The sequence below is a fragment of the Marinobacter sp. C7 genome, assembly GCF_022343555.1.
Taxonomy (GTDB): Bacteria; Pseudomonadota; Gammaproteobacteria; order Pseudomonadales; family Oleiphilaceae; genus Marinobacter.
In genome coordinates this window covers 460,104-574,680 of the sequence record NZ_JAKQZH010000001.1, presented here as the reverse complement: position 1 = coordinate 574,680, position 114,577 = coordinate 460,104, and the positions used below count along the sequence as shown (strand labels likewise).

The following is a 114,577-nucleotide window of genomic DNA, read 5'->3' as shown; positions in this document are numbered from 1 at the left end:
CCGGCGCCTTCGTGATGATGGCCCTGACCGGACTGTCCCTGAACATGATCACCCTGGTGGCCCTGCTCATGGCCATCGGAATTGTGATGGATGACTCGGTGGTGATCACCGAGAACATTGCCCGCCACGCCACTGAAGGTGCTGGGCCTCTGCAGGCCGCGACCCGGGGAACCGTGGAAATCCTGCCGGGCGTGCTGTCCTCGTTTCTGACCACCGTCTCGGTGTTTTTACCCCTGGCGTTTCTGGCCGGCGAACTGGGCTCGGTACTGGAAGTCTTGCCGGTAGTGCTCATTGCCGCCCTGGCCGCCTCGTTGATCGAAGCGTTCTGGATTCTGCCCCACCACCTGAAAAGTGGCTTGGGCAAGGGCCAGAACAAACCCGCTTCCCGGTTTCGCGCGCGGTTTGATCGGGGCTTTGAAGCCACCCGGGAAAAGGTGGGTCAACTGGCTGATACCGCCATCCGCTTTCGCTACGGAGTGCTGGCCGGCATGCTGGTTGTTCTGCTCGGCTCGGTCGGACTGATGGCGGGCGGCCATGTGCGCATGGAGGCCATGCCGGAAATCGACGGTGACGTCCTGGAAGCCCGGGTACTGATGCCCCAGGGCACCCCTCTGCACCAGACCCGGCAAATCACCAACCGCATTACCGAAGCCATGCTCCGGCTGAACGAGGAATACAGATCCGGACAACCGGATGGCCAGGCTCTGGTGCGCAATGTCCAGACCCGCTTCAACCAGCACGCCGGTGCCGGCGAGAAAGGCGCCCATGTGGCTACCGTGATGGCCGACCTGCTCACCGCGGAAAACCGCACCGTTGATCTGGCCACCCTGACCGACCGTTGGTACCGGGAAATCGGTGACATCCCCGGCCTGATCTCGTTGAACATACAGGAGCCGGGTTTCGGCCCGGCAGGCATTCCGATCGAGATCCGGTTGCAGGGCAGCGACCTCGACCAGCTCAAGGAAGCGGCCCGCTACCTGGGCAACGAAGTAGCCGACTACACCGGCACCTTCAACGTGCTGGACGACCTGCGCCCCGGCAAACCCCAGCGCACCCTCACACTCAGAGACAGTGCCCTTTCTCTGGGCCTGAACGCCAGTGATGTCGCCGGCCAGATCCGCACCGGGTTGCTGGGCGATATTGTCGACACCGTGCAGATCGGCGACCAGCACATCGAGATCCTGGTGCGCCAGAGCAGCGCCGAGCGTACCACCCGGGCGTTTCTGGAAGACACGGTCATCACCGGCAAGAACGGCCAGATGATTCCATTGCGGGAGGTGGCCGAGATCACCGACGAGCGCCAGTGGGCCCAGGTTACCCGCATTGACGGGCTGCGCACTGTCACGGTGTCGGCCGATGTCAACGGCCGGAAGACCAACGCCGATGCCATCGTTACCGACCTTCAGAATCGTGTGTTTCCGGAGCTTCGCGAACGATGGCCGGACATCACATTACAGGTGGAGGGCCAGACCGCCCGTTCCCGGGAAACCGGCCAGTCGATCGCCCGGGGCCTGCTGATCGGCCTGCTGGGCATCTTCCTGATCCTGTCGTTCCAGTTCCGAAGCTATCTGGAACCGATGATCGTGATGCTGTCTATTCCGGTGGCATTCATGGGGGCGGTCTGGGGCCACCTGCTCATGGGCTATAACCTGTCCATGCCCTCGCTGATCGGCGCCGCGTCCCTGGCCGGTATTGTGGTCAACAACGCCATCCTGCTGGTGCAGTTCATCAAAAGCTATCGGGAACAGGGCATGAGCACTGCCGACGCGGCCGGTGCCGCCAGCCGGAACCGGTTCCGGGCCATTTTGATCACCACCAGCACCACCGTTGCCGGCCTGCTGCCCTTGCTGGCCGAAACCAGTACCCAAGCCATGGCGGTGATTCCGCTGGTGATTTCCGTGGTCTTTGGCCTGCTGGTGTCCACCGTTCTGGTGCTGTTGGGGTTGCCGGCGCTTTACGTCATCCTGGAAGATCTGGGCTGGGCGCAAAAGGTAGACACCTGAAAAAGAGCAGCCGGGCCCGCTACCCGGCTGATGATGTTGCTCAGGAGACCACCAGGTCCATCCCCGGCCTGCCATACCAGTATCCGTTGCAGGGCGGTGCCTCCACCAGCTGCAGCGGGTCGGTGGCAGGCACTCCACCCCGCCGTACCTGATCAAAGCGTTTGACCACTTCCTCCATGCCCTGATGTTCCGGGCTGAGGCGCACCGTGTTCACGCCCAGGCGGTCCATTTTCGGCAGCTCCCGCATGAGGTCGTAGCGGGAACCCGAAAGGGTGGAAATGCCGTTCAGGCGGAACAGCTCCTGGGATTCCCGGGAACGTAACTCCATGCCGTCGGGATGCTGCAGACAGCGGAACTCACAGTTGTCCTTGGGCAGGTTGTAGTGGCGGGCGGTGAAACAGCGGGAGGACCAGGCCAGAGGCAGGAAGCCCCAGGCGAATACTTCGGCCGGCAGATCCAGACCTTCCTGCTTCAGGCCGGTGATCAGCTGTTCCAGAGTTTCCCGGCCCAGCTCCACCGGCAGGTTCCAGCCTTTCAGGCCCTGCTTTGCCAACACTTTGAGGGTGGCGACGTTGTAGATGTTCATGGAGGGGCCGGTGATAAACGGAATGTGGTGACGGCTGGCGACCTGCACCGCGCTCTGGTCGTTAGCCTCCACCAGGAACTCGTTCTGATCGCAGATCCGGCGCAGGCGGCGCAGGTCGGCTTCCGACTCGATCAGGGTCTGGGTGGAGATCACCACCTCCTTGCCACAGGCTTTCAGGTCCCGGGCCAGATCAAACCAGTCGTCCGGCTTCAGCTCGCGCCGCCGGGAGCAGACCGCCTCACCCAGGTAGATGGTGTCGACCGGCCATTCGGCGGCTTTGGCGTAAAAATCGAACACGGTCTGCTTGGACCAGAACCACAGGATGGGTCCGAGAGAAAGTTTCATCATGATTGGCAGAACCTTATTTCCACTTGCGGTGATAGGCGCCCAGGGTGGTCAGGCCGCCTTCGGAAAGCCCGGACAGGGTGTTGCGCCAGTCATTCTCCACGGTGAACATGCCCGGCGTCCTTTTCAGGTTGTCCAGGGCCTGGCGCCAGGTGCGGGCCACGTCGGCAATGTAGGCCGGGCTGCGCTGGCGGCCCTCGATTTTGACGGCGCTGATGCCCAGCTCCTGAAGCTCAGGCAGCAGGTCCAGCGTGTTCAGGCTGACCGGTTCCTCGATGGCATGATAAACGCTGCCTTCCACCTCGAACCGGCCCTTGCACAGGGTCGGGTAACCGGCCGATTCGCCCTGGCCATAACGGTCAATCAGCACATCATTGAGACGGGATTCCAGCCCCTGCGGCGTCTCTTGCCAGCGCACGGCCTTCGCCGGAGAGCAGGCGCCGCGGGTGTTGGGCGATTCGTCCGTGAGGTACGAGGACAGATAACAACGCCCCTCGGCCATGATGCACAGGCTTCCGAAGGCGAACACCTCCAGCTCCACCGGACTGTGTTTGGCCACACCCCGGACCTGATCGAGAGACAGGACCCGGGGCAGCACCGCCCGGCGGATATCGAAGTTGTCCTTGTAGAACGAAAGCGCCTCGTAGCTGGTGGCGGAGCCCTGTACCGACAGGTGGCGCGGGATATCCGGGTAGCGGCTGGCGGCGTAATCGAGCAGGCCCATGTCAGCGAGGATGATGGCATCCACACCCAGGCCCGCAGCGCGGTCAACAGCCGTTTTCCACTGCTCCCAGCCATCCGGCTGCGGGTAGGTATTGATGGCACAGAAGACCCGGCTGCCTTTGGAATGGGCGTAGTCAATGCCCTCGGCGGCGCGCTTGTCATTGAAATTCAGGCCCGCGAACTGGCGGGCGTTGGTGCTGTCGCGGAAGCCGAAGTAGACCGCATCGGCACCATTATCCACGGCGGTTTTCAAGGCCGGCAGACTGCCGGCCGGGCACACGAGTTCCATGGGTTTCTCCGCTGGAATTGGGTGCTTAGAGGGTAGCGGGTGGCGTGGCCGGGTGCCTTGACCTTTGTCAGCGGGGTGAAGTTGGGGTCAGATGAAGGCGTTCATCTGACCCCGTCCTGGAATCTGGCTCGGAGTCTGGCGCTAACTCGGGGTCAGAAGAAAGCTTTCTTCAGACCCCTGGGGCGGGGATTTGGCGCTAACTTGGGGTCAGAAGAAAGTTTTCTTCAGACCCCTGGGGGAGTTGGGGTTTGGGGCTGACTTGGGGTCAGAAGAAGGTTTTCTTCAGACCCCTGGGATGGGGATTTGGCGAGGGGGCCGGTGCCGGCACAGGGGTCTGATGAACACGTTCATCTGACCCCAACTTTGGCCCTGCCCCCCGCTCAGATAATCCGCGAAAACCGCTGGCTCGCCCCTTCCTTCCGGTACAGGTCAAAGATCTGGCAGATCGCCCGGATCAGCAGCCGACCCGCAGGCTGGACCTGCAGCACACGGCCTTCGTCGGCCACCAGTTCGTCCTTGATCATCGGGCGCAGGCGGTTGAGTTCATCAGCGAAATAACGGTCGAAATCCTCGCCCCAGGCGTCGGCAAACTGCTGGCGATCCAGGCGGAACTGGCAGATCAGCTGACCAATCACCCAGCGGCGGATGCGGTCATCCCGGCTCAGGCTCACACCCCGAACCGTGGCCAGCTGGCCGGCGTCGATGGCCGCTTCCCACGCCGGCAGGTCATGATTGTTCTGGAAATAGGCATCGTCGGTCTGGCCGATGGCAGATACACCCAGAGACACCAGGTCACAGTCCGAGTGGGTGGTGTACCCCTGGAAATTACGGTGCAGGCGCCCTTCCCGCTGGGCCACCGCGAGGCTGTCGTCCGGCTTGGCGAAATGATCCATGCCGATATACTCGTACCCCGCCTCCAGCAGCCGGTTGATGGTGTTGTGCAGGATGGTGAGCTTCTGCTGAGGACTGGGCAGGGTCTCGGCCTGGATGCGGGTCTGGGGATAGAACCGGTCCGGCAGGTGCGCATAACTGAACACCGAGAGGCGGTCCGGAGACATCTCGATGACCGCTTCCAGGGTCTCGGCGAAGCTTTCCGGAGTCTGGTAAGGTAGGCCGTAGATCAGATCCAGGTTGATGGACCGGAAACCAATCTTCCGCGCCTCGTTCAGCACCGCCTCGGTCATGTCCCGCGGCTGGATCCGGTTCACCGCCTTCTGAACCTCGGGGTTCACGTCCTGAACGCCCAGGCTGATGCGGTTGAAGCCCAGATCCCAAAGGGTCGGCAGGGTGTCCTGATCCACTTCCCTCGGATCAATTTCCACACTGTAGTCCCGGTCGTCACCGGTCTGCAGGTTGAACAGTTCTCCGTATCCCTCCATCAGGTGCTGCATCACATCCTTGGGCAGGAAGGTGGGCGTGCCACCGCCCCAGTGCAGCTGCTGCACCGGACGGTCGGCGCCGAACAATTTTGACTGGATGGCCGCTTCCTTGAGCACCCGCTCCACATAAGGCATGGCCTTGTCACGCTTCTTGGTGATCACCTTGTTGCACGCGCAGTAGTAGCAAAGGTGCGCACAGAACGGCAGGTGGGTATAGAGCGAGATCGGACCACCCGCGGCCTTGCTGCGACCGGCCGCCTTGACCATATCCTCGACCCGGTAGTTCGGGGTGAATTCCACCGCCGTCGGATAGGACGTGTAGCGGGGGCCGCTAAGGTCATAACGCCGGATCAGGGCGTCGTCCCAGATGAAGGCGGGGAGGTCGTTGTTGGTTGCGGTGGCGGTGTTGGGGGCCATAGGTCACTCGGGTTGGTCGGTGAAAACGGGAGTTGAAGTCCAAATTGGGGGTCAGATGAAGGTTTTCATCAGACCCCAGGTGCATGTCAGAGTTCGGGGGACTGCTCCGGGGTCAGAAGAAAGCCTTCTTCTGACCCCCTCTTTACGAACATTATCGCTGACTCCGGCCCGGCAGGGCTTGATGCGTGTCAGCTGATCATGAGTTTCAGTCTAGCATCCCCCGCACTGAACCACCCTTGCGCCCTTGGCGTATTCTGCCTACCTCTTTGGTGTAACCCGTAACCGACGGAGTTTGTTCTCATGGCCAACCTTATCCTCATTCTGGGCGATCAGCTCTCCCCCAACCTGAGCGCCCTGGATGGGGCCGATCGTAACGAGGATCTCATCGTCATGGCGGAAGTCCACGACGAGGCCAGTTACACCAACCACCACAAGAAAAAGCTGGTGCTGCTGTTCAGCGCCATGCGCCACTTCGCCGACCGCCTGAGGGACGACGGCTGGCAGGTGCACTACCAGCGCTATCACCCGGACAATTCACACCAGAGCCTGGAGGCGGTGGTGGCCGATCAGGTGCAACGAACAAGGGCAGAAAGGATCATCACCACCGAGTGCGGCGAGTGGCGGCTGCATGAACAGATCAGCCAGTGGCACGAGCGGCTCGGCGTGCCGGTGGAAATCCGCCCGGACACACGGTTTATTGCCAGTAAGGATGAGTTTACCGATTGGGCAAAAGACCGGAAACAGCTGCGAATGGAATTCTTCTACCGGGAGATGCGGCGCAAAACCGGCTTGCTGATGACACCCGAAGGAGAGCCTGAAGGCGGCCAGTGGAACTTTGATGCCGACAATCGCAAGAAGTGGACCGGCAAGCCGCCAGCGCCCGCGCCCTTCCGGGTAGAACCCGACGAAATCACCTCGGAGGTCATCAACCTGGTGAATGAACACTTCGCCGGGCATTTCGGCACAACCGACGACTTCCACTTCGCCGTTACTCCAGAGGATGCGGAGGCGGCCCTGGAGCATTTCATCGACTTCGCCCTGCCCTGTTTCGGAGACTACCAGGACGCCATCTCCGATACCGAGGACTGGCTGTTCCATTCCATCCTGTCGCCCTACCTCAACTGCGGCCTGCTGGATCCAATGGCAGTTTGTGAGGCGGCAGCACAGGCCTGGTACGCCGGGCGGGCACCGATCAATGCAGTGGAAGGCTTCATCCGGCAGATCCTTGGTTGGCGCGAATTTGTCCGGGGCATCTACTGGCTGAACATGCCGGGCTATGCGCAGGAAAACCGCCTGGGCAACAGCCGCGCCCTGCCCTGGTTCTACTGGACCGGCGAAACGAAAATGCGCTGCATGCACAAGGCCATCGATGCCACCCGTCGGAATGCCTACGCCCACCACATCCAGCGCCTGATGGTGACCGGCAATTTCGCCCTGCTGGCGGGCATCAGACCGGAGGAGATCTGTGACTGGTACCTGGCGGTCTACGCCGACGCCTATGACTGGGTGGAACTGCCCAATGTGCTGGGCATGGTGATGCACGCCGACGGTGGCTACCTGGGATCCAAACCCTACGCGGCCAGCGGCAAGTACATCCAGCGCATGTCCGACCACTGCAGCAACTGCCATTACAGGGTGAACAAAGCCACCGAAACCGATGCCTGCCCGTTCAACGCCCTGTACTGGCATTTCATCGACCGGCACCGGGAGGATTTCGCCAACAACCCGCGCATGGGCATGATGTACCGGAACTGGGACAAGCAGAACCCGGAAAAACGGCAGGCGCTGCTCCGGCGCGCCGAGCATGTGCTGGCGAACCTGGAGCAACTGTAGCCATCAGTGTGGCGCAATCCGCTTTTCGGTTTCAGGGTCGAAGAACACCACCTTCTTCATGTCGAACATCAGCTCGGCGATCTCGCCCCACTCCACCGGGTGCTCCGGATCTATCCGGCAATGCACATTGGTGTCGTTGAGCTGGATCAGCGCAATCACATCCGGGCCGGTGGGTTCCGTCACCTCGATGGTGAACTCGCCCTTGGCCACCAGGGTCTGGTCGTTCTTCTGATCCTGGGGCTGGGTAATGTGCTCCGGGCGGATCCCCAGGATGACCTCCCGGCCCACGCGGTCCGCCAGGAATTCCGGCACCGGCAGCTTGATGGCACGGCCATCGTTGCCCCGCACTTCCGCTTGCAGGCCGTTGTCACCCTGCTCGACCGTCACCGGCACAAAGCTCATGGCCGGTGATCCCATGAATCCGGCCACAAACAGGTTTTCCGGTCGGTCGTAGACCTCTTTCGGCGTGCCCAGTTGTTGCAGCTCGCCGTCCTTGAGCACGGCAATCCGGTCGGCCAGGGTCATGGCCTCGATCTGGTCGTGGGTCACGTACACGATGGTGGTCTTCAGCCGCTGGTGCAGCTTCTTGATCTCGGTCCGCATCTCTACCCGTAGCTTGGCGTCCAGATTGGAGAGCGGCTCGTCAAACAGATAGATGCGCGGCCGTCGGGCCAGGGCCCGCCCCATGGCCACCCGCTGCTGCTGACCGCCGGACAGGTTCGCCGGCTTCTTGTTCAGCAGCTGGGAGATCTGCAGCAGATCGGCCACCCGTTCCACTTCCTGGTCAATCTCGTGTTTCGGAAGACCACGGATTTTGAGGCCGAAGGCAATGTTCTCCCGCACCGACATGGTCGGATACAGCGCGTAGGACTGGAACACCATGGCGATGTCCCGGTCCTTCGGTTCCATTCCGGAGATGTCCTCGCCGTTGAGTACGATGGCCCCGTCGGTGATCGATTCCAGGCCCGCAATGGTATTCATCAGGGTGGACTTGCCGCACCCGGATGGGCCCACCAGGATCAGGAATTCACCGGACGCGATGTCGATGTCGATCCCCTTGAGGGTCTCCTCGGCAACCCCCGGATAGGTTTTACGGATGCTCCGCAGTTCCAGTTGAGACATTGTTGTTATCCTCTCAGGTCAACCTTTGACAGATCCGGCGGTCAGCCCCCGGATGAAGTATTTGCCAGCCACGATATAGACCACCAGCGTGGGCAGCGCGGCGATCATGGCCGCAGCCATATCCACGTTGTATTCCTTCACGCCGGTGCTGGTGTTCACCAGGTTGTTCAGCGCCACCGTGATGGGCTGGCTGTCACCACTGGCGAATACCACACCGAACAGGAAGTCGTTCCAGATCTGGGTGAACTGCCAGATCAGGGACACCATGAAGATGGGCGTGGACATGGGCAGCAGGATCCGGAAGAAAATGGTGAAGAAGCCGGCACCGTCCAGTCGGGCTGCCTTGATCAGGGCGTCCGGAATGGCCACGTAATAGTTCCGGAAGAACAGCGTGGTGAAGGCCACACCATAGATCACATGCACCAGTACCAGGCCGGTGGTGGTGTTGGCCAGGCCCAACTGGCCCAGGGTCGCCGCCATGGGCAGCAACACGACCTGGAAGGGTACAAAGCAGCCGAACAGCAGCATGCCGAAGAACAGGTCCGAGCCTCGGAATTTCCACTTGGACAGCACATAGCCGTTGAAGGCACCCAGCAGGGTCGAGATCAGCACGGCCGGCACGGTCATCTTGAATGAGTTCCAGAAATACCCGCTGATGCCATTGCACTCGACACCGGTACAGGCCTCGGACCAGGCCTTGGTCCAGCCGATGGTGGTCCAGTCCGTGGGCAGGGCCATCAGGTTGCCGGTGCGGATGTCCATGGGCGTCTTGAAGCTGGTCACCAGCATGATGAACAGCGGGATCAGGTAGACCAGCGCGGCCAGGAGCAAAACCCCATAGATGGCCACGCGGCTGGGGCGAAAGCCGGTACGAACCACATCAGTCATGGCGTTTCTCCCTCAGTTCCGAGTAAAGGTAGGGCACGATCAGGGCCAGGATGGCGCCCAGCATCAACATGGCGCTGGCCGAACCCAGTCCCATCTGACCGCGGGTGAAGGTATGGGCGTACATGAACACGGCGGGCAGATCGGTGGAGTAACCGGGGCCGCCGGCGGTCATCGCCATGACCAGGTCAAAGCTCTTGATGGCAATGTGGGCAAGCACCATCACGGCACTGAAGAACACCGGCCTCAGGGAGGGCAGGATGATCTTCCAGTAGATCAGCGGCAGGCTGGCGCCATCGACCCGGGCGGCACGGATGATCGAGGAATCCACACCGCGCAGGCCGGCCAGGAACAGGGCCATGACGAACCCGGAGGCCTGCCAGACTGCTGCCATCACGATGGTGTAGATGGCCATATCGGAACTGACCAGCCAGTCGAAACTGAACGTGGTCCAGCCCCAGTCGTGCATCAGCTTCTCCAGGCCCAGGCTGGGATTGAGGATCCACTTCCACACGGTACCGGTGACGATCATGGACAGCGCCATGGGATACAGGTAGATGGTACGGATGGCACCTTCCTGGCGAATCTTCTGGTCCAGGAAAATGGCCAGCACCACACCGATCAGCAGGCAGCTGAGGATGAACAGGCCGCCAAAGATGCCCAGGTTGACCGAGGCTGTCAGCCAGCGGTCATTGCTCATCAGCTTCGCGTATTGGTCGAACCCGACGAAGTCATAGACCGGCAGGAAGCTGGAACTGGTAAAGGACAGCACACCGGTCCAGAGCATGTAGCCGTAGATACCAATGCCGACCAGGACAAAGGTGGGAGCCACGACCAGCTTCGGTAACCAGCGCTGCAACCCGTCCAGCAGGCGCGAGGGCGCTCTGGCCACCCGGGCGGGGTGACGTTGAATGTGTTCCATGAGAGTTCTCCCGAGAGGATCGGGGGCCATCCGGCGGGATGGCCCCTACCGGATCAGAGTGCCGCCTGGATAGCAGCCGCCAGCTGGTCGGTGGCCCGGACCGGATCCTTGTCGTCGGAATTCACGAAATTGGTGACAACATCAAAGATCTGGCCCTGGACATAGCTGGTGGTGGCCAGTCCGTGGGCAAAGCTGGGTACCAGGCCGCCGTCATCGGCACTGCTCTTGAAGGTGTCCATGGAAGCCTGGGCACAGGCATCGAAGCCGCCCATATCCATGTCCGTGCGCACGGGAATAGAGCCTTTCGCCTTGTTGAACACGGTCTGGAACTCCGGCTCCATGATCGTCCGCGCCAGGTCCCTCTGTGCTTCCGAGTTCTCCTCATCACTCAGGCTGAACATGGCAAAGGAGTCCACGTTGAAGGTGAACTCGCCGGTGGTACCCGGTGCCGGCGCGCAGACGTAGTCCTCACCCGGTGTCAGGCCGGCGGCGGTGAATTCGCCCTTGGCCCAGTCCCCCATGATCTGCATGGCGGCTTCCCCCCGGATCACCATACCGGTGGCGGTGTTCCAGTCACGACCAGCCGCGTTGTCGTCCACGTAGCTCATCACCTTGGCGAACTCGGTGAACACTTCCTCCATCAGGGCACTGTTGATCACCTCCATATCGTGCTCGACGAAGGCTTTGGCGTAGTCCTCCGGTCCCATGACCGCAAGGGCCACGGCCTCGAATACAGTGGCGTCCTGCCAGGGCTGCCCACCATGGGCCAGAGGAATCACACCGGCTGCCTCCAGCTTTTCGGCGGCCCGGTAGAACTCGTCCAGACTCGTGGGAACCGACACGCCGGCGTCTTCCAGCACGTCCGGGTTGGCCCAGAGCCAGTTGACCCGGTGTACATTCACCGGCACGGCCACGTACTCGCCCTCATACTTCATAACATCGGCGATCACCGGCGGAATCAGCTGGTGCCAGTTGTTGGCCTCGGCCACATCGTCCAGGCTGGTCAGGAAACCCAGCTTGGCCCATTCGCGGATATCCAGACCCTTGATCTGGGCCGCCGCCGGCGGGTTGCCGGACACCGCCCGGGTCTTGAGCACAGTCATGGCCGCTTCACCGCCACCACCGGCCACGGCAAAGTCTTTCCAGCTGTGGCCCTGTTCTTCCATCATTTCCTTGAGGGCAGCCGCGGCCCGCGCTTCGCCGCCAGCGGTCCACCAGTGCAGCACTTCCACTTCACCGGCCTGAAGGGCCTGGGCCGGCAGCAAGGCTGCGGCCACGGTCGCAGCGGTAAGGGTTTTCTTGAACATGTTCATGGTCACTCCTTCTTGTTGTTCCGGTCAGGTTCAGAACCAGATTTCCATCTGGGTGCCGAAGGTCCACTGTCCGCTTTCGAAATCGCTATCGGTGCCGAGGGCATCGCCCGTCGAGTAGCCATCCAGTTCGTCATCCCAGGTGGAATAGCTGGCGAACAGGCGGATTTCCGGACGGTTCCAGAAGCCCCCTACCTGAGGTTTGAAGGTGGGGGCCACGGTGAAGCGACTGTAGTCGCCATCCACGGCACTGCGCCCCTCGTAGCCCAGTGTGGTCAGATCCATGGTTTGCCAGGACGCCTCGTACTGCATCTCGAAATTGGCGTTGAACTCCTGGGCCAGGCGGGCATTGAAGGTCAGCCACTGGTATTCGTCGCCCTTGATGTAACGGTCCTCGCTGGTTTCCGCCAGGATGGCCGGAGCGAAACGCCAATTCTCACTCAGGTAGGTGGTGCCATAGACGGCGACGCGGGTACTGACAGCGTCCTCGTGCAGGTTGCCATCGGCGCCGATGTTCTTGGTCTCGGCACCCAGGCCACTGCCATAGATCACCGCGGCCTTGAAGGTACCATCGGACAGACCGAAGAAACTGTCACCGTGGTAGGCCAGCATGGTATGCACCCCGGTCTCGGCGGCCTCGGTCATTCCAGCAACGACCCGACGATCATTGTCCTGGGCCTTCATGCCGTTGATCAGCCACTCGACGTTACCGAAGTAGTTGTTGGCGGTGAGGATCAGGTTATCGGTGCTGGAGGTCTCCTCAGCCACCTGGGGATCCGAGGGGAAGTCCAGGAAACTGCGCCCGTAGAGGGAAAAGTTGGATTTCACGTTGTCGCTGAACCGGACGTCGTAGATCCCGGCACCGAGGCCCCCGAGGAAAACGATATCGCTGTCGAGCCAGTGGATGTCGAAGTCCAGGTCCCGGTCAAAGCGTTTTCCTGCCCAGATTGAGGCGCCCTCGAAAATCCCGCTGAAACTGGCCAGATTGCTGAACTCGACGTAGGCCTGGCGAACGTTGAGCGCACCGTCATCGGCGGTCCAGTCGTTTGACGAAGTGGTGGAATCGGCAATCATCAGCCGGTAATGGGATCGGGTACCGTTCTCGGCCACCTGCTTGTAGTTCAGGATCGCTTCCAGGTAGGTGTCCGGCTCGTTGCCCAGGCGCCCGACAGCACCGCCCACAGACCCGGCCGGGGTCAGGTAGGGGCCACCGGGTGCGCTTTGCAGGTCGCCATTAAGCAGCAGGCCGGAACGGGCATAGGTATTGAACGAAAAGCCCTCGTCTCCGGTAGCCTGCGGTTCGACCTCCGCCAGTTTTTCTTCCAGGGCAGCCAGTCGCTCCTCCACACTTTGCTGCTGGGCCAGTGCCGACCCTGATGCCAGTGTCAAAGAGAGGATCCCGACTGCAACGGAAAGCGAGGGACCGGTGAACCGCCCTTTCGCAGGGACATTCATAGCGTGAAACATGTTGACTCCTTGTTTTTGTTGTATTCACAACTCCGGAGTCTATGGCAGGAAACCGAGACGATGAGTATCAAACTGAAAGACCGATGTAACACCTTTGTTACATTGGCCGCTCAGTGCCGGGGCAACGTAAGTACGACGTGGAGCCCACCCTCCGACCGGTTGGTGATGGCAAGTTCTCCACCATGATTCTGGGCAATATTGCGGGCAATGCCCAGGCCGAGCCCATGCCCCTGGCGTTGGCTCGTCTGCAGGCGGTAATAGGGTTCGAAAATGCGTGACAACTCCTCCTCCGGCACCCCGGGCCCCTCGTCTTCCACGTGGACCACCAGCCGGCCCGATTCGTCCTCGATACGGACCCGGGCAACCTGACCGTACTTGACCGCGTTATCCACCAGATTGCCCAGGCATCGCTTCAGCGCCAGTGGTTTGCCACGATAGCGCCGGCAGTGTCCCTGTACGGTGACACGGCACGACTCTCCCGACTGATAAGCCTCGGCCATACCGCGCAACATGCGCTCCACGTCCACCGGTTCGGCGTTCTCGTGGATATCCGTGTCTTTCATGGACTGAAGCGCATTCTTGACGAGCAACTCCAGTTCCTGCAGATCCGCCTCCAACCGCTGTCGCATGGGCTCGTCCTCAACGAGGTCGACCCGCAGCCGCAGTCGGGTAATTGGGGTTTTCAGATCATGGGAAATGGCGCGAAACAACTGTTCCCGGTCACTGATGTAGCTCTGCAGCCGTCGACGCATGGTATTGAAGCTGCGGGTGACGGCGACAATCTCGGCACTGCCCTGCTCCTTCAGTGGCGGTGTAGCGTCATCCAGCGGCAGATCTCTGGCTGCCCTCGCCAGTTTGCGAAGGGGGCGCGTCTGTTGCCGGATCAGCCACGCCAGCACGGGGAACAGAATGCCGATCATGACTACCACGAACAGGATCTGCTGGCCGGGTATTCCCTCCTCTTCCAGGGAGACAAACGGTGCCGGCAGGGCGGCGGCGAGGTACAGCCACTCATCCTGATCCACCTCGATCTGGGTCACCATCACCGGCGGATTGAGCGGTTCCAGAGTCAAGGCGTAATGGGCCCAGGAGCGCGGCAAGGCGTCGAGGGGCAGTTCAGTATTCAGGATCCGCAGATTGTCGGGATGCACGAAGTCCACATGCAGGTTGATGCGGTTACCCAGGCGCTGGCGCAGAACCGAACGCACTTCCTCCATGACCAGCTGCTTGCGGGCGGTGTCGGGCAACGGAGTCATGTCGATGCGCTTGCTGTTCAGGGAGACAAAAAATCGGGTTCCCCCCATGTCCCGCAACTGGTCCAGCACGATGTGACGGTATTCCTGAGGCAGCGAGTTGAAAAACTGCACGGTGGCCGACGCGGACTGGGCCAGGTTGCGCGTGGTGGCGACCAGGCCTTCCTCCTGTTGGGCCCGATAGGTGGCAACCCAGGCCGCGCTGGAAATGACCTGGGCACCGGCCATGGCCAGCAGCGTCAGCAGCAACACCCGTCCAAGCAGGGATGAGGGCACCCAGCGCCAGAGCAGTGAGCTCTCTTTGGCGGAACTATTCAGGGCCATGACTTACCGTGGCAGCGAGCAGGTATCCCGCTCCCCGTACTGTCTTGATCAGTCTGGGGTTACGCCCCTGATCCCCGAGCCGTTGCCGGAGCCGGCTGACCGCGACATCCACCACCCGGTCCAGAGGCATGGACTCTCGCCCACGCGTGACATCGGAAATAGTATCCCGGTCCAGGACCTGATTGGGATGGTTCAGGAACAGCTGCAGCAGCGCGAAATCGGCACCGGACAACGCCGTCGACTGACCGCTCTCGTCGATCAGCTCATGGGCCAGGGTATCCAGGCGCCAACGGTCAAACAGGATGAAACGAGGATTCTCGGCCCTGGCAAACCGCGCCCGCCGCAGCAGCGCCTTGACCCGGGCCTGCAGTTCCCGGGCACTGAATGGTTTTGCCAGGTAGTCATCGGCGCCGATCTCCAGGCCCACCACACGGTCGGTCTCGTCGGAACTGGCTGTCAGCATGATGATCGGCACCTGGGAATGCTCCCGGATCTGCCGGCACAGGGTGAAGCCGTCATCCCCCGGGAGCATGACGTCCAGAACGATAAGGTCGGCGGGTCGCTCCCCCAGTAGTTCTCGCATTTCGTCGCCATCGCCGGCCGTCCTTATCTCATAGCCGACCCGCGACAGATGTTCCTGCAGTAACTCCCGGATGGCAGCATCGTCATCGACGACCAGGATAGACGCTTTGGTGTCTGTCATGACCTCGGATCTTGTTGTTTTTCATGGTTACAAGGATATGCCCAAACGTTGTTCGGCAAAAGCCCGCTGCGCCTGCTAGTCTGAGGGCACGATAGTCAACAGGGACGAGACGACCATCATGATTGCCAGGCAGTTGCTGTGGCTCATGCCGATCTTGGCATCTTCCGTGACTGTGGCAGACCCACGGACCCTCGAACTCTATACCTACGAAGCTCCCCCTTACCAGTCCCGGATCCAGCTGCTGGATCAAAAGGTCTCTGTGGCTGGTGAGACTGTGGAAACCGTCACCTGTGCTGCCCGGGAGGCCGGATGGTCGCCGCAGATCCGCCTGGCGCCGCAGAACAGGGCCCTGTATGAGCTACGCCGGGACATGATCGACGGCTACTTCGCCCTTGATGCCTCCACCGAACTGGATAGCGCCGGTATGCGAAGCGATCCGGTGGCACTGGAAGAATGGTACTTTTTCAGCACCGAGGCGCAAACGGAGCCCTCGAAGGCCCGCATTGGCGTGGTCAATGGCAGCAACGAGCTGGCCTGGATGGAAGCCAGCGGCTATGCAGATTTCCTCACCGTTGCCACGCCCGAACAGCTGCTCGCGCTGTTGCAGCGAAACCGGATCGACGCCGCGTTGATGGATCGGCGCCTGATGTCGGAGCTGGCGGGGCCAATGGGCGAAAACCTCGAAACCATGCACATGCAGTTCGTACGCTATGCGCCGCTCTATCTGTACCTGAACCGCCAGTTTGACAGCCGCCACCCGGAGTTCATGGCGGCTTTCAATCGGGCCCTCTCCGGCTGCATGGAAGATCACATCACACTGTCCTCGACCGAACGCCGTCAGGCCGAACACCTGGCAACGCCGCTGTTGCAGGAACTGGCGCAGCAGGTCGATCTCCGCCAGGCCCTGGCCGACGGTCCGTCCATCGAGGGCACCGAAGACATCCGGAACATCGATCGGAACTGGCAGGCGCAGGCCCCCGAACGAGCCATCCCCCTGGCCCAACGGATACTTGAACTGCCAGCCTCACAGGCACTCCGGGAATGGAAGTCGGTACACCCGGGCCTGGTAACCGAAATTCTCGTGATCAACCGTTCCGGTACCATCGCTGCCATGAGCCGCCTCTCATCGGATTTCTGGCAGGGGGACGAAGCCAAGTTCAACCGGGCGATGTCGGGTCCCGAATCGGTCCGCGAGCTTTACGTCTCACCGATTCGCTTTGATGCATCCACCTCCCGGTTCCAGATCATGGTGAGTTCCGCAATCATTCCGGCCGGAGGCGGCGAGCCCCTCGGTGTCGTGGTGCTCGGACTGGATGTGGAAAAAGCGCTCAAGGCCCACCCGCTGACCTCGGCCCCTACGGCGGCCCCACCTCGCAAGCCAGGACCAGCGCCCAGAATTCAGAAAAATCATTGACCACAACATCCGGTTTGTCCGGGTGTTTGTGGGTACCCGGGAAGATCTTGTTCAGCCACGGCTGGTCCCACTGGGCGCCGTTGAAAAACACCGAAGTCATGCCCGCGCGCTTGGCGGCGATGACATCGGTGGTGCTGTCACCAACGTACCAGACACTCGGATCCGGCGGGTAATCGAGCTTCTGTACCGCCAGCAGCAACTGGTCCGGGTGAGGTTTGCGCAACGGCGTATCGTCCCCACACACATCCACATCGAACAGATGGGACCATCCGGTGCCCTCCACTGCATCCAGCTCATGCTCGAAAAACTCCCGGTCCCGGTTGGTAATCACCCCTACCTGGATGTTCATTTTTCTCAACCCCTCAAGGACATCACGTACCCGGGGCTCGAACGCTTTCACGGTGCCGTAATGGTTGCGATAGTGATGATTGAAGGCCTTGTGGGCAACCTGTTTGGCTTCCTGGTCCTCACCGAACAGCACCTCGAAGATATCCGTCCGCGAGATCTTCCGGTCTGCCTTCACCTTGGGGTGCAACCTGGCAAACTCCCGCACGTAGGACACCAGCCGGGCATCCTCGAGGGTTTTGCTGTCCTCCGGCGCCACCATCCGGTCCATGAGTTCAAGCTTGTGGAAATCCGGCAGCATGTCGTCCACCGCGTGGTACATGGCGTCGAGGGTATCCACCAGGGTGGCGTGCCAGTCGAACAGGATCACCGCCGGCCGAATCAGCCGGACCACGGCCGGATGCCAGTCCGGCTCGATGCGCGGCTCCGGACGCTCGGGGGGCGGGAACGGTCTTGGCCGGACCTCGGCCGGCGCCTGGGCGAACGCGTCGGGCTCCTGGCGCTCCAGCAACGCCAGCAGGTTAAGCAGATCCTCGAAGCTATCCAGAATGGCCGCCGGGGCATCCCGTTTGGTGAACCAACTGTCAATCCGGCTCTGCTCCCAGCAGGCTCCGTTGTAAAACACGCCGGACACTCCGGCATTGTGGGCGGTCAGCATGTCCACATAGCTGTCTCCCACGTACCAGGCCCGGTCATCCGCCGGCAGGTCCAGCTTTTCCAGTGCCTTGAGGATTACCTGGGGATCCGGCTTGTACTCGGTGACATCGTCCGCGCACACCGTGGCATCGAACAGGTGTTGCCAGCGTCCCTCGTCCACCGTCTTCAGCTCCTTGTCCAGAAACTCCCGGTTGCGGTTGGTGGACACCGCCAGGCGAATGCCCATGGCTTTCAGGGCCGAGAGATATTCGTAGGCGCCGGGCTGGAACGGCCTGACCTGACCGAAGTACTTCCGATAGGCGGCATTGTAGGCCTTGTGGGCAATCAGCTTGGCTTCTTTATCGTCGCCGAAGATGGCGTTGAAGATGTCGGTTCTCGAGACCCGCCGCTCGGCCAGGATCCGTGGATGCAGCCGCCGGAAGATCCGGATGTAGCGCACCAGCCGGGCGTCGTCCGCCGTCCGGCACTGGTCCTCCGGCAACAGTCGCTCCACCAGCTCCAGTTCCTCCAGCTGCGGCAACATCTCCTCCATGGCGCTGAACATGGCATCGTGGGTGTCCACGAGGGTGCCATGCCAATCGAAAATCAGCACCGAAGGAGCCGGTATCGCCTCATTGAATCTCGCCATCTCGGGTCTCCGCTCAGGCAATATTTTTCCCCTTGCAATCCGAACGTCAGGGGTTAAAACTCATTGTTGTATAACAAAAAAGATAAACCCGGTTGGCTGCGATTGCACACAGAGTGGTTTCCATGCCCGATATTGGCTTCCTGGCCCCCTATGATTTTTCACCCCTGACCATACTCAGTTTCGCGCTGGTATTGGCGGGGTATGGCTATGCTTTGTTGCACATGGCACCCGAACAGCGTCCCGGCTCCGTGCGCATCGTTACTTTCGTGCTTGGGGTATTGCTGTGTTACGGCGTCATGCAGACCCGCTTTGATTACTACTCCCAGTACATGTTCTTCGTGCATCGCGGACAGCACCTGATCCTGCACCACCTGGGGCCGTTCCTGATTGCGTTGTCGAATCCGCTACCGGTGTTCCGGTTCTGGCACGAACGGATGGGGCCCTCACTGCGCGCCGGACTACGCCCCCTGGTCCGGGTATACCGGATCCTGCAGCAGCCGGTCATTGCTGCCGTCCTGTTTGTCGGCCTGATCTATTTCTGGCTGTGGCCACCCATCCATTTCGACGCCATGCTCTCGCGGCAGCTGTACTGGACCATGAACTGGAGCATGCTGCTGGATGGCCTGTTGTTCTGGTGGCTGATGTTCGACCCGCGCTCACCGGTCCTCACCAGTGCCCTGGGCTACGGCAAGCGCATCCTTATCCTCGCCGCGGTGGCCATTCCCCAGATGGTCCTGGGTGCCTGGATCGTGTTTTCCCGGGGCATGGTCTATGACGTTTACGAAGTGTGTGGCCGCGCCTGGCCCATGGCGCCGGAGACCGACCAGCTGCTCGGAGGCCTGCTGACCTGGATTCCCCCGGCGATGATGAGCATCCTGGGTATCCTGATCATCCTGCGAAGGGCCATGCGCGAGGACGGCAGGGTAGTGAAACCGTCCCAACTGGCTGGAGAGAATCCATGACAAAACGACTGCTGCCCCTGATTCTCACGGTTTCGGTGCTGGCCTTGACCGGTTGCTTCGGAGACGACGGGCGCTGGCACGGCAAGGACATCTCCGGCCTGATGCCGGAACTCGATTTCGAACTGATGGGCAGCCGCGGCGAAACGGTTACGCCGCAGGATTCGGCGGGCACCATCCGCCTGCTGTATTTCGGTTTCACCTCCTGCCCTGACGTCTGTCCCACCACCCTCACCGATCTGCGCAAGGCGGTGAACCAGTTGCCCCGTGACTACCGCGACGACGTCACCACGCTGTTCGTCAGTGTCGATCCCGAACGGGACACGCCAGAGCGGCTGGCCAGTTACGCCAGTTTCTTCGGCGATCAGGTGGTGGGCCTGACCGCGGCCGAACCCGAGCTACGTGAACTCTCCAAACGCTATCGCACGACCTTCGGCTATGACGAGCCGGATGCCGATGGCAACTACAACGTTTCCCACAGCAGCGCCGTCTACGTCTTCGACCGCACCGGCAAAGCCCGACTGCTGCTCCGCCCCGGCCTGACGACACAACAGGTCAGCGAGGATCTGGCCCAACTGGCCAAAGAGTCCCGCGGCTGAGGCTTGACCCTGTAGTAGCTACAGACTTTTAACTCCCTCCCAGACCTACAGACCGAGAGAGCAAGGCATGCACAGCCACCATGACCACGGGCACAGCCACGCGAGTCATTTCGATACCCACAGCCGATCATTCGCGCTGGCCATCGGGCTCAATATCACCTTCGTTGCCATCGAGGCCATCTATGGCCTGCTGTCCGGCTCCCTGGCACTGCTCGCCGACGCCGGCCATAACCTGAGTGACGTTCTGGGCCTGATCATGGCCTGGGTCGCGAGCTGGCTGGCCACCCGAAAAGCCACCGACCGCAACACCTACGGCCTGAAGAAATCCACCATCCTTGCCGCCCTGTTCAACGCCCTGTTTCTGATCGCGGCAGTCGGAGGCATTGCCTGGGAAGCCATCCGACGCTTCAGCGAACCGACCGAGGTGGCCGGTATGACCGTCATCGTCGTGGCGGGCATTGGTGTGCTGATTAACGGCCTGACCATGATGCTGTTCATGAAAGGCCAGGAGGGCGATCTCAACATCCGGGGCGCCTTCCTGCACATGGCTGCGGACACCGCCGTTTCCGTCGGGGTCGTCATCGCGGGCCTGGTCATCATGTATACCGGGGAGAACTGGATTGATCCGGTGGTCAGCCTCGTGATCGCCGCCGTCATCTTCATCGGGACCTGGCAGTTGCTCAAGGATTCCCTGAATCTGGCGGTGGATGCGGTACCCAGGAACATCAACCCCGAGGACGTTTTCGCCCGTCTCCATCAGCTCCCGGGCATCGAATCGGTACATCATCTTCACATCTGGGGCCTGAGTACCACGGAGAATGCGCTTACGGTGCATCTCGTCAAACCGGATCCACGGGATGACGACAAGGTACTCCAGCAGGCCTCCGACATGCTGGCCCACGACTTCAACATCCAGCATGTCACCATCCAGTGGGAGCGGGTCGCCAGCAAGTGTCCGAACATGGCCTATTGCTGAAGACAGGCTGATCCCCATTCGCTGCGGGGGCGTAGAAAAGACCGAACATCAAACCGGAAACCGCTGGTGAGCCACAACAAGCCCAACCTGCCAACCAAGACCTGTCCTGTCTGCCAGCGCCCGTTCACCTGGCGTCGGAAATGGGCACGGGACTGGGAAAACGTGCGCTATTGCAGCGAGCGTTGCCGCCGCACCGGGAGACAAAGGGCATGACCACGGTGGTCTGGTTCAAACGTGACCTGCGTACCCGGGATCACGGCCCGCTGGTGGCCGCGGCAGCGCTGGGCGAGCCCGTGTTGCCACTGTTCGTTGTCGAACCGGATTACTGGCAACTGCCGGATACCTCGCGACGACACTGGGCCTTTATCGACGATTCCCTGCATGACCTGAAGCGCCAGCTTCGCAAGCTGGGCTCGGATCTGATCGTACGTGACGGTTCAGTGACGGAGATACTGGCACAACTGCACAACAGCGTTGGCGTGAAGCGAGTCTTCTGTCACCAGGAGACCGGGGGCCAGTGGACGTTTGAGCGGGACCGGTCCGTCATCGCCTGGTGTGACAGTCATGACATCGAGTTCCGGGAGTGGCAGCAGTTCGGGGTGGTGCGGCGACTGCAGGATCGGGACCGGTGGGATGACGCGTGGTCCCGCGTGATGAAAGCCGGCATCCATGACCCGCCGGCGCAGCTGCCGCCACTTCCGGCGGGCATGCCCCCACCCGGTACCTGGCGCGCCCCGCAAGCGGCCTGTACCGAGGCCTGTCCGGATCGACAGGCCGGCGGCAGCGCGCTCGGAGAAAAACTGCTCACGTCCTTCCTTGAACGGCGCTGTGTCGGCTACCAGTACAACATTTCCAGCCCGGTGACCGCTGTCCGAGCCTGCTCACGCCTGAGCCCGCATATAGCCTACGGTACCGTCAGCCTGAGACAGATCTACCAGGCAGCCAAGGCGGTGGGGCACCACCGCAACACCCTGCCCCGTAAAAAACGCAGCCTGACCAGTTTCCGGTCCCGCCTGCACTGGCACTGCCATTTCATCCAGAAGCTCGAGGATGAGCCGGAACTGGAGTTCCGGGCCATGCACCGGGACCTGGAAAACCTGAAAAACGGCCCCGACAACACCGAGCGGTTGCAGCGCTGGCAGGAAGGGCAGACCGGCTGGCCGCTGGTGGATGCCTGCATGCGAGCCCTGCACCATACCGGCTGGATCAACTTCCGGATGCGGGCCATGCTGATGGCGATCGCCAGTTACCAGCTTTGGCTGCACTGGCGGGAGCCGGCCCTGCATCTGGCCCGGAACTTCACGGATTTCGAGCCCGGGATCCATTACCCCCAGGCGCAGATGCAGTCGGGCCTGACCGGCATCAACGCCCTTCGCATCTACAACCCGGTTCTCCAGAGCCGGAAGCTGGACCCGGATGGCACATTCATTCGTCGCTGGCTGCCGGAGCTTGACGGCGTGCCGGCGGAGCTGATCCACACACCCTGGCTGATGACCCCGACACAGAAACAGCGGTATGGCGGCAACACCTACATCAGCCCCCTCTGCGACCACGAACAGGCGGCCCGGGCGGCACGCAAGGCCATAGGCGAGTTCCGGAAACGGCATGTAAGCCAGACGGAAACCGAGCGGGTACTGACTCGCCACGGCAGTCGTAAAGGGCCGGTCCAGAAACGGCCGAAGCCGACCGGCGACCATTCCTCGTCGGACCAGTTGTCACTGTTCGACTGATCAGCTGGCCTGCTCTTCCCTGTTCTGCGGCTCAACCTTTTCCAACGCGGGCAACACCAGCACCGGACACGGCGCATTGACCGAGACATATTCCACGGTAGCCCGGCGCAGGGGCCAGTGACCGCTGCTTCCGCGGGACACCAGGATCATGAGATCCGAGCACAACTGACCGGCCAGCCCCACCAGCTTGTCCCCGGCAGTGCCCGCAATAACATGAAACGTGGCATTGCGATTCAGGGGCAGGTACTTGCGGGCAAGCAGATCCAGCATCTCGCGAACCTCCGCTTCCTTCTGCTCCGGCGCTTCTTCCGTCACGTGGGGAAAGAAACCGCCACCGCCGGGGCTATAGACACTGGCAAGGTGCAGCTCCCCGTCCTCGGCCAGCAGATCCACGGCGGCCTCCAGGGCACGCTTGCCCTCGCCATCATCTTCCGGATCAATGGCGATCAACAGCTTCCGATACATACTCGTTCTCCTGTTTGGTTTCGGCAGCAGCCTCCACTTCCGGGAAGGCTCTTCCCCTGACCAGGGCCTCCACGCTGTAGCCACGGTAATCTGCTTTCAGAGCCCGGAACAGTGACACAGCCATGAAGATCAGCAAGATGCAGAAAGGGAGACCCAGCGAGGTAATGACGTTCTGCAGGGCATCCAGCCCGCCGGCGAGCAACAGTGTCGCGGCAATCACACCTTGCGCCGCTGCCCAGAAGATCCGCTGGCGCACCAGTGACGGCTGATCGTCCCGGCGAGTCAGCAGGTCTATCACCAGTGACGCGGAATCCGAGGAGGTGGTAAAGAAGATCACAATGATCACCACACTCAACGCCGACGCGGCCTCCGCCAGCGGGAAGGCTTCCAGGAAAGCGAAAATGGCTACGGAGGGGTCCTGTTGCACCTGCTCCGCCAGCGCCACCGCGCCGTTCATTTCGACCTGGATGGCAGACAGGCCAAAGATCCCGAACCACACCAGGGTGAAGGCAGTGGGGGCAAACAGCACACCGGCGACGAATTCACGAATGGTCCGGCCCCGGGAAATCCGGGCAATGAAAATCCCGACATAGGGTGCCCAGGAAATTGTCCACGCCCAGTAGAACAGGGTCCACTGCCGTTGCCAGTCGGTTTCCTTGAAGGTCTCTGTCCAGAAGGCCAGCCAGGGCAAGGCATCGAGGTAGTCCCCGACGCTCTGGACCATGCCCTCGGCAATGAACACCGTTGGCCCGACAGCGAGCACGAACGCGAGCAAGACCATGGCCAGCAGAATATTCAGCTGGGACAACCGGCGCACACCCTTGTCGAGCCCGAGGGCAACCGACGTGGCGGCAATGCTGGCAATGACGGCAATCAGGATGACCTGCACCAGACCGGTGGATGGTACGCCGAACAGGTAGTTCAGGCCGCTGTTGAGCTGGAGCGTCCCGAGCCCCAGGGAGGTCGCCACGCCAAACAGGGTACCGAGCACGGCGATCACATCCACCGCCCAGCCCCAGGGGCCGAAGGCCCGTTCACCGAGAATCGGGTAGAACAGACTGCTGATGCGCATGGGCAGGTTGTGGCGGTAGGCAAAGTACCCGATCGCGAGGCCCGGCATAGCAAAAATGGTCCAGGTATGGAGCCCGAAGTGGTAAAGCGCCACAGTCATGGCATCGCTGGCTGCCCGCTCGCTACCCGGCTGCACACCTTCGAACGGCGGCTCGGCAAAATGGGACACCGGCTCCGCCACACCCCAGAACATCAGGATGGTGCCGATACCGGCAGCGAACAGCATGGTGAACCAGGTCAGGTTGGAGTAATCCGGCCGGCTGTCATCACCACCCAGGCGAATCGTGCCGTAACGGCTCACCGCCAGGCCCAGCAGGAAAACCAGCAGGGAGGTAACGGCGAGAATGTAGAACCAGCCGAGATTGCGCGCTACCCAGCCGGTGAGCAGGCCGAAGCTCTCGGCGACGGCCTGGTCGAACGGAACCGCCAGGGCAACAAACAGTGTAGCCACTCCCGCAGACGTAAAGAACACCCCGGGAATGGTCTGCAGCCCCAACCGGCGTTGCAGCCGTTCCAGCACAAGAGCCTCCGTTTCTTTCCGCAAAGATACAAGATAGCGCCTACGCTAGCACATGCGTCAACCAGTCGGGGTATCCAGATCAATTTTGACCAGTGACGATCACTTCCGGTTGAGCTGCCTCTGGTGCTGAAGCATCTGCTCCATCATCAACTGCATCTGGTCCATGCGATTCTCCATGAACTGCAACCGCTGTTCGGTCGACATGCCGGCCGCGTTGCCCTGGCGATTACCCTAGCCTTGCTGGTTGTTCATCATGCCCTGGCCCTGGTTACCGCCCATCATGGATCCGGCCCCCCCCATCATGCCGGGGCCCATCATGCCACGGTGCATCAACTCCATCTGCTCTTCCATGGCCTCCCAGTGGTCTTCGAGGAAGCGCTGACGTTCTTCCGGTGAACCGGCCCTGGGCATCTGCTGCATGAACTGGTTCATGCGCGACCAGTTCTGCTGCATTTGTTCCATCTGCTCCTCATCCATCATCATTCCGGGACCGTGCCCCTGCCAGTTTCCCTGCTCACCATGGGCAAATGCCCAGACAGGAGCGGCCGCCAGAATGGTGCATGCTGCAAGCTTTCTGATTGAAATCATCATCATTCTCCATCGCGTGGGTCAGAACGTTCATTCCCATTTAGCGCTCAAGAGCTGAATTCAAACTGAATTTTCTGGCCGATCCGGCGACGAATTGATCTCGCTCAAAAGATTCATATTCAGAAAAACCACTGCAGCTCCATCAGTCCTAAAGGCTCAAACGCTCCATATTCACTGTCGTCGTCGCCACCAAACCACTGGGCTCCGGCTGTCAGATAAATTTCCGGCTCAATTGGAAGCGTCCAGGTTGAACGGGGGTAAAACACCCAGCTCGCATCATCGGCATTACGGATCGCAACCACCCGGTACTGCCAGAACGCACTGATGTCCTGCCATGCCAACAGCCCGGCGTAATGACGACCTGAATATACCGGCTGGGTCGAAAGCAATCTGGCGAGATCCCCACCCGCCTGGGGTTCAGGCTGACCGTTGTAGAAATACTCTACTGCCAGGTTGAATCCGCCGGGAAATGCCCAGTTAAGATCCGCCACACCCTGCCAGTAATGGTTGCCTGCACCCGGATCGCTCCAGACGATTTCCGTACGCCAGCCCGTGCCGGCCACAGAACCACTGCCACTGAGTCCAGCCCTGGTTACTTCGGCAAATTCTCCCACCATGACGCCGGTATCGATACCCATGAGATAGCGCTTTATTCGCACCGCCGTGCTGCTGTCAGCGTCGCGGTGTTGCGGTGCATAAACCGCGCTGATTCGGCCCAGCGCTCCCCAGGACCGGTCCCAGAGCAGTGCATCGACACCAATCCGTTCGTCGGGTTCGAGGCTGGTAGGTGTGACCGGATTGAGGATGTCTGTAGGGTTCCAGATCAGGGCCGTGGACCAATTCACCTGCTGGCGTCCCAGGCGCAGATCGCCCACCGGTGAGCGCCACTGCACGGTAACCCGATAGAGCTGATGGCGCGCCACGAGGTCCCGGGAATCATATACGCTGCCCTGCAGATCCCAGTAACGTGGATCTGCAGCATTCCTGAGCAGGGCGTATTCCGGACTGTCGAGAAAACTCCCCGTGACCAATTCAAGGTCATAAGCTGCGTCCAGCCGCCAGTCCCGGTATCGATAGCGGGGTTCCAGCCGAAGCCGGCTGAGGTTTGAAAAATAGTAATTCTCGTCGATCGGAGAGCGCGAACCGACGCTCAGGTTCTTGAGCGACCCGGAATGACTGAAGTCTGCCCAGGCATCGGCGACCAACATGATCCCGGCCACCGCGGAGATAAACAGGCAAGCTTTCCTAACCACGATGAATAGCCTCGACCGGGTCGAGTCTGGATGCACGTCGCGCGGGATACAGCGCCACCAGCACCGAACATGCGAAAAGCAGCAGACAGGGCAGCCAGATATGGTCGAGAATCAGCACCGGATAGATCCGGTCGGTAATGCCCGGAATGGTCTCCATGGAGCGCCCAATGGCGGACAGATCAATGCCGCTCCTATTGGACCAGTAGACGATCAGACCGCCCACGATGGCTCCAGCGCCCATTCCAAGCAGCGCAAGGAAGAAGGCCTCAAACAGAATGGTCAGTAGCAGCTGACTGCCCCGTGTCCCCAATGCCAGCATGACACCCAGCTCCCGGGTGCGTTCCATCACCGACATCACCATGGTATTCATGACGCCAATGGCAACGACAACAAACACCACCGAAAGGATGAGATAGAAATCGACCTGGGTCATTTCCACCATCTGAACCACCACGGGGAGCAGGGTTTCCCAGTCCTGGGCCACCAGGTCGCCCTCGGTCAGCGATTGGTTCAATGACTGCGCCAGTGCAGAACTCGCTGAACGGTCGGACAGCCGTAACGCAATCCGCGAGGCCTGGTCCTCGTCCAGACCTCCGAGGTTTCGGGCATCGCCGATATCTACAAATGCATATTCGCTGTCAAACAGGTCGCTGCCGGTGTTGTAGATACCCCGAACGGTTTCTGCGGCTGACGCAAGATCACCGTTCGCCTGTTGTGCCGTAATGACCAGTTTGTCGCCCACCCGGGCATCCAGCTCCTCGGCCAGTTTCCGCCCGATGACCATGCCTTTCGCGCCCGGCTTAACGTATTCGCCTTGTGCCATATAACCGGCAAGCCTGGTGACCGCCCTCTCCTGCTCGGGCTCAATCCCCACCAGTTCCACCGGCAGGCTTTTACCCGGGCTCGCCACCATGGCGCGCAGCACCACCCGCTGCGCGGCGGCCTCAACGTCAGGCCTTGCCTGCAATCGCTGCACCAGTTCGGAACTCCGGGAAATACGTAACGCCGGCGACAGGTCGACAGCATGCCCGGCCTCCATAACCTGCACGTGCCCGCTGAGTTGCTGCGTTGAATTCTGGATCATCTGCTCGAAAAAACCGTCGGCAAAGGCATACAGGAACAGATAGGCCGCCAGCCCGAATGCCGTTGCTGATGCCGTGATGACGGATCGTCGCGGATTCCGGAATACCGAGCGCAGAGCCATCTGGGCAAAGATGAGAAGGCGATGATCGGAGGTCACCTGCCAGTGAATTCGACGGATGCGATTGGTCAGAGTCCGATGCGCCCCCATCGCTTCCAGCGGACTGTTGCGACTCGCCGCCCAGGCCGGTAGAGCCGCCGCCAGCAGGGCGACGGACACCACGGTGACGCCGATAACCGCCAGGCGCTCGGGTATGATGGTGGGATACACGATGCCGCTGAGCCCCGGCATGGTATCCATAGCCTTGATATAGGCGGTGAAGTCCAACCCGTGGGTACCGAAATAGCCGGTCAGTGATAAGCCCAGAACCAGCCCCACCAGGTATCCGAGACAGGCCAGGATGATGGTTTCGAGCAGTACCAGCCCGATGATGTGACTGCCGGGCGTCCCCAGCGCCATCATGACCCCAAACTCCCGGCCACGCTCCAGTACCGACATCAGGATGGTGTTAACGATGCCGGCAGCCACCACCACGAACACCACAAACACCACGATCCAGGTGACGGCATCGTGGAACGCGACCATCTGCACCAGCGATGGCATCAACTGCGGCCAGCCGAGAACCTCCACTTCCCGCCCCCGGAGTTCATCCTGCACAGCGCCAACCACCTGTTCGAGCTGCCCGGCATCCCCCACCCGTGCCGCAATCTCGGTAATTCGGCCCTCAAAGGCATACAGCTCCTGGGCCGAGGCCAATGGCATCTGCGCCACAAAACCGTCAATCCGTTTGATGCCGGTTTCGAACGTCCCCACCACTTCAAACCGGTCTGCACCGATCGAACCATCCGCGGCCTGGACCACCAGAACCAGCTCGTCGCCCGGCGCCGCCCCCAAGGCAGCGGCGGCGTCCACGCCAACGAGGATCTCATTGCCGCCCTCCAGGTAACGTCCTCGGACAATCGACTGATCCAGGCGCGTGACCTCAGGTTCCTGCGCGGGATCAACCCCCATAACCTGCATTGTTCGCGACTGGTCGTCGCGACTGGCCAGGGCGTGCCCGGTGACCCGAGGACTTGTGGCCGCCACTCCGGCTACCGCTGACACTTCTGGCGTCAGGTTCCAGCGCTCGACAAGGGCAATATTCATCTCCCGGTCGTCGTGAAAGCCCCGCTGATGGACTTTCAGGTCCCCCGTGACGTAACCGGTCATGTTGTTGATCATCTGGGTATTGATGCCGTCAATGAATGCCCAGAGGAAAACCAGCCCCCCCACTCCAACCGCTACGGAGAGCAGCGTGATGACCGTTCGTCGACGATTCGCCCGGAGGTTGCCGAGAGCCAATCGTAGCCACGCATTCACGGTCGCCGCTCCTCACGCTCGATACGACCATCCTTGAGATGAATCACCCTCCGGGCCCGCTCCATCACCATCGGGTCGTGCGTGGAGAACACAAAGGTAATGCCGTGCTCCGCATTGAGTTTGCGCATCAGGTCCAGCAGGGCCGCGCCGGTCGTCGAGTCGAGGTTGGCGGTGGGTTCATCGGCCAGAACAATCGCGGGCTTGCTGACAATTGCCCGTGCCACGGCAACACGCTGTTGCTGGCCACCCGAGAGCTCGTGGGGCAAGCGCTGCTCCATTCCCTGCAGGCCGACCTCCGCGAGAATACGCCGGGCCTCGGCACGTCGGTCCCGAAACGGCACACCGCGAAGCATCAACACATACTCAACGTTCTCCTGGGCCGACAGCACACCAATGAGGTTGTACTCCTGGAACACAAATCCGATTTTCCACAACCGCAAGGTGGTTCGTTTCTTTCGGCTCAGCCCGGTGATCTCCTCACCCGCGACCTGAATACGCCCGGCATCCGGCTCGTCCAGTGCTCCTATCTGATTCAACAAGGTTGTCTTGCCGGAGCCCGAGGGACCTACGAGGGTTGTGAATTCCCCCGCCTCAATAGAAACCGAAACGTTATCCAGTGCCTTGACGGCAATGGCATCCTGGCGATAGATACGGGAGGCATTCTCCACATTCACAATGCTCATTCCGGAGCCTCACTGTGGGTTTCGCAGGCGACGCAGTGAAAAGATCTCGTCGTCCAGGGGCAGGTCGTATTCGATGGATTGGACCGTGATGACCGTTCGGGATTCCGGATTGTCCGCGTCCACCATCGTCCACCGCGTTGGAATCCGGCGCCCTCCCAGGGACTGAATCTGGTCATAGGTCATGCGCTTGACCACCTGTTCCCGCGCCCCGTAATAGGCAACCGATACCGGGATGGCATCTGCGCGGACCCGGAATTCCAGGCGGCTCCAGACCACCGCCGCATCGGGCCGCGGTGTTGAAACAATCCGATACACAGGCACCTCGCCGGTTTCCTCAGTCTCTACCAGTTCGTGGGTGTAGTCATCGACGAAGGAGCTTTCCTTGACCAGATCGTCGTTGCTGAAATTCGAGCCCATCCAGGGCTGCAGCATCATCGACGGCGGGATCTTGATGGTGCGATCGACCTTGGGTAGGTAATTCCACATGGCATCGCCGATTCGAAGCGACCCGATGCCGGCCTCTTTTTTGGGCGCATGGATTCGAACCAGGGTATGTTCCGGCCGGTCCATCCAGGCTTCGAGCTCCAGTGTGCGGATCCAGTACTCCGATTCGACACGCATGGTGAAGCGACCGTGGTTGCTCTCCGACCACAGGGTGTCTTCCATTCCCGCCACCAGCTGTTCGGCAGTGGGGGGTTGGGCCAGCACCGGTAACGGCAGCATTACCAGCATTGCGAGAGCTGCGGGAATGGAAAGCGTTTCTGTCTTCATACGCGCCCCCAGGTCGTCCATACCTTATTTGTAGCAGCTATCAGCTACTCCAAGGTCAAGAACTTATTGCGCTTCAATCGAGATCTGATGACCTATCCCCTTCAGCGACACCTCATCAACGATGGCCAGACTGATGGCATGCCGTCACGGCACCGACGGGAAGACGGACTTCAAGAGCCTCACCGGAGGCGGAATGAAAGAAATGCATCAGTCTGAGTTCAGCATGCCAAGCTGAAACGGAACTGAAAGACCCACCGCAAAAATATATCCGTTTGACCTCAATCAAATCCTTGCGCATCGGTCGAAAACAACAATTCGACCGCTTGACCTATGACCAACTCAAAGGTTTTAAGATGTTCGCAATTAGCGAGGTTGTGCCACTGTGCAGCCGCTCAACTCGTGGGACCCGACATGTCTTCTCGCCAACTGATTGCAGCTCTGCTGGGTGTGTTGTTGCTGCTGGGCAGCCCGACACCGTTGCTTGCCGTCGTGGTGAGTGACAGTCAGGCAGACGCGTCTGCAGAAGACTGCAATGGCATGGACTACGCCCGCGCTGTCATGGATCATTCCGATTGGTCCCAGGGCTGCGGCAACGCCCAACAGACGAGTTGTCACCTCGCGTCATCTCACTGCGCATCTGCGCCTGTCTTCGGCATTGTCGGGGGCATCCGGTCTCCGTCCATACCGACCAAAAGCCCTGCCAACGCGGCCCCAGGCCCGATGGTCTATCAAGCACCTGTTGGTGAAGTCCTGACACCCCCACCGGATTCCCTCTCCTGATCCCTGAACGTTTTCTTTGCTGAGCGACAAATCCTCGGCAAACCGGATTTACCTTTTTACGAGCAGGCTGGGCCGACCACACAGAGCCGTCAAAAAACCCGCCTGCCAGGAGAGCACCATGAAAACCCAGAAACTTGCCCTGTATACCGGCGTGGCTGCCATTGTTATCGCTGCCGGCGCGACCACCCTGGCGATTCAAGCCAACGAGCCGACCCCGTCAACCGCCTCTGTGGCCAGGGATGGTAAAGCCGGACCGACCATCACCATCTACAAGAGCCCGAGCTGTGGCTGCTGCCAATCCTGGGTTGAGCATCTCGAGGCCAACGGCTTTGAGACCAAGACCATCGACACCAGCAACATCAATGAGGTCAAGCAGTCTAACGGTGTACCCCGTGAAATGGCCTCCTGCCACACGGCGTTGATCGGAGACGTGGTGATTGAAGGCCATGTGCCGGCCGCCGATATTCTGGCTTACCTGGAAAACCCTCAGTTCAATACCGTGGGACTCTCCGTGCCCGGCATGGTCCAGGGCAGCCCCGGCATGGAAACCGGCCGGAAGGACGATTACCAGGTGATTGCCTTCCGTGCCAACGGTCAACAGAGCGTGTTCCGCGAGTACACAGCTTATTGACACCAGTCCCGGCCGGCGGCCGGGCAAACCACTGTTTCTGGAGTTCTTGAATGCCGGATCTTGCAGCCTGGGGCATCCTGGCCGCTTTCGTTGGCGGCCTGGTGTCCTTCTTCTCACCTTGCACCCTGCCCCTCGTACCGGGCTACCTGTCAGTGGTAACTGGCGGAGCGGTGACTGAAGCATCCAATCGCCTGAAAGCGATGTGGCTGAGCGTCTGTTTTGTGCTCGGATTCAGCATCGTTTTTGTCGCGTTGGGCGCGAGCGCAAGCCTGCTCGGGCAGTGGCTGATGGCCTACCGGCAGGAAGCCAATCTGGTGGCTGGCGTTCTGATTGTTCTCATGGGCCTGTTCATGCTGGGCTGGTGGAGCATGCCGGCCCTGCAGCGCGACTGGCGCCTGGGCCACACCCTGGAAGGCGGGCGTCCCACCGCCGCGTTCGTGCTGGGTGTGGCGTTCGCCGTCGGGTGGACACCCTGCATCGGGCCCATACTCGGGGCCATACTCGCTCTCAGTTCCACCCACGCCAACGCGGAAACCGGCATGCTGTATCTGGCGGTCTATTCGCTGGGATTGGCACTTCCTTTTCTTGGAACCGCGCTTTTCATCGAACACTTTCGGGAGCGGGTGCGGGGATTCAGCCGGTGGAGCCGCCCGCTGAGGGCTCTGGCCGGTCTGGTGTTGGTGGTAATGGGCGTTATGGTGTTAACCGGCCAGATGACCCGGTTTGCCTCGTGGATGCTATCGACCTTTCCGGTGCTGGGGAACCTTGGCTAGCCGATGGCGAGCCTCCCGGCCAAGCTGGCCGGGAGGATTTGATGGCTTCAGATCGCCTCGACGACCTGGGACAGCATGTCCCTGACTTTGCCGGCAACCTGTTTGAGCTCATCATTCTCAATGGCCGTCATGGATGCGACGGGGTCAATGGCACTGACCTCCACGCCCTCCGAGACTTCCCTGAGAATCACGTTGCACGGCAACATGGCGCCGACACGGGGTTCCAGGCCGATGGCCTCCCAGGCCATGTTGGGGTTGCAGGCCCCGAGAATTCGATAGGCTGGCATGTCCTTGTCCAGCTTCTTCTTCATGGTGGCTTTGACGTCGATTTCGGTCAGCACGCCGAAGCCGTGGTCGCCCAGCACCTGCCGTGCTCTCTGGTCCACGTCTTCAAAATCCGCGTTACTGATGAGGCGGTTAATCGTGTATGACATGGCTATCTCCTGTGAAGCAAAAGTTCAGTGGTCCGGTTCCAGCCTGACCACTCGCAGACGCAGTGCATTGACAATCACGCTGACTGAAGACAGTGACATCGCCGCTGCTGCGAAGATCGGTGATAACAGTATGCCCGCAAACGGATACAGGACACCGGCGGCGATGGGAACGCCGGCAGAGTTGTAGATAAAGGCAAAAAACAGGTTCTGCCGGATGTTACGCATGGTCGCCAAAGACAACCGGCGCGCCTCCACGATACCCATCAGATCGCCCCGCAACAACGTAATACCGGCGCTCTCGATGGCAACATCGGTTCCTGTGCCCATGGCCACCCCTACGTCGGCTGTCGCCAGTGCCGGTGCGTCGTTCACACCATCACCGGCCATCGCCACGATTCGGCCCTCATCCTTCAGGCGCTGCACAATCCTGCCCTTGTCCTCGGGCAGGACTTCCGCTTCCACTTCATCGATATGCAGCTTGCGGGCCACGGCTTCGGCCGAGGTGCGGTTATCCCCGGTCAGCATGACCACCCGGATGCCGTCTTTCTGCAAGGCGGAAATGGCGGCTTCGGTGGTTTCCTTGACCGGGTCGGCAATGGCCAGCAGGCCGGCAACTTTGCCATCCACAGAAGCAAAAATCACCGTCGCCCCATCCTTGCGAAGCTGGTCAGCCTCCGCTTCAAAGTCAGAGGTGTCCACGCTTTCGGATTGCATCAACAACCGGTTACCGATCAGTACCTGCCGCCCCTCGACCTTGCCGGTCACGCCTTTGCCGTTGGGTGAGTCGAAGCCCTCGGCGTCCGGCAGCTCAAGCCCCATGGCAGTGGCCTTCTCGAGAATGGCATGCGCGAGCGGGTGCTCACTGCCTTTCTCCAGGCCGCCGGCAAAATGCATCAGTTCTTGCTCGCTGATGCCCTCGGCAGGCACCAGTTTTGTAACCTGAGGTTTGCCTTCGGTCAGGGTGCCGGTTTTATCCACCACCACGGTATCCACCTTTTCCATGCGTTCCAGCGCTTCCGCGTCGCGGATCAGCACACCGGATTGGGCGCCCCGCCCAACCCCGACCATGATCGACATGGGCGTTGCCAGGCCCAGCGCACAGGGGCAGGCAATAATCAGCACGCTGACCGCCGCGATCAGGCCGAAGGCCATGGGCGGTGTCGGCCCGAAGGCCGACCACGCGACAAATGCGATGATGGCAATCAGGATCACCGCCGGCACGAAGTAACTGGCGACTTTATCCGCCAGCCCCTGAATGGGTGCGCGGCTGCGCTGGGCGCTCGCCACCATCTGCACAATCTGGGACAGCATGGTATCCCGGCCAACCTTGTCGGCCCGCATGATAAAGCTGCCCTGCTGGTTGATGCTGCCACCGATGACCTGGTCGCCGGGTCTCTTGCTGACCGCCAGAGGCTCGCCGGTGACCATGGACTCATCAATGTTCGAACTGCCCTCAAGTACCTCCCCGTCCAGCGGGACCTTGTCCCCCGGGCGCACCCGCAGGCGGTCGCCCACCTTGACCTGATCGAGTGAGACATCGGTCTCACCGCCGTTGTCGTCCAGCTTTCGGGCTGTCGCGGGAGCAAGATCCAGCAAGGCCTTGATGGCACCTGACGTTTTCTCCCGGGCACGGAGTTCCAGAACCTGGCCCAGTAACACCAGAACCACGATGACCGCAGACGCTTCAAAATAGACGGCTACAGAGCCATCTTCCTGCCGAAATGCATTTGGGAAGATCTGGGGCGTCAAAGTCGCCACCAGACTGTAGATCAGGGCCACACCGGTACCGATAGCGATCAATGTGAACATATTCAGGTTACGGCTGACCACGGACTTCCAGCCGCGCACAAAAAACGGCCAGCCACACCAGAGAACCACTGGCGTGGCCAGCACCAGCTGGATCCAGTTGGAGGTCTGCGGTGCCACCATACGGTCCAGACCGGTCAGGTGCCCGCCCATTTCCAGCACCAGCACCGGCAGGGTCAGTACCAGACCGATCCAGAACCGGCGAGTCATGTCGCGCAGCTCCTCGGATGGCCCCTCATCAAGACTTACCTGCTCCGGTTCGAGCGCCATGCCGCAAATGGGGCAGTCACCGGGACCTTCCTGCCGGATTTCCGGATGCATGGGGCAGGTGTATATGGTGCCGGGAGCCACGGGCTCATCGGATTTCTGTTCGTCACCGAGGTAACGGTCCGGATTCTCCTCGAACTTGGACAGGCAGCCACTGGAACAGAAGTACCAGGTCGTTCCTCCGTGCTGACTCCGGTGCTCGGCGGTGTGGGGATCCACCGACATTCCACAAACCGGGTCTGTGGCGAGGTGCTCGGCGGCGGCCCCTTCACTGTGGTGAACATGATGGGCGTGCTGGTGCTCAGACATCCGGCCCCCCTCGTTTATCCACGGGCCACTCGGAAAACGCCAGAAAGTAGAGCAGGAACAGGTTGACCACCGGAATCAGTATCAGAAGCCCCATCCAGCCCGGATACCCGGTTCGCTGGCAAATACGCCAGGCCGGTATCACGACCACAATGGCAATCACCAGCATCCACAACCAGTGCCCTGCCCACATGGTGTTATAAAACATGGTATTACCGAACGCTCCTTCTCCCATCATGGTACTGCCCTCCAGGTCAAAAACGCATCACCGGTGATGATGCACGTGGGTTCCCTCATGCCCGGATTCCCCACTGCGCGCGGATCGGGTCAGAAAGACCTGTTCGACAACGGCAATCACCGCCATCGTTGCGACGGCCACACCGATGACGAAGGGATCCGTGTTCAGTTTGACCCAGACAAAGCCACCCAGTGCCAGCATATCCAGAACAATTGCCGTCGCAGGCACCCAGGCGCTTGCTTTAATATCCGTCCGCAAATAACGAAGCACGCCCCAATGGATGGCAATGTCCATGATCAGGTAAAAGACGATTCCCAGGGCGGCGATGCGTGACAGGTCGAAAAAGGCCGTGAGGACCAGTCCCAGGACCACAGTGTAGACCAGCGTGTGCTTCTGGATGGTTCCCGGCATGCCGAAATGACTGTGAGGCACCAGCTTCATTTCGGTGAGCATGGCCAGCATGCGCGAGACCGCAAAGATACTGGCCAGAATGCCTCCGGCCGTCGCCATCATGGCGATCGCGACCGTGAACCAGACACCGTAGTCACCCAAGGCCGGCCGTGCTGCAGCGGCCAGGGAGTAATCCCGGGTCTCAATGATTTCAGCCAGCGAGAGATTGCTGGCGACGGCAAAGCCCACCAGGGTGTAGATCACCACACAGGCGGCAATGGAAATGACAATGGCCCGGCCCACGTTCCGGTGAGGGTCTTGCACCTCGGAACCACTGTTGGTGATCGTGGTAAAGCCTTTGAATGCCAGTATCCCTAGCGCGGTAGCGCCCAGGAAATTACCAACGGTTCCCGCTTCTCCCGGTGTCGAGAAATCGACCGAAATGCTGTCTGCGATCCAGACGCCCACCAGACCGAAAACCAGTATTCCGCCAATCTTGAGGATACCGATGAACGAGGCCACGCCCTGGATCATCCGGTTTCCCAGCAGGTTGATCAGAAAAGCTACCAGGATCAGCGATACACCGAGTATCGGCACCATGCGACCACTCTCGTCGCCCCCGAACAGCTGCATGGTGTAGGAACCGAAGGTTCGCGCCAGAAAGCTCTGGGCAATCACCATCGAGAAATACATCAGCAGGGCATTGAACGCGGTCGGCAGGCGGTTTCCGTAGGCCTTGTGCAAGTACATCCCAATGCCACCGGCGGAAGGCCAGGCATTGGAAATCTTGATGTAGGAATAGGCGCTGAAGGCCACGATGACTGCCGCAGCCAGAAATGCAAGCGGGAACAGCACACCGGTCATCTGTGCCATCTGGCCGGTCAGGGCAAAGATGCCGGCGCCGATCATGACGCCGGTTCCCAGCATCACGGTCCCGGGAAGCGTCAGACTGCCCTCCTGATAGTGGGTGGTTCTGTCCTGCTCACTACCCATTCAATCTCCTTTTATTTACGTTTCATAGGAGGAATCTTGGAACAACAGAATGGCTCATGGTTGGCATTCGCCCGGACGTTGTCATCCGTGAACCGGTACCACGCCAGTTTCCTGCGCGTCCACCAACCTCCCGGAAGCTTTCCCCCGTACCCTGCGATCAGGTCAAGCAACTCGTCAGTAGACCAGTGGCTCCCGTCATAGGTCACAAACAGACGGTCGCCCGGCTTGTGTGCGGCAAAATCCACGCAGGGGTGGTGATTCAGCTCGTGAATAAAATCCTCCCACTGGCTCTCACCCAGACCCTCAACGGTCAATTTCCGTCGGAGAAGGAACGACTCCTGGCTGGTTGCTTTGTGAGCTTTGGTCATGGCTGTTACCTCCCGACCTGTTTGCTTTACATACCCATCACAACATCCGAAGCTGAATTTCCGCTGAAAATCAGACGTCTCAAATACTCTCCAATTGATCCACATCAAGCAGGTGCAAATAAAAACGGGCCGAGGGGGATACCCGCGGCCCGTTGCCTGGAGCGTCAGGTGGACACTCAGAAAGAGACCCTGGCACCGACGACGGCGAACCAGTCCTCGGTACCGCCGCCCTCAGCCTCCGCGAAGTCGGCGGTATCACCGTACTTGCGCTCGTGAACTACGCCCAGGTAAGGCGAGAAGGAACGGTGAAACAGGTCATAGCTCAGCCGAAGTCCGGTTTCCGTCGAGACCAGGCCCTTGCCGACGCCGATTTCCCGGTCCTCAGTGAAGGCAATGGTGGCATCCAGCGCGGCGGACAGGATCAGGTGATTGGTGAAGAGCAGCTCATACTCCGCGTCGAACTCCGCCGAGGTATCGCCCTCGTCACTGACATAGAGGCTGGCATCTACCTCGAACCAGTGGGGAGCCAGGCCGGACAGCCCCAACACGCCGTAGGTACGATCCGGTCCTTCCGGCGTATCGAAGCGGACACCGGCCTTGGCGTCAAAGAAGTCGGAGATCGGCGTCTGCAGGAGCAGCTGGTTTTCCAGCTTCTCATAGGCCTCCTCCTCGATGGCGTACTCGCCCTTCGACTGCCAGCGGAACTTGAGTTCGTCAGTGCCGTAGAAGGCATCACCGTTCCAGACTCCCAGCTCCTCGTCATCGTCACTGTAGCGATATTCCAGCTCCTCGAACTGGACACCCCACAGGGTCAGCGCATCCTTGCGACCGGAGTTATCCTGCGGCATATCGCTCCCCAATGCGGGCAACGATGGCAAAGTCAGTGCCAGCGCAACTGCAGACAGCGTCAGGGTCCTCATGCGTCACCTCCGTCCTTTGCAACGTCAACGCCGGCAGTGTTGCCCTGATCCGGGCCACCCTCGACAACGACCTTGCGGAACATCCCGGAGGCGGCATGGTAGGACAGGTGACAATGGAACGCCCACTGGCCTGGTGCGTCCACCTCGGTTTCCATATAGACCGTCGTACCCGGTTGGACACTGACGGTGTGTTTGACCGGGTTCCACTCTCCGGCACCCACGTCGAGGATTGACCACATGCCATGGAGATGCATCGGGTGCGTCATCATGGTTTCGTTTACAAACTTGAAGCGGACGCGCTCGCCGTACTGAAGCTTCAATGGTTCCGCGTCCTCATACTTGACGCCGTCAATACTCCAGCTATACCGCTCCATGTTGCCGGTCAGACGCAGTTCGATTTCCCGGGTAGGCTCACGCTCCTCATACAGCGGCTTCTGCGCCCGCAAATCGGCATAGGAGAGGAACTTTCCGCCGTTGGCCGCCACCGGCACCAGGCCGCTGCCATCGGCGTAGAAGGGATCGCTGGCCCCACCTTCGGTCATGATCATCGCGCCGTGATCCATACCGGAGTGATCCATGCCCGCCATGGACGTGCCGGCGGAAGCCGCCATATCGGAGTCGTGATTCATACCATCCGGATCCATTGCACCCTGGCTCATATCGCCATGATCCATGCCAGCCGATGCGTCATCCGCAGCCATATCGCCATGATCCATACCGTGCATGCCGCCCATATCGGCCATGGTCAGCAACGGCGCCTCCCTCAGTTCGGGAATGGGCCCTTCCATGCCTTCCTCAGGCGCCAGTGTCGCCCGGGCGTAGCCTGACCGTCCCATGGATTCGGCGAAGATAGTGTAAGCCTCGGCGGTCTTCGGCCGGACGATGACATCGTAGGTTTCCGCCACACCAATGCGGAACTCGTCCACAGTGACCGGCTGCACGTTATTGCCATCCGCCTGCACCACGGTCATTTCCAGCCCCGGAATCCGGATGTCGAAATACGCCATGGCAGACGAATTGATGAATCGAAGACGGATGCGCTCACCCGGCTCGAATAGGCCGGTCCAGTTCTGCTCGGGCCCCTTGCCGTTGATCAGGCCGGTAAAACCCTGAACATCTTCCACGTCCGCCTTCATCATGCGCATGTCGCCCCAGGCCAGACGGTCCTGCAGGGCGGTCATGAAGCCATGCTTCGAGATATCGGCAAAGAAATCCCCCACGGTCTGCTGCTGACGGTTGTAGTAATCCGGCATCATCTTCAGGTTACGCATGACCCGGTTGGCATCGTGCGGGTGTTTGTCGGTGAGCTGGACCACATACTCCCGGTCGTACCGGAACGGCTCGCGCCCCTCGGGTTCGATCACGATCGCGCCGTAGGCACCGTTGGGCTCCTGGAAACCGGAATGGCTGTGGAACCAGTAGGTGCCGCTCTGCACGATGGGAAACTCGTACGTAAACGTCTCACCCGCCGGAATGCCATCGAAACTGATACCCGGCACCCCGTCCTGCTCGAATGGCAGGATCAAACCGTGCCAGTGAATGGAGGTCGGCTCATCCAGATTATTGGTGACATTGATCTTCACCGATTCTCCTTCCTTGAACCTGAGCACCGGTCCGGGAGAAGCTCCGTTGTAGCCGATGCCCTCTTTCACAAAGTCACCGGTGTCGATCATCACGCGGTCCACGGTAAGGTCGTACTCACCGGCAGCCGCCATCGCAGGCATGAGGAGCGCAAGCGCCCCTGCCATCAAGGCTGTCTTCATCAGTTGGTTACTCCAGAAATACTGTACCGGGAGCACCGGGAAGGCGGTGCTCCCTTATTGCTGTCCTCGGGCGGGATCAGTCTGCGCGGGCCTGGGTGTCGGCTGCGGAATCGAAGTTCACATCGCCGTACATTCCGGACTGGTAGTGGCCAGGGATATTACAGGCGAATTCCATGTTGGTTTTGGTGCTGAAGGTCCAGATGATTTCCTTCTTCTGGCCCGGCTCGAGCAGCACGCTGTTGGGATCATCGTGTTTCATGGTATGGCCATTGCCCATGTCCATCATGTCTTCATTGAGCTTGCCACCCTGGATCACACCGTGCTCGACCATCATCTTCATTTCGTCCCGGTGGGCCTCGTGCATATCCGGGGTGCCGATATTGAATTCATGAACCAGCCGGCCCTTGTTTTCGATCACAAAGCGCACGGTCTCCCCACGAGCTACCTCGATGGCTTCCGGCTCATAGTAGTTGTCGTGCATTTCAACCTGGATGGTGCGGGAGACATCGTCGGCATGTCCAGGCTCGCCAATGTCGCCGCCGTGGCCACCGCTATGGCTGCCGGCAGCGAAGGTCGTTGCTGTGAAAGACATCGCCGCGGCGGCAATGAAAAGCTTTGATACAGTCATCCCATATGCTCCTGTGAAATAATGTGCGCTAGAACGCCAGTCGGCTTGCCCTGAAACTTGAGCAATGCCAAGAAACGATTGCTACCATCTCGCACGAACCTGAATTCTTTCTGAAAATGACCAACTTTTCAGAGTTCAGGCTGAATTCAGGCGTGTCAGCGACACTGGCACCCTCGTTCAGATGCCGATGAGGACCGGATCCATGCGCTTACTGCTTGTCGAAGACGACCGTTTGCTCGCCGATGGACTGACCAGCCAGCTCGAGAAGGCCGGCTTCAGCGTGGACGCGACTTACACCGCCCGGGAGGCGGTCATGCTTGGCGAGCAGGAAGACTATCGCGCCGTCGTACTGGACCTTGGGTTACCCGACGGCAACGGCCTGGACGTATTGAGGAAATGGCGAATGAACCAGGTCAACATTCCCGTCCTGATTCTGACGGCCCGAGGAGACTGGCAGGACAAGGTGAACGGCCTGAAGGCCGGGGCGGACGATTACCTGGCGAAGCCGTTCCAGACCGAAGAGCTGATTGCCCGCCTGAATGCCATTGTCCGACGGAGTGAGGGCCGGGTTCATTCGGTGGTCAAGGCCGGTCGTTTCGAGCTCGATGAGAATCGCCAGAGCCTGAAGCTGGAGGACGGTACCGAGCACACCCTCACCGGCACCGAATTCCGCCTGCTCCGTTGCCTGATGAGCCGCCCCCGCCATGTCTTCTCCAAGGAGCAGCTGATGGAGCAGCTGTACAACCTCAACGACAGCCCGAGCGAGAACGTGATCGAGGCTTACATACGGCGCCTGAGGAAACTGGTGGGCCCGGACACCATTGCCACCCGACGCGGCCAGGGCTATCTGTTCAATGACACTGTTTAAGAAACCTGTGTCCGTCAAAGGGACTCTGCTTGCTCTGCTGTTACCCGCCGGCATCGGCCTGATGGCAATCGCATGGTTTGTGCATGGCTTGTTGCTGGACCGGATGGCTCGGGAATTCGTCGAGAGCAGGCTCAAGGACGAGGTGGCGTTCCTTGAACACCAGATTCGAGAATCGGGCGGGAACCTGAACACACTACAGACCGGCGACTATTTTCAGGAAGTCTTTCACCACGCTTTTGCGATTCACGCCCCCTTACAAACCATCATTTCCCCGGAATCCTGGACGCCCCTTCTGATGCCCCTGCTCGAGACCGGTCCGGACGGTGCCACTCAGGTCGACAGCAAAGGCAATGGCCGTACCCCGACCAGCATCCTGGCCTACCGCAAGTCGTTCCAGGTTGGCGACACGCCCATCGTCGTGATTGTCTCCGAGGATCTTGGCGCACTGAAACGCAGCCAGGCTGAGCTACACGCGTGGACCGCCATCGTCTCCATCATTCTGATCCTGCTGCTCGTCGCGGTGATCTGGCTTGGCATCACCCTCTCCATGCGTCCCGTCGTAACCCTCAAAGCTGCTCTGAAAAGACTTCAGGATGGCGAAATATCCCGTATTGCGGTTCAGGCTCCGGAAGAGTTCCAGCCTCTGGTACAACAACTCAATCAACTGTTGGACTCCCTGGACCAACGGCTGGAGCGTTCCCGTGATGCCCTCGCGAACCTGTCACACAGCGTCAAAACTCCCATCGCAGCAGTCCGGCAAACCCTCGAGGACACCAGCCGGCCACTGAACGATACCCTGAGACAGGAACTGACTGCCCGGCTTGGGGATATCGACAAACAGCTCGAAGCGGAGATGCGCCGAAGCCGATTTGCGGGCCCGCAGATTGGGAAAAGTGCCTACCCGGTGAAGCAGGCACGGGATCTTCTCTGGATGCTGGGCAGGCTATACCCCGAAAAATCGTTCGAACTGGCTTCCGATTTAATGGAGGAACGGCGCTGGCCCCTCGAAGAGCATGACCTGAATGAAGTTATCGGTAACCTGTTGGACAATGCCGGCAAGTGGTCTGCGAACACCGTCGAACTGTCACTTATTGAGGAGCGAGGTCGCATGAAAATCCTGGTCGACGATGACGGGCCGGGGGTGCAAACCGAATCGTTGTCTTCCCTTGGCATTCGTGGTCTTCGACTGGACCAGCAGACCCCCGGGCATGGACTTGGCCTGGCCATCGTGAGGGAAATTACCGAACGTTACGGTGGTACACTCTCTTTTGAGACAGGAGCGCGTGGCGGTCTTCGCGTCATCGTCGATATCCCCTGGCGTTGAACTCAATTGAGGCAATGGGACAGCCCTGCATATGAATGAAAGCAAAAATAGTGAATGCGGTTGCAAGGCATTTGATTCCGGGGAGCTCACACCTACCGGCCCCGCGTCGTCCGGTGAATGGGTCAGCCTCTACCGTATTCCGAAAATGGACTGCCCGTCCGAGGAAAGGATGATTCGCATGGCGCTGGACGGCTGTGCCAAGATAGGTGGCCTGTCATTCGATCTGGAACACCGCCAGCTCCAGGTGCTTCACGACGGCCAAGCCCAACCTGTGACCGACAGGCTCCTGCCCCTGGGACTGGGGGCAACCCTGCAGGAAACCCGCCCGGCGGATCCGGATGCTATCGAAGCCGCCACAGCAGCGGCGACTCGTGCCGGCGAAGAATCCGGCACCCTGAAGATCCTGCTCGTCATCAATGCAGTGATGTTTGTGCTGGAACTGGCTACCGGCGTGATTGCTCAGTCCACGGCTCTGATTGCCGACTCGCTCGACATGTTTGCCGATGCCGGCGTCTATGGCCTGTCACTCTATGCGGTCGCGCATAGCATCCGGATGCAGGTGCGGGCTGCCCATGTCGCCGGCATTCTGCAGCTGATTCTTGCCATCGGGGTGCTGCTGGAAGTGGGCCGGCGTTTCCTTCTCGGAAGCGAGCCGGAATCAGTGTTGATGATGGTTATGGCGCTCATTGCCCTGGTGGCCAACAGCACCTGCCTGATCCTGATCGCCCGGCACCGTCATGGTGGCGCCCACATGAAAGCCAGCTGGATATTCTCGGCCAACGACGTGGTCATCAATCTCGGCGTCATCGTTGCCGGTGTCCTGGTGGCCTGGACCGGCTCCAACTACCCTGACCTGGTGGTCGGGACCATTGTGGGCCTGATCGTACTGAACGGTGCCCGGCGCATTCTGGCGCTCAAATCCTGAAGGAGGCAAGCCTTGAGAATCGGAGCCATCGCCAACCAAGCCGGCGTTCCCGTCGAAACTGTCCGTTATTACGAGAAAATCGGCCTTCTCCCCGCACCGGTTCGTGATGCCAACGGCTATCGCAGCTACCGCCAGGCTCACCTCGACCGGCTGCTGTTCATCAAGCGGTGCCGTAACCTGGACATGGCTCAGGATGAGATCCGTGAATTGATCCGGCTGGCTGAGCAACCGGAAGCGGATTGCAGCGAAGTGGACGCCCTGCTGGCGCGCCATCTGATTCACGTTCGTGAGCGGTTAAGGGAACTGGCGAGTCTGGAGGAAACCCTGGTGCAGCTTCAGGACGCCTGCTCCGATGCCGGCACCGTAAGGGAGTGTGGAATTCTGGGGGAGTTGAGCTCGGAGCTTGAGACCCCGAAACCGGAGGACCGCCACAACCATGTTCCCGGCACCCACCGCCCCGGCAATTCCTGAAACGCCCCCCGCCCTTTAACCCGTCCTCCTCAGAAGAACAAACCGTGCCCCACCTCATGGCGGCACGATTCAAGAAAAGTCTGGCAGTGATTCAAAAGTCTCCGCCCCCCTGAAATGATATTCCTATGTCTTCGGAAGCACGCTCAGGTGCGTTTGCCCCTGAAACGGCTGCGCCGGCATTGCCTGCGTGGCCGAATCGTCTCCCACGCACGACCTAAACACTGTCAGGAGTCACTATGTACAAAAAGAAACTCATACTCTCCGCCGCCCTGGCCTCGTCATTGCTGGTTGCCAACCCAACGGTCCTGGCCCACGGCGGTTCTGCGGACTATCTGCCGATATCGCAGGCCCTCAGTTCTTCAGGAGCCAGTTTCGAGCTCAACAAGGACAAAAGCGAACTGCTGATTGTCTCGGGGGACGCAAAAATCAGGGTGCCCCTGGGCGAAACCCGGGCTTTCTACAACGGTGACGTTATTGAACTGTCAGCCCCTGCCAAACTGCATGAGGGTGAGGTACTCGTAGAACGCAACTTTGCACACGACCTGTTTGCGAATCGGGTTTCCCAGAATGTTGCCATTGGTGATAAGGCCCATCCGCTGGACCCATTAACCGCGGAAGAAATCACCAGAGCCGCGAGTGCAGTCAAGAACTCCAAGCACTGGACCGACACGACCCGCTTCACACAAATACGGCTTGCCGAGCCCAGCAAAGACAAAGTCTGGGAATGGGCGTTCGGGGAAAGCCACGATTTTTCCCGTCAGGCCATTTTTACCGTCGTCGATGGCAGGAAGGTGTTCGAAGGCACTGTTGATCTGGGCTCCGAATCCGTTATCAGCTGGGAACACATTGAAGGTGCCCACGGCATGGTGACCTTCGATGACTTTCTCGCTGTCCAGGAGATTGTTTCAAACAGCGAGGCCTATAAACAAGCATTGAAAAAACGCGGCATCGACAGCGTGGAAAACGTCGTCGCGACCCCGCTTACTGTCGGCTATTTCGGGGGGGACGATGGCCTTGAGCACGAGCTAAAGCTGTTGAAAGTGGTCTCCTACCTTGACGTCGGTGACGGTAACTACTGGGCGCACCCCATCGAGAATCTCGTAGCCGTGGTAGACCTGGAAAAACAGAGCATTCTCAAGATTGAAGACGACGGCGTCATCCCGGTACCGATGGCGCCCCGCCCCTACGACGGCCGCAATCAGGAAAAGATAGCGGATGTAAAGCCGTTGATGGTGGTGCAGCCGGAAGGCTCCAACGTCTCCATGTCCGGCAATACCATTCAGTGGCAGAACTGGGACTTCCATCTCAAGCTGAATTCCCGTGTCGGCCCCGTCATTTCGACACTGACCTATAACGACAACGGCGAAAAGCGGAAAATCATGTACGAGGGATCACTGGGTGGCATGATCGTGCCTTACGGCGATCCTGACGTTGGCTGGTACTTCAAGTCCTATCTCGACTCCGGCGACTACGGAATGGGGAACCTTACCTCTCCCCTGGAAGCCGGCGTCGATGCCCCCAATAACGCCACACTGCTGCCGGCCACCCTGGTCGACAACGGCGGCGAGCCCTTTACCATTCCGAACGCGGTCGCTGTCTTCGAGCGCTACGCAGGCCCGGAATTCAAGCACACGGAAATGCTGGGCAGCAGCCCGGGCAATGAAAGCCGCGAACGAAGGGAGCTGGTTGTACGCTGGGTGAGCACCATCGGCAACTACGACTATATGTTCGACTGGGTTTTCATGGCCAATGGCAACATCAGGCTGACCGTGGGAGCGTCGGGCATTGAGGCGGTCAAAGCCGTGAAGTCCCGTACGGTTCACGACGAAACCGCCGAAGAAGATACCCGCTACGGCACCCTGATCGACCACAACATCGTGGGTACCACCCACCAGCACATCTACAACTTCCGCCTGGACCTGGATGTTGATGGTGCCCGGAACAGTCTCAGGGAAATTGATCCCGTTGTCGCCGAGAACACCGCCGGCGGACCGCGCAAGAGCGTCATGATCACCAATGAGCGGGTCGTGGCCACAGAACAGGAGGCGGTCCAGAAGTTCGATCCGTCAACCGTCCGCCTGATGACAAACCCCAATAAAGAAAACCGCATGGGCTATCCGGTTGGCTATCAGCTCATACCGTTTGCAGGCGGCACTCACCCCATCGCCAAGGGCGCGTTATTCAGTGAGGACGAGTGGCTGTTCAAGCGTGTCAACTTCATGGATAAGCAGATCTGGGTCACGCAATACAAGCCCGAGGAACGGTTTCCGGAAGGCGAATACCCGAACCGGGCCAAAACCGATACCGGCCTGAAAACCTTCGTCGCGGATAACGAGTCCATCGAGAACGTCGATACCGTGCTCTGGATGACCACCGGTGCGACTCACGTAGCCCGAGCGGAGGAGTGGCCCATCATGCCGACCGAGTACGTCCACTCGATGCTGAAACCCTGGAACTTCTTTGACCAGACACCAACCCTGAATCTTCCCGACCGCCAGAAGCCGGAGAACTGATTCGCACGGAACGAGGGACCTTTCAGGCAGGGAAGCCTCGCCACAAACTCAGAAACACGGGAATCAGGAAAAATGAAAAACAAGCATTCTGTAAAAAGCATTCTCTGTCTGGCCGTGGCCGGACTGTCGGCCCCCGCTTCGGCCTATAACCTTTATGACCAGGACGGAACCGAGCTGAACGCCGATCTGGAAGCGGTTCTGGGTGTTTTTTCGAGCCAGGAAACCTACAACCTTGGCGCCAAATCGTCTGCCGGTGAATCAGAGTGGCAGGAGGGCTACATCAAATACGGGCTCTCTGGAAGCCAGGGGATCGGCTCGGACAGCCGTGTCTATGGAGCCGTCAACCTGGTGTCATCCGGCACCTGGGGTGACGGCGATGCCGGAGGCATCACCTCGGGCAACGAACGGGAAACCGCACTGGAGGATGCCTACCTTGGCTGGCGTTCGGGCAACCTGGTTCCGGCGCTTGGTGAGGACGGTCTCGATCTGTCATTCGGGCGCCAGCAATTTGCCATTGGCGATGGCTTCCTTATCAATAGCGATGCCCTGAACTTTGGCGATGCTCTCAATGGCCCGGGCCTGGACTTTGATCGTGGGGGCGCCTATTGGCTCGCTGCCCGCAAGGCATTTGACCGGACCGCGATTGCCCGTATCGGAGGTTCGGAGGGACTTCGCGCCGAGCTGTTCTGGCTGGCCTCCGACAACAAAGCGCAAGCGGAGATGGAGCTGGCAGGCGTCAACGCCGAGTATGTGATCCCTGAGGGCACGTTTGGCCTGGCGTATATCGAAGGGCTGGATGTCGATGACACCTTCGCGCCCATACTTGGATACGGCTCACGAGACGGACAACAGACCACAAGCGTTCGCTACCAGGGCAATGCAGGCATCGAAAACCTGTTCCTTTCCGGTGAGTTCGTCAACCAGGAGGCCGGAGAAGGCTCTGATGAGAATGCCAAGGCCTGGTACGCCGAGGCTGGCTGGACCTTCAGTGATGTAACCTGGTCACCCAGTGTCAATTATCGCTATTCGAGCTTCGATGAAGGCTTCGACCCGCTGTTCTTCGGCTTCAACCGCGGCTACGGCACCTGGTTCCAGGGTGAGGTCGCTGCCAACTACGCAGGCCCGTTCAATTCCGATGCCACCGTGCACCACGTCGGCCTGAAGGCAACTCCGTCAGAAACGCTCAGTCTCGGAGCGCTGTTCTTTGACTTCCGCGACACCGCAGGCGGTAGCGGCGGCCTGGACGCTCAGGAGGTCAACTTATACGCCGAATGGGTAGCCGCGCCGCACCTGATTATCAGTCCTCTGTTGGGATTCTATATGCCCGACAACAGCGCCGCCGAGGGTGGCAGCCAGATCGGGAGTGATACAACCAATACCTATGGCCAGATCATTGCCATTGTTCCGTTCTGACCCGTGTCATCAGCCTACTAAACAAAAGCGGCCCACGGACACAGCCGTGGGCCGCTGCAACGGGTGTCCCGCCCGACTCCAACGAATACTCTCAGGAGAGCATTGTCATGCAAACCTACAGCAATCTGGTGAACGGAAAACCGGTTGAGGCCACCGATCACCAGGAAATTTTCAACCCTGCAACAGGCGATTCTCTGGGGCTGGCGCCCCTCAGCAGCGAACAGGACGTAAACGACGCCGTCATGGCTGCGCGCAACGCACAGAAGGAATGGGCCCGGGTCAGTGATCGGGAGCGACAGGAAACCGTGGCCCGGGTGGCCAAGGTGCTCGAGGATAATGCAGCCTATCTGGCCGAGCTGATAACCCGGGAGCAGGGCAAACCTTTGTCCGGTCCGGGCTCGCGCTTCGAGATGCAGGCATGCGTGGGCTGGACACAGGTGCCGGCAGCACTGGCACTGCCCCCGGAAACTGTCCACGAGGACGAAGAGCGCAAGGACGTATTGCACCGGGTGCCATTGGGTGTGGTGGCCGCAATTGCACCGTGGAACTGGCCACTGATGATTGCCATATGGCAAATCATTCCTGCCATCCGCATGGGCAATACGGTGGTCCTGAAACCGTCCGAATACACCCCCATCGCAACCCTGGAAATGGTTCGGCTGATCAATCAGGTTCTGCCACCGGGGGTGCTGAACACCATCTCCGGGGACGGCCGCATCGGGGCCGCGCTCACCAGCCATCCGGACATTGACAAGATCATGTTCACCGGCAGCGAGGCGACCGGCCGGCGCATTATCGAGGCTTCCTCGCAAAACCTCGCGCCGATCACCCTGGAACTTGGTGGCAATGACCCCGCCATTGTGGCCCCCGGCACTGATGCCAATGCCATCGCGGAGGGCCTTTTCTGGGGCGCCTTCCTGAACATGGGGCAAACCTGCGCCTGTATCAAGCGGTTGTACGTTCACGAAAATGACTATGACCCGGTGGTTACCGCGCTCAGCGACCTTGCCCGCCATATGCCGATTGGCGATGGCATGGACGAGAGCAACCTGATCGGTCCGCTTCAGAACGAGATGCAGTTCAAGAAGGTGAAAGAACTGGTCGACGATGCGCGCGCCAATGGATGCGAGGTTATGGAATTCGGCGATGTCCCTGACACCGGTTACTTCCTGCCCGTGACCCTGGTGGGCGACATCCGGGATGGCCAAAGGCTGGTGGATGAGGAGCAGTTCGGCCCCGCCCTGCCCATTGTCCGTTACCGGGACTTGGACGAAGCGGTCGATTCCGCCAACCGCCTGTCGGCTGGCCTCGGCGCCTCGGTCTGGGCCAACACTCCGGAGGAGGCGGAGCCGATCGCCCTGAGGGTTGAGGCCGGAACCGTCTGGATCAACCAGCACGGCGCCATCCATCCCATGGTGCCCTTTGGCGGCAATAAGGCCTCCGGGTATGGAGTGGAGTTTGGTCTGGAAGGGTTGAAAGCGGTCACACAGCCCAGGGTCATCAGCGTGAAAAAATGACGCGCCGATGATTCCATGATCTCTGGCGGCCCGCCGCATGCGTCATCGGGCGGGCCTCCCTGTCAAGAAAGACAGTCCTGGCAGAAGCTGGATGGCGTTACACCGAAGTGTTGCCTGAAAGCCGTGGAAAATGCACTGGGGCTGGCAAAGCCGAAACGGTACCCGACTTCAGTCAGGTTCACCTTGCCCTTCGACGCTTTCAGGTACTCGGCGCACATCTCCAGACGCTGGGTTTTGATATACCCCGACACAGTCAGCGAACGTGCGGAAAACGCCCGATAGAGGCCACGAACCGAGGTCCCGGTGGTGCTCGCCACCATACGTGCGCTCAGCTCTGACTCACCGATGTTCTCCCGGATAAAAGAAGCAGCCTGCAGGAAGACCCGCTCACCGGGACTGTGCTCCCCCACACTGCGAATAACCGAGGGTTTGATCAGCATAATCAGCGAGTCAATGATGGCGGCGCCCTCTTCCTCATCAAGACTGTCGTAATTGGCTGCTCCGCCAATCAATAAGTTGGCGACACGGGCGATGTGGCTGTCGGAGGGAATCCGGACACCAAGCTCAATTCCCGACAGGTTCAGGGTTCGCTCGATGATCGGACGAGGCAGGATGAGAGAAATCTGCTCGGATTCGTTGTCATAGGTAAAGCTGAATGGGAGCGCCGAATCTACCAGAACAATATCACCGGCCCGGAGAATGGACCCGTTCCCCGCCTGCTCAACGCGCGACGTTCCCCGAAGCTGGAAAACGCAGAAGAACTCAGGGGTGACACACCGACGGATTTCGCTTCGACCACGAACCAGCTGTGCCCCGCGGATGGTAACGCGGGACATATCCAGGGCACTGGATCCCATCTTGCTTATGTTTCCGCAGAATTCCTGCTTGAGGGGTTCTGCCGAAAACGGTCCACAGATCTGATTTACATCGCTGATCCAGCGGTCAAAACCTGCCGTTGAGAACGAGTTTCCAAGCATTACTTGTCCACCGAAATCGGCTTTTATGATTATTTGAGAAGAGATTGGCCAGTTCCTTCGTATATGTCAAGCGCCCGTAGAGAGCAGGACGGAGGGCACCCAGCATCAATTTCGACACATTTATCTGGATTATCTACTGTTTTTTTGAATCGTATAACACCTGCCATAGAATCGATTTCCTACCGCTAATAATCCCAACAAGAGTTGACCCTGTAGCAGCTCCAGGGTTTTTACTGTGAGTAACTGAAGAAAGGAGAAACTCATGGCCTGCAGTTGCTCGGCTCCCGAACCCAAATCCCCTGCCCCGGGGTTTCGAAAGGCGCTCTGGATTGCCCTGTGGGTGAATCTCGCCATGTTCCTGGTGGAGGGTATTGCCAGTATCCAATCCGGCTCGGTCTCGCTGATGGCCGACGCCATCGACTTCTTTGGCGACAGCGCGAACTACATCCTGTCCCTGAGCGTGCTGTCCATGGGCATGCTCTGGCGTGGCCGGGCAGCGATGGTGAAAGGCCTGACGATGGCGGCATTCGGGCTGGTGGTCTGGGCCCGTGCCATCTGGGTGGCGCAGAGTGGAATCACGCCTGAACCAATGACCATGGGGGCCGTTGGCCTGCTGGCATTGGTCGCCAACGTGAGCGTGGCCGCCATGCTGTTCCGGTTCCGGGAAGGGGACTCGGACATGCGCTCGGTGTGGCTATGCAGCCGCAATGACGCCATCAGCAATATCGCCGTGATGGGCGCGGCACTGGGCGTCTTCGGAACCGGCACGGCCTGGCCGGACCTGGCAGTGGCTGCGGTCATGGGCAGCCTCGCCGTCACCGCCGGGGTCAGTGTGGTTCGTCACGCCCGCAGGGACATCGCAGAAGCCCGGGCCGGCAGTGTGGAACCGGTGGTCAGTGGCTCCTCGTCCGGTTCCCGTTAGAACGCGATGGCAATCATGACCGGGATGAACGCCAGCGCGAACAGCGTGGTGAGCAGCACCGTGCCCGCCGCCTGCCGTGGCGAGATATCCAGCAGCGTGGCGATGACCACGGTATTGGCGGCGATGGGGGTGATGGAAATCAGAAACATTGCGTGATGCACTGCGGTGTCGTAGATACCCAGAAAGTTCGCATCCAGCCACCAGAACAGGATCGCCACCAGCGGCCAGACCACGAACTTGCCGAAGAAGGCAAGGCCGGTGAAACGGATATTGCCGGCCAGCCCCCGGAACGAAGTGATGCTCATGCCGATGATCATCATGCCGAGCACGCTGTAGGCGCCACGCAGATTGTCGAACAGGGGCACAAACAGATCCGGTATCCGGATTCCGGACAGATTCAGTGCCACCGCTGCCAGAAATGCGTAAACCGAAGGCAGCCTTACCACCCGCATCAGTGCATCCCTGAGATCGTATCGACCGCGCGCCGCGAGATAGAACCCCACCGAATTCTCGAACAACGTGGTACCGAGCATGCACACGATGTAAAGGCCGAGACCCTCTTCGCCGAACAGCAGCAGTGCCACCGGCACGCCGAAATAACCGGTATTTCCCGAGCCCACACACAGGGGGATGATGCTGGCGCTGCCATCCGTAATCACCCTTTTTGCCAGTTTCAGCTGGACCAGGCCGAGGACGGATGAAAGACCGAAGACCAGAAACGGGAGCAGGATTACTTCGGGCGAGAGCGGTGCCGCCATCACCCCGGAAAACACCACCGACGGTGTGACGATATAAAGCATGATCCCGGCGATATGTTTGCCACTGGCTTGCAGGTAGCGACCGGAGACCCAGCCCAGCACAACCGTGACATACAAAGGAATCAGCTTCAGAAATAACGCCAGCGCAGCCGCCATTGAAGACTCCGTACAACAGCAAGGGTGAAAGTCAGGGCGCGAAGTCTATCACCTACCCCCACAGAGGTAACTCCCCGGCGCAATAGTGTGAGATCTGGTAATGCTTGATAATCATCAACAGCATTCCAGATGCATCTTTATATCCTAGTGCTGTAGTCAGGTATTCCACAAAGACCAAGGAGAGAGACCGATGGCCGAACGCTTTACCAAAAGCATGGCCAGGAACATCTACCTGGGAGGCAGTGCCTTCTTCGTATTGCTGTTCCTGGCCCTGACTTTTGACACTCAATCCCGGGCCATGCCCGAACGGGATAACCGGGACCAGCTTACCGAGCAGGTTGTCCGGGGCAAACATGTCTGGGAGAACAACAACTGTGTCGGTTGCCATTCCCTGATGGGCGAAGGCGCCTATTTCGCACCGGAACTGGCCAATGTGTTCGACCGCCGGGGCGGCGGTGACTCCGAGGTCTTCAAGGCCTACATGAACGCCTGGATGAATGCCATGCCCACCAACGTGCCGGGCCGCCGGCAGATGCCGCAGTTCAACCTGACCGACCAGGAAATCGAGGATCTGGCGGCGTTCCTGGAGTGGACGTCCAAGATCGACGATAACGGCTGGCCACCCAACATTGAAGGCTGAGGGAGCAGAAACGACATGAAATACGAATCCCAACGGGTCGCCATGCCCTACTTCATCTTTGCCCTGATCCTGTTTGCCGGCCAGATCGTGTTCGGCCTGGTGTTGGGCCTGCAGTACGTAGTGGGAGACTTCCTGTTCCCGGAAATTCCTTTTAACGTCGCGCGGATGGTACATACCAACCTGCTGATAGTCTGGCTGCTGTTCGGCTTCATGGGCGCCACCTATTATCTGGTGCCCGAGGAAGCCCAGACCGAACTCTACAGCCCACTGCTGGCCTGGATCCTGTTCTGGGTGTTTGCCGTCGCCGGCACGCTGACCATCCTCGGTTACCTGTTCGTGGACTATGCCACACTGGCCGATGTCACCATGAACAAGCTGCTACCCACCATGGGCCGGGAATTCCTCGAACAGCCTACCATCACCAAGATAGGCATAGCGCTGGTGGTAGTCGGCTTCCTGTTCAATATCCTGATGACCGCCCTGAAGGGCCGCAAAACTGTCGTCAATATCGTGCTGATCACTGGCCTGATTGGTCTGGCGGTACTATGGCTGTTCTCCTTCTACAACCCCGGCAACCTGACCCTGGACAAGTACTTCTGGTGGTTTGTGGTACACCTGTGGGTGGAAGGCGTCTGGGAGCTGATCATGGGTGCCATCCTGGCCTACGTGCTGATCAAGATCACCGGCGTCGACCGCGAAGTGATCGAGAAGTGGCTGTATGTGATCATCGCCATGGCCCTGATCACCGGCATCATCGGCACCGGCCACCACTTCTTCTGGATCGGGCCGCCCGAGTACTGGCTGTGGCTGGGTTCGGTGTTCTCCGCCCTGGAGCCGCTGCCCTTCTTCATGATGGTGCTGTTCGCCTTCAACATGATCAACCGCCGCCGGCGTAACCACCCGAACAAGGCCGCCATGCTCTGGGCCATGGGCACCGCGGTGATGGCGTTCCTGGGCGCGGGCGTGTGGGGCTTCCTACATACGCTGGCCCCGGTGAACTACTACACCCACGGCAGCCAGATTACCGCGGCCCACGGCCATATGGCTTTCTACGGCGCCTACGTGATGATCGTGCTGACCATCATTTCCTACGCCATGCCGATCATGCGCGGCCGCCCGTATGGCAACAGCAATACCGCCCAGGTGCTTGAGATGTGGGGTTTCTGGCTGATGACCATCTCCATGGTGTTCATCACCCTGTTCCTGACCGGGGCCGGCATCCTGCAAATCTGGCTGCAACGGATTCCCGAGAGCGGTGAGGCACTGTCGTTCATGGCGACCCAGGACAACATCGCCCTGTTCTACTGGATGCGGCTGGTAGCCGGGTGCTTCTTCCTGGCCGGGCTGATCGTGTACTTCGGCAGTTTCTTCATCAAGGGTCAGGCGTCCCCGTCTGAAGAAGTCCGCGGTCCCGCCACCGCAGACGCGTAAACCCACCCCTGAGCGGGGTTGCCGACCGCCCGGCAACCCCGCCAACCCCGGACACCGACCGTGCAAGCACCAGCGACCAATCCCAGGGACACACTGCAGAGGAACCGACTGATCACTCGGGCCGGTTTCTTTGCCCTGTTCCTGCTTGCGCCGGTTCTCAACCTGTTCCGTTACGACCTGACCGAAACCCGCTTTATTCTCTTCGGGTTTCCGTTGTCCTTTAACCTGAACCTCGACTGGGTCACCCAGAGCTCGCCGGCGGACGTGGCCGGGCAGATCCTGTTCTGGTTCATCCTCCCCATCCTGGTGCTGGTCCCTCTTGTACTGTGGATCGCGTGGAAATGGGGACGCATTTACTGTGGCTGGCTGTGCCCCCACTTTTCAGTCGTGGAAACCGTCAACCATCTGATGACCCGTATCACCGGCCGCCCCACCCTGTGGGAAGCCCTCAAGCGAGGCCGGCGCGGCAAGGTCATCCATTGGGCAGGGCTGACGCTGGTCTGTGGATTGATCGGCTTTTCCTGGGCACTGGCAATGTTGTCTTACCTTCTGCCGCCGATTCCGCTCTACACCGACCTCGTAACCGGCAACCTGTCGTTCTATCCCTCGGTGTTCCTGGCGGTGGCCACCACCGTGTTCACGCTGGACTTCCTGTTTGCAAGGCACCTGTTCTGCAAATATGGCTGTGCCTTCGGGGTGGTGCAGAGTATCGCCTGGATGACCAACGGTCGCGGCCGTATGGTGACCTTCGACACAACCCGCGCCGCCGCCTGCCGGGACTGCACCAAAGCCTGTGACGAAGCCTGCCCCATGCGGCTGCCGACCCGCAGTCACAAGCGGGCCAAATTCACCTGCACCCAGTGCCTGCAATGCGTGAGCGCCTGTCGCGAGGTGCAGAAAGACAATCCCGAGGGCAGCCTGCTGCACTGGGAGCCAGGCGAGCCCAACCGCCAGACCGTACTGATCCCGGTACACCAGCTGGACAGCGAACCGACCGGGCGCCGGCGCTGACAAGGAGCAAGCAATGGAAGAATGGGTTGGCTACAAATGGCATGAATACATCACCCGCCAGGCACTGGGGGAGTTTCCGGAGCATGCCGTCCATCTGAAAGACGAAGCCCGTCACCTGGGCATTCTGTTCCGTGCGCTCGGCGGTGATCCGGCCCTGAGCCTGGTCACCGCCGAGCCCCGGCATTTCCGCTTGCGGCGGAGGTTCCTGCACAAGCTGGCCGGAACCCACCGGAAATTCGAACTGGCCTGGCGGGACGATCAGAATCTCCGGCTGCCAGAGCGAATCGCACTGTTCCCGTCGAGGGACCTGAACCGGGATCTGTACCTGTGGCTCGCAGCGCTGGCCGCCTCGCCGGAACCGGAGGACACCGACTGGTTCACGGCCAACCAGACGATGGTTCAGGACGTTCTGGCACGCTGGCCGGGACTTGAGCGAATCTATCAGCGCCTGGTCAGCCATTCCCTGCAATGGCGACCGCACCCGGATGAGCTACCGCCCCAGGAGGCCACGCGCGAGGAATCCATACGCCAGGCGTTGATTCACCCGGGCAGCGTTACCCGAATTCCGGCAGCCGCTACCGACCCCTGGCCCGTCATCCTGTGGCTCTACCCGTCACTGAATCAGGGCCCCGCCAACGGCCAGGTCATTGGCGATGACAATACCCAGTCCAGCCCCGGCGGCCTGGCCAAGAAGCGCAAGCGCCGCCAGGCGGAACGGGTCGAGGGATTCGACCGGGACCAGGGCCTGATGATTTTCCGTCTGGAAAGCCTGTTCTCCTGGACCGAGTTCATTCCCGTGGACCGGGCCGGCGACGACACCGAGGAGGAAGATGCCGAATCCGTAGCCGATGATATGGACATGATCTCCGTGTCCAACGACCGGCGCGAGACGTCCTCATCCATCAAGTTCGATCTGGATCTGCCCTCGGAAGAAAATGACGACCTGCGGCTGGGGCCCGGCATTCACCTGCCCGAGTGGGACTGGCGAAGCCAGAGCTATCGGGAAAAATTCTGCTGCCTGCAGCCCATGCTGGCTCAGGACGCCGAGCCGGCCGAGCTACCCGAACCCCTGCGGCGACCCGCCAAACACCTGCAACGGCAATTCAGCGCGCTGAAACCGCTCAAGCAATGGCAGAAGCGGCAGGTGGAGGGCGAGGAGCTGGATCTCGATGCCTGCCTCGAGCGGGAGGTCCAGAACCGCCAGCGCCAGGGCGCCATCGACCAGAAGCTGTTCCGTCGCTGCCAGCAGAGCCAGCGGGATCTGGCCTGCCTGGTGTTGGCCGACGTGTCCCTCTCGACAGAAACCTACATCAACAACCACCAGCGCGTGATCGATGTGGCGCGGGACGGTCTGCAACTGCTCAGCGAAGCGCTGCAGGCCAGCCGCGATCCGTTCGCCCTGTTCGCCTTTTCTTCCCGGCGCCGGGATCATGTACGCTTCCATCACCTCAAAGGCTTCGATGAGGCCTACACCGCCACCATCCGAGGCCGCATCCAGGCGCTTGAGCCGGGCTACTACACCCGCATGGGCACGGCCATCCGGCAGGCGACCCGGCTGCTGCAGGCCCGCCCGGAGCACCAGAAAATCCTGCTGTTACTCACCGACGGCAAGCCCAATGACCTTGATCTGTACGAGGGACGCTACGGCGTGGAAGACACCCGCATGGCGGTGCAGGAAGCCCATAAAGCCGGCCTGACCCCCTTCTGCGTCACCATCGACGACGAGGCCAGCGAATACCTGCCCTACGTGTTCGGCAGCAACCACTACGTGGTGATCCGGGACCCGGCCCAGCTGCCGCTGCAGTTGCCCAAACTCTATCTCAACCTGACCCGATGACCGTGAACGAGCTGACTGCAACCAGGACCAGGCACCTGCCCGGCGACCTCGCCGTGTGGATGTTCATCTTTGCCGAGCTGGCGGTATTCGGCATTCTGTTCATCGGCTTCACCGTGGCCCGTAGCCTTGATCCGGGCACCTTCCACGCCGGCCGCGAGGCGCTGCACCCGTTGATCGGCCTGCTCAATACCGTGGCGCTGATCACCGCCAGCTACCTGGTGGCGACGGCCGTGCATCGGCTCCGTCACGGCAAACGGGGAACCCGGCTGGGACTCTGGCTCGCGCTGGCCGCTTCCAGCGTCTACACCATCGGCAAGCTCTGGGAGTACGCCGATCTGTATGGCCAGGGTTACAACCTCGGCACCGATACCTTTTTCATGTTTTATTTCTTCCTGACCTTTTTCCACTTCATGCACGTGCTGCTGGGGCAGATCGTCCTCGCTGTCCTGGCGGTGAAAGTCGGTAACGGCGACTACGACGGCACCGACATGAACAGCATGGAGTCCGGCGCTTCCTACTGGCATATGGTGGATCTGGTGTGGCTGGTGCTGTTTCCGATGGTTTATGTGCTGGCGTGAGGAGGGACTGACGTGCTGACAATCTACCTGGCCCTGATGATTTGCACCGCGTTGCCGGTGATCGCCCTGCAAACCGGGCTCGGGCCGGAGCTCCTGGCCTGGCTGGTGTTTGCCCTGGTGCTCATCAAAGCGATGTTACTGGTGGACCACTTCATGGAAATGCGAAAGGCCCCGAGGGGCTGGCGCCTCGCCGCCCAGGCCTGGGCGCCGGTGGTGGTGGCGGTGATTGCGGGGTTTCATGCGGCGGCCTAGGGGCGTTTCGGGCGTGAAGGTGGGGTCAGATGAAAGCTTTCATCTGACCCCGGGGCTTTGCGGTAAGTCAGGGTGGCGGCCGGCATGAACTTGGGGTCAGATGAAAGCCTTCATCTGACCCCGTCCTGGGCGCTGCCACGGAGCTGAATTGTGAACCTGGGGTCAGAAGAAAGTGTTCTTCTGACCCCGTCTTAGCGGACCTACAGCCACCTGGCCGGAAACAACGGCCGCTTGTCCGCCATCGCCTGCGCCAACGCCACCATCCCCCACAGCACAAAGCCCGTGTGCAGCACGATCGCCCACACCAGGCCAAAGCTCCAGAAGTGCCCGGTGTTACCCAGGGTCAGCCAGGCCACGCCCACGCCGGTGCTGATCAACACCGCGCCGACGACGGACATGACCACGGCGGCCCGGGCATGGGCCCGGCGCAGCGGATGGTCGCCCTCACTGTGAAGATACAGCCACACCAGCACAGCAAACCCGATCACCGGAATCGCCAGCAGGTTCAGCAGATACCAGATTACCGGGATGACCGCTCCGCTAGCGGCTTTCTCCCGGCCGCCCGAATACCGCATACACCACCTCCATCAGTGCTGCCACCGTGGCTTCATCGTCCGACAGCGGTTCGATCATGCCAGCCCGCACCGCATCCAGTGGCGGCAGGCCGGCCTTGATCATCATCGCCGTGTGAATGAGCAGGCGCGTGGATGCCGCCTCCTCCAGATCGTGATCCTTCAGGTTCCTGAGCGCCGCCGCCAGGCTCACCAGCTGCTTGGCGAGGTCCCGGTCGCAACCGGCCTCTTCAACGACGATGGTCTGCTCGTCAGTCTCGGACGGATAGTCGAATCGCAGCGAGACGAAGCGCTGACGGGTGCTCGGTTTCATGCCCTTGAGCAGACTCTGGTACCCCGGATTATAGGACACCACCAGCATGAACCCGGGCGCTGCCTGCAGCAGTTCACCGGTACGCTCGATAGGCAGCTCGCGGCGATCGTCCGCCAGCGGGTGAAGCACCACCGTGGTGTCCTTCCGGGCTTCAACCACTTCGTCCAGGTAGCAGATACCCCCTTCGCGGACGGCCCGGGTGAGCGGGCCGTCCTGCCAGTAGGTACCATCGGGGCCGATCAGATGCCGCCCCACCAGGTCCGCCGCGGTCAGGTCATCGTGACAGGCCACGGTGTACACAGGCCGACCCAGCTGTTCTGCCATGTGGCGGACAAATCGGGTCTTGCCGCAGCCGGTGGGGCCCTTGATCAGTACAGGCAGGCCGTTGTCGGCCGCGGCCCGGAACAGTTCGATCTCATTGCCAACCGGTTGATAAAACGTCATTGGGAAACTTCCTCTGAATTCAGGCGCTCAGGCCTGGCAAAACCATGAACCCATTCGGGAAAAACCATAAAAATCTGGCGATCACCACGCCGGGTGAGTCCCGCCAGGACCTCTTCACAAGCCAGAGCAGACCGGTTCCAGCCCGCCCCCCGATACCATCCGCCGGCCCGGACAGGGTTACCCGCCCAGGTAACCACCAGGCCATTGTTCTCCAGCATCGGCTCCACAAAACCCACCTCGGTTACCGCCGCATGCGTGTTGTTGTGGAGCAGCAGGCCCAGTGCCGAGCTGTAGTCGCCCGCTTCATACAGTTGCTCGCGGGCCGGCCTTACGCCCACTTCCGCCAAAGCGGCCAGAGGTAAGCGAGCCCCCAGCGGATCGGGGCCCGCCACCGTCGCGAGGTCCCGCCCCGCCAACTCGGTGATTGAGCCAACTCCGGCGGTTCGGCGGGTCACCCAGGCCGGGCGTGGCGGATCGCCGTTCCGGTTGCTGGCCACCAGCACCGCCTCGATTGCTGTTTCGCCAATCCGGAATTCAAGCACGGCGTCCGGCTCCGCCTCACCGAACTGCACCGTTGCCTCACAGCCACCTTCGGCCAGCTGTCTGGTTAACCGGTACCCGGCCACATCCGTCACCTCCGTGACCGACTGGATGCTTATCCGCATCTCAGACAGTTCTCCGGCGGTTCCTGGCCCGGCCGGCACCGTGATGGCCAGGAGCCCGGCCGCGGCCACGCGGACCAGCGGCCTGCTAGAGCCCAAGGGTGTGGGCACGGCTGGTGAAGAAAATGCCACTGGGCTTCTCGGCATCGAGCGTTGCCACCGGCTCCAGGGTCCGGGTGTTGTAAACGGTCACCCGGTTGCTGTCTCTCGCCGAGACCCATACCTCTTCGCCCCGGGGCGTGAATTCCATGTGCAGAACCGCTTCACCGGGCTCGAGGGTCCGGATGATTTCCCGGGTCTGGGAATCAATCACCTGGACCACGTCGTTATTCGGATGCGCAAAACTGACCCAGATCTGGCGGTTGTCAGGACTGGCCATGACGAACACCGGCTGGCCCTGTACGGGAATTCTCCCGTCCAGGGACCAGTCATCCATCCGCGCCACCAGCACCTGGTGGTGCCCCACCGCCGGGAAGAACGCCTGGCCATCCGCAATAGCCCAGCCTTCCAGATGAGGCATCTTGTAGACCGGCAGTTTCTGTTCGCCCCTGCCGTAGTCCGGCAGAATCTCGGTAACCCCCTGATCCGGGTGCCAGAGGTCCAGCATGGACAAACCGTCCTCGCCGAAAAGGCCGGCAATATAGAACCGACCATCCGGGGTAATCAGCGCATCGTAGGGTGCTTCGCCGGCGTCGAACCGGTGAACCTCAGGTTCGGAAGCCGCCATGTCGAGCGTCCAGATCTGGTCCGAATCAAACAGGCTGAAGACAAACCGGTTCCCCGGGGCATCCACCAGTCCGACGGTCTTGGATTGCGCAGGCTTGCCTTCGGTATCGGCATAGCTGGCGGGAATATCCTTCACCAGCTCCAGAGTCTCGCTGTCAAAGACCTTCACCCCTCCGGGGTCGTAGTTGGAAACGGCCACAAACCGTCCGTCCTGCGAAATGGCGCCACCAATGCTGTTGCCCGACTGGAGCACGCGCCTGGCGATGGCAAGTTCCAGCAGGTCCACCTTGGTCAGTCCGCCATCACGACCGAACACATAGCCGTAACGACCGTCGCGGGAGTACACCACGGACGCGTGGGAGAGGTCTCCCAGCCCCTCAACCCGACCCAGTACCCGGTGGTGGCTGGTATTGATCACCAGGACCGAACCGGTCGCCCGCTCTATGATCAGGCCCAGATCCCCCGTGCCCATCCGTTCCGCAGCGGGCGCCGGGGGTGACAGCACCTGACAGCCGGCAAGACCGGAGATCAGCAGAATCATCAGTATCATGCGTTGAACAACAGGGCCGGGCCGTTCCATTGATTGGCGAACCTCCACGTGGGTCATTGGGGTGAAACCAGGGTGCCGGCCTTCAATTGCCGACTGATCCAGTCGATCTCTTCGGGTGCCAGAAGAGGCTTCCAGGGCGGCATGGCGGTATCCGGTACGCCTTCGCGAATAATCGCCGCGATCGCTTCTGCCGGCAGTTGATGCAGGTCTTCAGGACGCAGGGGTGGCCCCAATCCGCCTTTCAGGGTCATGCCATGGCAGGAGCCGCAGTCCTGCAACACCAGATTTGTCAGCTCCGGCCCTGAACGAACGTCATTCCCGGCGGCCGAGGCCGGGATCGGCAGGAGGGTCAACAGCATGACGCCCAGCTTCCATCGCCAGCCCGCGTTTGTGCCCATTTGCCGCCTCCCGTTTTCAGATTGGCCGGATTCATCGTGGCAACAGCCCTAACACCCATCCTTGATATTGGTTAAAACCACCGACAAAGACCAGAAATCATTTGGCATACCACCTGTTGGGTAGAGCCTCGACAAATAACATACATCTGACATTAATCAATGTTCGGAGAGCGGAAGAAGCGAAACCTAGAGGCACTCTTAAATCCAAGGAGAGAACCTGATGAGAGTATCGCGCATAATTTTCAAGCCTCTGGCTTTGGCAGTGGCCGTCGCCTCGTTTGGCGCCCTGGCTGCCACCGACGCCTCGAAACATCCCGATGACCCCGCCTCCACGGCCTACGAGGGTACGCCCAGCACCGTGGAACCGGGCTCTGCCAGGATCGTCCGCTCACCGGGCGCGCCCGACCTGACCGATGCCGAGTTCGAAAAAGCCAAACAGATCTATTTTGAGCGCTGTGCCGGCTGTCATGGCGTCCTCCGCAAGGGCGCCACTGGCAAGCCGCTGACTCCCGACATCACCCAGGAGCGGGGCATCGATTACCTCAAGGCCTTCATCAGCTACGGCTCACCGGCGGGCATGCCCAACTGGCTGACCTCCGGTGACCTGACCGAGGACGAAGTGGAGCTGATGGCCAAGTACGTCATGCACGAACCACCCCAGCCGCCGGAGTACAGCCTGGAGGACATGAAGGCGACCTGGGAAGTGGTTGTCCCGCCCGAGGACCGGCCCACCAAACAGATGAACGACCTGAACCTGAAGAATCTGTTCAGTGTGACCCTCCGGGATGCGGGCCAGATCGCCCTGATTGATGGCGATACTCACGAGATTGCCCATGTCATCAACACCGGCTATGCCGTTCATATCTCCCGGATGTCGGCCTCCGGCCGTTACCTGTTCGTGATCGGACGGGACGCGCTGGTGAACATGGTCGACCTGTGGATGGAGGAACCCGATACCGTCGCCAAGATCAAGGTCGGTATGGAGGCGCGCTCGGTGGAAACCTCCAAGTACAAGGGCTACGAGGACCAATACGCCATCGCCGGCACCTACTGGCCGCCCCAGTTCGTGATCATGGATGGCGAGACGCTGGAGCCGAAGAAGATTGTCGGCACCCGGGGCATGACCGTCGACACCCAGGAATACCATCCGGAACCGCGGGTTGCGGCCATCGTGGCCTCCCACGAGCACCCTGAGTTCATCGTCAACGTCAAGGAAACCGGCAAGATCATGCTGGTGAACTACGAGGACCTGGACAACATGAGCGTCACCACCATCGACGCCGCCCGGTTCCTGCATGATGGTGGCTGGGACAGCAGCATGCGCTACTTCCTCACCGCCGCCAACCAGTCCGACAAGGTTGCTGTCGTGGATTCCCGGGACAGGAACCTCGAGGCCATGGTGGAGGTGGGCAAGATTCCCCACCCGGGCCGAGGCGCCAACTTCGTGGACCCCGAGCATGGGCCGGTCTGGGCCACCAGCCACCTGGGTGATCCGACCATTCAGCTGATCGGCACCGACCCGGAAGGCCATCCGGACAAGGCCTGGAAAGTCGTTCGCACGCTGAACGGCCAGGGCGGTGGTTCGCTGTTCATCAAGACCCACCCGAAGTCCGACAACCTCTACGTGGACACTGCCCTGAACCCGGCCGAGGCGGTGAGCCAGAGTGTCGCGGTCTATGACATCAACAACCTGGAGGCCGGCTACGACGTGCTGCCGATCGCCGAATGGGCGGACGTCGGCGAAGGCCCGAAGCGGGTGGTTCAACCGGAGTACAACGTGGCCGGTGACGAAGTCTGGTTCTCGGTCTGGAATTCCCAGGATCTGACCTCGGCCCTGGTGGTTGTCGATGACAAGACACGCAAGCTGAAGAAGGTGATCAAGGACGAGCGGCTGGTGACACCCACTGGCAAGTTCAACGTCTACAACACCCAGCACGACGTGTACTGACCCGTTCCGGCCCGGAGGACAGACCATGAGACTGGATAGTACTGACAAGCAACTGATCAACCTGTACCAGCGGGATCTCCCGGTGTGCGAACGCCCCTATCTGGAGATGTCCCGACAACTGGGCATTTCCGAGGGCGAGGTTATCGATCGCCTGCAGACCCTCCAGTCCCGCCAGGTCGTCAGCCGGGTCGGACCGGTATTCGAACACCGGCGGGCGGGTGCAAGCCTGCTCGCTGCGGTGGCAGCACCGGAAGAACAGATAGATCTGGTCGCCGCCCGTATCAACCGTGCCCCGGGCGTCAATCATAACTACGCCCGGGAGCACACCTACAACCTCTGGTTCGTCATGACCGCACCGGACGAGGATACCCTCGACGAGCGGCTCGACGAACTGGAACACCAGCTGCGTTTGCCGATGCTGCGGCTGCCCATGGTCGAGGGCTATCACATCGACCTCGGGTTCGACATCGACTGGGAGGCGTTGTCGTGAATACCTCGATGGACTATCTGGCGGTCGTGCCACGACTGCCCGACCAGGGACGGATCAGCGCCTGGGGTCTGCTGCGGCTCCGGCAGCGGCTGGAACAGGGGCTGCCGCTCACTGCACGCCCGTGGCAGACCCTGGCGGAACAGACCGGCCTGACCGAACAGGAGGTATTGACCGCCGTGGATCACTGGCAGGCCCAGGGCCTGATCAAACGGCTGGGCCTCGTGGTGAAACATCGCACTCTGGGCTATACCGCCAATGCCATGGTGGTCTGGAACGTACCGGATCGCTGGGTAAGCTCTGTTGGCGAGGCCATCGCCGGGGCGCCCTTCGTGACCCTTTGTTATCAACGGCCCCGACGCCTTCCCGACTGGCCCTACAATCTGTTCTGCATGATTCACGGCGTGGACCGCCACCGCGTACTGTCCCAGCTTGACGACCTGATCACGGACAAGCATCTGGAGACGTTCCCCCATGCGGTGCTATTCAGCACCAAAGCCTATCGTCAGCGGGGAGCCCGATATGTCAGCCCGGACTGAACCGCCGGCTCGGGAGAGCACCATGGCGCCGCTCAATGACGTGGAAAAGGCCGTCATCAACCGGCTCCAGCATGGTCTGCCCCTGGTGCCAAGCCCCTACGCAACCGTGGCCGCGGAACTTGGCATTAGCGAAACAACCCTGTTGGCGACCCTTCGGGATCTGCTGGACCGACGGGTGCTTACCCGCTTTGGCCCGATGTTCAACGCTGGCGAAATGGGTGGCGGCCTCACTCTCGCAGCCATGCGCGTTACCGAGGCGGACTTCGACCGGGTCGCCCGCCAGGTCAATACCTTTGACGAAGTGGCCCACAACTACCGCCGGGACCACGAGCTGAACATGTGGTTCGTTCTGGCAACCGAGACCAGGGAAGGCATCGCCGGGGTGATCGAAGAGATCGAGAACCATACCGGTTACCGCGTCTACAACATGCCCAAGGAGGAGGAGTTCCATGTCCGTCTCCACTTTCCCGTCTGAACAGGACACCACCCCCGGATACCAGCTGTGCGCGCGGGACCGGCAACTGATCCTGGCAACCCAGGCCGGCCTGCCATTGACCACGGATCCCTGGGCCACGCTGGGCGAACAGCTGGACATGCCGGCAGACGAAGTCCTGGCCCGGTTCCAGCGCATGCAGGAAGCCGGTGTGCTGCGGCGAGTGGCCGCGGTGCCCGACCATTACCGGCTCGGTTATCGTTTCAACGGCATGACCGTTTGGGACATCCGAGACGAAGCAGTCTCAGCGATGGGCCGCCGGGTCGGTGAACTTTCCTTTGTCAGCCATTGCTACCGGCGCCCGAGGCACCTGCCCTGGTGGCGCTACAACCTTTTTGCCATGGTCCACGGCACCAGCCAACGGGAAGTCGAAGAGAAGGCCGCGCAGATCAGCAACTTACTGGGAGACACCTGTTCCGGCCATACCATCCTGTACAGCTCGGCGATTCTCAAGAAAACCGGGTTAAGACTGAAAAAGCAGGGAGATGCTTAATGTTCCGAATGACCCGCTACATCAAGACCCTGATGCAACCGACCCCGGTGCGCCCGGTGCCAAAGCCTTCGGGCCCGGTCGTGATCTGGAACCTGATCCGGCGCTGCAACCTCACCTGCAAGCATTGCTATTCGATCTCCGCGGACATCGATTTCAAGGGCGAGCTGAGTACCGAGGAGGTCTATGCCACCATGGATGACCTCAAGGCCTTCGGCGTACCGGTACTGATCCTTTCCGGCGGAGAACCGCTGATGCGCCCGGACATCTTCGAGATTTCCCGGCGGGCCAAGGCCATGGGTTTCTACGTGGGCCTGTCCACCAACGGCACCCTGATCACCGAAGACAACATCGGCAAGATTGCCGAGATTGGCTACGACTACGTGGGCATCAGCATCGATGGCCTGGAGCAGACTCACGACGCCTTCCGGCAGAAAAAGGGTGCGTTCCGCGAATCCATGCACGCAGTCGCCCTGTGCAAGCAGGCCGGCATCAAGGTGGGCCTGCGCTTTACCCTGACCCAGGACAACTATCCGGAACTGCCGGCCATGCTCGACATGCTGGACGAGCACCAGATCGACAAATTTTACCTCTCGCACCTGAACTATTCCGGTCGCGGCGGCCGCAACCGCAAGCGCGACGCCTGGTACGACATGACCCGCGAGGCCATGACCCTGCTGTTCAACCACTGTCACGACGAGCTCAAGCGCGGCATCGAACGGGAATACGTCACCGGCAACAACGACGCCGATGGTCCGTTCCTGATTGAGTGGGCCAGGGAGCATTACCCGGATCAGGTGCCAGCCCTGGAACAGCGCCTGACCAACTGGGGTGGCAACTCCTCCGGCGTCAACATTTCCAATATCGACAACCTGGGTGTCGTTCACCCGGATACCTTCTGGTGGGATTACAACCTGGGCAATGTCCGGCAGACCCCGTTCTCCACAATCTGGTCCCAAACCCGGGATCCCCTGATGGCGGGCTTCCGCCAGTACCCGCGACCGGTCAAGGGCCGCTGCGCCGACTGCCAATACCTTGGAATCTGCAACGGCAACACCCGGGTGCGGGCCTACAACATCTCCGGAGATTTCTGGGAAGAAGACCCCGGCTGTTACCTGACCAACGAAGAAATCGGTGTGGTGGATGCGCCCCGACGTGTGGCCGCCCCGGTGACAGAAATTCCGGTACACAATCTGTGAGGAGTGGCGCCATGACCCCCAATCCAAGGAAGAAATGCCTGGTGGAATTCCAGCTAGCGGAGCAGCCGCTACGCCCCGGTGAAGTCGCCATTGTCGGCGCCGGCCCCGGCGATCCCGGTCTGCTGACCCTGCGGGCCCTGATGTTGATTCAGCAGGCGGACGCCGTCGTATATGACCGTCTTGTATCGCCCCAGATCATGGAACTGGTCAACCCCGGGGCCGAGCGCATTCATGTGGGCAAGGCCAGCGGCTGCCACTACGTGCCCCAGGAGGAGACCAATGAACTGCTGGTCAAACTGGCGACGCAGAAACGCCGGGTGGTCAGACTCAAGGGCGGCGACCCGTATATTTTCGGGCGGGGCGGCGAAGAGGCCGAAGTGCTGGTGGAGAACGACATCGACTTCCTGGTCGTACCCGGCATCACCTCCGCCGCCGGTTGTGCCTCTTACTGTGGCATTCCTCTCACCCACCGGGACTATGCCCAGAGCGTGACGTTCGTGACCGGCCACCGCAAGGCCGATCAGTCCCTGGAGCTGAACTGGGCGGTACTGGCGGCGCCGGGGCAGACCCGGGTCTTCTACATGGGGCTGCACAATGCACCGACCATTGTCCGGGAGCTGATCGCTCACGGCCTGTCCGCCGACTGCCCGGTTGCCCTGGTGGAACGCGGCACCACGCCCCTGCAACACATGACGGTCACCACGCTTGCGAATCTGGAAGAGGCCATCCGCCAGGAAGATTTCCAGCCGCCGACCCTGATTATCGTCGGTGAGGTGGTCAATCTGGCCGCCAAGCTGGCGCGCCCCGTCCAGGCTGGCTGGGACAGTGCCCTGACCCGGCCGGCCTGAACGGCGCCCCAATAACCCGGAAACATGGAGCCACACCCGGTGATACAAGCCATTTTGCCGAACCGCCACACCCTGACCTCCAGCCTGTTACTGGCTGCCTCTCTGCTCGGCGCGCCAGCCTGGGGGGCAGCCCCCTCGGCACAGACCGAAACGCTGTACCAGCAAGAGTGCGCCAGCTGCCACGGTGTCAACCGCCTGGGCGGCATCGGTCCCGCCCTGTTGCCGGAGAACCTGTCGCGCCTGCGCAAGTCCGAGGCCGAAAGTGTCATCGCTTCGGGCCGACCGGCAACCCAGATGCCCGCCTTTGGCGACACCCTGAGCCAGCAATCGGTCACGGCGCTGGCCAACTTCATCTACCAGCCACCGGAAACCACGCCGGTCTGGGGCAAGCAGGAAATCCTGGGCAGCCACCTGTTACCTTATCCGGATGGCAGTCTGCCCGAAGAGCCGGTTTATGAAGCGGACCTGATGAACCTGTTCCTGGTTGTGGAGATCGGCGACCACCACGTTACCCTGCTCGACGGCGACAGGATGGAACCGATCCACCGGTTTCCGAGTCGCTACGCCCTGCACGGGGGGCCGAAATACAGCCCCGACGGCCGCTACGTCTATTTCGGCTCCCGGGACGGCTGGATCACCAAGTACGACCTGTACAACCTGAAAGTGGTGGCAGAGGTTCGCGCCGGCATCAACATGCGCAACATCGCAGTCTCTGCCGATGGCAACCACGTCATGGCCGCCAACTACCTGCCCCATACCCTGGTTCTTTTTGATGCCAGCAACCTGGAACTGATGAACATTATTCCGGTAGAAAACGACGCCGGCGACAGCTCCCGGGTCAGCGCGGTGTACGCCGCCCCACCCCGGGACAGCTTCATCGCCGCCCTCAAGGACATACCGGAAGCCTGGGAAATCACCGTGCAAGACGACAAGGCCAGAGTCCGCCGGATGCAGACCGACACCTGGCTGGACGACTTTTTCTTCGACCCCGGCTACGAGCACGTCATTGGCGCCGCCCGGGATGGCAAACATGGGTACGTCATCAACCTGGACACCGGCGACACTGTCGCCGAGCTGCCACTTCCCGGCATGCCCCACCTGGGTTCCGGCATCACCTGGGAATACCAGGGCAAACGGGTCATGGCCACCCCGCACTTCCGTACCGGTGCCGTGTCCATCATCGACATGGACAACTGGGACGTGATCAAAACCCTGGAAACCGAAGGCCCGGGTTTCTTCATGCGCAGCCACGAGAACTCACCTTACGCCTGGGTGGATGTGTTCTTCGGCCCCAACAAGGACAAGGTCCACGTCATCGACAAACAGAGCCTGGAGATCGTCAAAACGCTGCAGCCGGCTCCGGGCAAAGTCGCGGCGCACGTGGAGTTCGACCGCTATGGCGAGAAACTGTTGCTGAGTGTCTGGGACAAGGACGGTGCTGTCATCGTTTACGATGCCGATACCCTGGAGGAGGAGAAGCGAATTCCCATGAACAAGCCTTCCGGCAAGTACAACGTGTGGAACAAAATCAACTACGAAGAGGGAACCAGCCACTGAGCCCCCAGTGATGAACATGGGGTCAGATGAAAACGTTCATCTCACCCCGTTGTGGCTGCGATACCTCATCGCCCCGAAACTGTACGGATGCTGGGGTCAGATGAAAGCGTTCATCTGACCCCCTTCCTGGCGGCCCCTGAACAGCCGAAAGCTACCGGTCCTAATCGAGTTAGTGAAAATGCCTTAATGATTTAAGTCATTTCAAAAGATGCTTTTCTGATACGATAATTGACCCATTGTCCAATCGGGGTCAGAAACATGAACAGCATCTTCAGGCCAGACGCCTCATCCGCCCCCTGCATGCTGGGCGAAAACAACCCTGACATCATTCAGCACGACAGTGCTCCCGCCGAAGTTGTCCTGCTCAATGGTCTCAGCCGCGTGTTCGGCATCCGCCTGGGTAAAGACCAGCAAAGCCCGGAAGCCAGGTTTCTTGGCGACCTGACCCGCCTGTTCCATCAACGCCGGATAGACGCCGAAACGAACCTGGAGAAACATGATTCCCCCTGGGCCAATGTCTATCTCGTCCAATACGGGATCCTGAGGCTTTTCAGGGAAGCACCCAGCGGCAAGGTCGCGGTTCATCACTTCTTCTCCGAGGGCGATCTGGTGTGGCCGGTCTTCGGTCGCAGCCGCACGGTACGCAATACCCTTTGCCTCACCGCCAGCACGCCCGCCACCCTCTGGGTGGCGGACTTTGCCGCATTTCGTTCCGCCATCCGCTCCCACGGCGATGGCCTCTGGCCCCGTTTCGCCCTGGCGCTGACCGAAGAACTGGCCGAACTGACCAGTATGCGGGAGTTCCGCAAACACACGATGCCGGCAAGCGAGCGCTACCAGCTGTTACTGGAGGAGTATCCCGAGCTGGTTCGGCGGGTGCCGGACAACCAGCTGGCGTCCTGGCTGGGCGTGGTGCCAGCGACGTTCTCGCGGCTGAAAACGAATTCAGCCGGGTGAAGTAACGGTTGGAGCAGGCATAAAAAAGGGCAGCCAGGAAACCCGACTGCCCGAAACGCTCAACGCTTTGCAGAGCACCAACGATTACCCGTGAAGCTTCACCGCCAGTTCAGCCACGTGCTTGCCCTGGAACAGGGCGATGGCAGTTTCCTTCTCACTGGGCTGCCGTGAGCCGTCACCGCCGGCGATGGTCGTTGCGCCGTAGGGGGTGCCACCGTTGGTCTCGGAAATATCGAAGAATTCCGGAATACCGTAACCAAGGGGCACAATCACCATGCCGTGGTGCGCCAGGGTGGTCCAGAAGGAGGTAATGGTCTGTTCCTGACCACCACCGGTACCGGTGGATGCGAAAACACTCGCTACCTTGCCGTGCAGTTTGCCCTCGGCCCACAACCCTCCGGTCTGGTCCAGAAAGTTACGCATCTGACCGGACATGTTGCCAAAGCGGGTCGGTGTGCCGAAGATGATCGCGTCGTAATTGGCCAATTCCTGCGGATCAGCGACTGGCGCTCCCTGGTCAGCCTTGCCGCCGGCGTTCAGGAACGCCTGCTCCGGCATCGTTTCCGGAACCCGTTTGATCACTACCTCAGCGCCTTCCACGCTTCGCGCACCCTCGGCCACTGTTTCGGCCATAGTCTCAATGTGACCGTACATGGAATGGTAAAGGACAAGAACTTTCGCCATCGGTAACCTCCCGTTGTTTCAATATATACGGCAGGTTACCGCCGGCCGGATGACCATGAAACCGGAAGTTTTCCGATGGCTTGTTCAGTTTTTCTGAACATGGTCACAGGATGTTCATCCCGAGGCATTGCGTACAGGTGTACGCTGAAGTACCTTAAGCCCATGACTGATCCGGAATCCCCAACAATGACCCAAGCAAAGCAGACCTTTGACTCCATTCACCATCGCATCGAGGAATGGCTGAACAGCGCGACCCATGGTATCGGCGCCCTGCTCAGCGTGATAGGTACCGTGGCGCTCATTGCCGGTGCGAGCCAGTCAGGTGATGCCTGGAAAATCGTCAGCTTCAGTATCTTCGGGGCGTCACTGATCCTTCTGTACCTGGCTTCCGCGCTCTACCATGGCGCCCGTCGACCAGAACTGAAACGGGCCTTCAAGACCCTGGATCACTGCGCCATCTTTCTCCTGATCGCCGGCACCTACACCCCCTTCCTGCTGGTGAACATGCGGGGAACCGTCGGCTGGACCCTGTTTGCCGTGATCTGGTCCCTGGCACTGACCGGGGTAATCCTCAAAGTCATCTTCAAGAACCGCTTCAAGCTCGCTCGCGTGGGTATCTACATTGCCATGGGCTGGCTGATCACCTTCGCCTCCTCCGATCTGGTCGCCAACCTCAGTGAAACCGCACTCAACCTGACCATCGCCGGCGGCGTTGTCTATACCGCCGGTGTGGCGTTTTACCTGGCGGACCGCATCCCCTACATGCACGCGGTCTGGCACCTGTTCGTCATCGGTGGCAGTGCCTGTCACTTCAGCGCCATCTATTACGGCGTGTTGCCTCACGCCGTCTGATCAGAACGCCCAGACCATGCCCATCAGCACGCCCCAGGCCAGCAAGGACGCGGCCATGACGGTGTATGTGGCAGACATGGCAACCACATCGTTGTCGCTCAGGTGACACAGCGATCGCACCCCCTGGTAGACCAGCGCACAGGACACAAACAGCCCTGCCAACACCGCGACCACGCTGACCGCCAGCACCGGCACCAGCAGCGCCAGCGAAGACAACCAGAGCGGCAGTGGTGCGATGGCAGCCAGAAGGTAGGCGTCCTGGTAACTGACCTGCAGTTTATGGCCATCCAGCACGGCGTGGATCAGCCACCCCATGACAAAGAATGTCAGCAACTCGGCCAGGAACAGAATCGTGGTGATGAAACGCCACTCCTTACCGGCAAAGCCCGCAATGAAGCTGTCACCGTACTGGGTACCGGCATAATAAAGCAGAACCGGCGGCAGAAAAGACAGGGGTACCACCACAACCCAGGCCAGGAAGGGAATGGACAGATTCAGTCGCCGCAGTTCCGACCAGGCACCATTGCCGGAAAACGGCAGACAGGCAAGCTGTGTAATATTCATGATGCACCTTTACAGATCGGCTTCCGATACTTTTAACTGTTAGCCCTGTGCCGCAGAACCGTCAAGGACAGCAGATGACACCGGACAAGCCGGGCCGTCCCGGCAAAAACATACATGCTTTCTGGCTGTTCTTTCCGGCTGCGGCCATTCTCGCCGCCCTGGCCGTTCCGCTATCCATCTTCGCCGTACTTTCCGGGACCGGATGGCCACCGGGGCTGATTGGAGCCGGTCATGGCCATGAACTGATCTTCGGGTTTGCCCTGGCATTGATTGCCGGCTATACACTCGGGCCCCAGCCCCGACGGGTACTGCTGCCGCTGTTCGCCCTGTGGCTGTTGGCAAGGATTACATGGCTGCTGGCTCCGGACAGCTGGGCAGCTCAGTTGCCAAGTCCCGCGTTTGCCCTGTTATTGGCCTATTACGTGGTACCCCGGTTCAACGCCGCCAAAAAGTGGCGCAACAAGATAGCGGGGCCGCTTATCCTGACGCTGTGCCTGATGGTGCCCGGGTTCTGGCTTACGGGCCTGGCCGGCCCGGAGAATCTGCTCCCGGCCCCAACATTGCTCCTGCACAGCGCCGTTCTGGGGTTGCTGCTCCTGATGACCTTCATGGGCGGCCGCATCATTGCACCTGCGGTCGCCGGCACGCTGGAGAAAAAGGGCATCCCTCTGGAAGCCAGGGTCCAGCCGAGAATAGAGGGCGCGCTGATTGTTCTGCTGATTTCTGCGATGGGCCTGGCGATGAGCGAAGTCACCAACCGGTTTGCCGGGATCTTGCTCCTGGCGTCAGCCCTGTTGATTGCCGTCAGGATCCTCCGCTGGCGTGTGTGGCACTGCCCGGAGCGTCCGGATCTGCTGGTTTTCGCGACCGGTTATCTCTGGCTCGCGGCTGGCGCTGGCGTCAGCGGCCTACACCTGCTCTCCGGCGCCCCCGCAACCCCGGCCCTGCACCTGATTACCGTTGGTGCCCTGGGGACGCTGTCCGCGAGTGTGATGCTTCGGCTGGCGTGGCAGCGGGCATCACGCCGCCCCCCTCCGGGATGGCAGGTCATCACCGTCGCGGTGTTGCTGGGACTGTCCGCACTCGGCCGCTACCTGGCCGGCCCGACACCGTTTGCCAGCCCCTTCTGGCTCTGGCTTTCTGCCGCGCTCTGGTGCACTACCTATCTTGGCGTCGCCATACAGCTCCTGGCACTTTTCCGAGCGGCACATAAGCCCCGGAAATGATTGGCTACCTCCACTGCGCCGCAGCCGCTCCTGACTACCCCCTTCGAAATATCACCCTTGCACCTTATTGTTTTTAATAGATTTTTCATCGTTTCTGACGACTCAAAACGGCCTTGAAATTCCGCATCACAATCCCCCACCCGGCCGCCTTGATGATTATCAAGAATGGTTCTGCCACTTGATTTGCACAATGACACCAAACCTAAAGAGCCACGGGTGCCGTGGCTTCGGGTTAGCAAACCGAGGAGCAATAAACATGGCCAACAGCAGAGCAGACGCCGGATTGATCGGCGACAACAATCGCACCAACGCCGACATCGAAAACTGGGATGTCGAAAATGAAGAGTTCTGGGAACGGGAGGGCAAGCGTGTTGCCACCCGCAACCTGTGGATTTCAATCCCCAGCCTGCTGGTCGGTTTTGCAGTCTGGCTGATGTGGGGCATGATCACGACACAGATGAAGAACCTGGGGTTCCCATTTACGGTTGATCAGCTTTTCACCCTGAGCGCCATTGCAGGCCTTTCAGGCGCGACCTTGCGAATTCCGGCCTCGTTCATGATCAAGATCGCCGGTGGCCGCAATACCGTGTTCCTGACCACCGCGCTGCTGATGATCCCGGCGCTCGGCACCGGCATCGCCCTGATGAACCCCGACACACCGTTCATCGTCTTCCAGGCCCTCGCGCTGCTCTCCGGCATTGGCGGCGGTAACTTCGCCTGCTCCATGAGCAACATCAGCGCCTTCTACCCGAAGAGCAAACAGGGCTATGGCCTTGGCATGAACGCCGGCCTGGGTAACTTCGGCGTGACCACCATGCAGGTCCTCATCCCCCTGGCGATGACGGTCGGCATCTTCGGCGCCCTGGGGGGTGATCCGATGCAGCTGCAAAGCCCCAGTGGCACCCTGATTGGCCGCATCGAAGCGGGCACCGACACCTGGATCCAGAATGCCGGCTTCATCTGGCTGGTGTTCCTGATTCCTCTGGCATTCGCCGGCTGGTTCGGCATGAACAACCTGAAGGTGGTCACCCCGAATCCGGGCAGCCCCCTGTCCGCCTTCGGCAAGATCCTGGGCCTCTACGGCGTCGGCCTGCTGACCTCTGTTGCCGGTGTCTGGGCACTTTCCATCATGAACATGTGGTTGGCCCTGCCGCTGACCATCGTGCTGACCGTGGCGCTGCTGCGCCTGATTCCCGGTGACATCCAGCCCAACATCAAGAAACAGTTCGCGATTTTCAGCAACAAGCACACCTGGTCCATGACCGTGCTGTACATCCTGACCTTCGGTTCCTTCATCGGCTTCTCGGCGGCACTGCCCCTGTCCATCAGCGTCATCTTCGGCAACATGATGGAAGTCGGCGCCGACGGCGCCATGACCCGAGTGGTCAACCCGGACGCTCCGAGCGCCCTGACCTGGGCCTGGATGGGTCCGTTCGTCGGCGCTCTGATTCGTCCTGTGGGCGGCTGGATTTCCGACAAGATGGGCGGATCCATCGTGACCCAGATCATCTCCGTGGTCATGGTGGTCGCTTCCGTGGCAACCGGTTACGTGATGATGCTGGCCTACAACTCCACCGATCCGAACAGCTACTTCGCCCCGTTCCTGATCCTGTTCATCATCATGTTCGCCGCCAGCGGTATCGGTAACGGCTCCACGTTCCGCAGCATCGGCTTTATCTTCGACCAGCAGCAGAAAGGCCCGGTCCTGGGCTGGACCTCTGCCGTCGCCGCCTACGGCGCCTTCATCGCGCCCCGGGTGATGGGCCAGGAGATCCAGGCTGGCACCCCGGAGGTGGCGATGTACGGCTTCGCGGTGTTCTATGCGGTGTGCCTGTTGGTTAACTGGTGGTTCTACCTGCGCAAGAACGCCTACATCAAGAATCCGTAAAAGCAGGACAGCAACAACCCCCGAACCGGCCTCCTTTTCTGGAGGCCGGTTTCTTTTTGGCCGGTCAGTCCTGACCGGTTAATGTGCGGTTCGCATCACTTCTTCACTGCCGTGACAATAAGAACCGGCAACGGAAATTCCACCTCACCGTCCGGCCGGGTATAGGGTGCCAATGCTTCCTCGGCTTCCCGGATCACCGCGTCAACAGTCTGTTCATCCAGCCGGATCTGGGCAAAGGGGAACCAGCCCCGGACATCGGAGGTAACCATAGTGCCCACATCCGGAAAACGGGCCCTGCCCTCCAAACTCGTAATCACTGCATCACCGATCCCGGCATCCGCAAAACACGATGCCAACACATCCGCATCGCCCAGGCTGAACGGGCTGCGCAGAGCCTGCCCCACCTCTTCTCCGACCACACGGGTGTATATGTCCACCATCGCACCGTAGGCCGGCAAGGAATCAAGTGAATCAAACACGGCAACTGCCAGCCGTCCACCGGCTGCCAGCACCCGCATCATTTCCCGCAACGCCTGTTCCGGGGCTGGAAACAGCATGAGTCCGAACTGGCTCACAACAGCGTCAAACCTCGCGTCTCCATAAGGCAACTGCTCTGCCGACCCTTCCCGCCAGTCAATGGCTCGCCCCCCCATTTTCCGTGCGACCGCCAACATCGCCGGGTTGATATCCAGCGCCGAGACAGCACCCTGCGGACCAACCCGCTGTGCCAGGTCCCGGGCCAGAACGCCGGTGCCACAGGCAACATCCAGCACCCGCTGACCTTCCCCGACCATGGCAGCATCGGCCACCGGTGCAGACCACTGTCCGAACAGAGCCGGGACCAGCAGTTGTTCATAGGTTTCCGCGACCGTTTCAAACGGATCGGCGGCTTCACGATCCTCCTCTTCCATAGCCATTGTCCTCCCTGGTCATGCGCGACTGTCATTTCTCCGGGCCAGGATCATTTCATCCTGCCCGAGCAATTGGACCGTTTTTTAGCGCGATTACGCCCCGCCATCCCCAAAACAAAAAAAGCCCGCCGGGATTGCTCCCGGCGGGCTGTTTCGAGGGGCTGGCCTCAGCTGGTGCTGGCGGCCGCCTGGCGCAGGCGCTCCTCTTCCTCAATCTGACGGTCAACCGAGGATACGTGGTACTCATCAGAGAAACCGCTTTCCGGCTCCTTCAGCCACATCACACACAGCACCCAGCTGATGAAGGCACCGGCAGCAATGATGTAAAAGAACTGGGTCGGGGTGACAAAGGTGAAGATGGTCAGGTACACCACTGCTCCAACGTTACCGTAGGCCCCGGCCATGCCGGAGATCTGGCCGGTGAGACGGCGCTTGATGGAGGGAATGATGCCAAAGGTGGCTCCCTCTGCCCCCTGTACGAAGAAGGAGGTGAATACGGTAATGCCCACGGCAATGATCAGCGGCCAGTTGGAATCCATCAGCCCCATCATGGCGAAGCCGACCGCAATCCCGAACATATAGCTGAGCATCACGAAACGCCGGTTACCCATCCGATCCGAGACCAGGCCGCCCATGGGACGGGCCACCAGGTTCACGAAGGCGAAGGACGCGGCAATCAGGCCGGCCGCGGTCGCGCTCAGGCTCCAGGTTTCCTCGAAGAACATCGGCAGCATGGAAACCACGGCCAGTTCGGCACCGAAGTTCGCGAAGTAGGTGCTGTTCAGGGCCGCAACACTGTTGAACGGGTACTTGTCATCCTCCGGCACGCCTTTCTTCAGAATGGGGACGTTGACCCGCAGGATCTGGATGATCTGATAGCAGACGATGGCAAAGATCACCGCGTAACAGATGACCGCTCCGGTGGTGCTCAGGTAGCCCATGTTCTGGATGCGCCAGACCAGGATCGCCAGCACGCCCACCAGGGGGATGGTCCACAGGATCAGCTTAACCATATCGCCCCAGGTGCTTACTTCCAGCGCAACGGCCTTGCGGGGCTTGCGGTGTACAGTGCCAGCCGGGCCGTCAGTGATGGCAAACCAGTAGTAGACGCCGTAGGCCGCCATGACGATGGCGCTCTGGGCAATGGCCCAGCGCCAGCCGTCTTCACCGCCATACATGTGCAGGGCGATGGTCGGCAGGGAGATGGCGGCCGCGGCGGAACCAAAGTTGCCCCAACCGGCGTAGAAACCCTCGGCAAAGCCGATGTCCTTGGGCTTGAACCACATGGCGGTCATGTGGATGCCGACCACAAAGCTGGCACCGATGGAGCTGAGCACCAGGCGGCTGACCAGCAGCTGGGTCATGGTATTACCAAAGGCAAAGAACAGCGCCGGGATGGACATCAGCACCATCAGCACGGAGAACACCCGGCGGGGACCGAACCGGTCCAGGGCCATGCCCACGACAATGCGGGCGGGAATGGTCAGCGCCACGTTGCAGATGGCAAACAGGCGGAGGTCATCGGCGGTCAGCCAGTCCACGCTCTTGAGCATGCTGGACGCCAGGGGCGCCATGTTGAACCACACGTAAAAGGTAATGAAGAATGCAATCCAGGTCAGGTGCAGCGCCTTGATCTCGGCGTTCCTGAAGCGGAAGACGTCAGCGACTTTCATGTCAGCCTCCTCGGGCTATCAAACGGAATCTCGGGACCGGCCGGTTCAACGGCTGGGCAGGATCAGGAGCGGACACTGGATCCGACGGGCGAGAAACGAACTCACGCTGCCGAAGGTCATGTAATCCAGTTCATCCACGAAATAGGTGAGCGAGCGGGCAATGAAACCGCCGTCCGGCTCATGGCTGTGGCGGGCAATCACCAGCATGTCCGGGTGGATCTTTTTCTCGGCGGCATACAACAGCATCTTGCGGGGATCGCCCTCGAGCAGCATGGTCTCGGCAGCCACGTCCTCGTTCTGGCACACCTCCATGGCCTCGCTCAGGTAATCCTTGAGCTCCGAAACTTCCTGCTGGAACAGGTCCTCATTACCCGAGGTGATGTCCCGGGGATTCTCCGCCACCGCCACCAGGGTCAGCTGCGGTTTCAGGTCGTGAAACATGGTGATGGTCTGTGCCAGGGCCAGCCGGGCATTGCGCGATCCATCGTAGGCAATCATGATTTTCATGGCTTTCTCCGAAGGCGTTTACAAACCCCGCCAGACGGGGCATCAATTGATATCTGTCGGCCATTAGCCCACATTCGCTGACACCCCATAATTGACGTAAATCAACGCTCGTAACGCCTACCCCACGAGAGAAATCAAGAACCTATCCCCTCACGGGCAAAATCCGCCAGTTTCCTACCACCACCCCATCCAACTGGAGGTACCTCCAATGCCCCGCATGAAAAAACCCTGTATTTGATATGGTTAAACCATCATCGAATGCAGGAATGGAGGGCAGCAATGACCACTACTCCGACACGACCACAGCAGTACCGGGCACTGGGTTTATCGACCTTCTCATTCACCCTGTGCTTTGCGGTGTGGACCATTTTCTCCATCATCGGGATCCGCATCGCCGAGGACCTGGGGCTGTCCGATACCCAGCTGGGCCTGTTGATGGCGACCCCGATCCTGACCGGGTCTATCAGCCGCTTATTCCTGGGCATCTGGACCGACCGCTACGGCGGGCGCTGGGTGTTCGGTATCCTGATGCTCACCACCGCTGCCTGTGTGTACCTGCTGACCTTCGCCACCACCTATCCCATGCTGCTGGTCGGTGCTCTGGGGGTCGGCCTGGCCGGCGGTTCCTTCATTGTCGGAGTGGCGTACACCGCCGCCTGGTTCGAGAAAGAGCGGCAGGGTACGGCTCTGGGCATCTTCGGTGCGGGTAACGTGGGGTCAGCAGTCACCAACTTCGGCGCGCCGTTCCTGCTGGTGGCGTTTGGCTGGGAGCAGACCGCCCAGATCTATGCCACGATCCTCGCCATCATGGGGGTGGCATTCATCCTTTTGGCCAGGGAAGACCCGCTGGCGGCCGAACGGGGTGGGGAGAAGGCCAAAACCTTCATGGAGCAAATGGAGCCGCTCCGGGAGCTGCGGGTCTGGCGCTTTGCCCTCTACTACTTTTTCGTGTTTGGTGCCTTCGTGGCCCTGGCCCTGTGGTTGCCACACTATCTGATCGGCGTGTACGGGCTGGACATCAAAACGGCCGGCATGATTGCGGCGCTCTATACCATCCCCGCGTCATTGTTCCGGGTCCTGGGCGGCTGGCTGTCTGACCGGTTCGGTGCCCGGCGGGTCATGTACTGGACATTCGGTGCCTCGGTGGTCTGCACCTTCCTGCTCAGCTACCCGCCTACAGACTATGTCGTCCACGGCATCGAGGGCGACATCCGTTTCACCCTGGACATGAACCTGCCGATGTTTGTGGTGCTGATTTTCACCCTCGGATTCTTCATGTCCCTGGGCAAAGCAGCGGTGTACAAGCACATTCCGGTGTACTACCCGATGCATGTCGGCGCTGTGGGAGGTGTTGTGGGCATGATCGGGGGCCTTGGCGGCTTTATCCTGCCCCTGGCCTTCGGTGCCCTGAACGACATCACCGGAATCTGGCAGAGCTGTTTCATGCTGATGTTCGTGATTGTAGCTGCCGCCCTCGTCTGGATGCACTACGCCATCCGGACCGCGGAACGGGAGGAATGGGCCGCCCATGAGGAAAGGACCGACCTGCCGGAACTGGCCACGCCGCATCTTTTCTACCCGCTGAACCGTCCCCGGCGACACCCTCCCGCCGGTACGAATCCGCCCCGGAAGGACTGACCGGGGCCTCTCGCGCAGACGTCGCCTGCAGCCTTGCGCCCCCGACCTTCGGGGGCTTTTTTGCTGGTATACTGGGCCGGTGAACCAAGCGAGGAAACCATGGCAAAGTGGCTGGTCAAGACTGAACCTTCTGAATGCGGCATCGAGGATTTTGCCAGTGCCCCTGAAAAACCCATTCCCTGGGACGGCGTCCGCAACTACCAGGCGCGAAACTTCCTGCGCGAAATGAAGGAGGGGGACGAGGTCTTTATCTATCACTCCAGCTGCAAGCACATCGGCATTGCCGGCATTGTGGAGGTGGTCAAAAACGCTTATGCCGACCCCACGCAGTTCGACCCAACCTCCGACTATCACGACCCGAAGAGCGCGCCGGAAAAGCCCCGCTGGGATGCGGTGGACCTGAAGTTTGTCCGCAAGCTGCCCCGACTGATCCCGCTGGACGAACTCAGGGCACTCCCCGACCTCGAGAGTCTGCCCCTGGTGCGCAAAGGCAACCGGTTATCGGTGATGCCGGTGAGCGACCCGGAGTGGCAGGTCATCCTCCGGCAGGACTGATTGATTCGTGACATTCCGGTAAATCCCCTACCCCGAACCCTGACCGGACATTAGAATTGGCGCCGGTTTTCCTTTTTTTGCGGAGCTCAAGCATGCCCTCGGAACTGAGTACTGTTACCGGTTTCAACACCCTGCGCCAGATCGAGGCCAGCAAGATCTTTCAGGGCGCGGTTATCGCCATCATCATCCTGTCCGCCCTGACCATCGGCGCCAAGACCTACGACCTGCCGCCCCTGGTGGAACAAAGCCTGACCGTGATGGACAATGCCATCACCGTATTCTTCCTGGTGGAGATCCTGTTCCGGTTTGCCGCCTGCCCGGTCAAGCGCCGGTTCCTCCTGGATGGCTGGAACCTGTTCGATACGATCGTGGTGATCGGGAGCCTGATCCCGCTGGACAACTCCGAGGCAGTGTTGCTTGGCCGGTTGCTTCGGGTGTTCCGGGTCCTGCGCCTGGTCTCCGTGGTCCCGGAGCTTCGCTTCCTGATCAACTCCCTGCTCAAGGCCATCCCGCGCATGGGCTACATCGCCCTGCTCATGTTCATCATCTTCTACATCTACGCCGCCATGGGGGCCCTGTTCTTCGCGGAGGTGGACAAGGAGTTGTGGGGCGACGTCGCGATCGCCATGCTCACCCTGTTCCGGGTCGCGACGTTCGAGGACTGGACTGACGTGATGTACGCCACCATGGAGCAGTATCCCCTCAGCTGGCTGTACTATCTGACCTTTATCTTCCTGACCGCCTTCGTCTTCCTGAACATGATGATCGGCGCCATCCTCGAAGTCATGGGCGAGGAACAGAATGCCAAGCAGGCCCAGAAAGCCCATGATGAACGGGATGAGATCGCCAGGCAGCTCCAGTCGGTGCAGACACAGCTGCAGGAGCTTACCCGGCAGATCTCGGAGCGACGCTGATCAGCCAAACACCGGCTTGGTCATGGCCAGGTGGAAAATCACGCCGATCTGGACGAACGCCAGAATGGCCGCAAACACCCGGGCCGGAGTGCCCAGGGTGGTTTTCAGGGCAAACAGACCAGCGACGATATAGCCGATCAGCAGGAAGATCTTGGCCGTAAGCCAGCCGTGGACGAAGGGCATCCAGGGCGTCACGAACAGCAGGCTGATAGCGGCTACCAGCAGGATGGTGTCGTTGGCATGGGGAATCCAGCGCAGCGGAGTCTGACGCCAGCCCGGCCCTCCGACCGCATCCATCAACAGCCTGAGGGCAAACAGTACCACCGTGATATACGCTGTAGTCATGTGCAGGTGTTTCAAAACCAGGTAGGCGCTCATAGGGCTTCCTTTCTGAATCAATGTGATAGCAGCATTGTACGCAAAGATACCCGGTTGGGGGTATGGCCATTTCCGGAACCAGGATATAACATATAATACAAATATATGTATTATTGGAGGCCCGCCATGCAGGCAGTCCCGAGATCCGCCCACACAGATTCAGCAAGCGTCCGCCAGCTGTTCAGCTATCCGTTCCGCATCTTCTTTCTGTCCATGACCTTGCTGGCCCTGCTGGTGGTGCCGGTATGGGTCCTGCAGGTAACAGGCGTGATTAACCTACCCCTCGCCATGCCCGGTCTGCTCTGGCACCAACACGAAATGCTGTTCGGGTTCCTGAGTGCTGCCATCGCCGGCTTCTTGCTTACCGCCGTCTGTGTCTGGACCGGGACCGAACGGACCCACGGGGCCAGACTGGCGGCGCTCTGGGGCGTCTGGCTGGCAGGCCGGTTGCTGCTGGCATTCGGCGCCGGCCTTCCGGACTGGATGGCCCACACCGTCAACCTTGCCTTCCTGCCCCTGGTCATGCTCGATGCGGGCTGGCGTATCTGGCATGCCCGGCAAAAACGGCAACTGATGATTCTGGTGGTTCTGGGACTGCTCTGGCTTATGCAGGTCGGCTTTGTCCTCCGGCTCGACATGTCCTTCAGTTATGGCGCCCTGATCATGGCCATGGCACTGATCAGCATCATCGGCGGGCGCATCACGCCGGCCTTTTCCGGAGCCTGGTTACGCCAGCGTGGCCTCGACGCCTCCGGCATCCGGACGATCCCTGCTCTGGACATGGCCACCCTGGTTTCCATGATTGTCCTGATGGCCTCCCTGGTGGCGGGCTGGCGCACCATCAGCGGGCTGCTGGCCCTCGCTGCCGCAACCCTGGTGCTGGTCCGGCTGGCTGGCTGGAAAGGCTGGCTGGTACGAAAGGAGCCGCTGCTGTGGGTTCTCCACCTGTCCATTCTCTGGGTTCCGGTGGCGCTGGTCTTGCTCGGCGGAACCCTGCTGGCGGGATGGCCATCCAATGCCTGGAGCCATGCAGCCGGGACCGGCGCCGTCAGCTGCCTGATCCTGGGAGTGATTGCAAGGGTGTCACTGGGCCACACGGGTCGCCCGCTGGTCCTGCCCCGGGGCATGGTGCTGGCATTCATCGCCATTCACCTGGCCGCGGCGATCCGGGTGCTCACCGCCCTTGATGTCGTTCCCTGGCATCCGGGCATCGGCAGCAGCACACTGCTGTGGCTGCTGGCCTTCAGTCTGTTCCTGGTCCGTTATACACGAATACTGGCCTCACCAAGGCCGGATGGAAAGGAAGGGTAGGTTCGGCGCGAAGGAAACGGGCCAGCTGGCTGCCGCTCAGGCAGCCAGCTTTTCTTTTGCCAGTTCGGAAAACACCGCCCGGGCCTGCCGGAAGCGGTCAGCGGGAAAGTGAATGCTGATACCCTCGAGCGCGGCCATCAGCATTTCCAGATGGGCATCCCAGCCAGCACAGGCGATGGGCACCAGCTCGTCATTGGGCAGGGAAAGCGTCAGCTTGAGCCTTGTTGCCTCACCGGCCGGCCCGACCGGTTGCAGCGACCAGGTCAGCGGCCGCTCCGGGTCATCACCGGCGCTCCAGGAATAGGCCAGCAAGCGCGGCGGCTCACAGGCGCGAATGTGGCAGTCGATCGGGGTTCCGCTGTTGCCAAAGTCCAGCTGCACTTTGCCACCCGGGCGCAACTCGATGACACCCGGCGCCAGCCAGCGGGCCAGATGCACAGAGTTGGTCAGCATTTCCCAGACCCTGGCCGGGGAATGGCCGATCTCCCGCTCCAGTTGAATCTCGGCCCGATCGCCCTTCAACGCCAGGTCGCCCTCGATTGCCAGTTCTTCGATATTCATGGGAACCTCCACGGAGCACTGTCTGGTCACGAACGCGGATCCAGATCGGGGTCAGGCTAGCAAAGGCCCGTCCGGGGGTCTTTGATGACTGTCAATTGCCCCGAGGCACGGGCCTCAGCGCTCCAAATCCCGACAATCAACCGGCAATCATCCACTAAAGGTCAATAGCACGGGCCGGAATAGGCGCTAAAGTATGAGTAAATCATTTTGTAACTGAGACACTGGCACTATGAACCCGGATCATTTTGACAAAGAAGACCTGATCAAATGTGGCCACGGCGATCTGTTCCCCGGCAACATGCGTCTGCCCATCAACGAGATGCTGATGTTCGACCGTATCACGCACATCGCAGACGACGATGGCCTGTACGGCAAGGGCAGTATCGTGGCCGAGCTCGATATCAACCCGGACCTCTGGTTCTTCAAGGTGCACTTTGTTGATGACCCAGTCATGCCCGGCTGCCTGGGCCTTGACGCCCTGTGGCAGCTGGTGGGCTTCTTCCTGGCCTGGGGTGGCGGTGAAGGCAAGGGCCGTGCACTCGGTGCCGGTGAAGTCAAGTTTACTGGCCAGGTGCTGCCCACTGCCAAGAAGGTCACCTACCGCCTGGATCTCAAGCGCGTGATCCGGCGCAAGCTGACCATGGCGATTGCCGACGGCCGGATGGAAGTGGATGGTCGGGAAATCTATACCGCCAAGGACCTCCGGGTTGGCATGTTCACCTCGACCGATGATTTTTAGGAGTTAACAGCATGCGTCGCGTTGTAATCACCGGCATGGGGATTGTCTCCAGCCTGGGAACCAATCAGAAAGAAGTCGCCCAGTCCCTGCGGGACTCGAAGCCTGGTATCGGTTTCAGCCAGGAGGCGAAGGACAACGGCCTTCGCAGCCATGTGTGCGGCCAGATCGACCTGAACCTGCCCGAACTGATCGATCGCAAGCTCTGGCGATTCATGTGCCCGGCCTCCGGCTATACCTACCTGGCCATGCGCGAGGCGATCGAGCAGGCCGGACTGACCGACGAACACATCAAGGCGGACACCACCGGTGTCATCTTCGGTCAGGGCGGTGCCTCCACCGTGGAACTGATGGATTCCATCGACACCCATCGTGAGCGGGGCATCCGCCGGGTCGGACCCTATCGGGTGCCGCGCACCATGGGCAGCGCCATCAACGCCTCCATGGCCACCGGATTCGGCATCCGGGGCATCAACTACGGCATCACCTCTGCCTGCGCCACCAGTGCCCACGCCATCGGCCACGCTGCCGACCTGATTGCCCTGGGTCGCCAGGATGTGATGTTTGCCGGCGGCGGCGAGGACATCCACTGGACCCTGAGCCTGCTGTTTGACGCCATGGGTGCCCTGTCCACCAAGTACAACGACACCCCGGAACTGGCCTCCCGCACCTACGATGCCGACCGCGACGGTTTCGTCATCTCGGGTGGCGGCGGTGTCCTGGCGCTCGAAGCGCTGGAGCATGCTGAAGCCCGTGGCGCCAACATCCTGGCCGAACTGGTCGGTTTCGGTGCCACCTCCGACGGCGCCGACATGGTCGCGCCCAGCGGTGAAGGTGCGGTGCGCTGCATGAAGCAGGCGATGAAGAATCTGGATGGCGAGATCAGCTACGTGAACACCCACGGCACCAGCACGCCAGCCGGTGACATCACCGAACTCAAAGCCCTGAAGGAAACCTTCGGCGACAAGATTCCACCGCTGAGCTCCACCAAACCACTGTGCGGCCATGCTTTGGGCGCGGCGGGGGTACACGAAGCCATCTACAGCCTGATCATGCTGCGGGAAGGCTTCATCGCACCATCCGCCAACATCCAGAACCTGGACGAAGGCGCCGAGGGCTATCCGATTGTCCGAGAGCGCATGGACAACCAGAACCTGGACCTGGTGATGAGCAACAGCTTCGGCTTCGGTGGCACCAACGCCACCCTGATCTTCAAGAAAGTCTGAGGGAACGGTATTCAGCCGGGGAAGTGCCCATCCAGCGCTTGAACGCCCGGCTGAATGCACTCAACTCCGAGAACCCAAGCTGCTCGGCAATTTCCACCAGCGGCTTGGTCTTGTCCTGCATATAAGTAAGCGCCTGCTTACGACGTACCTCTTCCAGCAAGCTGGCAAAGGTCAGCCCTTCCCGCTTCAGCTTCTTGTGGAGCGTGTACCGGCTCATGTGCAACTGGGACGCCACAACCTCCACCCCGACCTTGCCCCGGGCAAGCTGAACGGTGATCAGTGAACTCACACGGGCACTCAGCGACGCCCGCGCAACCTCCGGCCTCAGAGGCTCTGATGCCATGAACGTTTCCTCCTGTGTTCTATCTGGCCCTATCTGCCAAGCCAATTAGCGTACACATGTTAGCCGAAAACAATCAATAAGACCTTTGAGCGAGATCAAAGCCAGTGGTCACGCTTTCCGGCAAACTGCGCGCCTTTGTGATGTCACAATGGCGGGACTGTACCCGCCCTACACCGAGAATACCCGGAGTTTTGCCATGACCACCCCGGAACTGCTTGCCCCGGCGGGCACCCCCGAACACCTTGAAACCGCCTTCGCCTATGGGGCCGACGCCGTCTACGCGGGCCAGCCCCGCTACTCTCTGAGAGTAAGAAACAACAGTTTCAAGGACGTTGCAGCCCTGGGCGCCGGCATCGACCGCGCCCACGAACTGGGAAAACAGTTCTACCTGGTCTCCAACATCGCGCCCCACAACAACAAAGTGCGCAGCTATCTCAGAGACCTGGAACCGGTAATCGACCTGGGGCCGGACGCCCTGATCATGTCCGACCCGGGCCTGATCATGCTGGTCCGGGAAAAATGGCCGGACCAACCCATCCACCTCTCGGTCCAGGCCAACGCAGTGAACTGGGCCACTGTGGAGTTCTGGCGCCGCCAGGGCATCAGCCGGGTCATCCTGTCCCGGGAACTGGCCCTGAATGAAATCCGCGAGATCCGCGAACAGGTTCCCGAGATGGAACTGGAAGTCTTTGTCCATGGCGCCCTGTGTATGGCCTACTCCGGCCGCTGCCTGCTCTCCGGCTACATGAACCACCGGGACGCCAACCAGGGCGCCTGCACCAACGCCTGCCGCTGGAACTACAAGGAAGTCCAGCACAGCCACGACCAGACCGGCGACCTGATCGCCACGTCCGCCGCCAGCGACGTGCAGGAAGTCGAACCCCGGGAAATCCTGCTGGAAGAGCCCAACCGCCCCGGCGGCTTCATCCCCGCCTACGAGGATGAACACCGCACCTACATCATGAACTCCAAGGACCTGCGTGCCGTCCAGCACGTGGCCGAACTGGTCAAAATGGGCGTTCACTCCCTGAAAATCGAAGGCCGCACCAAAAGCACCTACTACGTCGCCCGCACCACCCAGGTCTACCGCCGCGCGATCGACGACGCCGTCGCCGGCAAAGGCTTCGACATGGGCCTGATGGACGAACTCGAAGCCCTCTCCAACCGCGGCTACACCGAAGGCTTCCTCCGCCGCCACGTGCCCCAGGAATACCAGACCTACGAACAGGGCTCCTCCTTCCTGGGCACCCAGCAGGTGGTCGGCACCATTGCCGACGCGGACGACCAGTGGCTGACCATCGACGTGAAGAACAAATTTAGCCCCGGTGACGAGCTGGAGCTGATCACCCCGGCAGGAAACCTGCGGTTCAGCGCGGATAGCATGGAAAACCGGAATGGCGAGGCTATGGAACATGCCCCCGGAAGCGGTCACGTGGTCAAAATCCCCAAACCGGGCCAGCTCCCGGAATCGCTGGATCACAGCTACCTGACCCGAATCCTGCCCGCCAGCGAATAGCAATTAGTCGAAGCCTCCGGGCGAGCTTCCCTCCCAAAACCGTGCATTGCCAGGGATGGCAATGCCGAGCCCCCATGGACGGGTTCACGGCGTGTTTTGGGAGGGAAGCTCGCCCGGAGGCCACTCCCAAGTATTGCAGTCCTGCGGGTAAAACCTACCCCCCCGATTGCCGCTACCTTAGTGCCCCAAAGGCCGATTAAGGTATAATCCCTACACGCTCGATTTAATACCTGACTATTTTACTCTGGTATTGTATAATCGCTCGCCAGAAAGAACGGATTCCGCCCAACTCAACGACCCGGGCACCAGAAATCCGTCATCCAAAAACCGATTGCAGGGCGTACTCACGGAGTGAGCGACCGCTGCAACACCCGACTAGACTTAAGATATCCGCCCGCCGGCCCGACCAAAAGGCTGACGGAGACACCAAGGGCCAAGAGCCCGCGATGAGAGAATTACGGAGCGACGATCATGGCGACCACCGACAAAGAGGTGAACGAGCTGATCAAACGGGAATACGAACACGGCTTTGTGACCGAAATCGAAGCCGACACGTTCGAACCCGGACTGAACGAAGACATCATTGCCCGGCTTTCCGCCATCAAGAACGAGCCGGAGTGGATGCTGGAATGGCGCCTGAAAGCCTATCGTCGCTGGCTCGAGATGGAAGAGCCGGACTGGGCTCACGTCGGTTACCCGAAAATCGACTACAACTCGATTTCCTACTATTCCGCGCCCAAGCGCAAGGAAGACATGCCCCAGAGCCTGGACGAAGTCGATCCGGAGCTGCTGAAAACCTATGAAAAACTGGGCATTCCCCTGCACGAGCGCGAAAAGCTGGCCGGCGTCGCAGTCGACGCTGTGTTCGACTCCGTGTCCGTCGCCACCACGTTCAAAGAACCGCTGGCCAAGGCCGGCGTCATCTTCTGCTCCATTTCCGAAGCCATCCGGGACTACCCGGAACTGGTCCAGAAGTATCTGGGCACCGTGGTCCCCCACGGCGATAACTTCTTTGCCGGGCTGAATTCCGCGGTCTTCTCCGACGGCACCTTCGTGTATGTACCGAAGGGCGTGCGCTGCCCGATGGAGCTGTCCACCTACTTCCGCATCAACGCGGCCAACACCGGCCAGTTCGAGCGTACCCTGATCATTGCCGACGAAGGCAGCTATGTCAGCTACCTGGAAGGCTGCACCGCGCCGATGCGCGATGAAAACCAGCTGCACGCCGCTGTGGTCGAGCTGGTGGCCCTGGACGATGCCCAGATCAAGTACTCCACCGTGCAGAACTGGTACCCCGGTGACGAAGAAGGCAAAGGCGGCATCTACAACTTCGTGACCAAGCGCGGCGCATGCATCGGCAAGAACTCCAAGATCTCCTGGACCCAGGTCGAGACCGGTTCCGCCGTCACCTGGAAGTATCCGAGCTGTGTTCTCCGGGGCGAGAACAGCGTGGGCGAGTTCTACTCCGTAGCGCTGACCCACAACTACCAGCAGGCCGATACCGGTACCAAGATGATCCACCTGGGCAAGAATACCCGGAGCACCATCATTTCCAAGGGCATCTCTGCCGGCAAGAGCTCCAACGCCTACCGGGGCCTGGTGAAATTTGGCCCGGGCGCGGAAGGTGCGCGCAACTTTACCCAGTGTGACTCGCTGCTGATCGGCGACCGCTGCGGTGCCCACACCTTCCCGTACATCGAGAGCAAGAACAAATCCGCCATCGTCGAGCACGAGGCCACCACCTCCAAGGTCAGTGACGAGCAGATGTTCCTCTGCCGCCAGCGCGGTATCGATCCGGAACAGGCCGTCTCCATGATCGTGAACGGCTTCTGCAAGGAAGTGTTCAAGGAACTGCCGATGGAATTTGCCGTAGAAGCCGGCAAGCTGCTGGAAGTGAGCCTCGAAGGCTCCGTTGGGTAATCCGGCCCGGCTTCACTGGAAACGCATTCATACAGATTCAGAGATAGAGAGAAGCGAACAAATGCTCAGCATCAAGAACCTGCACGCATCCGTTGAGGGCAAAGAGATCCTCAAGGGCATCAACCTGGAAATCAAGGCCGGGGAAGTTCACGCTATCATGGGTCCGAACGGTTCGGGCAAGAGCACCCTGTCCCAGGTGCTGGCAGGCAACGAAGCATTTGAAGTCACCGAGGGTGAAGTCACCCTCAACGGCGAGAACCTGCTGGACCTGGAAACCGAAGAGCGCGCTCGCGAGGGCATCTTCCTGGCGTTCCAGTACCCCGTGGAAATTCCCGGCGTCAGCAACCTGCAGTTCCTGCGCACCGCCGTCAACGCCATGCGCAAGCATCACGGCGAGGAAGAGATGAACGCCGCCGAGTTCATGAAGCTGGCGCGGGAAGTCTCAAAACAGGTGGATCTGGATCCTTCCTTCCTCAAGCGGGGGGTCAACGAAGGCTTCTCGGGTGGCGAGAAGAAGCGTAACGAGATCCTGCAGGCGCTGCTGCTGCAGCCAAAGCTGGCGATCCTGGACGAGACCGACTCCGGCCTCGACATCGACGCCCTGAAGGTGGTGTCTGATGGTGTGAACGCCCTGCGCTCCGAAGACCGCGCCATTTTGATGGTTACCCACTACCAGCGCCTGCTGAACCACATCGTGCCGGATTATGTCCATGTCCTGGCCGGTGGCAAGATCATCAAGTCCGGAGGCCGCGAACTGGCCCTGGAACTGGAAGAGAAAGGCTATGGCTGGCTCGGCATCAAGGATGAAGAAACCGCCGACAGTGCTGCCAACTAAGGAGGCCGCGGAATGAAACCAGCACCGACTCTTTCCACCGCGTTCCTCGAATCGGCCGGGCAGTCTTTGCCCAAGCCTCTGCTGGACCTGCGCAAGCAGCGCGGCACGGCTCTTGTCGACATGCCGCTGCCAACGCGGAAAACCGAGAACTGGAAATACTCCAGCAAGTACCTCAAGCTGACCGAGGACATGGCCAGCCCTCTGCCCTCGCAGGGCCAGGGTATGACCGGCCAGGATGTTCCGGGGTATCGGATCGTATTCCTGAACGGCGTTATTCAGCCGGAGGCCAGCGAGTTCCCGCAGGCTGCGGGTATCCAGGTAACCAGTTTCCGCGACCTCGATGATGAGGAAGCCGAAGCGCTGGCCGGTCAACTGGACAGCACCCTGGACGACAAGGCCGTGCAACTGGCCCGCCTGAACGCAGCACGTTTCGAGGACGGCCTGCTGATCCGCCTGAAGCCCGATGCCGTGCTCGATCAGCCCCTTTTCGTGATTCATGAAGTGACCGCCGACGCCAGCGGCTCCGCCTTCCCGCGCATCTTTGTCGACGCCGGCCGCCACAGCCAAGCAACCCTGGTGGAGGAATACCGCTCCAGTGGTTCCGAGCCGGTGATGGTCAACACCGTTGCCGAGTTCAACCTTGCCGACGGCGCCAACATCACCAACGTGCGCCTCACCATGGAAGGCGATAACGTCCAGCACATTGGCGCAACCGGTGTCCGCCAGCAGCGCAATGCCCGTTTCGAGAGCCACACCGTCGGCTTTGGCGGCCCGCTGCGTCGGCACGACCTGCAGGTCCGGCTTGAAGGTGAAGGCGGCGAGTGCAAGCTCAACGGGGTGGTCGTTACCCAGGGCAAGCAGCACTTCGACAACCACACCACCATCGAGCACGTGGCCGCCCACTGCAACAGCGAGGAAACCTACCGCAACATCGCGGCGGATCAATCCCACGCGGTGTTCAACGGCCGGATTCATATCCACCAGGACGCCCAGAATTCCAACGCGGATATGAACAACAAGAACCTGCTCCTGTCCAACGGTGCAGAGATCGACACCAAGCCGGAGCTCGAGATCTACGCGGACGATGTAAAGTGTGCCCACGGCGCCACCATTGGCCAGCTGGATGAGGTCTCACTGTTCTACCTGGTCTCCCGTGGCATCGCCCGGCGCGAGGCCAACGTGCTACTGACCATGGCCTTTATCAACGAACTGGTTGAACAGATCCCGCTGGAGACGGTGCGCGAAACCGCCCACACCCGGCTGAACCAGTTCTTTGACCAGACCTTCCAGGAGGTGTGACCGGTAATGACTGACCTGTCCGTGGCAAACAGCGCCAGCGCCGCCGCGTTCGACGTGGAAGCGGTGCGACGTGATTTCCCGATCCTGGCTCAGCAGGTGAACGGCAAGCCCCTCGTGTACCTGGACAATGGCGCCTCGGCCCAGAAGCCGGTGGCTGTGCTGGATGCCATGGACCGCTATTACCGGGAAATGCACTCCAATGTGCACCGGGGCGCCCACACCCTGGGTGACCGTGCGACCGCAGCCTTCGAAGGCGCGCGTGAGACCGTGCGCAACTTCCTGAATGCCGGAAGCACCCGGGAAATCATCTGGACTCGCGGCACCACCGAAGCGATCAATGTGGTGGCAAACGGCCTGGCCCCGCGCCTGAAAGCAGGCGACGAGATCCTGGTCAGCCACATGGAGCACCATGCCAACATTGTGCCCTGGCAGATGGTTGCCGAGCGCACTGGCGCCAAGGTAGTGCCGATCCAGGTCACACCCGAGGGTGAGCTGGACCTGGACTCTTTCAACAGTCTTCTGAATGACCGCACCCGGATCCTGGCCATCACCCAGGTATCGAACGTGTTGGGCACGGTTAACCCGGTGGCACCGCTCATCGAGCAGGCCAAGAAACGCGGTATTCTGACACTCGTCGATGGCGCGCAGGCGGTACCGCACTTCCAGCCGGACGTACAGGCACTGGGCTGCGATTTCTATGTATTCTCGTCCCACAAGCTGTTCGGCCCCACCGGCATCGGCGTGCTCTATGGCAAGGCCCAGCTGCTGGAGGAAATGCCTCCGTACCAGGGTGGCGGCGAAATGATCGAGCGGGTGTCGTTCGAGCGCACCACCTGGAACGTGCTGCCCTACAAGTTCGAAGCCGGCACCCCTGCGATTGCTGAGGCGGTGGGCCTCGGTGCCGCCATTGATTACCTGAACAGCCTGGACCGTGGCGCGATGGAAGCGGCCGAAAAGGCGTTGCTGGATCGGGCGAATCAGCTGGTGGAAACCGTACCGGGCATGGAGGTCATCGGCACCGCCGCCAACAAGGTGCCGGTCATGTCCTTTAAAATTGCCGGCCTGCACCCCAGTGATATCGGTACGCTGCTGGATCAGCAGGGCATCGCCATCCGCACCGGCCATCACTGTGCCATGCCGCTGATGGATTTCTACGGAGTACCCGGTACAGCCCGGGCCTCCTTTGCGTTTTACAATACGCTGGACGAGGTGGACAAACTGTTCACCGGCCTGCAGAAGATCCAGCGCCTGTTTGCCTGATGGAGGTGGAATCATGACAGCCGAAGTCTTCACCCCAAGTGACGTAACCGTGACCATGACCCCGAGTGCGGTCAAACACGTACGCAAGCAACTCGACAAGAAGCCGGAGGCCAAGGGCATCCGCCTGGCCATCAAGAAAAGTGGCTGCTCCGGCTTCAAGTACGAGACCCAGTGGGTGGACGAAGCCGCAACCGATGACCGTGTGTTTCACATCGACGGCGTGGACGTGTTCGTGAAAGAGGAACACCTGCCGATGGTGAACGGCATCGAGATCGATTTTGTCACCGAAGGCGTGAACTCGCTCTTCAAGTTCCGCAACCCGAATGCCACGGCAGAGTGCGGGTGTGGGGAGAGTTTTACTGTCGCCTGAGGGGTGGTGAAGATGGGGTCAGAGGTGAAGACGGGGTCAGAAGAAAGCTTTCTTCTGACCCCAGCTTTAGCCCGAAAGCCCCGGGGACAATTTGAAAATGGGGTCAGATGAAGGCTTTCATCTGCCCCCGACCTAAACAAACCAAAGCACAGTACGAGACCAGGCATGCAAGAACGGGAAGTGGTCCTGACAAAACGCGAGGTAGAGGCACGCCTCGTTCCCGCCGGAACCGAAATCATGATTCCGGCGGACACCTTCGTGACCATCACTCAGTCCCTCGGCGGCACCTTCACGGTAGCCGTCAACGGCAACCTGGCGCGGATCGAAGGCCACGACGCCGATGCCCTGGGCAAGCAACCGCTGGAAAGCAGCTTCGAGACCCCGGAGGACGGCACCGTCAACGAGAACCAGGTCTGGGAAGCGCTGCGCAACTGCTACGACCCGGAAATCCCGGTGAACGTGGTGGACCTCGGACTGATCTACGAGTGCAAGATCGAGAACGACACCGAGGAAGGCAACCACGTCTACATCAAGATGACCCTCACCGCCGCCGGTTGCGGCATGGGCCCTGTCATCTGTGACGACGTCAAGCGCAAGGTGGAGCATGTTCCCAACGTGGACAAGGTGACCGTGGAGCTCACTTTCGATCCGCCCTGGAACAACGACATGCTGACTGACGAGGCCAAACTTGAACTCGGCATGCTGTGAAGTTTGAAAATGGGGTCAGAAGAAGGCTTTCTTCTGACCCCGACTTCATCCTCCGGCCCTGAACCGCTAACATGGGGTCAGATGAACGCTTTCATCTGACCCCGATTTTACGACCTGACCCCGGGGTCCTTGGCCCCGGGGTCAGAAGAAAGCCTTCTTCTGACCCCACTTTCATGCAGACAGCAGCAAAAACATGACAGCCACCAAAGAAGACTTCCTGAACAACCCTCTCGGAACCAGGACCACCCTGGAGGACGTCCTGGACGCCTTCGAATTCCTGGACGACTGGGAAGAGCGCTACGCCTACATTATCGACCTGGGCAAGCAGCTACCATCCTTCCCGGACGACGCCCGTACCGAGGAAAACTACGTGCACGGCTGCCAGAGCCAGGTATGGCTGATCCACCACTACGATGAAGCCAGCGGCAAGCTGTACCTTCTGATCGATTCCGACGCCATGATCGTGCGCGGCCTCGCGGCAATCATCCTGGTGGCCCTGAACGGCAAGAGCCCCCGGGAGCTGCTAACCACCGACATCGACGAGCTGTTCGAACAGCTCGACCTGTTCCGCCACATCTCCCCCACCCGTGGCAACGGCCTGCGGGCCATGGTGGGCAAGATCCGGGACCTGGCCGCGGCCGAAGCGGCTGAATCCTGAGCCCGAACGTGAACCTGGGGTCAGATGAAAGCCTTCATCTGACCCCGTCTTGGGCGACACTCCGAGGCAGGATCGAACCCCGGGGTCAGAAGAAAGCGTTCTTCTGACCCCATCTTCACGACCCACACCCCAACCTTACACTTCGAAAACAATCCGTTACCACTTCTGTCATGTTCCCTTAAGGCGTCTGTTCTAACCTGTTTGCCCGGTAATTCGCATTCCAAACAACGCAAGACAGGTATCCGAATGAGCAGTAACCGTCTGACCAGACTCTCCGTTGCCATCGGCCTCTCCCTGGCCGCCAGCGCAGCCTTTGCCAGCCCCCAGCAGTTCATGTCCGCACGTTCGTTCGCCATGGGCGGCACCGGCGTGGCGATCGCGCATCCGGCCGATGCGGCCATGACCAACCCCGCGATGATGGCAGCAGACCACCACGACTGGTCTGACGATTTCGGGCTGATGCTGCCCTCGGTCAACGCCCGCGCGGCGGATGAAGAGGAGACGGTGGACCAGATCGACGATATTCAGGATGTGATCGAGCAATTCGATCGACTGGTCACCGAGTTCGAGAACACCTCCAATCGACAGAATGCGGAAAACCTCGCTGCCAGCGCCGCGGATCTCAGGGATCGACTGGTGGCGTTTGACGAGGACACCGTCCGCGTCAACGCCGGCGTCGGGCTTGGTCTTGCGGTGCCGAGTGAAGACCTTTCGGTGGGCGTTTTCACCAATGCCAACCTGACCGCGACGGTGCGCGGGGAACTGTCAGAGAATGACCGCACCCTGCTGGACAATATCGTGACCGCCGCTGCCTCCGGCTCACCCTCCAACGTCCAGGCCATCATCGATGGCGCCGCGGTCGACGACCAGGGTGATATCCGGTTTGACTCAAGGGGGCGCATCCTTGCCTCGGCCGTAGGGGAAGTCGGCCTTGCCTTCGCCCGGGCGTTCGAACTGCCAAGTGGCAACCAGTTCCAGCTGGGCATCTCGCCAAAGTATGTGGAGCTGAGGACGTTCCAGTACACCGAATCGGTTTCCGGTTTTGAGGATAACGAGTTTGACGGCGACCAGTACCGGACTGACAAGAGCGGATTCAATGTGGACCTTGGCGCCGCTTACGCCTTCGGCGACGAGCAACAGTGGAATGCCGGCCTGGCCATAAAAAACCTGATCCCCATGGAGCTGGATTCCGCCGCCAGCCGGCCGGAACTCGGTGAGCAGGTCCGTACCCTGGAACTCAACCCCATGGTAACCGCGGGCATCGCCCACAAGAGCCAGTACCACGTGATCACCGCCGAACTGGATCTCACCAAAAAAGAAGCTTTCGGCTTTGAGGATGACACCCAATGGCTCGCCCTCGGCGCCGAATTTGATGCCGGCCGCTATGCCCAGCTGCGCCTTGGCGTGCGGCACAACCTGGCCAGTAACGACAGCAGCGATGGTATCGAGGAAGATACCCAGTTTACTGCCGGTTTCGGCCTGAACGTTTTGGGAGCTCGCCTGGATCTGGGGGCGCTGTACAGCGATGCAGACGTCGGTGCCGCTATCGAGATTGGCAGCGCGTTCTGACGTAAACCTGGGGGCTGATGAAACCCTTCATCTGACCCCGTCTTGGACGACAATCTCCGTGCATGGCTTAAGCTGGGGTCAGAAGAAGGTTTTCTTCAGACCCCTGAGTCAGCCGCCACCCCCGGCGTCGGACCGGGGTCTGATGAACGCTTTCATCTGACCCCACTTTCACCGTGATCCCCCTTCCCATTTGCTTCCCCCCGACCCACACCGGATAATCCCCCCAAACACCCCAACTACCAACCAAAGGCCTATCCATGCAAACCTACCTGGTCGGCGGCGCAGTCCGTGATGAACTGCTCGGCATTGATGTAAAAGACCGTGACTGGGTGGTCGTCGGCGCCACCCCCGACGAAATGCTGGCCAGGGGTTTCAAACAGGTGGGCGCGGATTTCCCGGTTTTCCTGCACCCCCGGACCCGGGAGGAGTACGCGCTGGCCCGCACCGAACGCAAGCAGGGCCGCGGTTACCATGGCTTCAGCGTCTACAGCGCACCCGATGTCACCCTTGAAGAGGACCTGAAACGCCGGGACCTGACCATCAACGCCATGGCACAGAATGAACACGGCGAACTGGTGGACCCCTTCCACGGTCTTGAGGACCTCCGCGCCCGGCAGCTGCGACATGTATCCCCGGCCTTTGCCGAGGATCCTCTCAGGATATTGCGCACGGCGCGATTCGCAGCCCGCTTCCAGCCCATGGGATTCAGTGTGGCCACCGACACTATGGCGCTGATGCAGCAGATGGTCGCCCAAGGCGAGGTGGATCACCTGGTACCGGAGCGTGTCTGGCAGGAAGTCCAGAGAGCCCTCCACGAGCAGGAACCGGGTACCTTTTTCGAAGTGCTGCGGGACTGCGGCGCACTGCCAGTGTTGATACCGGAACTGGCAGACTCCGACATCCTGGCCGAGGCACTGTCTGCACTTCGCGCCGTGGCACAGCTGGACTCGCGCACCGAACAGCGGTTTGCGGCTCTACTGCTGCCACTGTCACCAGAGCAGGCAGTAACCCGCGCAGAAGCCATGAAGGCCCCCAACGATTGCCGGGATATGGCCAGGCTGGCCTGCCATTTCAAATCCGCGCTGGCTGATTTATCCTCAACCCAACACGCATGTGCTTCGGCGCTACTCGAATTGCTCGATTATGCCGACCTCTGGCGCCGTGAGGCGCGTTTTGAGGCCCTGTTACAGGTACTGGAGTGTGCCTTACCTGAAGACCTCAGGGCCCGGGTAAAGGCGCTTCAGATTGCGGCCCGGGCGGCCGGCGGCGTGAACCCCGGGGAGCTCCTGGACCGGGGATTCAAGGGCAAAGCCCTGGGCGAAGCAATCCGGCTCGAGCGTCTGAAGCGTATAGAACGGGCATTACCCGAATCCAACCGTTGAGGACAGACATGACTGATAGCGCTCCCGTTGCACTGGTTACCGGATCAGCCCATCGCCTGGGAGCCCGTACCGCCGAAATGCTGCACGACCGCGGCTGGAACCTGGTGGTTCACTACCGCACCCGGAAAGCCCAGGCCACCGGGCTGGTCGAGCGTCTCGACGAGGCACGCCCCGGCTCGGCGATCTGTCTGCAGGGCGACCTGACCCGGATGGACGATGTCCATCGGCTCGGCAAAGAAGCCCTCGCCCATTGGGGCCGCCTCGACGGTCTGGTAAACAACGCCTCGGTGTTCTACCCCACTCCCAATGGCGAAGCCATGTATGAGGACTGGGACCGGATCATGAACACCAACCTGCGGGCCCCCTTCTTCCTGCTCCAGACCTGCCTGACTGCGCTAAAAAACGCACGCGGAAGCGTCGTTAATCTCATCGATATCTACAGTGAAAAACCCCTGAGCAACCACCCGCTGTACTGCGCGAGCAAGGCCGGCCTGGCCGCCCTGACCCGCTCCTGGGCCAAGGATCTGGCACCGGATGTACGCGTAAACGGGGTGTCTCCGGGTGCCATTCTCTGGCCGGAGAACGACGGCGCGATCGACCAGAGCTACCAGAAAGCCATTGTCGAGAAGACCCCGCTGGCCACCACCGGTAACCCCGACGACATCGCCAGCATGGTGATCTTCCTGATGTGCGATGCCCCATTCGTGACCGGGCAGATCATCTCCGTGGACGGCGGCCGAAGCCTGAACATGTAATCTCGGGCGGAGCGGCTGCAGAGGCCGGGACTTTGGCCAGTCACGGCTTTCCGGATACAATGCCCGCAGTTTTCCATCCCAGAGCGCGGGACCATCAACCCGCGCCAGCAAATACCGGAGAGATTCCATGCGTGATGTCGTCATTGTTGCCGCCAAGCGGACCGCCGTCGGAAGTTTTGGTGGAGGCCTGTCCAGCCTGAGCGCTGACCAGCTCGGCTCTGCCGTGCTCAAGGCCCTGCTCGAGGAAACCGGTGTCGCCGGGGACCAGATCAACGAGGTAGTACTGGGGCAGGTCCTGACTGCCGGCTGCGGCCAGAACCCGGCCCGCCAGGCGTCAATCAACGCGGGCATCCCGGCCTCGGTACCAGCGATGACGATCAATAAGGTCTGCGGCTCCGGACTCAAGGCCGTGCACATGGCGGTCCAGGCGATTCGCTGCGGCGACGCCGAGCTGATGATCGCCGGTGGCCAGGAAAGCATGAGCCAGGCACCCCACGTACTGCCCAACAGCCGCAATGGCCAGCGCATGGGTAACTGGACGATGATCGATACCATGGTCAACGACGGCCTGTGGGACGCCTTCAACGACTACCACATGGGCACCACTGCCGAGAACATCGTCGAGAAATACGGAATCAGCCGCGAGGAACAGGATGCCTTCGCAGCAGCCTCCCAGCAGAAAGCCGTGGCCGCCCAGAAGGCCGGCCACTTCGACGGCCAGATCGTGCCGGTCACCATCCCGCAGCGCAAGGGCGACCCACTGGTAGTGGACAAAGACGAATGCCCCCGCGACGGCGTGACTGCTGAAAGCCTGGCCAAGCTCCGGCCGGCCTTCAAGAAGGATGGCACTGTCAGCGCCGGCAATGCCTCCTCCCTGAACGACGGTGCCGCCGCCGTCATGGTCTGCAGCGCCGAGAAAGCAAAGGAACTGGGCCTGACCCCGATCGCCACCATCAAGGCCCACGCCAATGCCGGCGTGGATCCGACCATCATGGGTACCGGCCCCATCCCTGCCAGCCAGCGTTGCCTGAAACTGGCCGGCTGGAGCGTGGATGACCTGGACCTGGTGGAAGCCAACGAAGCCTTCGCCGCCCAGGCGATTTCTGTCAACCGGGACCTGGGCTGGGATACCAACAAGGTGAACGTCAATGGCGGCGCCATTGCCATCGGCCACCCCATCGGCGCTTCCGGTTGCCGCATCCTGGTTTCCCTGCTGCATGAGATGGTTCGCCGTGACGTCCACAAGGGCCTCGCGACCTTGTGCATCGGCGGTGGCATGGGCGTTGCGCTGGCAGTGGAACGCTGAGCCTGATGTTCCATGTGGTGCTCTACGAGCCGGAGATCCCGCCCAACACCGGTAATATCATCCGGCTCTGCGCCAACACCGGCTGCCAGCTGCATCTGATCGAGCCCCTGGGATTCACCCTGGAGGACAAACAGATGCGGCGCGCCGGGCTCGATTACAGTGAGTACGCCAGCGTCAAGGTGCATGCCAGCTACCAGGCGTTCCTGGACACCGAGAAACCTTCACGGCTGTTCGGGCTGACCACCAAGGGGAATTGCTTCTACCACGAGGCCAGTTTTCAGGATGGGGATTACCTGATGTTTGGTCCGGAAACCCGGGGGCTGCCGGTGGAAATCCGGGAAAGCCTGCCGGAAGACCAGCGGATCAGGGTGCCGATGCGACCGGAGAGCCGGAGCCTCAATCTGTCGAACACGGCGGCGCTGGTGGTGTATGAAGCCTGGCGGCAGCTGGGTTTCGATGGCGGGGTTTGACAGAGATGAAGATGGGGTCAGAAGAAAGCGTTCTTCTGACCCCGGGGTTCGGCGTGAAGCCTGAGACCAATCGTAATCCAGGGGTCAGAAGAAAGCTTTCTTCTGACCCCAATTTGACCGTGCCACGGGGTCTGATGAACACGTTCATCTGACCCCATTTTCATTGATCCCGCTCAGTGAGCCTGCTGCTCACCACTCGCTTCACCCGCACCCTCTTCCTGCTTGCGCTTCAGCGCCTGGGCATAGATGGCGTCAAAGTTGACCGGTGCCAGCATCAGTGCCGGGAAAGAGCCCTTGGCAACGACGTTATCGATGGCCTCGCGGGCATACGGGAACAGGATGGTCGGGCAGTAGGCACCGAGCATCTGGCCCAGCTGCGCGCCTTCGATACCCTGCACGAGGAACACACCAGCCTGCTGGATTTCCACGATATAGGCGACTTTCTCACCGATCTTGGTGGTGACGGTCAGGGACAGAACCACTTCGTACTGGTTGTCGCTCACCTTGTTGTGGGAAGTATTCAGATCCAGGTTGACCTGGGGCTTCCACTGCTCCTGGAAGACCAGAGGCGCATTCGGCGACTCAAAAGACAGGTCCTTCACATAGATACGCTGAAGGGCAAACTGGGGTTGGTTCTGGTTTTCATTGCCTGCGGCTTGCTGATTCTCAGCCATGTTCGGTCCTTTGTGCTCTTGGCGGGCTTTGGCGCCCGGTTATTGTCTTGTTTCAAAGATGGGGCCAGGTGAAGGCCTTCATCTGACCCCCGGAGTCTGAAAACGGGGTCAGAAGAAAGCTTTCTTCTGACCCTTCTTTGATTCATGCCGGTCCCGGCGTGTGTCAAACAGTGCGGCAGATCGGGCCCGAGATCAAGGCCTGAGGCCCCGTTACTTTTTCACCAGCGGCAGATTGCTGGCCTTCCAGTCACTGATACCGCCGTTGAGGCGAACCACGTTACTGAAGCCCTCGGCGTTGAGCTGCTTGACGGCCATGGCGGAGTGCTGGCCCATCTTGTCGGCCACAATGATCTGCTTGTCCTTGAACTTGTTGAGCTCGGAGGCACGGCTCTTGAGGCTGTTCAGGGGAATGTTGACGGAACCGGTAATCCGGCCCTCGCCGAATTCCTTGCGGTCACGGATGTCCACCACCACCGCCTCGTCCTTGTTAATCAATGTGACGGCCGTCTGGGCGGACACCTTCGCGCCGCCGCGGCGGGATTCGAGGAACAGAATCGCTACCAGGAAGGCAACAAACAACGACACCAGAATGTAGTGATTGACAACGAATTCGAACAAGCGATCCATGGAAATACCCTGAAAATTTGTTTGGCGGGATTATACACATCCAGCCTGCTGCAAAGAAGGCAGAGGGAGGGGGCAGAAGAACGCTTTCTTCAGCCCCCGGGTTAACCGGCGCAGCGTCCAGCGCGGGGTCAAAGCAGGGGTCAGAAGAAAGCATTCTTCTGACCCCAATTTAGCGGGCCGGGCATGGAGTCTGGTTTGGGGTCAGATGAACGCTTTCATCTGACCCCATTTTCACCCACTGGCAATCCAGCCTCCATGGCCTGCGCGAATGAAAACGGTTACAATCTGACCTTCTCTTTTATCAAGTTTTCCAACCAACCGGATGAAGTGATGACCGCGACGCGCAAGCCGACTGCACTGATTATCCTGGACGGCTGGGGTTACCGTGACCCGGCCGAAGACAATGCCATCAGCAATGCCAACACCCCCTTCTGGGATCAGCTCTGGGCCGAACAGCCCAAGACCCTGATCAACACATCGGGCATGTTCGTCGGGCTGCCGCAAGGCCAGATGGGCAATTCCGAGGTAGGCCACATGAACCTCGGGGCCGGTCGCGTGGTTTACCAGAGCCTCACCCGGATCGACAAGGATCTCGAAGAGGGCACCTTCCAGAAGAACGAAGTGCTCTGCGCAGCCATCGACAAGGCGGTAAGCAGTGGTCGCGCGGTCCACCTGATGGGATTGATGTCCCCGGGCGGGGTGCACAGCCACGAGGACCACATCCTTGCCGCTGCCGAGCTGGCCGCCAGCCGCGGCGCCAAGGAAGTATACATCCATGCCTTCCTGGATGGCCGTGACATGCCGCCACAGAGCGCGAAACCGTCGCTGGAAAAAGCTTCTGCCAAGCTCCGGGCACTGGGCGTCGGCCGCGTGGCGACCATCGTCGGGCGTTATTTCGCCATGGATCGGGATAACCGCTGGGAACGCATCGAGGCCGCCTACAACGCGATGACGCTGGGCGAAGCCGACTTCACGGCAAGCGATCCGGTTACGGCACTGACCCAGGCCTACGAGCGCGGCGAGAACGACGAGTTCGTCAAGCCGACGCACATCCAGGCGCCGGGCGAACCGGACGGCACCATCAACGATGGTGACACCGTTCTGTTCATGAACTTCCGGGCCGACCGGGCCCGGGAAATGACCCGTGCTTTTGTGGAAAAAGATCTGGAAGGCTTTGAACGTCGCAAGCATCCCGAGCTGGCCGACTTCGTCATGCTCACCGAGTATGCCGCAGACATCAAGACTTCCTGCGCCTATCCGCCCGAGCAGCTCACCAATGGTCTGGGCGAATACATGGCCAACCAGGGCAAGACCCAGCTTCGCATTGCCGAAACCGAGAAATACGCCCACGTGACCTTCTTCTTCAACGGTGGGCTGGAAACCCCGTTTGAGGGTGAAGACCGGATCCTGGTGCCATCCCCCAAAGTCGCCACCTACGACCTGCAGCCGGAAATGAGCGCACCGGAGGTCACTGACAAGCTGGTTGAGGCCATCAAGAGCGGCAAATACGACCTCGTCGTATGCAACTACGCCAACGGTGACATGGTCGGCCACACCGGCAAGCTGGACGCAGCCATCAAGGCCGCCGAGTGTCTGGACCAATGCGTCAAGCGGGTGGTAGAGGCGCTCGACGAAATTGGCGGCGAAGCTTTGATTACCGCCGATCACGGTAACTGCGAGCAGATGACCGACCCGAACTCCGGCCAGGTCCATACCGCGCACACCATTGGACCGGTCCCGCTGGTCTACACCGGCCACCGCAAGGTCCACCTCAAGGACGATGGCAGCCTCAGCGATGTGGCTCCGTCCCTGCTGACCCTCATGGGTCTGGAGCAGCCCGCGGAAATGACCGGGCACAGCCTGGTCGAGCTGGACTGATCCCGGCTAGCCTTGGCCTTGAAGCCCGCACTCGCACTGGCGCTTGCCCTCAGCTTTGGCCTGGGGGCAGTGCCGGGCCTTGCCCAGCAGCAGGAGGTCACTCCCGCGCAGATCGAGGACCTCAAGGAAAGAATTGAGGGTATCGACGAGTGGCTGGCCGATGCCGAGGAAGACCGATCCGAACTGGAACAGCAACTGGCGGCAACGGAGCGCCGCATCGGCGAATTGACCCGCGAACGCCGGGCCCTGCGTGAACAGGCCGAGCAGCAACAGCAACGGCTGCTGGAGCTTGAACAGCAGGAAGCCGAGCTCAACAAGACCCTCAGCCGTCAGCGCGAGGGGCTGAAGCAACAGATCCGCTCCGCCTGGATGGAAGGAGACGCGCCCGCCGTCAAGGTACTGCTCAATGAGATCGATCCGGACCAGATTGCCCGGACCATGACTTATTATGAATACCTGAGTCGCAACACCGTCGAACGGCTCGAGGCCTTCCAGAGGAGTCTGCAGGAACTGCGACAGACCCAGGCCAGCGTACTTGTTACCCGGGCCGAGCTGAACGAGACCGAAGCCCGCCTGGACAAACGACAGCAGGAACTGGCGGCCTCCCGCAGGGAGCGGGAACAGACCCTGGTCGCGCTCAAGACCGAAATCCAGAGCCGGCGCAGCGAGAGGGACGAGCTGGAGGCAGACCGCAAACGCCTGGAACAACTGCTTGAGGAAGTCCAGCAGGCGATCGCCAGCATTCCCGCCCCCAACGAATCCCAGCCCTTCCGATCACTGAAGAACAAGCTGCCCTGGCCCGTCAAAGGCAAGGTGGTCAGCCGCTTTGGCGACCGCTATGCCGACGGCAAGCTCCGACGCAACGGCCTGCTGATCACCACCAGCAACGAGGCGCAGGTTAAAGCCATCCATTACGGCCGGGTCGTTTTCGCCAACTGGCTTCGAGGTTTTGGCCTGATCACCATCATTGATCATGGCGATGGCTACATGACACTGTACGGTCACAGCAGCAGTCTGTTTACCAGTCCGGGCGACTGGGTTGCGGCCGGTGAGACTATTGCGGTGGCGGGCCAGACCGGTGGCACCGATGCACCTGCGCTGTACTTTGAAGTGCGCCACAACGGCAAGCCGGACAACCCGACACGATGGCTGGCAAACTGACATTCCGGTGTGCCAACGCGAGGGCTGACAAACGGTCCGGCTGAAGCCATACTGTCGGGAATCAGGGAAATACGTCCAACTAGTGGAAACAGAACGGGATATATTGATGAAACGGGTCAGAAGTACACTTCCACCAAGGATTATGCGCAAACTCACGCTCGCTACCTGTTTCATTACCGCCTCGGGCATTGCGCTTGCCCAGGATCCCCAGTCCCGGGAATTGCTGGAGGGCATCCAGGACGGAGAGCGGGTGGAAGTCACCCTGCCCGATCCCGAAAAGCAGCTGCCGCTGGATGATCTGCGCAAATTCACCGAAGTGTTCAGCCGCATCAAGGACGCCTACGTCGAGGAAGTCTCTGACCAGCAACTGCTGGAAAGTGCCATCAAAGGCATGTTGTCCGACCTCGATCCCCACTCCACCTACCTTGCCCCCAAAGACTACGAAGAACTGGAAGAAAGCACCTCCGGCGAATTCGGCGGCCTCGGCATCGAAGTGGGCATGGAAAACGGCTTCGTCAAAGTGATCGCCCCGATCGACGACACCCCCGCACAGAAAGCCGGTGTCCAGGCCGGCGACCTGATCATCAAGCTCGACGAGAAGCCGGTGAAGGGCATGTCCCTCGAGGAAGCCGTGCAACTGATGCGGGGCAAGCCCGGCACCGTGCTGACCCTCACGATCATGCGCGAAGGCGAGAGCGCCCCGATCGAAATCGATGTCACCCGGGATATCATCAAGGTGACCAGCGTGAAGTCGCGCATGCTCGATAACGGTTACGGCTACCTGCGCATCACCCAGTTCCAGGCCGACACCGGCGGCCAGTTCCGGGACGCGCTGAAAAAACTCGAGACCGAACACGGTGCCGACCTCGACGGACTGGTCATCGACTTGCGCAACAATCCCGGTGGCGTGCTGCAGGCCGCCGTGGAAACCGCTGACGCCCTGCTCGACGGCGGACTGATTGTCTACACCGAGGGTCGGATCCAGAGTTCACGGCTGCGTTTCAGTGCCAAGCCGGGTGACATCATGGCCGGTACACCGATCGTCGTACTGATCAACGGCGGCTCCGCCTCAGCGTCCGAGATCCTCGCCGGCGCACTCCAGGATCACCAGAGAGCCGTCATCATGGGTACCCAGTCCTTCGGCAAGGGCAGTGTCCAGACCGTTATCCCGCTGGACGAGACCCATGCCATCAAGATGACCACTGCGCGCTACTACACACCGGACGGCCGCTCCATTCAGGCCACCGGTATCGAGCCCGACATTATGGTGCGCCCGGCGGAACTGACCGAACTCGACGGCCAGCCTTTCTTTACCGAGGCAGACCTCAGCGGCCACCTTGAAGGGCAGAATGAAGGTCAGGAGCGGGACCGCTCAGGCGAACAGGCAGCGGAAACCGGCTCCATGGTCCAGCGGGATTACCAGCTACGCTCCGCGTTGAATCTGCTCAAGGGCATGCACATCCTTAACCGCAGGGGGACAACCTCCGGAGAAGGAAGCGGCGAGTGAGCCTGATTCGTTACCTGTTCCTGGCAGTTGCGTGCGTTGCGGCAACAACTGCGACTGCCCAGGACACTAATCGCGAACTGCCACCCACTATCGCCATCATCATTGACGATATGGGACACAACCTTCAGGAAGGCCGGCGCCTGGTCAACATGGATCAGCCGCTGACCCTCGCCTTCCTGCCCTACCGGCGTTTCACCGAACAACTGGCCACTCTGGCCCACCGGCAGAACAAGGAAATCATGCTGCATGCGCCCATGGCCAATACCCAGAACTTCAGCCTGGGAGCCGGCGGGCTCACACCGGATATGGACGAACACACCCTGAGCCAGACCCTGCGCCGCTCGCTGCAGTCCATTCCCTTTGTCAGTGGCGTCAACAACCACATGGGCAGCCTGCTGACCCAGAAACTGGAAGCCATGGACTGGGTCATGAGAGAACTGGACAAATACCCGGTGTATTTCGTCGATAGCCGCACCATCGCCTCCTCCGTCGCAAGCGACGTCGCTAACGCCTACCAGATCCCGTCCCTGACCCGGGACGTGTTCCTCGACCACGAGCAGACCGAAGAATTTGTCGACCGGCAGTTCAAGTTATTGATCAAACGGGCCAAAGAGAATGGCAGCGCGGTGGGCATCGGCCATCCGCACAAGGTCACCGTGGACTACCTGGAGAAGCATCTACCACTGCTGGATCAGCAGGGCATCGCGATCGCCACGGTGAGCGGGCTCTGGGCCATGCGTAACGGGAACCGGGAGATGTTTGCGGAGGGGGAGAAACAGGCGATTCGGCCGGCTTATGCGGGGAAGATCAAGCTGGGGTCAGAAGAAGGCGTTCTTCTGACCCCGGAGGACCGTGACTATGGGGTCATAAAGTAGGGGTCAGATGAAAGCGTTCATCTGACCCCGGCTTCGGCTTTCACTCGGAGGTTGCCCTGAAAACGGGGTCAGAAGAACGCCTTCTTCTGACCCCACCTTCACTCACATCTGCTCAATCCCGGACTTCAATCCCCTGCGCCTTCATGAACGCCTTCGCCTCGGGAATCGTATGCTGCCCGAAGTGGAAAATGGAGGCGGCCAACACCGCATCCGCACCGCCTTTGGTGACGCCATCCGCGAGGTGCTGAAGCTCCCCCACGCCACCCGAGGCAATCACCGGCACCGCCACGGCATCACTGATGGCGCGAGTCAGGCCCAGGTCGAAGCCGATCTTGGTGCCGTCCCGGTCCATGCTGGTCAGGAGCAACTCGCCGGCGCCCATCTCGACCATCTTACGGGCCCATTCGACCGCATCCAGCCCGGTGGGCTTGCGGCCACCGTGAGTGAAGATTTCCCAGCGCGGCTCCTCGCCTTCGCCACTGACCCGCTTGGCATCGATGGCTACAACAATACACTGGCTGCCGAAGCGCTCGGCTGCCTCCCGAACAAACTCCGGGTTAAAGACCGCGGCAGTGTTAATGGATACCTTGTCGGCTCCGGCATTCAACAACTTGCGGATATCCTCGACGGTACGTACACCTCCACCCACGGTCAGCGGAATGAACACCTCCGCCGCCATTCGCTCCACCGTCTCGTAGGTGGTGTCACGACTCTCGTGGCTGGCCGTAATATCCAGGAAAGTGATTTCGTCAGCGCCCTGCTCGTTATAACGCCGGGCCACTTCCACCGGATCCCCGGCATCCCGGATATCCACGAAGTTCACGCCTTTGACCACGCGCCCCTTGTCCACGTCCAGGCAGGGAATGATGCGTTTTGCCAGTCCCATGCTAACTCCCTCAGCCGTTCAGGCTGTCGCAGAAGGCCTGGGCCTCGGCCACATCGAGGGTGCCTTCGTAGATGGCACGGCCGGTGATCGCCCCGAGGATACCTTTGTCCGCCACTTCGGCGAGGCGCTTGAGGTCATCCATATTGGTGACACCACCGGAGGCAATGACCGGAATACCGCCTTCTTCAGCCAGCTTCGCCGTCGCTTCCACGTTCACGCCCTGCATCATGCCATCGCGGCTGATGTCGGTGTAGACGATGGAATCAACACCGTCGTTGGCGAAGCGCTTGGCCAGGTCCACCGCCATCACCTCGGAGACTTCCGCCCAACCATCGGTGGCCACCCGGCCATCTTTGGCATCCAGGCCGACGATGATGTGGCCAGGGAAGCGCTTGCACATTTCAGTCACGAACTCCGGCTCTTTCACCGCCTTGGTACCGATGATCACCCATTGGACGCCTGCCTTGAGATAGGCCTCGATGGTTTCGGCCGAACGGATACCACCGCCGATCTGGATCGGCAGGTCCGGATACTTCCTGGCGATGGCCTGGACGATCTCGCCATTGACCGGCTCGCCGGCAAAGGCACCATTCAGGTCTACCAGGTGCAGGCGGCGCGCGCCAGCGTCCACCCAGCGGGTGGCCATGTCGACCGGATCGTCGCCGAAAACGGTGGAGTCATCCATCCGGCCCTGGCGCAGGCGTACGCATTTGCCGTCTTTGAGATCAATGGCGGGGATAATCAGCATAGAGCAATGTCCGTGTAGTTCGTTCTGATGGCCGGCGTTACTTGCCGGACCAGTCCACAAAGTTTTTCAGCAGCTGCAGGCCAGCCCGGGCACTTTTTTCCGGGTGGAACTGGACTGCAAAGATGTTGTCCCGGGCAACCGCTGCCGCCAGGTCGACGCCGTAGCGGGTCCGGCCGGCCATGTCGGCATTGCCCTCGGCCTCGGCGTAGAAACTGTGCACGAAGTAGAAGCGGTCACCGTCCGGGATGTTGTGCCAGAGCGGGTGATCGATGGTCTGGAAGACTTCGTTCCAGCCCATATGGGGCACCTTCAGGCGCTCACCGTTTTCCACCAGGTGATCGCCGAAATAGCGGACCTCTGAGGGGAACAGGCCGATACAGTCCACGCCGCCGTTCTCCTCGCTGCGTGACATCAGCGCCTGCATGCCGACACAGATACCCAGGAAGGGACGATCCCGGGACACTTCCCGGACCAGCGTATCTACCTCCAGCCGGCGAATCTCCGCCATGCAGTCACGAATGGCGCCGACCCCGGGCAGAATGACATGATCTGCCTCCCGGATCTGGTCGGCGTTATCGGTCACCAGGACGGTGACATCCGGGGCAACGTGCTCCACCGCCTTGCGTGCGGAATGAAGGTTCCCCATACCGTAGTCGATGATGGCAACGGTTTTCATGGTCAAATGCGATGTCCTGTTGGTGACCGGTTACAGCGAGCCTTTGGTGGAGGGAGTAATCCCCGCCATGCGCTCGTCCATCTCAATCGCCATGCGCAACGCACGGCCAAAGGCCTTGAACACCGTTTCAATCTGGTGGTGGGTGTTCTTGCCCTTCAGATTGTCGATATGCAGGGTCACCATGGAGTGGTTAACGAACCCGTGGAAGAACTCCTCGAACAGGTCCACATCGAAGCCACCCACAGAAGCGCGGGTATAGGGCACATCCATGGCCAGGCCCGGACGGCCTGACAGGTCGATCACAACGCGGGACAGGGCCTCATCCAGGGGCACGTAGGCATGTCCGTAGCGACGGATGCCCTTTTTGTCACCCACCGCCTGCTTGAAGGCCTGGCCCAGGGTAATGCCGATGTCTTCCACGGTGTGGTGATCGTCAATGTGCAGGTCGCCCTTCGAGACAATGTTGAGGTCGACCAGCCCGTGGCGGGCGATCTGGTCCATCATGTGCTCAAGGAACGGAACACCGGTGTCGAAGCTGGACTTGCCGGTGCCGTCGAGATCGATCTCGACGGTAATCTGTGTTTCGAGGGTATTGCGTTCTACGCGAGCCTTACGTTCGGCCATGGAGACTCCGTCGTCATAAACCGGCTTGGTGCCGTAAACATTTTGTTTGCGGATTATACCTTTTATGCCCGCCGGAGTCCCGCAACCGTATCAATGACCGCAATAGCTCAGAACGCTTTCTTGAGGTTGTCCATGTAGGTGTCCACGAGGCTGTTGAACTCGTGCTTGATCACCGGGCTGATGGCCAGCTTGAGCAGGCTCGGCAGGGGCACGGTCAGTTCTGCGCTGGTGCGGAATTTCACCCTGGTGGCATCGTCACCGTTGGCTGCCAGGGTCCAGGAACCGCTCACCACGCCGTTACCCTCGCCCTTGATCGGTTCCCAGGTAATCTTGCCCGCGTCCTTGTCCGAGTAGTATTTGCAGGCGTAGACAGACTGGATGGCATGCTTGTCCACACCCACCTTCTCCATCTCCCAGCGATAGCTGTTATCGCCCAGGTCAGTGAGCTTGTCGACTTTCGGGAAATAACTGGCGGAACGCGGTACGTCGGCCAGCAACTCAAAGACTTCGTCGTAACCCGCGGGGATCTCCAGATCGCGGTTCAATTCGATCGACACAGTAATTGCCACAGCCCACTCCTTCTTGTCTTTATAAACTGTCTGCGGAGGCCCAATGGCCCCTCGCGGGAAAATCAGGGGGTGTATTTTGGCCTATCACTACACCATTGTCATATTCCTGCGCTGTTAATTTGTTAACCCTGCGTTATCCTTAACTTTATTAGCCCGGGGTCTTGGCCTCAAGCTCCCGACGCTCACCGGAACAAGGAAGCTGTGATCATGAAAGCTGTTCGTTACCTCCTGATTGCCATCGTTGCCATCATTATTCTGGCCGTGGTGGCTATCGCGATTGCCATGGCGCTGATCGATCCGAACGACTACAAACCGCAGATCGAAAAGGCGGTCGAACAACAGACCAACCTGGATCTGAAACTGGAAGGTGATATCGGATGGTCCTTCATTCCCCTTGGCCTGGAACTCAATAATGTGAGCGCCGACCTGGAGGAAAAGCGCTTCGTTGCCCTGGAACAGCTGGTGGCAGAGGTGGATTTCTGGTCCCTGATTGCCATGTCGCCCCGGGTGAGCACCTTCGTCCTTGACGGCCTGGAGGCCAATCTGGAAGTCAACAAAGCGGGCGAAGGCAACTGGACGCGGATCATGCGTGAGTCCGCACCAGGCGAGGACGATGCACCGGCGGAACAACCCGCCGAACAGCCGCCACAGGAAACGGCCTCTGGCGGAGAGCCGCTCAACTTCAATGTTGAAAACGTCCAGATCAGCAATGCCCAGGTCCATTACACGGACAACAGTACCGGGCAGGCGGTGACCCTCGAGAACTTCGCGGTCAATGCCAGCGATATCACCCTGGGTTCCGAATTCCCATTGGAAATCAGCTTCCAGGTGGACACCACCAAGCCACAACTCAAGGTTGATGGCAGCATCAACGCCCGGCTGGCCGCCAACGAGGCTCTCAACGACTTCGCCGTGTCCGGCCTCAAGGCGGTGTTTGATATGAGTGGTGAGCCGTTTGGCGGCAAGTCCGTTACCGCCGAGCTTGCCGGCTCAGCCAAAGCCAACCTGGAAAACGAAACCGCAACACTCTCCGGCTTCACCGCCAGCCTCGCCAACCTGGCCCTGTCGACCGAACTCGAAGTACAGGGCTTCGGCGACAAACCGGCCCTGAAGGGCAATCTAAACATCCAGGAATTCTCGCTGAAGCAGCTGCTCGGCAACCTGGGCCAGCCAGCCATCGAAACCAGCGATCCCGATGTACTCAAAGCCGTTGCCTTCTCCACCGACATCGGCGGCTCACCAGGCACGGCGGCCCTGGCAAACCTTACCTTCAAGCTCGACGACACCACTTTCAACGGCTCCGGCAGCTACACCCTGGCCGACGGCGGCATTGTCTTCAATCTGCAGGGCGATGAACTCAATGCCGATCGTTACCTGCCGCCCAAGGCAGAAGGCGAGGACGCTGCCGCCAGTGAGGAACAGCAAACGGCAGAGGCCGGCTCCGCCGGAGGCTCAGGCTCCGCCCCGGAGTCCGACCTGCTTCCGCTGGAAACCCTGCGCACACTGCTGCTGGATGTGGATTTCGGCCTTGGCAAGCTGGTTGTCAGCAACCTGACCATCAATGCCATAAAGGCCAGCACCACCGCCAAGAACGGAGTGCTCAAGGTCGACGAATTCAGCGGCAAGATGTATGAAGGCAGCTTTGGTGCCAACGCCACCATCGATGCCCGCAGCGACAACCCCAAATGGACCATCGCGTCCAACGTGACCAATGTCCAGACCCTGCCCCTGCTGACCGACCTGGCGGAAGTGGACATGCTCGGCGGTGGTGCCAACCTGAAGGTAAATGCCACCACCACCGGCAACCGCATTTCCGTGCTGCGCGAGAATGCCGATGGCCAGATCAGCTTCAACCTGGCCAAGGGTGAGTTCCGGCGAATGAACCTGACGCGCATGGCCTGCCAGGGCATTGCCCTGGTCAACCAGGAGCAACTGACCACCACCGACTGGGGCGCTACCACCCCGTTCAACGACATGAGCGGCACCCTGGACATCAACGGCAACACTCTGGCCAACAAGAACCTCGTTGCCTCACTCGCGGGCATGAAGCTCGAAGGTCAGGGCACCGTCGACATGAAGCAAACCACCCTGGACTACGAAGCAGGCTTGCGCATTGTGGGCGAAGTGCACCGGGATCCGGCCTGCCGGGTCACCGAATACGTGGAGAACGTGGTGATTCCGGTGGAATGCCGCGGCAACTTCTCCGAGGACCCCGCCGGTCTGTGCTCCTTTGACGGCTCCCGCTTCCGGGACACCCTGAAAACCATCGCGGAGAATGCCGCCAAGGCCAAGGTGAAGAAAGAAGTGGACAAAGCCAAGGATGAGGCCGAAGAAAAGGTGAAGGAAAAGATCGAGGAAAAACTGGGCGACAAGCTCAAGGGCCTGTTCCAGTAATGACCGACCGTTTCGCCGACAAGCTGCTCACCTGGTACGACCAGCACGGCAGGCACGACCTGCCGTGGCACCATGACCGCAACGCCTATCGGGTATGGGTCTCCGAGATCATGCTCCAGCAGACCCAGGTGGCAACCGTCATCCCCTACTTCGAGGCCTTCATGGCCCGGTTCCCGACTGTCCATGACCTCGCAGGCGCGCCGGTCGATGATGTCCTGAGCCACTGGTCGGGCCTTGGCTACTATGCTCGCGCCCGCAACCTTCACAAGGCGGCAAAACAGGTGGTCGAGGAGTTTGGCGGCAAGTTTCCACAGGATCCGGAGGCACTGGAATCGCTCACCGGCATCGGCCGCTCCACCGCGGCCGCCATCGTCGCCCAGGCCTTTGGCAAGCGTGCCGCCATCCTCGACGGCAACGTCAAACGGGTACTGGCCCGTTACCACGCAGTTCCCGGCTGGCCCGGCCAGACTGCCGTGCTGAAGCGGCTATGGGAACACGCCGAGGCGCACACCCCGGAAGAACGGGTAACCGACTACACCCAGGCCATTATGGATCTGGGGGCCACGGTATGTACCCGCTCCCGGCCCGACTGCGAGGCCTGCCCGGTCAAATCCGGCTGCCAGGCCCATGCCCGTGGCGAGACAGCCCTATATCCCGGCTCCAGGCCCAAAAAAGCCAAACCGGAAAAAACCACCTGGATGGTCATTCTGGAAGACAGCGACGGCCGCATCCTGCTGGAGCGGCGGCCGCCCAGTGGCATCTGGGGCGGTCTCTGGAGCCTGCCGGAACTGGACCCGGCTTTTGGCCCGGAAGAGCTTTCGGAAGCCTGCGAACAGCAGCTGGGCATGAACTGTGGCGATCCGGAACTGATCAGTGGCTTTCGTCACACCTTCAGCCACTACCACCTGCACATCCAGCCTGTGCGGCTGCCCGTCACCGGCAACACGACAGTTTCCGATTCCGATCGATTGTGCTGGCTACACCGCGACGAAGCCCTGGCACTGGGTCTCCCCGCCCCCATCCGATCACTGCTCACCGAACCGGAACAGGCCGCCCTGCTCTGAGGCGGCGGTCACCCCGACCGATCTGTTATCATTCCGCCAGATTTCACATCAACACAGGAGCCGACATGAGCCGCACCGTATTCTGT

Annotated in this window: 110 protein-coding genes and 1 pseudogene (2 of these 111 only partly in view); 63 read left to right on the top strand and 48 right to left on the bottom strand. The window is 60.5% G+C overall.

Going from position 1 to position 114,577, the window contains the following annotated elements:
* A protein-coding gene (locus MD273_RS02615) for an efflux RND transporter permease subunit (RefSeq protein WP_239036207.1) crosses the window boundary here: on the top strand, positions 1-2,003 show its 3' portion. 1,090 nt of this gene lie to the left of the window's left edge; 2,003 of the gene's 3,093 nt are visible here — the last part of the coding sequence; the start codon falls outside the window, past its left edge; it ends in the stop codon at positions 2,001-2,003.
* Positions 2,004-2,043: 40 nt separating this feature from the next.
* Here MD273_RS02615 and MD273_RS02610 read toward each other — a convergent pair whose 3' ends face one another.
* The 3 genes from MD273_RS02610 to hemN all read right to left on the bottom strand — a co-directional run bounded on the left by MD273_RS02610 (position 2,044) and on the right by hemN (position 5,742).
* A complete protein-coding gene (locus MD273_RS02610; protein WP_239036206.1) occupies positions 2,044-2,937 on the bottom strand; it encodes a U32 family peptidase in 894 nt (297 codons plus the stop codon).
* A 13-nt stretch (positions 2,938-2,950) separates the two neighbouring features.
* Positions 2,951-3,946 (bottom strand): ubiquinone anaerobic biosynthesis protein UbiU, encoded by a 996-nt coding sequence (gene ubiU, locus MD273_RS02605; RefSeq protein WP_239036205.1) that lies wholly within the window; start codon positions 3,944-3,946, stop codon positions 2,951-2,953.
* 380 nt (positions 3,947-4,326) lie between these two features.
* Positions 4,327-5,742, bottom strand: coding sequence for an oxygen-independent coproporphyrinogen III oxidase (gene hemN, locus MD273_RS02600; protein ID WP_239036204.1), 1,416 nt, complete (start codon positions 5,740-5,742; stop codon positions 4,327-4,329).
* Positions 5,743-6,042: 300 nt separating this feature from the next.
* On the opposite strand from hemN, the gene MD273_RS02595 reads away from it, so the two are divergent.
* A complete protein-coding gene (locus tag MD273_RS02595; protein ID WP_239036203.1) occupies positions 6,043-7,575 on the top strand; it encodes a cryptochrome/photolyase family protein in 1,533 nt (510 codons plus the stop codon).
* Positions 7,576-7,578: 3 nt separating this feature from the next.
* Here MD273_RS02595 and MD273_RS02590 read toward each other — a convergent pair whose 3' ends face one another.
* The 7 genes from MD273_RS02590 to MD273_RS02560 form a co-directional block, all read right to left on the bottom strand.
* A complete protein-coding gene (locus MD273_RS02590; protein WP_239036202.1) occupies positions 7,579-8,697 on the bottom strand; it encodes an ABC transporter ATP-binding protein in 1,119 nt (372 codons plus the stop codon).
* Between the two features lie 18 nt (positions 8,698-8,715).
* Entirely contained in the window at positions 8,716-9,585 is an 870-nt protein-coding gene (locus tag MD273_RS02585; RefSeq protein WP_239036201.1) for a carbohydrate ABC transporter permease, read from the bottom strand.
* Positions 9,578-10,504 (bottom strand): carbohydrate ABC transporter permease, encoded by a 927-nt coding sequence (locus MD273_RS02580; RefSeq protein WP_239036200.1) that lies wholly within the window; start codon positions 10,502-10,504, stop codon positions 9,578-9,580. The genes MD273_RS02585 and MD273_RS02580 overlap by 8 nt, the downstream gene beginning before the upstream one ends.
* Before the next feature lie 53 nt (positions 10,505-10,557).
* Entirely contained in the window at positions 10,558-11,817 is a 1,260-nt protein-coding gene (locus MD273_RS02575; RefSeq protein WP_239036199.1) for an ABC transporter substrate-binding protein, read from the bottom strand.
* A 30-nt stretch (positions 11,818-11,847) separates the two neighbouring features.
* Positions 11,848-13,281: a carbohydrate porin gene (locus tag MD273_RS02570; RefSeq protein ID WP_239036198.1), complete on the bottom strand. Its 1,434-nt coding sequence runs from the start codon at positions 13,279-13,281 to the stop codon at positions 11,848-11,850.
* Between the two features lie 110 nt (positions 13,282-13,391).
* On the bottom strand, positions 13,392-14,858 hold the full coding sequence (locus MD273_RS02565; protein WP_251068092.1) for an ATP-binding protein: 1,467 nt from the start codon (positions 14,856-14,858) through the stop codon (positions 13,392-13,394).
* Positions 14,845-15,561 (bottom strand): response regulator, encoded by a 717-nt coding sequence (locus tag MD273_RS02560; protein WP_239036197.1) that lies wholly within the window; start codon positions 15,559-15,561, stop codon positions 14,845-14,847. Before MD273_RS02560 ends, MD273_RS02565 begins: the two co-directional genes overlap by 14 nt.
* 118 nt (positions 15,562-15,679) lie before the next feature.
* Between MD273_RS02560 and MD273_RS02555 the strand changes: the two genes are divergently transcribed.
* On the top strand, positions 15,680-16,975 hold the full coding sequence (locus MD273_RS02555; protein WP_239036196.1) for a transporter substrate-binding domain-containing protein: 1,296 nt from the start codon (positions 15,680-15,682) through the stop codon (positions 16,973-16,975).
* Here MD273_RS02555 and MD273_RS02550 read toward each other — a convergent pair.
* Positions 16,917-18,605 carry an HAD family hydrolase gene (locus MD273_RS02550; RefSeq protein WP_239036195.1) on the bottom strand — a complete coding sequence of 563 codons (1,689 nt, stop codon included), beginning with the start codon at positions 18,603-18,605 and terminating at the stop codon, positions 16,917-16,919. The genes MD273_RS02555 and MD273_RS02550 overlap by 59 nt on opposite strands.
* A 122-nt stretch (positions 18,606-18,727) precedes the next feature.
* Between MD273_RS02550 and MD273_RS02545 the strand changes: the two genes are divergently transcribed.
* The 5 genes from MD273_RS02545 to MD273_RS02530 all read left to right on the top strand — a co-directional run bounded on the left by MD273_RS02545 (position 18,728) and on the right by MD273_RS02530 (position 22,869).
* Positions 18,728-19,567, top strand: coding sequence for a cytochrome c oxidase assembly protein (locus MD273_RS02545; RefSeq protein WP_239036194.1), 840 nt, complete (start codon positions 18,728-18,730; stop codon positions 19,565-19,567).
* On the top strand, positions 19,564-20,163 hold the full coding sequence (locus MD273_RS02540) for an SCO family protein (protein WP_239036193.1): 600 nt from the start codon (positions 19,564-19,566) through the stop codon (positions 20,161-20,163). The genes MD273_RS02545 and MD273_RS02540 overlap by 4 nt, the downstream gene beginning before the upstream one ends.
* Positions 20,164-20,230: 67 nt before the next feature.
* On the top strand, positions 20,231-21,139 hold the full coding sequence (locus MD273_RS02535) for a cation diffusion facilitator family transporter (protein ID WP_239036192.1): 909 nt from the start codon (positions 20,231-20,233) through the stop codon (positions 21,137-21,139).
* A 66-nt stretch (positions 21,140-21,205) separates the two neighbouring features.
* Positions 21,206-21,352 carry a DUF2256 domain-containing protein gene (locus tag MD273_RS19125; protein WP_353050285.1) on the top strand — a complete coding sequence of 49 codons (147 nt, stop codon included), beginning with the start codon at positions 21,206-21,208 and terminating at the stop codon, positions 21,350-21,352.
* Positions 21,349-22,869: an FAD-binding domain-containing protein gene (locus MD273_RS02530; RefSeq protein ID WP_353050284.1), complete on the top strand. Its 1,521-nt coding sequence runs from the start codon at positions 21,349-21,351 to the stop codon at positions 22,867-22,869. Before MD273_RS19125 ends, MD273_RS02530 begins: the two co-directional genes overlap by 4 nt.
* Here MD273_RS02530 and MD273_RS02525 read toward each other — a convergent pair whose 3' ends face one another.
* From MD273_RS02525 to MD273_RS02495, 7 genes are all read right to left on the bottom strand, one after another.
* Complete coding sequence (locus tag MD273_RS02525; RefSeq protein WP_239036191.1) at positions 22,870-23,334, bottom strand: universal stress protein; 465 nt, start codon at positions 23,332-23,334, stop codon at positions 22,870-22,872. It lies immediately after the preceding gene.
* Positions 23,306-24,925, bottom strand: coding sequence for a BCCT family transporter (locus tag MD273_RS02520; protein WP_239036190.1), 1,620 nt, complete (start codon positions 24,923-24,925; stop codon positions 23,306-23,308). Before MD273_RS02520 ends, MD273_RS02525 begins: the two co-directional genes overlap by 29 nt.
* 231 nt (positions 24,926-25,156) lie before the next feature.
* Positions 25,157-25,513 (bottom strand): hypothetical protein, encoded by a 357-nt coding sequence (locus MD273_RS02515; protein ID WP_239036189.1) that lies wholly within the window; start codon positions 25,511-25,513, stop codon positions 25,157-25,159.
* 119 nt (positions 25,514-25,632) lie between these two features.
* Positions 25,633-26,766: a hypothetical protein gene (locus tag MD273_RS02510; protein ID WP_239036188.1), complete on the bottom strand. Its 1,134-nt coding sequence runs from the start codon at positions 26,764-26,766 to the stop codon at positions 25,633-25,635.
* On the bottom strand, positions 26,759-29,266 hold the full coding sequence (locus tag MD273_RS02505; protein ID WP_239036187.1) for an ABC transporter permease: 2,508 nt from the start codon (positions 29,264-29,266) through the stop codon (positions 26,759-26,761). The genes MD273_RS02510 and MD273_RS02505 overlap by 8 nt, the downstream gene beginning before the upstream one ends.
* Positions 29,263-29,949 (bottom strand): ABC transporter ATP-binding protein, encoded by a 687-nt coding sequence (locus tag MD273_RS02500; RefSeq protein WP_239036186.1) that lies wholly within the window; start codon positions 29,947-29,949, stop codon positions 29,263-29,265. Before MD273_RS02500 ends, MD273_RS02505 begins: the two co-directional genes overlap by 4 nt.
* A gap of 9 nt (positions 29,950-29,958) precedes the next feature.
* Positions 29,959-30,720: an outer membrane lipoprotein-sorting protein gene (locus tag MD273_RS02495; RefSeq protein WP_239036185.1), complete on the bottom strand. Its 762-nt coding sequence runs from the start codon at positions 30,718-30,720 to the stop codon at positions 29,959-29,961.
* Between the two features lie 411 nt (positions 30,721-31,131).
* Between MD273_RS02495 and MD273_RS02490 the strand changes: the two genes are divergently transcribed.
* The 3 genes from MD273_RS02490 to MD273_RS02480 all read left to right on the top strand — a co-directional run bounded on the left by MD273_RS02490 (position 31,132) and on the right by MD273_RS02480 (position 32,904).
* Positions 31,132-31,500: a hypothetical protein gene (locus MD273_RS02490; protein ID WP_239036184.1), complete on the top strand. Its 369-nt coding sequence runs from the start codon at positions 31,132-31,134 to the stop codon at positions 31,498-31,500.
* A 118-nt stretch (positions 31,501-31,618) separates the two neighbouring features.
* Positions 31,619-32,131, top strand: coding sequence for a DUF411 domain-containing protein (locus MD273_RS02485; RefSeq protein ID WP_239036183.1), 513 nt, complete (start codon positions 31,619-31,621; stop codon positions 32,129-32,131).
* 50 nt (positions 32,132-32,181) lie between these two features.
* Positions 32,182-32,904 carry a cytochrome c biogenesis CcdA family protein gene (locus MD273_RS02480; protein ID WP_239036182.1) on the top strand — a complete coding sequence of 241 codons (723 nt, stop codon included), beginning with the start codon at positions 32,182-32,184 and terminating at the stop codon, positions 32,902-32,904.
* A gap of 47 nt (positions 32,905-32,951) precedes the next feature.
* Here the strand turns inward: MD273_RS02480 and MD273_RS02475 are convergent, their stop codons facing one another.
* The 8 genes from MD273_RS02475 to MD273_RS02440 all read right to left on the bottom strand — a co-directional run bounded on the left by MD273_RS02475 (position 32,952) and on the right by MD273_RS02440 (position 41,017).
* Positions 32,952-33,338, bottom strand: coding sequence for a DUF302 domain-containing protein (locus tag MD273_RS02475; RefSeq protein WP_239036181.1), 387 nt, complete (start codon positions 33,336-33,338; stop codon positions 32,952-32,954).
* Between the two features lie 24 nt (positions 33,339-33,362).
* Complete coding sequence (locus tag MD273_RS02470; RefSeq protein WP_285229111.1) at positions 33,363-35,720, bottom strand: heavy metal translocating P-type ATPase; 2,358 nt, start codon at positions 35,718-35,720, stop codon at positions 33,363-33,365.
* Entirely contained in the window at positions 35,713-35,955 is a 243-nt protein-coding gene (locus MD273_RS02465) for a DUF805 domain-containing protein (protein ID WP_239036180.1), read from the bottom strand. Before MD273_RS02465 ends, MD273_RS02470 begins: the two co-directional genes overlap by 8 nt.
* A gap of 27 nt (positions 35,956-35,982) precedes the next feature.
* Entirely contained in the window at positions 35,983-37,338 is a 1,356-nt protein-coding gene (locus MD273_RS02460; RefSeq protein ID WP_239036179.1) for an APC family permease, read from the bottom strand.
* Between the two features lie 11 nt (positions 37,339-37,349).
* A complete protein-coding gene (locus MD273_RS02455; protein WP_239036178.1) occupies positions 37,350-37,706 on the bottom strand; it encodes a hypothetical protein in 357 nt (118 codons plus the stop codon).
* A gap of 176 nt (positions 37,707-37,882) precedes the next feature.
* The gene (locus MD273_RS02450; RefSeq protein WP_502846041.1) at positions 37,883-38,554 is read right to left on the bottom strand and encodes a copper resistance protein B; all 672 of its coding nucleotides are present in this window, start codon (positions 38,552-38,554) and stop codon (positions 37,883-37,885) included.
* 68 nt (positions 38,555-38,622) lie between these two features.
* On the bottom strand, positions 38,623-40,389 hold the full coding sequence (locus MD273_RS02445) for a copper resistance system multicopper oxidase (RefSeq protein ID WP_239036176.1): 1,767 nt from the start codon (positions 40,387-40,389) through the stop codon (positions 38,623-38,625).
* Between the two features lie 76 nt (positions 40,390-40,465).
* Positions 40,466-41,017 (bottom strand): cupredoxin domain-containing protein, encoded by a 552-nt coding sequence (locus tag MD273_RS02440; RefSeq protein WP_239036175.1) that lies wholly within the window; start codon positions 41,015-41,017, stop codon positions 40,466-40,468.
* Positions 41,018-41,219: 202 nt separating this feature from the next.
* Here MD273_RS02440 and MD273_RS02435 point away from each other — a divergent pair, with 202 nt between their 5' ends.
* From MD273_RS02435 to MD273_RS02405, 7 genes are all read left to right on the top strand, one after another.
* Positions 41,220-41,885 (top strand): response regulator transcription factor, encoded by a 666-nt coding sequence (locus MD273_RS02435; RefSeq protein ID WP_239036174.1) that lies wholly within the window; start codon positions 41,220-41,222, stop codon positions 41,883-41,885.
* Complete coding sequence (locus tag MD273_RS02430) at positions 41,872-43,209, top strand: ATP-binding protein (RefSeq protein WP_239036173.1); 1,338 nt, start codon at positions 41,872-41,874, stop codon at positions 43,207-43,209. Before MD273_RS02435 ends, MD273_RS02430 begins: the two co-directional genes overlap by 14 nt.
* 31 nt (positions 43,210-43,240) lie before the next feature.
* Complete coding sequence (locus tag MD273_RS02425; RefSeq protein ID WP_239036172.1) at positions 43,241-44,134, top strand: cation efflux transmembrane domain-containing protein; 894 nt, start codon at positions 43,241-43,243, stop codon at positions 44,132-44,134.
* Positions 44,135-44,146: 12 nt separating this feature from the next.
* Positions 44,147-44,605, top strand: a complete 459-nt coding sequence (locus MD273_RS02420; protein WP_239036171.1) for a Cd(II)/Pb(II)-responsive transcriptional regulator — start codon at positions 44,147-44,149, stop codon at positions 44,603-44,605.
* A 236-nt stretch (positions 44,606-44,841) separates the two neighbouring features.
* Positions 44,842-47,118, top strand: coding sequence for a copper amine oxidase (locus MD273_RS02415; RefSeq protein WP_239036170.1), 2,277 nt, complete (start codon positions 44,842-44,844; stop codon positions 47,116-47,118).
* Between the two features lie 72 nt (positions 47,119-47,190).
* Positions 47,191-48,531 carry an alginate export family protein gene (locus tag MD273_RS02410; protein ID WP_239036169.1) on the top strand — a complete coding sequence of 447 codons (1,341 nt, stop codon included), beginning with the start codon at positions 47,191-47,193 and terminating at the stop codon, positions 48,529-48,531.
* A gap of 107 nt (positions 48,532-48,638) precedes the next feature.
* Entirely contained in the window at positions 48,639-50,048 is a 1,410-nt protein-coding gene (locus MD273_RS02405) for an aldehyde dehydrogenase family protein (RefSeq protein ID WP_239036168.1), read from the top strand.
* Positions 50,049-50,110: 62 nt separating this feature from the next.
* Here the strand turns inward: MD273_RS02405 and feaR are convergent, their stop codons facing one another.
* Positions 50,111-51,025 carry a transcriptional regulator FeaR gene (gene feaR / locus MD273_RS02400; RefSeq protein ID WP_239036167.1) on the bottom strand — a complete coding sequence of 305 codons (915 nt, stop codon included), beginning with the start codon at positions 51,023-51,025 and terminating at the stop codon, positions 50,111-50,113.
* Positions 51,026-51,287: 262 nt separating this feature from the next.
* On the opposite strand from feaR, the gene MD273_RS02395 reads away from it, so the two are divergent.
* Positions 51,288-51,947, top strand: coding sequence for a cation diffusion facilitator family transporter (locus MD273_RS02395; protein ID WP_239036166.1), 660 nt, complete (start codon positions 51,288-51,290; stop codon positions 51,945-51,947).
* Here MD273_RS02395 and MD273_RS02390 read toward each other — a convergent pair.
* Positions 51,944-52,861 (bottom strand): AEC family transporter, encoded by a 918-nt coding sequence (locus tag MD273_RS02390; RefSeq protein WP_239036165.1) that lies wholly within the window; start codon positions 52,859-52,861, stop codon positions 51,944-51,946. The two genes, MD273_RS02395 and MD273_RS02390, sit on opposite strands and share 4 nt — an antisense overlap.
* A 190-nt stretch (positions 52,862-53,051) precedes the next feature.
* On the opposite strand from MD273_RS02390, the gene MD273_RS02385 reads away from it, so the two are divergent.
* From MD273_RS02385 to MD273_RS02360, 6 genes are read left to right on the top strand one after another with little or no spacing between them, the layout of a single operon-like run.
* Entirely contained in the window at positions 53,052-53,501 is a 450-nt protein-coding gene (locus tag MD273_RS02385) for a c-type cytochrome (RefSeq protein ID WP_239036164.1), read from the top strand.
* Positions 53,502-53,516: 15 nt separating this feature from the next.
* Entirely contained in the window at positions 53,517-54,932 is a 1,416-nt protein-coding gene (locus MD273_RS02380; RefSeq protein ID WP_239036163.1) for a cbb3-type cytochrome c oxidase subunit I, read from the top strand.
* Between the two features lie 60 nt (positions 54,933-54,992).
* On the top strand, positions 54,993-55,943 hold the full coding sequence (locus tag MD273_RS02375; protein WP_239036162.1) for a 4Fe-4S binding protein: 951 nt from the start codon (positions 54,993-54,995) through the stop codon (positions 55,941-55,943).
* Positions 55,944-55,956: 13 nt separating this feature from the next.
* Positions 55,957-57,780, top strand: a complete 1,824-nt coding sequence (locus tag MD273_RS02370) for a nitric oxide reductase activation protein NorD (protein ID WP_239036161.1) — start codon at positions 55,957-55,959, stop codon at positions 57,778-57,780.
* Between the two features lie 2 nt (positions 57,781-57,782).
* Positions 57,783-58,358, top strand: a complete 576-nt coding sequence (locus MD273_RS02365) for a cytochrome c oxidase subunit 3 (protein WP_239036160.1) — start codon at positions 57,783-57,785, stop codon at positions 58,356-58,358.
* Between the two features lie 12 nt (positions 58,359-58,370).
* Positions 58,371-58,610, top strand: a complete 240-nt coding sequence (locus MD273_RS02360; RefSeq protein ID WP_239036159.1) for a cytochrome C oxidase subunit IV family protein — start codon at positions 58,371-58,373, stop codon at positions 58,608-58,610.
* Between the two features lie 200 nt (positions 58,611-58,810).
* On the opposite strand, the gene MD273_RS02355 is transcribed toward MD273_RS02360, so the two are convergent.
* From MD273_RS02355 to MD273_RS02335, 5 genes are all read right to left on the bottom strand, one after another.
* Positions 58,811-59,185, bottom strand: coding sequence for a hypothetical protein (locus MD273_RS02355; protein ID WP_239036158.1), 375 nt, complete (start codon positions 59,183-59,185; stop codon positions 58,811-58,813).
* On the bottom strand, positions 59,151-59,939 hold the full coding sequence (locus tag MD273_RS02350; RefSeq protein ID WP_239036157.1) for a CbbQ/NirQ/NorQ/GpvN family protein: 789 nt from the start codon (positions 59,937-59,939) through the stop codon (positions 59,151-59,153). Before MD273_RS02350 ends, MD273_RS02355 begins: the two co-directional genes overlap by 35 nt.
* The gene (locus MD273_RS02345) at positions 59,936-60,604 is read right to left on the bottom strand and encodes a PhnD/SsuA/transferrin family substrate-binding protein (protein ID WP_239036156.1); all 669 of its coding nucleotides are present in this window, start codon (positions 60,602-60,604) and stop codon (positions 59,936-59,938) included. The genes MD273_RS02350 and MD273_RS02345 overlap by 4 nt, the downstream gene beginning before the upstream one ends.
* 85 nt (positions 60,605-60,689) lie before the next feature.
* Positions 60,690-61,868 carry a cytochrome D1 domain-containing protein gene (locus MD273_RS02340; protein WP_239036155.1) on the bottom strand — a complete coding sequence of 393 codons (1,179 nt, stop codon included), beginning with the start codon at positions 61,866-61,868 and terminating at the stop codon, positions 60,690-60,692.
* A 62-nt stretch (positions 61,869-61,930) separates the two neighbouring features.
* A complete protein-coding gene (locus MD273_RS02335; protein ID WP_239036154.1) occupies positions 61,931-62,275 on the bottom strand; it encodes a c-type cytochrome in 345 nt (114 codons plus the stop codon).
* Positions 62,276-62,495: 220 nt separating this feature from the next.
* On the opposite strand from MD273_RS02335, the gene MD273_RS02330 reads away from it, so the two are divergent.
* The 9 genes and pseudogenes from MD273_RS02330 (at position 62,496) to MD273_RS02290 (ending at position 70,793) form a co-directional block, all read left to right on the top strand.
* The gene (locus MD273_RS02330) at positions 62,496-64,223 is read left to right on the top strand and encodes a nitrite reductase (RefSeq protein WP_239036153.1); all 1,728 of its coding nucleotides are present in this window, start codon (positions 62,496-62,498) and stop codon (positions 64,221-64,223) included.
* Between the two features lie 25 nt (positions 64,224-64,248).
* Entirely contained in the window at positions 64,249-64,713 is a 465-nt protein-coding gene (locus MD273_RS02325) for an AsnC family transcriptional regulator (RefSeq protein WP_239036152.1), read from the top strand.
* Positions 64,714-64,721: 8 nt separating this feature from the next.
* Positions 64,722-65,249: a siroheme decarboxylase subunit beta gene (gene ahbB, locus MD273_RS02320; protein ID WP_239037598.1), complete on the top strand. Its 528-nt coding sequence runs from the start codon at positions 64,722-64,724 to the stop codon at positions 65,247-65,249.
* The gene (locus tag MD273_RS02315; RefSeq protein WP_239036151.1) at positions 65,233-65,724 is read left to right on the top strand and encodes an Lrp/AsnC family transcriptional regulator; all 492 of its coding nucleotides are present in this window, start codon (positions 65,233-65,235) and stop codon (positions 65,722-65,724) included. The genes ahbB (MD273_RS02320) and MD273_RS02315 overlap by 17 nt, the downstream gene beginning before the upstream one ends.
* Positions 65,699-66,235 (top strand): siroheme decarboxylase subunit beta, encoded by a 537-nt coding sequence (ahbB, locus tag MD273_RS02310; RefSeq protein ID WP_239036150.1) that lies wholly within the window; start codon positions 65,699-65,701, stop codon positions 66,233-66,235. Before MD273_RS02315 ends, ahbB (MD273_RS02310) begins: the two co-directional genes overlap by 26 nt.
* The gene (nirJ, locus tag MD273_RS02305; protein ID WP_239036149.1) at positions 66,235-67,431 is read left to right on the top strand and encodes a heme d1 biosynthesis radical SAM protein NirJ; all 1,197 of its coding nucleotides are present in this window, start codon (positions 66,235-66,237) and stop codon (positions 67,429-67,431) included. The genes ahbB (MD273_RS02310) and nirJ overlap by 1 nt, the downstream gene beginning before the upstream one ends.
* A gap of 38 nt (positions 67,432-67,469) precedes the next feature.
* Positions 67,470-68,279 (top strand): annotated as a pseudogene (gene cobA, locus MD273_RS02300) (uroporphyrinogen-III C-methyltransferase); the annotation flags it as partial.
* 42 nt (positions 68,280-68,321) lie between these two features.
* A complete protein-coding gene (locus MD273_RS02295) occupies positions 68,322-69,836 on the top strand; it encodes a cytochrome D1 domain-containing protein (protein ID WP_502846040.1) in 1,515 nt (504 codons plus the stop codon).
* Between the two features lie 258 nt (positions 69,837-70,094).
* On the top strand, positions 70,095-70,793 hold the full coding sequence (locus tag MD273_RS02290) for a Crp/Fnr family transcriptional regulator (protein ID WP_239036147.1): 699 nt from the start codon (positions 70,095-70,097) through the stop codon (positions 70,791-70,793).
* 84 nt (positions 70,794-70,877) lie between these two features.
* Here the strand turns inward: MD273_RS02290 and wrbA are convergent, their stop codons facing one another.
* A complete protein-coding gene (wrbA, locus tag MD273_RS02285; RefSeq protein WP_239036146.1) occupies positions 70,878-71,477 on the bottom strand; it encodes an NAD(P)H:quinone oxidoreductase in 600 nt (199 codons plus the stop codon).
* A gap of 186 nt (positions 71,478-71,663) precedes the next feature.
* Between wrbA and trhA the strand changes: the two genes are divergently transcribed.
* Positions 71,664-72,329, top strand: a complete 666-nt coding sequence (trhA, locus tag MD273_RS02280) for a PAQR family membrane homeostasis protein TrhA (RefSeq protein ID WP_239036145.1) — start codon at positions 71,664-71,666, stop codon at positions 72,327-72,329.
* Here trhA and MD273_RS02275 read toward each other — a convergent pair whose 3' ends face one another.
* Positions 72,330-72,893, bottom strand: coding sequence for a Yip1 family protein (locus MD273_RS02275; protein ID WP_239036144.1), 564 nt, complete (start codon positions 72,891-72,893; stop codon positions 72,330-72,332).
* A 74-nt stretch (positions 72,894-72,967) separates the two neighbouring features.
* On the opposite strand from MD273_RS02275, the gene MD273_RS02270 reads away from it, so the two are divergent.
* Positions 72,968-74,119 (top strand): NnrS family protein, encoded by a 1,152-nt coding sequence (locus tag MD273_RS02270; protein ID WP_239036143.1) that lies wholly within the window; start codon positions 72,968-72,970, stop codon positions 74,117-74,119.
* A gap of 256 nt (positions 74,120-74,375) precedes the next feature.
* Complete coding sequence (locus MD273_RS02265; RefSeq protein ID WP_239036142.1) at positions 74,376-76,007, top strand: MFS transporter; 1,632 nt, start codon at positions 74,376-74,378, stop codon at positions 76,005-76,007.
* Between the two features lie 95 nt (positions 76,008-76,102).
* On the opposite strand, the gene MD273_RS02260 is transcribed toward MD273_RS02265, so the two are convergent.
* From MD273_RS02260 to MD273_RS02250, 3 genes are all read right to left on the bottom strand, one after another.
* Positions 76,103-76,924, bottom strand: coding sequence for a class I SAM-dependent methyltransferase (locus MD273_RS02260; RefSeq protein WP_239036141.1), 822 nt, complete (start codon positions 76,922-76,924; stop codon positions 76,103-76,105).
* Positions 76,925-77,085: 161 nt separating this feature from the next.
* Positions 77,086-78,591: an MFS transporter gene (locus tag MD273_RS02255; RefSeq protein ID WP_239036140.1), complete on the bottom strand. Its 1,506-nt coding sequence runs from the start codon at positions 78,589-78,591 to the stop codon at positions 77,086-77,088.
* 45 nt (positions 78,592-78,636) lie between these two features.
* Positions 78,637-79,098, bottom strand: a complete 462-nt coding sequence (locus tag MD273_RS02250) for a universal stress protein (protein WP_239036139.1) — start codon at positions 79,096-79,098, stop codon at positions 78,637-78,639.
* A 279-nt stretch (positions 79,099-79,377) separates the two neighbouring features.
* Here MD273_RS02250 and MD273_RS02245 point away from each other — a divergent pair, with 279 nt between their 5' ends.
* The 3 genes from MD273_RS02245 (at position 79,378) to MD273_RS02235 (ending at position 82,205) form a co-directional block, all read left to right on the top strand.
* Positions 79,378-80,736: an MFS transporter gene (locus MD273_RS02245; protein WP_239036138.1), complete on the top strand. Its 1,359-nt coding sequence runs from the start codon at positions 79,378-79,380 to the stop codon at positions 80,734-80,736.
* A gap of 99 nt (positions 80,737-80,835) precedes the next feature.
* Positions 80,836-81,291 (top strand): EVE domain-containing protein, encoded by a 456-nt coding sequence (locus tag MD273_RS02240; RefSeq protein ID WP_239036137.1) that lies wholly within the window; start codon positions 80,836-80,838, stop codon positions 81,289-81,291.
* Between the two features lie 92 nt (positions 81,292-81,383).
* The gene (locus tag MD273_RS02235; RefSeq protein ID WP_239036136.1) at positions 81,384-82,205 is read left to right on the top strand and encodes an ion transporter; all 822 of its coding nucleotides are present in this window, start codon (positions 81,384-81,386) and stop codon (positions 82,203-82,205) included.
* Here MD273_RS02235 and MD273_RS02230 read toward each other — a convergent pair whose 3' ends face one another.
* Positions 82,206-82,583: a SirB2 family protein gene (locus MD273_RS02230; RefSeq protein WP_239036135.1), complete on the bottom strand. Its 378-nt coding sequence runs from the start codon at positions 82,581-82,583 to the stop codon at positions 82,206-82,208. It lies immediately after the preceding gene.
* Positions 82,584-82,709: 126 nt separating this feature from the next.
* Here MD273_RS02230 and MD273_RS02225 point away from each other — a divergent pair, with 126 nt between their 5' ends.
* Positions 82,710-83,894, top strand: coding sequence for an NnrS family protein (locus MD273_RS02225; protein ID WP_239036134.1), 1,185 nt, complete (start codon positions 82,710-82,712; stop codon positions 83,892-83,894).
* 36 nt (positions 83,895-83,930) lie between these two features.
* Here MD273_RS02225 and MD273_RS02220 read toward each other — a convergent pair whose 3' ends face one another.
* Entirely contained in the window at positions 83,931-84,455 is a 525-nt protein-coding gene (locus MD273_RS02220) for an SRPBCC family protein (protein ID WP_239036133.1), read from the bottom strand.
* A 229-nt stretch (positions 84,456-84,684) separates the two neighbouring features.
* Here MD273_RS02220 and fabA point away from each other — a divergent pair, with 229 nt between their 5' ends.
* On the top strand, positions 84,685-85,194 hold the full coding sequence (gene fabA, locus MD273_RS02215) for a bifunctional 3-hydroxydecanoyl-ACP dehydratase/trans-2-decenoyl-ACP isomerase (RefSeq protein ID WP_239036132.1): 510 nt from the start codon (positions 84,685-84,687) through the stop codon (positions 85,192-85,194).
* Between the two features lie 11 nt (positions 85,195-85,205).
* Positions 85,206-86,417, top strand: a complete 1,212-nt coding sequence (fabB, locus tag MD273_RS02210) for a beta-ketoacyl-ACP synthase I (RefSeq protein WP_239036131.1) — start codon at positions 85,206-85,208, stop codon at positions 86,415-86,417.
* On the opposite strand, the gene MD273_RS02205 is transcribed toward fabB, so the two are convergent.
* The gene (locus MD273_RS02205) at positions 86,404-86,760 is read right to left on the bottom strand and encodes a helix-turn-helix transcriptional regulator (RefSeq protein WP_092006579.1); all 357 of its coding nucleotides are present in this window, start codon (positions 86,758-86,760) and stop codon (positions 86,404-86,406) included. The two genes, fabB and MD273_RS02205, sit on opposite strands and share 14 nt — an antisense overlap.
* A 196-nt stretch (positions 86,761-86,956) precedes the next feature.
* Between MD273_RS02205 and trhP the strand changes: the two genes are divergently transcribed.
* From trhP to trmL, 13 genes are all read left to right on the top strand, one after another.
* Positions 86,957-88,276 carry a prephenate-dependent tRNA uridine(34) hydroxylase TrhP gene (gene trhP, locus MD273_RS02200; RefSeq protein WP_239037597.1) on the top strand — a complete coding sequence of 440 codons (1,320 nt, stop codon included), beginning with the start codon at positions 86,957-86,959 and terminating at the stop codon, positions 88,274-88,276.
* 471 nt (positions 88,277-88,747) lie between these two features.
* Positions 88,748-90,196: a Fe-S cluster assembly protein SufB gene (gene sufB, locus MD273_RS02195; protein ID WP_239036130.1), complete on the top strand. Its 1,449-nt coding sequence runs from the start codon at positions 88,748-88,750 to the stop codon at positions 90,194-90,196.
* Positions 90,197-90,257: 61 nt separating this feature from the next.
* Positions 90,258-91,031: a Fe-S cluster assembly ATPase SufC gene (gene sufC / locus MD273_RS02190; protein WP_239036129.1), complete on the top strand. Its 774-nt coding sequence runs from the start codon at positions 90,258-90,260 to the stop codon at positions 91,029-91,031.
* 12 nt (positions 91,032-91,043) lie between these two features.
* The gene (gene sufD / locus MD273_RS02185; protein WP_239036128.1) at positions 91,044-92,330 is read left to right on the top strand and encodes a Fe-S cluster assembly protein SufD; all 1,287 of its coding nucleotides are present in this window, start codon (positions 91,044-91,046) and stop codon (positions 92,328-92,330) included.
* Positions 92,331-92,336: 6 nt separating this feature from the next.
* Entirely contained in the window at positions 92,337-93,590 is a 1,254-nt protein-coding gene (locus tag MD273_RS02180; protein WP_239036127.1) for an aminotransferase class V-fold PLP-dependent enzyme, read from the top strand.
* A gap of 13 nt (positions 93,591-93,603) precedes the next feature.
* Positions 93,604-93,960 (top strand): HesB/IscA family protein, encoded by a 357-nt coding sequence (locus MD273_RS02175; RefSeq protein WP_239036126.1) that lies wholly within the window; start codon positions 93,604-93,606, stop codon positions 93,958-93,960.
* A 165-nt stretch (positions 93,961-94,125) separates the two neighbouring features.
* Positions 94,126-94,668, top strand: a complete 543-nt coding sequence (sufT, locus tag MD273_RS02170) for a putative Fe-S cluster assembly protein SufT (protein WP_239036125.1) — start codon at positions 94,126-94,128, stop codon at positions 94,666-94,668.
* Between the two features lie 193 nt (positions 94,669-94,861).
* Positions 94,862-95,326: a SufE family protein gene (locus MD273_RS02165; RefSeq protein ID WP_239036124.1), complete on the top strand. Its 465-nt coding sequence runs from the start codon at positions 94,862-94,864 to the stop codon at positions 95,324-95,326.
* Positions 95,327-95,572: 246 nt separating this feature from the next.
* On the top strand, positions 95,573-96,895 hold the full coding sequence (traF, locus tag MD273_RS02160) for a conjugal transfer protein TraF (RefSeq protein ID WP_239036123.1): 1,323 nt from the start codon (positions 95,573-95,575) through the stop codon (positions 96,893-96,895).
* A gap of 257 nt (positions 96,896-97,152) precedes the next feature.
* On the top strand, positions 97,153-98,277 hold the full coding sequence (locus MD273_RS02155) for a tRNA nucleotidyltransferase/poly(A) polymerase-related protein (protein ID WP_239036122.1): 1,125 nt from the start codon (positions 97,153-97,155) through the stop codon (positions 98,275-98,277).
* A gap of 8 nt (positions 98,278-98,285) precedes the next feature.
* A complete protein-coding gene (locus MD273_RS02150; protein WP_239036121.1) occupies positions 98,286-99,032 on the top strand; it encodes a pteridine reductase in 747 nt (248 codons plus the stop codon).
* A 127-nt stretch (positions 99,033-99,159) separates the two neighbouring features.
* Positions 99,160-100,338, top strand: coding sequence for an acetyl-CoA C-acetyltransferase (locus MD273_RS02145; RefSeq protein WP_239036120.1), 1,179 nt, complete (start codon positions 99,160-99,162; stop codon positions 100,336-100,338).
* A 5-nt stretch (positions 100,339-100,343) separates the two neighbouring features.
* Complete coding sequence (gene trmL, locus MD273_RS02140; protein WP_239036119.1) at positions 100,344-100,808, top strand: tRNA (uridine(34)/cytosine(34)/5-carboxymethylaminomethyluridine(34)-2'-O)-methyltransferase TrmL; 465 nt, start codon at positions 100,344-100,346, stop codon at positions 100,806-100,808.
* Positions 100,809-100,981: 173 nt separating this feature from the next.
* Here trmL and secB read toward each other — a convergent pair whose 3' ends face one another.
* Positions 100,982-101,482 (bottom strand): protein-export chaperone SecB, encoded by a 501-nt coding sequence (gene secB / locus MD273_RS02135; RefSeq protein WP_239036118.1) that lies wholly within the window; start codon positions 101,480-101,482, stop codon positions 100,982-100,984.
* A gap of 210 nt (positions 101,483-101,692) precedes the next feature.
* Complete coding sequence (locus MD273_RS02130; RefSeq protein WP_239036117.1) at positions 101,693-102,109, bottom strand: rhodanese-like domain-containing protein; 417 nt, start codon at positions 102,107-102,109, stop codon at positions 101,693-101,695.
* A gap of 330 nt (positions 102,110-102,439) precedes the next feature.
* Between MD273_RS02130 and gpmI the strand changes: the two genes are divergently transcribed.
* The 4 genes from gpmI (at position 102,440) to MD273_RS02110 (ending at position 107,530) form a co-directional block, all read left to right on the top strand.
* The gene (gene gpmI, locus MD273_RS02125; RefSeq protein WP_239036116.1) at positions 102,440-103,987 is read left to right on the top strand and encodes a 2,3-bisphosphoglycerate-independent phosphoglycerate mutase; all 1,548 of its coding nucleotides are present in this window, start codon (positions 102,440-102,442) and stop codon (positions 103,985-103,987) included.
* 18 nt (positions 103,988-104,005) lie between these two features.
* The gene (locus MD273_RS02120) at positions 104,006-105,148 is read left to right on the top strand and encodes a murein hydrolase activator EnvC family protein (protein ID WP_502846031.1); all 1,143 of its coding nucleotides are present in this window, start codon (positions 104,006-104,008) and stop codon (positions 105,146-105,148) included.
* Between the two features lie 106 nt (positions 105,149-105,254).
* A complete protein-coding gene (locus MD273_RS02115; protein WP_239036115.1) occupies positions 105,255-106,655 on the top strand; it encodes a S41 family peptidase in 1,401 nt (466 codons plus the stop codon).
* 20 nt (positions 106,656-106,675) lie between these two features.
* Positions 106,676-107,530, top strand: a complete 855-nt coding sequence (locus MD273_RS02110; RefSeq protein ID WP_239037595.1) for a divergent polysaccharide deacetylase family protein — start codon at positions 106,676-106,678, stop codon at positions 107,528-107,530.
* 112 nt (positions 107,531-107,642) lie between these two features.
* Here MD273_RS02110 and hisF read toward each other — a convergent pair whose 3' ends face one another.
* The 5 genes from hisF to MD273_RS02085 form a co-directional block, all read right to left on the bottom strand.
* Positions 107,643-108,416 carry an imidazole glycerol phosphate synthase subunit HisF gene (gene hisF / locus MD273_RS02105; RefSeq protein ID WP_239036114.1) on the bottom strand — a complete coding sequence of 258 codons (774 nt, stop codon included), beginning with the start codon at positions 108,414-108,416 and terminating at the stop codon, positions 107,643-107,645.
* A 10-nt stretch (positions 108,417-108,426) separates the two neighbouring features.
* Positions 108,427-109,164, bottom strand: coding sequence for a 1-(5-phosphoribosyl)-5-[(5-phosphoribosylamino)methylideneamino]imidazole-4-carboxamide isomerase (gene hisA, locus MD273_RS02100; protein ID WP_239036113.1), 738 nt, complete (start codon positions 109,162-109,164; stop codon positions 108,427-108,429).
* 37 nt (positions 109,165-109,201) lie between these two features.
* Entirely contained in the window at positions 109,202-109,840 is a 639-nt protein-coding gene (gene hisH / locus MD273_RS02095) for an imidazole glycerol phosphate synthase subunit HisH (protein WP_239037594.1), read from the bottom strand.
* A 30-nt stretch (positions 109,841-109,870) separates the two neighbouring features.
* Positions 109,871-110,464 (bottom strand): imidazoleglycerol-phosphate dehydratase HisB, encoded by a 594-nt coding sequence (gene hisB, locus MD273_RS02090; protein ID WP_239036112.1) that lies wholly within the window; start codon positions 110,462-110,464, stop codon positions 109,871-109,873.
* 107 nt (positions 110,465-110,571) lie between these two features.
* On the bottom strand, positions 110,572-111,033 hold the full coding sequence (locus tag MD273_RS02085; RefSeq protein ID WP_239036111.1) for an SRPBCC family protein: 462 nt from the start codon (positions 111,031-111,033) through the stop codon (positions 110,572-110,574).
* 207 nt (positions 111,034-111,240) lie between these two features.
* Here MD273_RS02085 and MD273_RS02080 point away from each other — a divergent pair, with 207 nt between their 5' ends.
* The 3 genes from MD273_RS02080 to MD273_RS02070 form a co-directional block, all read left to right on the top strand.
* Entirely contained in the window at positions 111,241-113,427 is a 2,187-nt protein-coding gene (locus MD273_RS02080) for an AsmA family protein (RefSeq protein WP_239036110.1), read from the top strand.
* Positions 113,427-114,491 carry an A/G-specific adenine glycosylase gene (gene mutY / locus MD273_RS02075; RefSeq protein ID WP_239036109.1) on the top strand — a complete coding sequence of 355 codons (1,065 nt, stop codon included), beginning with the start codon at positions 113,427-113,429 and terminating at the stop codon, positions 114,489-114,491. Before MD273_RS02080 ends, mutY begins: the two co-directional genes overlap by 1 nt.
* A 65-nt stretch (positions 114,492-114,556) precedes the next feature.
* Positions 114,557-114,577 carry the start of an oxidative damage protection protein gene (locus MD273_RS02070; protein WP_239036108.1) on the top strand. 252 nt of this gene lie beyond the right edge of the window, so only the first 21 of its 273 coding nucleotides appear in the window; its start codon is at positions 114,557-114,559; the stop codon falls past the right edge of the window.

What these genes read in the sequence shown, in the direction of transcription:
- MD273_RS02475 (WP_239036181.1), bottom strand. Translation starts at nt 33,338, where the DNA reads ATGTCATACACGATTAACCGCCTCATCAGTAACGCGGATTTTGAAGAC.
- MD273_RS02595 (WP_239036203.1), top strand. Translation starts at nt 6,043, where the DNA reads ATGGCCAACCTTATCCTCATTCTGGGCGATCAGCTCTCCCCCAACCTG.
- MD273_RS02155 (WP_239036122.1), top strand. Translation starts at nt 97,153, where the DNA reads ATGCAAACCTACCTGGTCGGCGGCGCAGTCCGTGATGAACTGCTCGGC.
- wrbA (WP_239036146.1), bottom strand. Translation starts at nt 71,477, where the DNA reads ATGGCGAAAGTTCTTGTCCTTTACCATTCCATGTACGGTCACATTGAG.
- MD273_RS02575 (WP_239036199.1), bottom strand. Translation starts at nt 11,817, where the DNA reads ATGAACATGTTCAAGAAAACCCTTACCGCTGCGACCGTGGCCGCAGCC.
- MD273_RS02255 (WP_239036140.1), bottom strand. Translation starts at nt 78,591, where the DNA reads ATGAAAGTCGCTGACGTCTTCCGCTTCAGGAACGCCGAGATCAAGGCG.
- MD273_RS02165 (WP_239036124.1), top strand. Translation starts at nt 94,862, where the DNA reads ATGACAGCCACCAAAGAAGACTTCCTGAACAACCCTCTCGGAACCAGG.
- trmL (WP_239036119.1), top strand. Translation starts at nt 100,344, where the DNA reads ATGTTCCATGTGGTGCTCTACGAGCCGGAGATCCCGCCCAACACCGGT.
- MD273_RS02490 (WP_239036184.1), top strand. Translation starts at nt 31,132, where the DNA reads ATGTCTTCTCGCCAACTGATTGCAGCTCTGCTGGGTGTGTTGTTGCTG.
- MD273_RS02390 (WP_239036165.1), bottom strand. Translation starts at nt 52,861, where the DNA reads ATGGCGGCTGCGCTGGCGTTATTTCTGAAGCTGATTCCTTTGTATGTC.
- secB (WP_239036118.1), bottom strand. Translation starts at nt 101,482, where the DNA reads ATGGCTGAGAATCAGCAAGCCGCAGGCAATGAAAACCAGAACCAACCC.
- fabB (WP_239036131.1), top strand. Translation starts at nt 85,206, where the DNA reads ATGCGTCGCGTTGTAATCACCGGCATGGGGATTGTCTCCAGCCTGGGA.
- MD273_RS02470 (WP_285229111.1), bottom strand. Translation starts at nt 35,720, where the DNA reads ATGTCTGAGCACCAGCACGCCCATCATGTTCACCACAGTGAAGGGGCC.
- MD273_RS02480 (WP_239036182.1), top strand. Translation starts at nt 32,182, where the DNA reads ATGCCGGATCTTGCAGCCTGGGGCATCCTGGCCGCTTTCGTTGGCGGC.
- MD273_RS02435 (WP_239036174.1), top strand. Translation starts at nt 41,220, where the DNA reads ATGCGCTTACTGCTTGTCGAAGACGACCGTTTGCTCGCCGATGGACTG.
- MD273_RS02580 (WP_239036200.1), bottom strand. Translation starts at nt 10,504, where the DNA reads ATGGAACACATTCAACGTCACCCCGCCCGGGTGGCCAGAGCGCCCTCG.
- MD273_RS02225 (WP_239036134.1), top strand. Translation starts at nt 82,710, where the DNA reads ATGCAGGCAGTCCCGAGATCCGCCCACACAGATTCAGCAAGCGTCCGC.
- MD273_RS02370 (WP_239036161.1), top strand. Translation starts at nt 55,957, where the DNA reads ATGGAAGAATGGGTTGGCTACAAATGGCATGAATACATCACCCGCCAG.
- MD273_RS02175 (WP_239036126.1), top strand. Translation starts at nt 93,604, where the DNA reads ATGACAGCCGAAGTCTTCACCCCAAGTGACGTAACCGTGACCATGACC.
- MD273_RS02535 (WP_239036192.1), top strand. Translation starts at nt 20,231, where the DNA reads ATGCACAGCCACCATGACCACGGGCACAGCCACGCGAGTCATTTCGAT.
- MD273_RS02080 (WP_239036110.1), top strand. Translation starts at nt 111,241, where the DNA reads ATGAAAGCTGTTCGTTACCTCCTGATTGCCATCGTTGCCATCATTATT.
- MD273_RS02465 (WP_239036180.1), bottom strand. Translation starts at nt 35,955, where the DNA reads ATGATGGGAGAAGGAGCGTTCGGTAATACCATGTTTTATAACACCATG.
- MD273_RS02585 (WP_239036201.1), bottom strand. Translation starts at nt 9,585, where the DNA reads ATGACTGATGTGGTTCGTACCGGCTTTCGCCCCAGCCGCGTGGCCATC.
- MD273_RS02335 (WP_239036154.1), bottom strand. Translation starts at nt 62,275, where the DNA reads ATGGGCACAAACGCGGGCTGGCGATGGAAGCTGGGCGTCATGCTGTTG.
- MD273_RS02330 (WP_239036153.1), top strand. Translation starts at nt 62,496, where the DNA reads ATGAGAGTATCGCGCATAATTTTCAAGCCTCTGGCTTTGGCAGTGGCC.
- MD273_RS02250 (WP_239036139.1), bottom strand. Translation starts at nt 79,098, where the DNA reads ATGAAAATCATGATTGCCTACGATGGATCGCGCAATGCCCGGCTGGCC.
- MD273_RS02415 (WP_239036170.1), top strand. Translation starts at nt 44,842, where the DNA reads ATGTACAAAAAGAAACTCATACTCTCCGCCGCCCTGGCCTCGTCATTG.
- MD273_RS02395 (WP_239036166.1), top strand. Translation starts at nt 51,288, where the DNA reads ATGGCCTGCAGTTGCTCGGCTCCCGAACCCAAATCCCCTGCCCCGGGG.
- MD273_RS02220 (WP_239036133.1), bottom strand. Translation starts at nt 84,455, where the DNA reads ATGAATATCGAAGAACTGGCAATCGAGGGCGACCTGGCGTTGAAGGGC.
- hisH (WP_239037594.1), bottom strand. Translation starts at nt 109,840, where the DNA reads ATGAAAACCGTTGCCATCATCGACTACGGTATGGGGAACCTTCATTCC.
- MD273_RS02590 (WP_239036202.1), bottom strand. Translation starts at nt 8,697, where the DNA reads ATGTCTCAACTGGAACTGCGGAGCATCCGTAAAACCTATCCGGGGGTT.
- sufD (WP_239036128.1), top strand. Translation starts at nt 91,044, where the DNA reads ATGAAACCAGCACCGACTCTTTCCACCGCGTTCCTCGAATCGGCCGGG.
- MD273_RS02345 (WP_239036156.1), bottom strand. Translation starts at nt 60,604, where the DNA reads ATGCGGATAAGCATCCAGTCGGTCACGGAGGTGACGGATGTGGCCGGG.
- MD273_RS02450 (WP_502846041.1), bottom strand. Translation starts at nt 38,554, where the DNA reads ATGCCGCAGGATAACTCCGGTCGCAAGGATGCGCTGACCCTGTGGGGT.
- MD273_RS02245 (WP_239036138.1), top strand. Translation starts at nt 79,378, where the DNA reads ATGACCACTACTCCGACACGACCACAGCAGTACCGGGCACTGGGTTTA.
- MD273_RS02380 (WP_239036163.1), top strand. Translation starts at nt 53,517, where the DNA reads ATGAAATACGAATCCCAACGGGTCGCCATGCCCTACTTCATCTTTGCC.
- MD273_RS02355 (WP_239036158.1), bottom strand. Translation starts at nt 59,185, where the DNA reads ATGCGGTATTCGGGCGGCCGGGAGAAAGCCGCTAGCGGAGCGGTCATC.
- sufT (WP_239036125.1), top strand. Translation starts at nt 94,126, where the DNA reads ATGCAAGAACGGGAAGTGGTCCTGACAAAACGCGAGGTAGAGGCACGC.
- ahbB (WP_239037598.1), top strand. Translation starts at nt 64,722, where the DNA reads ATGGACTATCTGGCGGTCGTGCCACGACTGCCCGACCAGGGACGGATC.
- MD273_RS02350 (WP_239036157.1), bottom strand. Translation starts at nt 59,939, where the DNA reads ATGACGTTTTATCAACCGGTTGGCAATGAGATCGAACTGTTCCGGGCC.
- MD273_RS02385 (WP_239036164.1), top strand. Translation starts at nt 53,052, where the DNA reads ATGGCCGAACGCTTTACCAAAAGCATGGCCAGGAACATCTACCTGGGA.
- hisB (WP_239036112.1), bottom strand. Translation starts at nt 110,464, where the DNA reads ATGGCCGAACGTAAGGCTCGCGTAGAACGCAATACCCTCGAAACACAG.
- MD273_RS02290 (WP_239036147.1), top strand. Translation starts at nt 70,095, where the DNA reads ATGAACAGCATCTTCAGGCCAGACGCCTCATCCGCCCCCTGCATGCTG.
- traF (WP_239036123.1), top strand. Translation starts at nt 95,573, where the DNA reads ATGAGCAGTAACCGTCTGACCAGACTCTCCGTTGCCATCGGCCTCTCC.
- MD273_RS02485 (WP_239036183.1), top strand. Translation starts at nt 31,619, where the DNA reads ATGAAAACCCAGAAACTTGCCCTGTATACCGGCGTGGCTGCCATTGTT.
- MD273_RS02180 (WP_239036127.1), top strand. Translation starts at nt 92,337, where the DNA reads ATGACTGACCTGTCCGTGGCAAACAGCGCCAGCGCCGCCGCGTTCGAC.
- MD273_RS02315 (WP_239036151.1), top strand. Translation starts at nt 65,233, where the DNA reads ATGTCAGCCCGGACTGAACCGCCGGCTCGGGAGAGCACCATGGCGCCG.
- MD273_RS02325 (WP_239036152.1), top strand. Translation starts at nt 64,249, where the DNA reads ATGAGACTGGATAGTACTGACAAGCAACTGATCAACCTGTACCAGCGG.
- trhA (WP_239036145.1), top strand. Translation starts at nt 71,664, where the DNA reads ATGACCCAAGCAAAGCAGACCTTTGACTCCATTCACCATCGCATCGAG.
- sufB (WP_239036130.1), top strand. Translation starts at nt 88,748, where the DNA reads ATGGCGACCACCGACAAAGAGGTGAACGAGCTGATCAAACGGGAATAC.
- MD273_RS02265 (WP_239036142.1), top strand. Translation starts at nt 74,376, where the DNA reads ATGGCCAACAGCAGAGCAGACGCCGGATTGATCGGCGACAACAATCGC.
- MD273_RS02555 (WP_239036196.1), top strand. Translation starts at nt 15,680, where the DNA reads ATGATTGCCAGGCAGTTGCTGTGGCTCATGCCGATCTTGGCATCTTCC.
- MD273_RS02530 (WP_353050284.1), top strand. Translation starts at nt 21,349, where the DNA reads ATGACCACGGTGGTCTGGTTCAAACGTGACCTGCGTACCCGGGATCAC.
- MD273_RS02235 (WP_239036136.1), top strand. Translation starts at nt 81,384, where the DNA reads ATGCCCTCGGAACTGAGTACTGTTACCGGTTTCAACACCCTGCGCCAG.
- MD273_RS02150 (WP_239036121.1), top strand. Translation starts at nt 98,286, where the DNA reads ATGACTGATAGCGCTCCCGTTGCACTGGTTACCGGATCAGCCCATCGC.
- MD273_RS02460 (WP_239036179.1), bottom strand. Translation starts at nt 37,338, where the DNA reads ATGGGTAGTGAGCAGGACAGAACCACCCACTATCAGGAGGGCAGTCTG.
- MD273_RS02560 (WP_239036197.1), bottom strand. Translation starts at nt 15,561, where the DNA reads ATGACAGACACCAAAGCGTCTATCCTGGTCGTCGATGACGATGCTGCC.
- MD273_RS02445 (WP_239036176.1), bottom strand. Translation starts at nt 40,389, where the DNA reads ATGAAGACAGCCTTGATGGCAGGGGCGCTTGCGCTCCTCATGCCTGCG.
- MD273_RS02270 (WP_239036143.1), top strand. Translation starts at nt 72,968, where the DNA reads ATGACACCGGACAAGCCGGGCCGTCCCGGCAAAAACATACATGCTTTC.
- hisA (WP_239036113.1), bottom strand. Translation starts at nt 109,164, where the DNA reads ATGCTGATTATCCCCGCCATTGATCTCAAAGACGGCAAATGCGTACGC.
- MD273_RS02430 (WP_239036173.1), top strand. Translation starts at nt 41,872, where the DNA reads ATGACACTGTTTAAGAAACCTGTGTCCGTCAAAGGGACTCTGCTTGCT.
- hemN (WP_239036204.1), bottom strand. Translation starts at nt 5,742, where the DNA reads ATGGCCCCCAACACCGCCACCGCAACCAACAACGACCTCCCCGCCTTC.
- MD273_RS02455 (WP_239036178.1), bottom strand. Translation starts at nt 37,706, where the DNA reads ATGACCAAAGCTCACAAAGCAACCAGCCAGGAGTCGTTCCTTCTCCGA.
- ahbB (WP_239036150.1), top strand. Translation starts at nt 65,699, where the DNA reads ATGTCCGTCTCCACTTTCCCGTCTGAACAGGACACCACCCCCGGATAC.
- MD273_RS02340 (WP_239036155.1), bottom strand. Translation starts at nt 61,868, where the DNA reads ATGATTCTGCTGATCTCCGGTCTTGCCGGCTGTCAGGTGCTGTCACCC.
- MD273_RS02540 (WP_239036193.1), top strand. Translation starts at nt 19,564, where the DNA reads ATGACAAAACGACTGCTGCCCCTGATTCTCACGGTTTCGGTGCTGGCC.
- MD273_RS02610 (WP_239036206.1), bottom strand. Translation starts at nt 2,937, where the DNA reads ATGATGAAACTTTCTCTCGGACCCATCCTGTGGTTCTGGTCCAAGCAG.
- trhP (WP_239037597.1), top strand. Translation starts at nt 86,957, where the DNA reads ATGACCACCCCGGAACTGCTTGCCCCGGCGGGCACCCCCGAACACCTT.
- MD273_RS02570 (WP_239036198.1), bottom strand. Translation starts at nt 13,281, where the DNA reads ATGTTTCACGCTATGAATGTCCCTGCGAAAGGGCGGTTCACCGGTCCC.
- feaR (WP_239036167.1), bottom strand. Translation starts at nt 51,025, where the DNA reads ATGCTTGGAAACTCGTTCTCAACGGCAGGTTTTGACCGCTGGATCAGC.
- nirJ (WP_239036149.1), top strand. Translation starts at nt 66,235, where the DNA reads ATGTTCCGAATGACCCGCTACATCAAGACCCTGATGCAACCGACCCCG.
- MD273_RS02145 (WP_239036120.1), top strand. Translation starts at nt 99,160, where the DNA reads ATGCGTGATGTCGTCATTGTTGCCGCCAAGCGGACCGCCGTCGGAAGT.
- hisF (WP_239036114.1), bottom strand. Translation starts at nt 108,416, where the DNA reads ATGGGACTGGCAAAACGCATCATTCCCTGCCTGGACGTGGACAAGGGG.
- ubiU (WP_239036205.1), bottom strand. Translation starts at nt 3,946, where the DNA reads ATGGAACTCGTGTGCCCGGCCGGCAGTCTGCCGGCCTTGAAAACCGCC.
- fabA (WP_239036132.1), top strand. Translation starts at nt 84,685, where the DNA reads ATGAACCCGGATCATTTTGACAAAGAAGACCTGATCAAATGTGGCCAC.
- gpmI (WP_239036116.1), top strand. Translation starts at nt 102,440, where the DNA reads ATGACCGCGACGCGCAAGCCGACTGCACTGATTATCCTGGACGGCTGG.
- MD273_RS02565 (WP_251068092.1), bottom strand. Translation starts at nt 14,858, where the DNA reads ATGGCCCTGAATAGTTCCGCCAAAGAGAGCTCACTGCTCTGGCGCTGG.
- MD273_RS02130 (WP_239036117.1), bottom strand. Translation starts at nt 102,109, where the DNA reads ATGGATCGCTTGTTCGAATTCGTTGTCAATCACTACATTCTGGTGTCG.
- MD273_RS02500 (WP_239036186.1), bottom strand. Translation starts at nt 29,949, where the DNA reads ATGAGCATTGTGAATGTGGAGAATGCCTCCCGTATCTATCGCCAGGAT.
- MD273_RS02425 (WP_239036172.1), top strand. Translation starts at nt 43,241, where the DNA reads ATGAATGAAAGCAAAAATAGTGAATGCGGTTGCAAGGCATTTGATTCC.
- MD273_RS02545 (WP_239036194.1), top strand. Translation starts at nt 18,728, where the DNA reads ATGCCCGATATTGGCTTCCTGGCCCCCTATGATTTTTCACCCCTGACC.
- MD273_RS02410 (WP_239036169.1), top strand. Translation starts at nt 47,191, where the DNA reads ATGAAAAACAAGCATTCTGTAAAAAGCATTCTCTGTCTGGCCGTGGCC.
- MD273_RS02515 (WP_239036189.1), bottom strand. Translation starts at nt 25,513, where the DNA reads ATGATTTCAATCAGAAAGCTTGCAGCATGCACCATTCTGGCGGCCGCT.
- MD273_RS02240 (WP_239036137.1), top strand. Translation starts at nt 80,836, where the DNA reads ATGGCAAAGTGGCTGGTCAAGACTGAACCTTCTGAATGCGGCATCGAG.
- MD273_RS02405 (WP_239036168.1), top strand. Translation starts at nt 48,639, where the DNA reads ATGCAAACCTACAGCAATCTGGTGAACGGAAAACCGGTTGAGGCCACC.
- MD273_RS02230 (WP_239036135.1), bottom strand. Translation starts at nt 82,583, where the DNA reads ATGAGCGCCTACCTGGTTTTGAAACACCTGCACATGACTACAGCGTAT.
- MD273_RS02260 (WP_239036141.1), bottom strand. Translation starts at nt 76,924, where the DNA reads ATGGCTATGGAAGAGGAGGATCGTGAAGCCGCCGATCCGTTTGAAACG.
- MD273_RS02275 (WP_239036144.1), bottom strand. Translation starts at nt 72,893, where the DNA reads ATGAATATTACACAGCTTGCCTGTCTGCCGTTTTCCGGCAATGGTGCC.
- MD273_RS02115 (WP_239036115.1), top strand. Translation starts at nt 105,255, where the DNA reads ATGAAACGGGTCAGAAGTACACTTCCACCAAGGATTATGCGCAAACTC.
- mutY (WP_239036109.1), top strand. Translation starts at nt 113,427, where the DNA reads ATGACCGACCGTTTCGCCGACAAGCTGCTCACCTGGTACGACCAGCAC.
- MD273_RS02525 (WP_239036191.1), bottom strand. Translation starts at nt 23,334, where the DNA reads ATGTATCGGAAGCTGTTGATCGCCATTGATCCGGAAGATGATGGCGAG.
- MD273_RS02495 (WP_239036185.1), bottom strand. Translation starts at nt 30,720, where the DNA reads ATGAAGACAGAAACGCTTTCCATTCCCGCAGCTCTCGCAATGCTGGTA.
- MD273_RS02550 (WP_239036195.1), bottom strand. Translation starts at nt 18,605, where the DNA reads ATGGCGAGATTCAATGAGGCGATACCGGCTCCTTCGGTGCTGATTTTC.
- MD273_RS02440 (WP_239036175.1), bottom strand. Translation starts at nt 41,017, where the DNA reads ATGACTGTATCAAAGCTTTTCATTGCCGCCGCGGCGATGTCTTTCACA.
- sufC (WP_239036129.1), top strand. Translation starts at nt 90,258, where the DNA reads ATGCTCAGCATCAAGAACCTGCACGCATCCGTTGAGGGCAAAGAGATC.
- MD273_RS02205 (WP_092006579.1), bottom strand. Translation starts at nt 86,760, where the DNA reads ATGGCATCAGAGCCTCTGAGGCCGGAGGTTGCGCGGGCGTCGCTGAGT.